The organism is Actinoalloteichus caeruleus DSM 43889 (genome assembly GCF_000429185.2).
GTDB lineage: Bacteria > Actinomycetota > Actinomycetes > Mycobacteriales > Pseudonocardiaceae > Actinoalloteichus_B > Actinoalloteichus_B caeruleus.
Genome location: NZ_AUBJ02000001.1, coordinates 575,872 through 691,214, shown reverse-complemented (window position 1 = coordinate 691,214; position 115,343 = coordinate 575,872). Strand labels below are relative to the sequence as shown.

The window sequence follows — 115,343 nt, the reverse complement described above, 5'->3', positions numbered from 1 at the left end:
GTGACCGGGCTGCCGACGAGGTCGGCGAACACGCCGACGAAGAAACGGGCCTCGTCACGGGCGGCCCCCACCAGCAGCGGCACCCGGTGGAAGCGCCCGGCGGGCAGGGCGGTCGCCGGTGACTCCGGGAGGGTGGCGCTGCCGAACGCCGGTCGGATGAAGGCGTCCGAGACGGTGAGCAGCTCGGCGACCGGCACGCGCCGCAGCTGGTCGAGCGCGGAGTCCGGCGAGCTGCCCGGCTCGACCCAGCCCCGGTCGAGGGCGACTGCCGCTCCCAGCTGGTCGAGGTCCTCGGCCCCGGTCCAGCGCGACGGGAGGGCCGGGACCCCGGGGATCAGGACGTTGGCCGGGGTGGTGGTGCCCAGCACGGCGAACGGGCTCTGGAGGACCGCGCGGTGGAACAGCCCCTCGGACGCGGGTGACACGAGGTGCGCGGCGATCATCAGGGCCCCGTAGGACTCGCCCGCCAGCGTCACGTTGCCCGGGTCGCCGCCGAACCGGCCGATCTCGTCCCGCACCCAGCGCAGTGCGGCCTGCTGGTCGAGCAGACCGAAGGTCCCACCGTCCCGGAGTCCCGGATGGCCGAAGCACCCGAACACCCCGAGCCGGTACTGCGGCGTGACGACCACGACGTCCCCGGTGACGGCCAGTCGGTGGGCGTCACGGCCGGCCACGCCTCCGTTGGTGCCCCCACCCCCGTGCAGCCAGACGATCACCGGGCGCCCGTCCGCCCCGTCGGGCGCGGTGACGTCCAGCGTCAGGCAGTCCTCGTCGAGGGAGGGGGCCTCGGCGAAGGACCGCGCCACCTGCGGGGCCGGCGACGCCGGCCGCGTGGCGTCGCGGACCTCGGTCCAGGGGGTTATCGGGCGGGGGCACGCCACCGCAGCTCCGCGAGCGGCGGCGCGGCGTAGGGAAGGGCGTGGAACGAGGAGTGCCCGTCGAGCCGGCGGCCGCGCACGGGGCCCGTGCTCAGGTGGACCAGGACGTGCTCGGTCATCTCCGGTGCTCCTTCGTCACGGCGGGACGGGCCCCGCCGACCGGGAGGGGATGGCCGGCCCGGGGTGTTCCACCACGCGGAGCACCCTCCACCGAACCAAGCCTGAACAATACGAACATATTGTCATGAAAGCACATGCCGCCGGTGGCCGTCATCCCGGGACCCCCGATCCACCTCCCGCCGTCCCGCGAGGGTCACCCTCCGGACCGGCGATCACCCGGACGACGACCGAGCGCAGCACGTCCCGCGCCGGGAAGGCGTCGGCACCCGAGAACGCGACCTGGTCCGCCAGCCCCCGCACGGTCGCCAGTACCGCGCGGGCGGCGAGCTCGGGGTCCAGCGTGGTGCCCACCTCGCCCCGGCGCACCCCGTCGACGACGACGTCCGTGACATGGCGGAGGAGGTCACCACCCGACCTCCTGGCCACCTCGGCGAGGCCGGGGTGGTGCGTGGCCTGGAACCACAGCGCACTCCGGACGCGGTACTCGACCTGACGTTCCTCGTCGAGCGGCAACAGCTCGACGAGGCTGTCGACCAGCACCTCCCGAACGGGTCTCCCGGCGGCCTCCAGGGAGCGCACCCGTTGTCGCACGCGTTGCCCGAGTCGGCTCGTCGCGTCGTCGTAGGCGTAGCGCAGCAGGGCCTCCTTCCCGCTGAAGTAGTGCTGGATCAACCCGACGGAGACACCGGCTTCGGCCGCGACCCTGGAGAAGGACACCCCCGCGATCCCCTCGGCGGCGAGCAGGCGCTGGAACGCCAGGGCGATCTGGGCGCGGCGCTGGTCATGATCGACGATGCGTGGCACGTGTTTATCATATGCTCGTATCGAAACAGGGCTCGTTGGGGCCGGTGCCGGTCAGGTGCCGATCCGGAGGCCGAGCCCACGTCCCCGGAAGGGAGCCACCCGTGCGCTCGACGCTGCGCGACGCCCTCAGCACCGCCCTCAAGGCCCGCGACCGGGTCGCGATCGCCGCGCTCCGCTCCGCACTGGCAGCCATCGACAACGCCGGGGCCGTCCCTCTCCCACCCTCGGCGCCGAGCGGGCCTGGCGTCGCACCCGACTCGGTCACGAGTGAACACGTCGCCGGAACGACCGCGGGTGCGGGCTCGACGGAGGTGGACCGCCGTCAGCTCACCGCCGCCGAGGAGCGGACGATCGTGGAGAACGAGGTACGGGAACGGCGGGAGGCGGCCGCGGAGTACCAGCGCGGGGGGCGGCACGAGCACGCCGACCGCCTCCACGCGGAGGCCGAGGTGATCCAGCACCACCTGTCGGCGACCAGCTGAGGAGGAGGGCGCACCGCGAACTCCCGTTCCGCACGACGCGGCGCTCGTCAGGAGGGGCGGCGGATCGGTTGGCCCCCGGCCAGCCCACTCCCGTGGCCAGCACCCGGCCGGCAGGGCCGAGAACGCCGGGCCCCTCACCCCCGTGGGTAGCGCCACCACTCGGCGGGCCGGTGACCGCCAGGCCGCGCGCCGCGGCGGACGCTCGCGGTCGGGGGTCCACGGAACCGCTGCCCTAGTCGCGCTCGCGGCGTCCCCGGGCCAGCTCGGTGCCCAGCGCGTCCAGGCGCTGGTGCCAGAAGTGGCGGTACCGGTCGAGCCAGTCGTCGATCTGGCGCAGGGGCTCGGGGTCGACCGAGTACAGCCGTCGGACCCCCTCCGCCCGGACGGTGGCGAATCCGTTCTCCCGCAGCACCCGCAGGTGCTGGGACACGCCGGGCTGGGAGATGCCGAACTCGCGCTGCACGACCGCCCCGACGGCGCCGGCGGGGAGTTCCCCGTCGGCGAGCAGCTCGAGGATCCGGCGCCGGACCGGATCACCAAGGACGTCGAAGGCGTGCACGCGGCCAGTATCCGCCGCCCGCCCGACATCAATCAACGGCGATGGGCATCCGGGCCACCCGGACGACACCGCCGCTCCGCCGGAGGGACGGGCGACCGGTCCCGGCTCGGACCTCGCGCCGACGGTTCCCCTGGGCCGGTGACGAGGAGGTCCAGCACCTCGGCCGAGCACGAACCGATCCGCGCCACGCCACGAACCAGGTCGCCCCTCGACGCACGGGAGGCTCCGTGTCCACCTCGGACGATCACTGTTCCCCGACTCCCCGGTCACCAACGGTGACAGCGCACGATCCCGCCCGGAACGCCGAGGTCATCGGGCAGAATCCGGATACGCGACACGCGCCTCGTCCGTCTTCCTCACTACCGGGAGTGGCCCGCATGCACTGGCTCATCTGGATCGCGGGCACCATCGTGCTCGTGGCGGCGGGCGTCGGCGCGACGCTCTTACCCCAGCGGAGGGCCCGCGCCCTCCGCCGCCGAACCGCGTGGTCGACCGCGCGGACGGAGATCGCCCGCGCCACGGTCAGCCGGGACGCCACCCCCGTTCGCGTCGAGGAGGCCGAGCGACTGCTGGCCAGGGCGGAGCTCATCGCGGCCGACCGGGGCGGCCCGGATGCCGCGGCGACGACGGCCGAGTACGCGCGGCGCGCGGACCGGCTGTGGCGGGAGGCGTCCGGTGACTGATCGCCCAGCGCGTGCGTGGTCCGAATGGTTGCGTTGGGGCGCGCTCGGTGTCGCCGTGGTGGTCCTCACGATCTTCCTCGTGGTCCAGGGCCGCACCATCGACGTCAGTTACGGGCAGTCCCCCTCCTCCTCAGACCCCGTCCCCGAGGGAGACGCCGGGGAGCTGAGCGACGCGACGGTCCCCTCCGTGGAGGAGATGACGCGGATGGTGGCGGACGACCAGATCGTCCGCCTTCCCGGCTCGGTCGCCCACATCGACGAGGACCGGGTTCGGGCGGAGATCGGCGGCACCGACTCCCGGGTCCTCATCGCCCCACCCGGCCTCGACGAGGACGAGCGAGGACGGGTCCGGGACGTCGAGAACGCCACGGTCAGGGTCATCGGCACCGAGGTCACCGGCGGCTTCTTCCAGGTCGTTCCCAACGACTTCGACGGCTGGCGGGAGGTGTTCGGCACCGGGGACGTCACCAGCCTGGTCACCCGCCTCCTCCGAGAGCTGCGGGACGAGGAGAACGAGGACGGCGAGGACGGCGAGGACGGCGAGGACGGCGACGGCATCGCCTGGCGCGAACCGACGGCGGAGGAGCTCGGCCCGGTCACGGCGGACCTGCGGGAGACCGGGCTGCACACCGCCGAGGGCAGCACGATGGACTCCCTCCCCGAGGCGACCGCCACGGCATTCCCCGACGGGGACGCCCTCTACGCGGTCTTCCCCCAGCAGGAGTGGGGCCAGCCGGTGCCGGAGTACGGCCCGGCGCTGGCGGCGGAGTTCCCGGGCCGCCCGATCGTCGTCATGTACGGGTCGTGGGTCGAGTACCACGGTCCCGACCAGGAGGAGTTCGCCCAGGTCGTCGCGGCCGGCCTCTACGGGCAGCTCACGGAACGGCTGAGCAGGTACGACTACCCGCAGCACAACGTGCTGCACGCCTACCTGAACCGGGTGACCGACGTCCGCTACGCGGGCCTGTTCGACCGCCCACTCCCCTACCAGCCCTTCGATCCGCTCCGGGTGACGCTGCCAGCGCTGCCGTGGATCTTCGCCGCCTGCGTCCTGGTGTTCCTCGGGCTGTCGGTGCGGTCCGTGCTGCGACCGGTGACCCGCCCGAGGAAGTACCAGCGGGGGCACTCGGCGGCCCGGCTCGCCGGCCTGACCGCGCTGGCCATCGAGGTGTCGGCGCTGACCGGTCGTGACGGGAACGCATCGCTGACGCGGGGCCTGACCGCCCTGGAAGGGGCGAGGAAGGCCCTGGACGACAAGCTGCCGGACCAGCACGTGCAGACGCTGCTCACCCAGGCGGAGGCCGAACTCGACGACACGGCCCGCGCGGTGGGCCGCACGGACTACCGCCCGAACGTCTACCTCCAGGGCAGGCTCGCATGATGAAGCGGCTCGGCACCTTCCTCGGCACCCCCTTCGGCCTCGCGCTGCTCGCATGCCTCGGCCTGGCCGGGTGGGCCCTGTGGTCCGCCGGCGCCGGGGACATCGCGAGCCCCGTGGCGAGGCAGGTGCGCACCTCGTCGGTGTACGCGGCGCCCGGCTACGACCTCGACCAGGAGCGGGCCGAACGCATCCTCGGCAACCGGCGCGTGGTGGTGGCCCTCCTCGAACCGGAGGCGGACATGCGCGCCGCCTGCGGGAGCGTCAGGGGCGCCGCCAACGGCAACGTCGTGCTGTTCCTCAGCCCGGACGCGGACGGGGAGAAGTTCGACCACTACGGGTGCGCCCTGCTGCCCGACGGGGACGGCGAGGGGTTCGGCAAGAATTTCGTCGCGGAGATGCGAATCGCCACGGGGGTGGGGCAGTTCGTGGACCAGCCCCTGGAAGCGCTCAAGGTGGTGGCGGTCAACTACGACCAGCTCGTGAAGTCGGGCACGGTGCCGGACGGCGCGCGGGCGATCAGCCCGTCGTTGCCCCGCTACCTGGTCGCGGCGGCAGCACTGAGCGCGGTGGTCGTCGGGTCGACCGGCGTGTACCTGATGTCCCTGCGCGCTGGCCGGCTCGCGGCCAGACGTCAGCGACGTCGGGACGCGGCGCGGGACAAGCGCAGTGCGCTGAGCGCGAACGCGGCCGTGCTCGCCCAGCGGATCATCGACCTCGACGGCCGCATTCCCGCTCCCCGCAGGTCCGACCCGGCACCGGAACGCAGCCGGCGCGGGAGGATCGCCAACCGGTACCGCGCCATCGCCTCGGACTACGCGGTGCTGCTCCGCCGGATCGCGGAGGCGGACGCGCGCGGCGAGAACACAAACCGGGACCTCGCCTCCCGGGTGGACGAGCTCAGCCGCCGGTGCGGCCAACTGGAACGTGAGATCGCCCGGAGTCGTTGACACTCGCCGAACCCGCCGGCCCGCCGACTGTGGCCCCTGACGGGCGTCGGCGGATGCCCGCCACCAGCCGGCGCGACGAGGCAGACCCGTGGCAGGTGGCGTCGGCGGACACGTCGACACCCAGGGGGCTGGGTGCGTCGCCCCGTGCTGGGGGCGCTCGACGGGGTGCGAGCCCCCGAGGAATCACCCGGCACGCGTGAAGGCCGCGCACCTCGGGGGATGGCGGTGTGGTCCTGGTGCTCGGAGCCGGTCCCCGCCGGTCGTCCAGGTGGGGTGGCCGGTACCGGTGCCCGGGCCGGCACGGTCTCCGGCACCGCCGCCAGCCCCGCTCCGCCGGGTGGGGTCTCGGCCGGATGACCGGTGGTCCGCGCCGGCCCCCGGGGGCGGGTTCGACCCGCGAAGCGCCACGCGACCGCCGGGCGTGCCCTCGCGAGGCCGCCCATGCCGTGGCACTCCGAACGGCGCCCCTCCGGGGAGCGGCGGTCGACATGCGAGGTGGTGAGGTCACCCCGTCGTCGGGCCGGCGAGCGCGGGCAGCCGCGAGTGGAGCAGGCCGAGGTAGCCGTCCACTCCGGTCAGGGTCGCGACGGTGAACCGGGTGTCGCGGTTGGGCCGGCGCTGGTCGACGGCGAGCGCCGGGCCGAAACCCGTGATGCGGTCCACCTGGGGCCGGTCCCGCCCGGTGATGTACTGGCGGACGAAGGGCGGCACCCCTCCAGGTACCGCGGCTGGACCTCGGCGTGCGGCCTGTCGATCACGAGGGAGGCCCTCCCACCGCCGCTCAGCCCCGTGCGAGCCACGAGGACGCCTCGGGGAATCCGCGGGGACGATGCGCGGAGGTTGTGCGTGCGGGCACCCCGGATTCCGATGTGTCCTCAACCAGGGAGGGCACCCCCACCTCGGCGGCCCCGGACGGCCGCCGGTCCGTTCCCGGTGCCCGCGCCGTCCGGGACCGGACCGGGTCGACCGTGTCAGTCGACGGGTTCGAGGACGAAGACCGGGATCTCCCGATCAGTGCGCTCCTGGTAGTCCGTGTAGTCCGGGTAGGCGGCCACGGCCCGCTCCCACCAGGTCGCCTTCTCCTCGCCGGTCACCTCGCGCGCCTTGTACTCGCGGCGGACCGGCCCGTCCTGGAGTTCCACCGTGGGGTGGGCGAGCACGTTGTGGTACCACACCGGGTGCTTCGGCGCCCCGCCGAGCGAGGCGACGGCGGCGTAGGCGCCCTCGTGTTCCACTCGCATCAGCGGCGACTTGCGCAGCCGGCCGGAGCGCCTGCCCTTCGTCGTCAGCACGACCACCGGCATCCCCCGGAGCGTGGTCCCCTCGGTGCCCCCGGAGCCCTCGTACAGCTCGACCTGGTCGCGGACCCACTTCTCGGGGCTGGGCTCGTACACTCCACTTAGGGGCATCGCGTCGTCCTCTCCACTGGGCTGGTGCGGGCCCGGCGCCGGGCTCCGCCGTCGGTCCCTGGTAACGCCGGAGCGTGCCCGTGCTATTCCCCAACGCGGTCGTGGCGGTCGTGGGCGCGCCGGGGGCGGAGCCGAGGTGCTCTGGTCCGCGCGGCGCCGGGAGGGCGGATGGCGCGGGGCGGCGTCAGGGCTCGGCGGGCACCTCGACGCCGCGGGTGCCCCGCTCCCGGGCTGGGGTTCACTTCCCGCGAGGAGACGCCAGGGCCGAACGGGTGACGCGGTCGGCCCGTTCCGGGGTGGGGGGCGAAGTTCGCCGGAATGTCAGGTCCCTGAGCACTCCCCGTCACCCGTTTGTGGTCGATAGCCTCTGAACGTGGGAGAGAGTCACGTCAACGGCGTCCCCGTGTTCTGGCAGGAGGGCTCGGGCGAGGTGTCCGGTTTCCTGCTCTTCCGTGTCGGCCTCCGTGACGAGGGCCTGCGGCATGCGGGCCTGACGTCGGTGGTGGTGTCGATGGTGCAACGCGTCACCGGTTTCTTCGTGCCGACCAGTTGGTCGGGCTCCACCCTGGACACGGTCGTCTTCGCGGCCACCGGGGCCCGCGCCGAGGTGTGCGCCCAGCTCGACGAGGTGTGCGAGCTGCTGGCCGACCCGCCGGAGGACCTCATCGAGAACGTGCTCTCGGACCGGGGCGCGGCCGGCTGGCTGGACGTGCCCCGCCCGACGGCGGCCCTGCTGCGCCACGACTACGGGTCCACGGGCATCGGGGCCGCGTACTGGGCCGACGACATCCCGTTGGACCGGTTCACGCCACGGGAGGTGCGGGAACACCTGGCCCGTTACTTCGTGGCGGGCAACGCCGTCTGCGCGATCACCACTCCCGTCCTGGACGGAGCGATGCGACTACCGCTCCCCCCTGGCGCGGCCCCGCGACGGCCCGCCATCACGCCGAACCAGCGGTCCTCGGCGGAGTGGTTCTCCGGCGGGCCGCCCCCCTACTCCGGGGTGGGCGTGATGTTGCCCGGGACGCTCGACGCGGTGTGGGCGGTCACCCAGGACGTGCTGGACCTGCGGCTCCACCCCGTACAGGAGAGCCTGGTCGACCGGTGGGACGGTCAGGACCGCATCCTGGGCCAGACGATGCTCTCCTCGGACACCGTGCACGTCGCGATCGACCTGTTCTGCGAGCACGACGCCTCCGCGCGGGCCGCCGGTGCCGTCTGGGCCGCGCTCACCGAACTCGCCGCGGCGGGACCCGACCAGGACGAGCTGACGGCGCTGCTCGAACGGCGCCGGCGGTCCGACGCCGGGCACCGGGACACCGAACGCGCCGCGTCCCAGGTGTTCCGCCGTGCCCACCTGGCGCTGTTCGGGGTGACCGGTTCGGACGGTTGCGACGAGCGCAGCCGCGCCCGGGTCAGACCGGAGCAGGTGGCGGCGGCGCTGCGGACCGCGATGCGGTCGGCCCTGGTGGTGGTACCCGACGGTGTGGAGCTGGCGTTGCCGGGGGTGGAACACGTGATTCCCACCTCGCTCCCCCCGGAGGGAGGGGCACGCTTCGAGGCGACCGGTGGTTGCCCGCCGGGGCAGGACCGGGAGCTGCTGGTGGAGGGGGCCGACCGGCTCTGCCACCGCAACGCACTGGGCCGGTGGCAGAGCGTCGCGTGGTCGGAGGTGGTGGGGTGGTCGGTCTGGCGGGGCGTCGCCGTGGTCTACGGGAGGAACGGGGAGAAGATCGTGGCGGACCCGCACCGCTTCCCCGGTTGCGAACCGTTGGTGTCCCGGCTGCCGGACCTGGTGCCCTCCGAGCTCGGGTGGCCGGGGTCGATGGAGGAGGTGGACATCGTGGCGGCCGGCCTGGCGCGGCAGGCGATGGAGGACCTGCACTCCGCGCCGGAGGGGGGCTTGGACCACTTCGTCTACCAGGAGATGTCGGTCCGCGAACTGGAGCGCCGGCTGCCCTCGGCCAGCGGTGTCCTGCGGCGGCAGGTCGCGCGGAACCTGCGGAGCCTCGGCGTGGACGGTCCGCTGCACCGGTCGTGACCTCCTCGGATCTCCGCGCCGGGTCCGCCGACCGGCGTTCCCCTCGCCCGTGGTGGCGTGCCGGCGTCCGGCCTCTGGTCAGCTCTCGGGTGGTGGCGTCCCCTCGGGCTGCGCGCTGTCGCCCCCTGCCGTCCGCCTGCTTGGGCTGGGCACGCCGATCGCGGACGGTCACGGGGGACGCGGTGGGGCAGGCGGGGTTCCCCGGCCACGGGCTGGCGGCTCGGCCCCGGCCGGGCCCCTGCTGTTACCGGTGAGGTGTCCCCACGTGGATGGGCCCCTCACCTCCGTTCCGGCCCGCGCCGGTCCTCGGTTCGGGTGCGCGACGGAGCGACGGCCCCGCCCTGGTGGGACGACGGCCGTCCCCCTCCTCCTGGTACCTCCCCACCTCGGCGGGGTGGGTCACCGTTCCCGGGTTCCGCCCGGGCCGCACGGGTGGCCGGGTGACGGGTGCCGTCCCGCCCGGCGGGACCGGCGCTACTGGTAGAGGACGCCGGCCAGGGCCGGGTCGTCCACCGTGCGCGCGTCGTACCAGTGGAAACCCGTGTCCACGGTGGCAGGGAGCTCCTCGCCGTCCATCGCCGCCAACCCGGCCAGGACGAGTCGTCGACCCATGTCGATGGGGTCCTGGGTGACGGCGCCGGCGAGGGTGCCGTCGCGGACGGCGTCGAGCTGGGCGCGCCCCGAGTCGAACCCGACGACGACCAGGTCCTCGTGGCCGCTTTCGGCGACGCCTCGGAGCACCCCGACCGCGGAGCCCTCGTTGGAGGCGTACAGGCCGTCGAGGTCGGGGTTCGCGGCGAGGACGGCCTTGGTGATGTCGGCCGAGACGAGCTGGTCACCGCCGCCGTACTGGGGGTCGAGCACGGTGATGCCGGGGGCGTTGGCCCGCATCCAGTCCAGGAAGCCGTCCCGCCGGTCCACCCCGGACCCGCTGGTCTGGTCGTGCACGACCAGCCCCACGGTTCCCGTGCCGCCGAGCAGGCCGGCGAGGTGTTCGGCGGCGAGGGCGGCCGCCGCCCGGTTGTCGGTGGCCACGGTGGTCCTGGGGATCTCGCTGTCCACCCCGGAGTCGAAGGCGATAACCGGGATGCCCGCCTCCTCGGCCTGCCGGAGCAGGGGTTCGGTGGCGCGGCTGTCCAACGCGGCCAGGCCGATGGCGTCGGGTTGGCGGGCGATGGCGTTGGTGAGCATGTTCAGCTGGGCCTCGACGTCCTGTTCGGTGGGTGGCCCCATGAAGGTGACACCGGCGCCCCGCCGTTCGGCCTCCTCCTCCGCGCCGCGTTTCACGGCCTGCCAGAACTGGTGTTGGAATCCCTTCGAGACGATGGCGATGTGCGGCAGGTCGGGGTCGTGGCCCCACCCCGGTCCGCAGCCGGTGAGCGCGACGGCGAGCGCTCCGAGCACCGCGAGCGGCCTGATCCCCCGCATCCCGCGCTCCCTTCCCTTCCGTGGGCGGTGACCACCACCGCCCGCTCAACCCCGCCGTCGGCGGCGCAGCATGTCGGCGTAGACGGCCACGAGGATCACGCAGCCGAGGATGACGTTCTGCCACTCCTGCGGGATGGACATGATCTGGAGCCCGTTGTTGAGCACGGAGATGATGAGGGCGCCGATCAGCGTGCCGACCACCGAACCGCGCCCGCCGGACAGCGAGGTGCCGCCGATGACGACCGCGGCGATCGCCTGCAACTCGTACCCCATGCCGGTGGCGGGCTGGGCGGAGCCGAGGCGGGCGGAGATGAGGATGCCGGCCAACCCGGTGAACAGGCCGGCGAGGACGTACACGGCGATCTTCACCCGGCGGACGTCCACCCCGGACAGGGCGGTGGCCGCCTCGTTGCTGCCCACCGAGTAGGTGTGCCGTCCCAGGACGGTCCTGCTGAGGACGAGTCCGGCGACGACCGCCGCGACGAGCAGGATGAGGACGGCGTTGGGGAAGTCGACGCCGGGGACGAGGTTGCCGGTGGAGATGTCCAGGTAGCCGGGGACGTCGGTGAAGTAGATCGGCGCGCTGTTGGACAGCACCAGGGCCAGCCCACCGGCGACGAGCATCATCGCGAGGGTCGCGATGAACGGGGGGATGCCCAGCAGGGTGACGTTGAGGCCGTTGACGAGACCGATCAGGCCGCCGAAGAGGATCGCGGCGGGGACGCCCACCGCCAGGGGCAGTCCGAGATCGACCATGAGCACCCCGGCCACGACGGCGCACAACGCCATGCCCGTGCCCAGGGAGAGGTCGATGCCTCCGCTGACGATCACCAGGGTGGTGCCGACGGCGAGGGTGCCGATGACGACGGTGGAGAACAGGATCGCCGTGAAGTTGCCGTAGGTGAGGAAGAAGGGGCTGGCGACGGAGAAGAAGGCCCCGATGACGAGGAGGCTGGCGAGGGCGAGGAGCTGTTGGAGGCGGGCACGGGCGGCACCCGCGAGGCCGCCGCGCCGCGCCGGGTGGTCGACGGTGTCGGTCGTGTCGGTGGCGGTCACGGCCGAGCCTCCCGTCCGTGCTCGGGCGCGGTCGGCTCGGGGGCGCCGGCCCGGTACTGGTCCCCCGGCGCGTCGCGGTCCGGCGGGGGTGTGCCGGTGTTCTCCGGTCGCAGCGTCGCGTAGCGCATGATGGCCTCCTGACTCGCCTCCGCCGCCGGGAGGATCCCCGTCACCCGGCCCTCGCTCATCACCACGACCCGGTCCGACAGGCGCAGTACCTCGGGCAGTTCGGAGGAGATGACGATGACCGAGGTGCCGTCGTTGGCCAGCCCCTCGAGGAGCTGGTGGATCTCCTCCTTGGCTCCGACGTCGACGCCTCGGGTGGGTTCGTCGACGATGAGCACGTCGCAGTCCCTGGCGAGCCAGCGGGCGAGGACCACCTTCTGCTGGTTGCCGCCGGAGAGGTTCCGGACCGGCCGGTCCAGGGACGGGGTGCGGACGCCGAGGGCCCGCACGTACCCCTGGGCGGCGGTGCGGGCGGCGCGGCGGCGGACGACGCCGGCGGTGGCGAAGCGGCTCGCCAACGCGGCGAGGGTGATGTTGGTGCCGACGTCGTGGTCGAGCAGCAGCCCGTAACGTTTCCGGTCCTCGGAGAGGTAGCCGACGCCGAGGGCGGCGGCCTCGGCCGGGTTGCGGATGCGCGCCGGCCGCCCGCGCACCTCGACCGTGCCGCCGGTGCTGGGGTCGGCGCCGACCAGTGCCCGCGCGGTCTCGGTGCGCCCGGCACCCATCAGGCCGGCGAAGCCGAGGATCTCCCCCTCGTGGAGGTCGAAGCTGACGTCGCGGAGGAGACCCCGGGTGCTCAGCCCGCGCACGCTGAGCACCACGGGCCCGGGTCGTCGGGCTACCCGGGTGGGAGCGGGTGCCGTCGAGGTGGCGACGGCGCGGCCGACCATCAACGAGACGACCTCGTCGGTGCTGGTGGTGGACACGGCTCGCGTCGCCACGTACCGGCCGTCGCGGATGACGGTGATCCGGTCGGCGACCCGGCGGATCTCGTCCATTCGGTGGGAGATGTAGATGACGCCGGTGTTCGGGCCCTGGAACCGTCGGATGAGCGCGTGGAGGGTCTCGACCTCGTCGGCGTCCAACGCGGCCGTCGGCTCGTCCATGATGAGCACCCGGGGCCGGTGGGACAACGCCCTGGCGATCTCCACCAACTGCTGGTGGGCCACTGACAGGGTGGCGACGGGAGCGTCGGGGTCGAGGGGCAGGCCGAGTTCGGCGACGAGTTCCGCCGCCCGCCGGTCGAGGGCCCGGCGGTCGACGAACCATCGCCACCGCCTCGGTTCCCGTCCGAGGAACAGGTTCTGGGCGACGGTCAGGTCCGGCACGAGCGAGAACTCCTGGTGGATGATCCCGATGCCCAGGGACCGCGCGTGCCCCGGCCCGCTGGGGCGGATCTCCCGCCCGTCGAGGAGGAACCGCCCGGTGTCGGGCTGGTCGACGCCGGAGAGCAGGCGCATCAGCGTGGACTTGCCGGCACCGTTCTCCCCGACCAGGGCGAGGACCTCGCCGTGTCGGAGGTCCAGCCGCATCCCGGACAGCGCCCGCACGCCGGGGAAGCTCCTGGTGACGTCGGAGACGTCCAGCAACGGGGGGAACGGGTCGGTCGAGGAGTGCGTCGTCCCACCCACGTCGCCGACCTCGCTTCCCGTTTCGGGGGCGCCGGTCCGCCGGGGGTGGTGACCGCGCTCCCGTGGTGCTGGTCCGGCCCCGGGCGGAACCGGCGCGCTCGGGCCCCGCCCGGTGGGCGGTGTCGAGGCGGTCCGGTCCGTGCTCGGAGTCAACTCTGGACACTAGGGATCGGATTTCTCGGCCGTCAAGGCGCCGAGGACGTCCGCGCCGGTCGCGCGGCCGGCTTGTCCGATCCGTGTCCGGTCCGCCCTCGGGGAGCCGACGCCCGGGGGCCGGCGGGGAGCCGGTGCGTCACCCGTTGACGGGCAGGCTGAGCACGAGACGGGACTCGTCCTCCGGCAGGTACCGGACGGCGACGATCCGCCCGACCTGCACGTGGGCCACCATGTGGGGCGGCACGAACTTCTCCACCCTGGTCTCGAAGGTCGTTCCGTCCGGTCGGGTGACCAGGAGGGTGATGTCCAGCCGGGCCTGCCCGTCGCGGATCTCACCGGGCACCTCCAGGGCCCGCACCAGCCCCTGCGCGGGGGTGCCGCGCTTGGCGACCTCCAACCGTCCGGGGTCCAGGGTCCCCTGCTGGAGGGCGATCTGGTTCATCACGTCCTGCGCGCGGGCGGCGTCCCCGGACAGGTCGAGTTCCACCCGGTCGATCCGACCGGGCACGTACCGGACGGGGACCACGGCGCCGGGGCGGAGGGCGGCCACCTCGGTCACCGGGACCACCATCCTCGCGTGGGAGGCGAACTGGAGGCCGTCGGCGGTGCGGACGGTCAGGTCGATGCGCAGCTCCGGCTGGTCGTTGACGGTGGCGCCCGTGGGACTGGTGCCGACGACGGTGCCGACACCGAGCTGTCCCCGGCGGAAGGCGGCGCTGTTGCGCCCGGTCAGTGCGGTCATCACGCCGTGACCGGTGAAGCTGAAGATCATGATCGTCACGGGCAGCGCGATCATCAGCGGCACCATCTGGGGGCCGACCCAGCTCATGCCCGGGAGGTCGTCGTCGCCCTGGTTCGTCAGACCGAACCACAGGTAGTAGCCGGCGGAGCCGAGCAGCGCCAGCAGGGCCAGGGAACGGAGGGCGGTGCGGATCATGGCGTGTCCTTCGTGGTCTCACCGGATGTCGCCGCCGACGCTAGGTCCGGCGGCGGCCCTACCGGTCCCAGGTCCTCGGTGACGATCCCATCCTTAACCTGGTGCCATGCCCACCGGTGAAGGCACCCCCACCAGGAGAGACAGCCGCCACGAGATGGATGGTCGCCGGCCGAGGGCGGCCGTGCTCGACGAGGTGTGGCGGGGTCTCCACGGGGTGGAGGCGTTGAGCGGTCCCCGGGGCGGACCGCTGAGCCGCACCGTGAAACTGGTGCTCGACCCGCTGGTGATCCGACCGGCGCTCCACCCGGAGTGCGCGGGCCCGGTGGTCACCGAGGACGGAGCGGCGTTGGTGACGGCCCCGCTGCACGCCGCGGCCGACCGGTTGCGGGACACCGCCGCCTGGTTCGTCCTGGTCAAACGGGTGCGGCGGGAGGAACGGATCACCGAGGGGCACCCGCAGGACCTGTACTTCCCCCGGTGTTTCGAGCTGGCCACCACGCGGGGCGCACCCGACCCGGGACCGGCGCGGCCACCGCCCGGGGTGCGCTGGCCGAGGTGCACGCCCAGACCGCCGGCCGGACCACCGAGGCGTTGCGCGCATACCTGCTCGACCCGCGCCACGCGCAGCGGCTGGCGGCGGGACTGGCGGCCGCCTGGCGGGCCCGGTTCGGCGGCCGTGGGATGGCCGCCCCGCCGCCGGTCTGGCCGAGAACGGGGTGACCTGGCTCAGACGTGCCCGCCGACCGGGATGGTGCCGGCCGGCACGAACCCCACCGGCGCCGGGTCCAACGTGGTCGCGGCGCGACGGAACTCGCTCGGGCTCACGCCACGCACCCGTTTGAAGGCGGCGCTGAACCCGAACGCGTCGGAGTAGCCGACGGCGTGCGCGATCTCCTCCAGGGTGTCCGACCCCCGCTCGGCCAGGAGATCCGCCGCGAGCGTCATCCGCCACCGGGTCAGGTAGGTCAGCGGCGGCTCGCCCACCAGGTCGGCGAACCGCTTCGCCAGGGTCGACCGCGACACCCCGATGCGCGCGGCCAGCGCGGCGACCGTCCAGGGCGCGGCCGGTTCGCCGTGCAGCAGGCGCAGCGCGCCACCCACCACCGCGTCGTGCTGGGCCGCCCACCACGCGGGGGGTTCACCGCCCGGGCGGTCGAACCACTCGCGCAGCGTGCACACCAACATCCAGTCCAGCAGCCGGTCGAGCACCACCTGTTGGCCGGGCGCGTCGACGGCGACCTCGGCGGCGAGGTGGTCCAGGACGGGGTCTCCCGTTCCCCCCGCGCACACCCGCAGCACTCCGGGCAACGCCTCCAGCAGCCGGCGGCTGATCTCGCCGCGCACCGGGTAGGCGCCGACGATCAGCGTCGTCGACTCCCGTCCCGGCTCGGGGGAGCCCGGATCGTGCCAGCCACGCCGATGCCTGGTCCCACCCTCCTCGGGGGTAGCGCAGAGTTCCCCGCACGGGATCGGTTCGGCCGAGGTACCCACCTCGTCCACGAAGCTGAACGTCCCGGGGCCGCGCACGATGATCGTCTCGCGGGCGCGGAGGGGCTCCGGGGCACCGTCCTCCGGCACGATCCAGCCGCCACCCGTGAGGACGGTGCACAGGGTGAGCGGCGCACCGTCGACGAAGTGCAACGCCCACGGCGGGGTGTGGGTCGAACTCCCGACCAACGAGCCGTGGGCCCGCACCCCGCGCAACAGATCACTGAACGCGTCCACCCCGCCAGCCTAGACGAACACACAGGCGATCCGGCGCTCCACCTATGGAATCGTCCAGTTCGGCGCGGTTCACTGACCTCATGAGAAACGACACCACCCTCGTCCTCGGCGCGACCGGCAAGACCGGCCGACGGATCCTCGCCCGCCTCCGACTCCGCGGCATCCCGGTCCGGGCCGCCTCCCGGTCGACCCAGCCCCGCTTCGACTGGTCCGACCCCGACGACTGGGGCGCCGTCCTCGAGGGCGTGGACGCCGCCTACGTCGTGGCCCCGACCGTTCCGGGCCCGGTGCACGAGTTCGTCGCCCAGGCCGAGGCCGCCGGAGTGCGGAGGCTGGTCCTGCTCTCCGGGCGCGGAGCCGACGACTGGGGCGACTCCACCTTCGGGCTGGACATGCTGTCGGCCGAGGAGGCCGTGCGCGGCTCCGCGCTGGAGTGGACCGTGTTGCGGCCGTCGAACTTCGCGCAGAACTTCAGCGAGGACCTCTTCCACGCCCCGTTGGTCGCAGGGGAACTGGCGCTCCCGGCCGGCGCGGTCCCCGACCCGATCATCGACGTCGAGGACGTCGCCGATGCGGCCGTCACGGTGCTCACCGAACCCGGCCGGCACGCCGGAGGCGTCCACGAACTGACCGGGCCGCGTGCGCTCACGTACCCGGAGGCCGTCGACCTGATCGCCCGGGCGTCCGGGCGGCCCATCACCTACCGGCGGATCTCCCCCACCGAGTACGCCGCGACACTCGTGGAACAGGGCCTGAGCCAGGACGACGCCGACCACGTCGCCGAGATGTTCGTGATGATGGAACGCGGAGCGCTCGCCTCCCCGACGGAGGACCTCGCAGCCCTCCTGGGCCGGGCGCCCCGAACCTTCGAGGACTACGTCGTGCGGGCCGCCGCGGCGGGAGCCTGGCGGCCGTGATCCACCCGCCGACGGCGGTCACCGCCGGGGTGACGCACTCCCGGCGGCATCCCGGCCGTTCGCCCACCACCTCGGGTGGCTCACCCCGAGGCCAACCGCCCTCGACCCGACGATGCCTCCAGCAGCCGCCTCCCACCCACCGGAAAGGACCAGGATGAGCACCACCCCCAGCTCCCTGACGCCCGAGGACCTCGAGTTCCTCAGCCGTCCCCTGCACGGTTTCCTGACGGTGGCGGCCGGACCGCTCCCGCCGCAGCCCCGGCCCGTGTGGTTCGAGGCCACCGCCGAGGGCACCATTCAGCTGTTCACCGGCCCCGACTCCCCGAAGGTGCGCCGCATCCGCCGCGACCCGCGCGCCTCGCTCGTCGTCGCCTCCCCCGTGGGGGAAAGCGAACGCTGGGTGTCGGTCGCCGGCCGAGTGGAGGTGGTGCCCGACGGAGCCCTCGAGCTGTGCTCCCGGCTCGCCGCCCGGTACTGGGACCTCAACGACCCGGGCCGCGCCGAGGAACTCGCCGGGATGATGTCGGATGAGCAGGTCCGCCTCGTCATCCACCCCGAGACCGTTCGCCGATTTCCACTCTGACGCGCGGAAGCGTCTTCGGGAGGAACCGCCCCCTCCGCGTCCACCTGGTTTCCAGCGGATTCGGGAGGGATGCCGTCTTCCCTCCTCGAACGGCCACGACCGGCCAGCGGGGGATGACGGGGGCTTTCCTCGGCGCCGCCCGGATCGAGCGGCGAGCGGGAAGGTCCTCGTGGACGTACATCATGTGCCCCGTGTGGACCGGATCGCCCACGTGGGGCCACCACCTGGGGCTCCGCCGACCCACCGTCGACGGATCCCCATCCCGCACGGGGCCGAGGCCGGCGGTGGGCGGCGCTCCGCCAGCCCGATCGGAATGTCTTCGACCCTGACGGAGAGGAACAGCCCCGCGTACGCGGGGACGACTACTGCTTGACAACACCAACGACATCATGTTGGGGAACAGCCCCGCGTACGCGGGGACGACGTCCCCGTGCTGGCCTTGGTCGCCAGCGGGCCGGGAACAGCCCCGCGTGCGCGGGGACGACCGCCACCCGAGTCCACCGTGCTCCCCCGCCGTGGGAACAGCCCCGCGTGCGCGGGGACGACGGGTGGTGGTGTACTGGGCGTGGCCCCGGCTATGGAACAGCCCCGCGTGCGCGGGGACGACGCTTCCTGACCTGGGGGTTTACGGGCGGCCCTGCCGATTCTCGTTCACTTTCCTCGGCGTCTCCCGCAGCACCACAAACCTCCTCGTCCCGAGTATGCCCGCCGGCGCACTCGCCCGGCGTTCTGGCCCCTCCCCCGCCGACCCAGCGGTCGGATCCCCTCCGGACGCCGTCAGCTCGGCACGCGTCATCCGCCGTTCCCGCCGACCCGGGAACGACGGATCACCGATCCGCGCACGCATCACCGTCGGTCACCTCACCGTCATGTCCCGTTGCGCTGGAAGCTCGCGAAAATTACTCACGAAATCCTAGGGTGAGGTGTCCTCGTTGTTCGGACACATCGGACAACGCAGTCCTTCCGCAGCTCGTGGAGGCCTCATGCGACGCCGTGCTCCCCTGTTGGCAGTGGTACCCCTGCTCCTGACAGTGGCGGCCACCCCCGCCCTCGCGCAGTCCTCTCCCTCGGCCGCACCCCAGGCCGCGATGTTCCCCGCCACCACCTCGGTCGGCGTGCACAACGCCTACGAACAGAGCGCCTTCCCCTACTTCGCCGACGGGCTCGACTCCGGCGCGGGGATGTTGGAGATCGACGTCTGGACCGACGAACTCTTCGGCCGCTGGAGGGTCAGCCACGACCTGATCGGCCAGCGGAACAACTGCGTCGGCGCCACCCACGCCGACGGTCTGCGCGACGGCCCCCGCAACCAGGACCTGCCCGCCTGCCTCCGCGACATCCGCGCCTGGCAGGAGAGCAACCCGGGCCACCGGCCGATCGTCTTCAAAGTGGAGTTCAAGGACGGCTTCCACGACCGGGGTGGTCTCGGCCCGGCCGCGTTCGACGCGCTGGTGGCCGACACCCTGGGCGACGGCGTGTTCCGTCCGGTGGACCTGCTGACCCGTCCGGACGGGTCCCGGTTCGCGACGCTCGACGAGGCGGCGCTGGCCGGGAACTGGCCCAGCCGGGACACGCTGGCCGGCAAGGTGGTGTTCGAGCTGATCCCGGGCACTTTCGAGCAGGGCAACCCGTTCGACGACCTGTGGACTGACGAGGAGTACTCCCGGCACCTGCGCGACCTGGCCGCCGAGGGGCGCATCGAGCAGGCTCAGGCGTTCCCGGCGGTGTTGGGTGCGGAGGCCGGTGACCCCCGGGAGCGCTACGAGGACGAGTCGCTCCGCCCGTGGTTCGTGTTCTTCGACGGCAATGCCACCACCTACGTGGGCCCCGAGGTGGACACCGCCTGGTACCACGAGCGGAACTACGTCCTGCTGATGACGAACTCCCACTCCGTCGCGCCGGCGATCGACGCCAACCACCCCACCGAGCAGGAGGCGCGGGACCGGCTGCACCTGTTGGCCGGTGAACACGCCAGCATCGTCTCCAGCGACTGGCGGGACCCCGGGGTGCTGTCGGCGGTGGCACAGCGCGGGCAGGGCTGAGGCCCTCGCCCCTCCCGAGCGGGGCCTGTCCCGGCCGATGTCCCAGGGCAGGCCCCGCCCCACGCGCGTCCTCCCGGCGCGCACCGCGCCGCGCGGTGACCGCCGGGTGCGCGTTCGCCGGTCCCGGGCCGGCGTTACCGAGCTGTGGGGACCGCGAGTTCCCGGAGCCGGGTCAGACCCGTCGGTTCCGACGCGGCCAGGCCGCAGCGGACCGCGCCGGGCGTGGCGAAGCGTGCCTCGATCCGGCGGAGCAGGGACACGTCCACGTCCTCGGGGATCTGGTTGACCACCAGGGTTCCCAGGGTGAAACCGCCCTCCACGAGGGCGTCGGCCGCCCGTTCCGTCTCGGCGAGCACCATGCGGCGTGGGACGAGCACGAGGCGGACCTCGGCGTCGGTCCGCAGGCGCTCGGCGGCGCGTTCGAGGCGACGTCGCCGGTCGTGCAGTCGTTCCAACAGCGGGTCCCGCTCGGGTTCACGGTCGCCGACCACGGCTTCGGCGAAGCGGTCGGCGGCCACGACGCGTTCCCGCTGCCTGGCCAGGCCCTGGATCCACGGGGCCAGCAGCGAGGGCAGGTTGATCATGCGGAGCAGGTGTCCGGTGGGGGCGCTGTCGACGACCAGCCGGTCCCATTCGCCGGGCACGTCCTCCAGGTAGCCGGTCAGCACGTCGGTCAGCGCGGACTCGGCCATGCCCGGCCCGGTGGCGGCGTGCCCGAGGTGGCGCCGCACGGCCGGCATGATCCTTCGGGGCAGCGCGGCGGCCGCGTCGTCCTCGACCTGGCGCACCCGGCGGCGCACCGCCGCATCCCCGTCGGGTTCGGCCGCCCACAGGGTTGGTCCGAGTCGACGTGGCCGGTCACCGAGGGTGGTCTCGAAGGCGTCCCCGAGCGAATGGGCGGGGTCGGTGGAGATGACCAGGGTGCGGTGTCCGGCGTCGGCCGAGGCGAGGGCGTGGGCGGCGGCCATCGTCGTCTTGCCCACCCCGCCCTTGCCCGCGAAGAAGGTGATGGGACGGGTCAACAGCATCCTCCGGGTCCGTCGTACTCGTCGCGGCCCATCCGTACGTGCCACTCGTGCATGTCCGCCAGCAGGAACGGGACCAGTTCGAGCGTCTCGTAGGCGACGGGGCTGTCCACGCCGAGGGTGTCGAGGAGCATCAGCGCCCGCATCGTGTCCTGCTGGTCGCGGGCCTCCCGGCGGAGCGTGGACCGCCACCGGGCGGTGAACCAGGCTTCGTGGAACTCGGCCACCGCCCGCAGGCCGGCTCGGATGCGGTCGCCGACCGGCCCGGAGGCCGGTCGGCGCCGCCGCGTGGTCCCCGCCGCGTCGTCGCCCACCGGCCGCGAACGGCCGTCGGGTTCGTCCGACGCGGCGCCGCTCATCGTTCGTCGGTGTCGGTCGGGGTCCGGCCGGCCGGCTGCTCGGCCGTGGTCTCACCCGAGGTGACCGCCGCCGCCTCGACGTCCTCGTCCTCGTCGTCCTCCGGCGGCAGGCCCCGTGAGGCCCAGGCCGAGCGCAACGCGAGGCTGGCCTCGATGATCAGCCAGATCGCGAGGACGAAGATCACGGCGTCCAGCGGCGCGAGCAGCCACTCCCCAGCCTGGACGAAGTCGATGAGGTTGATGATCAGTGCCCACGACGTCATCACCAGCAGGAACACCAGGGGGATGAGGACGGCCAGCGGGTTGCGCCGCTTCTTGGTCACCCACACGGCGATGACGGCCAGGGCGAGACCGGCGGTGAGCTGGTTGGTGGTGCCGAACAGCTGCCACAGCGTCCCGAACGCGAGGTCGCCGGGTGCCAGCGCCAGTGCCAGGGGCACCACGACCGCCACCAGCGACGACCAGGTCAGACTCCGGGCCAGCGGGCGGAAGCGGACGATCTCGGCGATCTCCTGGACGATGTAGCGCTGGAGCCGGACACCGGTGTCCATCGTGGTCGCCGCGAAGCTGATGACGACCACGGCGGCGAAGACGACGCCGACCTCCAGCGGGATTCCCAGATTGGAGGCGAAGTTCGCGACACCGTTGACGAAGTTGTCGGTGGCCCCACCGGAAGCGGTGGAGAAGTCGGAGAACAACGCGTTCCACTCGATGGTGGTGGCCGCGATCCCGGCGGTGCAGGCGAGGATGGAACAGACCGCCAAGCCGCCCTCGCCAAGTGCCGAGGTGTAACCGACGAACCGGGCGTCGGTTTCCTTGTCGATCTGTTTCGCCGTGGTCCCGGATGCGACCAGGCTGTGGAATCCGGAGATGGCTCCGCAGGCGATCGTGACGAACAGCAACGGGAACCAGGGGGGCGAGTCGGCCGGCACGTCGTTCACGACCGGGGCGACGATGCGGTTCAGGCCGATGCCCATCCCCAGCAGGATGATGACCAGCGCGATCACCAGCTGGTGCTGGTTGATGTAGTCGCGGGGCTGGAGCAGCATCCACACCGGCAGCCGGGACGCGGCGAACGCGTAGAGGAAGATGAAGATGATCCAGAGCGTCCGGGCGTCCGTGCCCAGCGCTGAGGCCACCGGGTCGAGGCTGATCGGCACGAGCAAGCCCAACGGGATCATCGCGTAGACCACGAGCAGCGCGATGATGGAGGGGACGAGCGCGGCCGTCCTGGTGCGGTAGATGTACTGGCCGACGGCGATGGCCAGCGGGATCTCCACCAGGATAGGCAGCACCGAGGCCGGGTTGGCGATGAACAGGTTCGCCATGACCACGGAGAACACCGCGTTCACCAGGGTCAGCAGGAAGAAGATGATGAGCAGGAACAGCCCCCGCGCCCGTTTGCTGATCACCTCACCGGCGAGGGCGCCGATGCTGCGGGCGCGGTGCCGGACCGAGACGACGAGCGCGCCGAAGTCGTGCACGCCGGCGGCGAAGATGGACCCGACCACCACCCAGACGAGCGCCGGCCCCCACCCCCAGTAGACGCCGACGGCGGGGCCGACGATCGGAGCGGCACCCGCCACCGAGATGAAGTGGTGGCTGAACACGATGTGCCGGCTGGTCGGGACGAAGTCGATTCCGTCGGTGTAACGGTGGGCCGGTGTCACGTACCGGGGGTTCAGCACGTAGACGCGGCGCGCCAGGTACGCCGAGTAGTAGCGGTAGGCCACCGCGAAAACCGCGATGACGGCGAGCATGACCACGATCGCGGGCATCCGCAGCGACCTCCTGTGCCACTCTGCCGGTGCGTTCTCCGTTGTCCGACCGGCGCGAGTACCAGAAGCTACCGAATGATCGGCCGGTTGGTAAGAACCGACGAGCGAATTGTTGACAACGGAAGCGTTCACCGGAACGGTGGAGCGCCAGGAGGGGCGGGATGAGCGATTTCGCGGAGAGGTGGGCTCGCGCGGGCACCGGTGAGCTGTGCTGGTTGGGCGCGTCCGGTCCCACCGGCGCCGCCGTGATCCCACTGTCCCGGGAGGGGCGGCCCTGCGTGGCGCTGCCGTTGTCGCGACTCGCCGAGGCGGACGACCTCACGGGCCGGCGGGTGGCGTTCTGCGTGCCAGGCCGCCCAGGTCAGGAGGGTGAACCCGCGCCGGGGATGGTCGCCGTCGGTGCGGTGCGCGTGGAGCACGACCTGGAGGGCGCCGAGTACGTCGAACACCTGCTGCACCAGGAGATGGTGAAGTACCCGCCGACCCGCCTGCGCGCGGACAGCCTGCTCTCCCGCCGGGAGAACTGGTGGTGGGTGGCGCGGGTGATCGTCAGCGTCGACGGGGACCCGGAGGTGCGGGAACTCCCGCCCCGCCGGGACCAGCGGGACGCGCTGCTGGTGCGGGAGGCGGACGCCGAGGCCCGCGCTCCCCGGGTGGACGTGGTGTCGGCCGGGGACTGGGCGGCGGAGCCCGGCGGCGAACTCGCCCTGGCGGAGGACCCGAACCGCACGCCGGGGGTCGGGGAGCCCGCCTTCGTGTTCGGCCACCACCACAGCCCCGACTACGAACGGTGGGAACGGTGGCACCGGGCGGGCACGCTCGTCGGGAACCGGCTGCGGGTGGAGCACTCGGTCGGTGGCCCCGTGGCGTCGGTGCGGCCCTTCGGGATCCTCGGCCGGTTCCAGGGGCACCGCGCGCTGGCCAGGGAGTGCCGGGCCGGAATGGCGGAACTGGAACGCAGGCTCGACGTGCCCTGCTGACCCGGGGCGCGTGACACGGCCGAGGCCACCCGCCGCCACGTTGCGTGAGCGGCCTTCCACCGATACTGATCGTTCCGGTCGGACGGACCCGGGACGAACTACCGCCTGCGAAGGAACCATCATGAGCGCGCGAGAAGCGGTGCACGTCCCAGAACCCTCGTCGTCTCCTACGCGCGGGCCTTCGGCGAGGCCGGCAGGGACTGGCTGGCCGCGCTTCCCGAGCTGGTCACCCAGTCGTTGGACCGCTGGGAGCTGGACGGCGACGCGACCTCGGGAGCCGCCGCCCTGGTGTTACCTGTGCTCCGGGGGGACGGCACCCCCGCCGCACACCGAATTCCTCCACCTCCAAGAGGTCGGTCGCGCTCGTCACGTGAGGAGCAGCCCCGCGTGCGCGGGGACGACGACCATTCGATCGGGAGGAGATCGGGGTCGCTGGGAACAGCCCCGCGTGCGCGGGAAGACCCCCGGCCGCCACCAGCCCCGTTTCCTCGGCGAGGGAACAGCCCCGCGTGCGCGGGGAAGACAGGACCCGGCAGCGCCGTGGCGGCGCGCCGGCGGGAACAGCCCCGCGTACGCGGGGAAGACCTCCCTCGTGAACTGGCCGGGCCGGGTGGCGTCCGGAACAGCCCCGCGTGCGCGGGGAAGACGCCGGTGAGGTAGGCGTCGATGATCTTGCGCTGGGAACAGCCCCGCGTGCGCGGGGACGACACCTGGAGCACGGACAAGGCCCCGTTGAACGGGGGAACAGCCCCGCGTGCGCGGGGACGACCTGTGGTGGACCGGGACACCACCGTGGACCGCCCCGGTGGTGTTGGAGGCCGTGCCTCCCACGCTCGTGTGCGTTCAGACCGCTGTGGCCTGTCGCCAGTGTCGTTCCTCGTACTCCAACGGTGGCCTATTCCCACACCAACTATGCAGCCTGTGGTGATTGTACCAGTGAATCCACTCCGCAGTAGCAGCGCGGACGTCCGCAACCCCCTTCCACGGGCCTTTCCGGTAAATCAGCTCCTTCTTGTACAACGCGTTGACCGACTCCGCCAGCGCATTATCGTAGGAATCACCCCGACGCCCAACCGACCGCGCGATCCCCGACCGGCTCAACCGCTGACTGTAACGCAACGCCGTGTACTGCACCCCCCGGTCGGAATGAGCCACCAAACCAGGAGACAGACGACTCCTCCGCGCCCACAGCGCCATATCCAACGCATCCAACGCCAGCGACGTATCAGCGGTATCCGACACCTGCCACCCCACAATCGCCCGCGAGAACGCGTCCACGACCAACGCCGAATACACGAACCGACTCTCCCCGAGCCGAACGTAGGTCAGATCCGTGACCCACAACCGGTTCGGCCTCGGTGCCCGGAACACCCGCTCGACCAGGTCACCGGGCTGGCCCTCGACCTGCCCGGGCAGCATCGACCGCGGCCGGCGGGACCGGGTGACCAGCCCGGTCATGGCCTCGGACCGCATCAGCCGTTCCACGGTGCAGCGGCCCACGGTCACGCCTTGGCGGTGCAGTGCCGCCCAGACCTTGCGTGCCCCGTAGAGCCGGTGCGAGTCCTCCCAAATCCGGCGGATCACCGCAACGAGTTCCCGGTCGCGGCGGTGCCGGGCGGAGGGGTTCGTCCGTCGGTTGCGAATCGCGTAGTAGGTGGACACGCTCAGCCCTACTGTGCGGCAGGATACTTCCACGGGGAACCGGTCCCGGTGGTGGTCGACGAACTCGGTCAGCTCGGTGGGCGGGGGTCCATCTCCCGGGCGAAAAAAGCCGAGGCAGCCTTGAGGATTTCGTTGGATCGGCGGAGTTCGGCGTTTTCCCGTTCCAGCCGTGCGATCCGGTCCCGGTCCGACTCCCCGGTATTCGTGGAGTCCGCCGAGCCGGTGTGGGTGCTGGGTTCACCGTTGCGGACCCAGTACCGCAGGGCCTCGGGGTGCACTCCGAGTTGGTCGGCTACCCGGGCGATGGCTCCACGTCCGGGTCCCCACTGCCCCTCCAGTTCACGGACCATCTCCACCGCGCGTCGCCGCAACTCCTGGGGGTATTTCTTCGCGGAACCCATGCTCCTCATCCTTCCTGGGGTGCAGGGCCTCCAACAAACCCAGTACGGTCCACCGCGCCGCCCCGGGAACAGCCCCGCGTGCGCGGGGACGACGGGTCGGGTGAGGTCACGGGCCTGCTGGATGCGGGAACAGCCCCGCGTGCGCGGGGACGACACCTGGAGCACGGACAAGGCCCCGTTGAACGGGGGAACAGCCCCGCGTGCGCGGGGACGACCTGTGGTGGACCGGGACACCACCGCGCCGCCCCGGGAACAGCCCCGCGTGCGCGGGGACGACGGGTCGGGTGAGGTCACGGGCCTGCTGGATGCGGGAACAGCCCCGCGTGCGCGGGGACGACTCGTGGTCCATCTGCCGGAGCCACCCAGCGGCCGGAACAGCCCCGCGTGCGCGGGGACGACGAAGGGCGGCTGGGACCGCGCCTGTCGCCGCTGGGAACAGCCCCGCGTGCGCGGGGACGACACACACTGGGTCCGCTGGAATCCATGTTACGCGGGAACAGCCCCGCGTGCGCGGGGACGACAAGAAGGCCGACAAGGTGGCCAAGGCCGGAATCGGAACAGCCCCGCGTGCGCGGGGACGACTCGTGGTCCATCTGCCGGAGCCACCCAGCGGCCGGAACAGCCCCGCGTGCGCGGGGACGACGAAGGGCGGCTGGGACCGCGCCTGTCGCCGCTGGGAACAGCCCCGCGTGCGCGGGGACGACACACACTGGGTCCGCTGGAATCCATGTTACGCGGGAACAGCCCCGCGTGCGCGGGGACGACAAGAAGGCCGACAAGGTGGCCAAGGCCGGAATCGGAACAGCCCCGCGTGCGCGGGGACGACTCGCGCTCATCCTGGTCCGCCCAGTCGGCCTGCGGAACAGCCCCGCGTGCGCGGGGACGACGACGGAGGTCGGACCGAAGGACCTGCCGTCCGACGGAACAGCCCCGCGTGCGCGGGGACGACTCGCGGTCTGGGCGCCGGAGTTGGCCGGTGCGCGGAACAGCCCCGCGTGCGCGGGGACGACACTTCTTGACCTGCGGCGTTACGAGCGACACGACCGATTCTCATTCACTTTCCCGACGGTCTCCCGCATCCCGCAGATCCTCCCGGCCCACAGTATCCCGTCCACCCGCCACAGCCCTCCAGCAGGCCCTTAACGACTCCACCAGGCGTCCCCACGGCCTGCCGTCGTCCTCTCGCGACCGCGAGGACATCCGCTCCGCTCGACCACGCGGCGCCCACGAGCACGAAACTGTCCGCAATTCCCGTCTTCCACCACATCACGCCATGCCTGGTGGAAAATCCACGACAACGGCCGCTCCCGCCCTCCCCTGCGGTCACCCACTCCCCCGCACAATCCCCGACCTGCGAGTTCTCGCCCCTTCGTACGGCGAACCACGGAGACAGGCCGGCACGACCACCGACGCACGCGACCGGAGCGGCCCGTCGTTCGGCGGCGCGGACCACAGATAACGGCGGCCCTCCGACGTCCGCAGACCATCCGATCCCGAATTCAGGTCAGGAACTGCCCTGAATTCGGCAACACTGGGGCTCGTGGCCGATGTGACCCAGCGTTCCCTCGCTCTGCTGGCAGCCCTGCGGAACGGGCAACCCGTCCCCGGCGAGGAACTCGCCCGACTCCTGGAGGTCGATCAGCGGACGATTCGCCGGGACGTCGAGCGGCTCCGTGGCTACGGGTACGAGGTGGACGCGCAACCCGGCCCTGGCGGCTACTACCGCATGCCCGGCGGGAACACCGTACCGCCCATCCCCGGGGCCGTGGCCGGAGCGGACGGTCCGCCCGCCGCCAGGGCGGCGGATCACGCGCTTTCCGAGAACGGCGGCGAACCCCTCGCTGCCACCGGCAGGCGTGCGCTCGACCAGCTCACCCAGCACCCGGCGACCCGAACCACCGAGCACTGCCTCCCAGGCGACGTCGACGCGGCGGGGGAACCAGGTGGGCGCACGGGCACGGGTGGGGACTCGGCTGACCTCGTGGGGGCGGCGCTTCAGCAGTGCCGAGTCCTCACCTTCGACTACACCGACGCCGCCGGCGTGGTCTCCACCCGCAGGGTTGAGCCCCACCGGCGGATGCACCAGCTGATGCGCTGGTACCTGTTGGCCTGGGACGCTGGCCGGCGGGACTGGCGGGTGTTCCGCATGGACCGGATATCGGAGCCGCGCGTCGAGGAGGCCTCGTTCGCGCCTCGTCCGCTCCCTCCTGACGATGGGGTGGGCTATCCCCACTGGACCACGCGCCGGTCCCCGCTCCGCGTCGTGGTGACCGTGGAGGCCCCGGTGGCTGCGGTCGCGGATGTGCTGCGCCACCAGCACGTGGAGTTCCTCGCCGTCCGGCCGGACCGGACCCGGGCGGTCCTGACCGTGGAGTCCTGGCAGTGGCTGGTGTTGAACCTCGCCTTCCTGGATGTCGAGTTCACGGTGGAGGAGCCGGAGGAGGTGCGGTCGGCGTGTGCGAGCTTCGCTTCCAGGCTGGGGTTGGCGAGCACGTCGGCCCCCGTTGCCTCGTGACGGCCCGTGCCGGTGGCGCGCTGCCAGCGGCGTGTCGACCACGGCTCGCCGGCGGTGCGGCATCGTCCACGTCGCACGCGGGCCTCCCACACCGCGCCTCGCGCATGGCTCACCTGGGGCGGGCTCGGGTCGGCGGGCCACTGTCGGCCGGATGACCACACCGCGCTCCGCTAGGCCCCGGTGGGTGGGGCGCCGCCCTCGGTCGGCGGGTCGATCAGGTGGACCTCGCCGCGTTCGCCGTGGACGCGCAGCCGGTCGCCGGTGCGGATGCGCATGGTGGCGTTCCCGCATCCGACCACGGCGGGGATGCCGAGTTCCCTGGCGACGATCGCGGCGTGGGAGAGCGGGGCGCCGACGTCGGTGACCACGGCGGCCGCCCGGGGGAACAGTGGTGTCCAGCCGACGTTGGTGGCGGTGGTGACCAGCACCTCGCCCGCCCGCAGGTCCTGGGCGTCGTCCACGGAGGTGACGACGCGTGCGACGCCTTCCACGGTGCCGACGGCGCCGGGGAAACCGGTGATCGGGTTCGGGGGCTTCCGCTCGGGTTCCGGTGTCGTGGCCGCCGGTCGTGGCGCTCCGGCGGTTCGGGAGTGGTGGTTCGCGGGTTCGGGGTGTTCGGGTGGGGCCGGGGCGGTGGCCGCGTCGTACAGGTCGGTGCGGCGCCTCGGGTCGGCCGCCCACCGTTCGGGGTCGAAGGGGCCTCGGATGAGGGTCGGGTAGTTCGGCAGTGCCCGGTACCGCTCGTAGGCGTCGCGGCGGGCCGGCACGGCCGCGAGGGGTCGGTCGTCGCCGGCCAGTACCCGTTCGATCTCGTGCCGGTCGAGGAGGAACAGGTCGTGGCCGTGCCCGGTCAGTTCGCCGGCGCGGAGGACGACCTCGCGGATCGCCCAGAACGCCCGGTTGACCTCGGAGCGGGTCGCTTCGCGGTCGTGGACGAGCCGGGCCCAGGAGCGCAGTTCGCGGCGGGTCCACGTGACGTGCCGGGGGTGCTTCCGCTGGTAGCGGGCCCACGCCTGCTCGTGTTCCGCTCGGCGTTGGGTGAGCATGGCGTGGACGTCGGTGCGGGAGTCGCGGAACGCGGCGAGTTGGTGGTCGAGCCAGGTGGGGTCCTCGGCAGGCCGGGGCAGGGAGATCTCGAACTCGTCGGGGCAGCGGTGTCCCCACTGGCGGATGTGGTCCTCGGGGCTGGTGTCGCCGTTGGCGACGCTGGCGAGGCCGAGCAGGGGGCCGAGGCTCGCCAGGGGGGCGCCGTGGGCGATTCCGGTGGTCAGGGCGTTGGCGTCGGCTTCTCCGACCTGTTCGGCGAGGCGCTGGCGGACCTTGACGAGCCGGTTGCCGCCGCCGCGTCCCCGGGCGGCGGCGCTCATCATGTCGAAGGTTTCCAGGCAGTAGGGCCACAGTTCGGTGCGCCACAGTCGGAGGAGCGCGTCTGGGGTGGGGGCGGTACGGGCTCGGGCGCGGAGCGCGGCGCAACGGTCGGCGGCGGTGTCCAGGTAGGACGGGAGGCGGCGGTGGGCGATGCGGAGGCGGAGGCGGAAGGCGGTGACCAGCGGTACGAGCTCCCGCAGGGTCGCCCAGCGGCGCAGCGGGATGACGGGGACGGGTGTTCCGGGTGGGATTCGGCCGAACACGGCGGAGACGGTGTCGGCCATCTGGTCCACGGTGCGGCCGAACGCCGTGCCGAGGGACAGGCTGGTGGAGAGGTTCAGGTAGAAGCGGCCGCCGATGTTCCCCCAGGTGGGGTGCCCCTGGCAGGAGGGGATGCCCATGGTTCGGAGCATGAAGACCTGGACGAAGGACCAGGTGGCGGGGGTCATGACGCTGGGGATGGCCTCGCCGAGGTTTCCGTTGGTCCAGAGGTAGTCGCCGAGCCGGCTGTCGTTCCACTCCTCACGCCGGGTGGCGGTTGTGCCGCTGCCCCGGTGGCGGCGCGGTCGAGGGGGCTGGTGGCGGGTGGGCGGCCCTCGGCGGGCGTCCTCGTGGTGGTGTCCTCGGGTGGAGCGGAGGAGGGCGGCCTGGCGGGGGTGGTGTGCTGGTCGGTGGCGGGTAACGGGGGTGCGGGTAGTCCGGTGATGGGGCGGGCCTGGAGCAGGTGCGGGGTGCCGCTGTCGTCGAGCGCCCACTCGACGTCGCTGGGGTGGTCGTGGAGCGCGTCGACGCGCCGTCCGAGGTCGGCGAGCCGGGTGATGTCCTGCTCGGTGAGCACCGGGGCGTGGACGAGGTGGTCGTCGATGGCCTCCTCGCGGACGCCGCCGTCGACGGGGACGGTGCGGACGGTCTTGGCGCTGGTCGTGCGGTGGCTGACCCGCCCGGTGCGCTGGTCGACGATGACGGTGTCGGGGTTGACCTGGCCGGACACCACCGAATCCCCCAGCCCCCAGGAGGCGTTGATGACCAGTTCGTCGCGGCTGCCGGTGAGCGGGTTGGCGGTGAACAGCACGCCGGCGGCGCGGGCGGGGACGAGGAGTTGCACCACGACGGCCATGGCGACGGTGGCCGGGTCGACGTCGTGCCGCTCCCGGTAGGCGACGGCCCGGGGTGTCCACAGGGAGGCCCAGCAACGGGTGAGCGCGTGGAGGAGGTCCCGTTCGCCCCGCACGTTGAGGAAGGTGTCCTGCTGGCCGGCGAAGGACAGTTCGGGCAGGTCCTCGGCCGTGGCGGAGGAGCGGACGGCGACGGGGCGTCGGCGACCTCGGGGGGAACCGGTCGAGGTCCGGGTTCGGCGGTTCCCGCCCTGGTCGCTCCCGGTTCCGCCAGGCCGGCTCCCGTCCCCGCCCTCCGACCCGGTCGCGGGTGATCGGCGTGGGCGGCGCGGTAGGCGGTGGTGGTGACGTGGAAGCCGGCGGGGACGGGGAGCCCGGCGCTGACCAGGCGGTCCAGGGACGCTCCCTTCCCGCCGACGAGGGCGAGGTCCGCCCCGCCAGCGCCGAGCGGGAGGACGAAGGGGTGGGTGACCTCGTTGTCCACCAGTGGGCTCCTCATCCGGCCTGGGTCAGGCCACCTCGTTCTCGTAGCGTTCGATGGTGAAGCGGGCGGCCTCGGCGAGGTAGGCGGCGGAGGCGGCCGCCACGCCCTCGGTCTCGGTGTCGCCGAGCGGGCTGCCCCGGTCCAGCGCCCGGCACACGGTGTCGGCGACCAGTTCGGCGGCGTCGTCGTCGGTGACGGCGAACTCGTCCGGCATGAGTGGCCTGGTGAGCAGGAAGCCGTAGATCGTGGCGGTGCCCAGGGACAGTTGGGCCGCAAGCGTCTGGTCCGTGCGGACCCAGCCGCCGGCGCGCAGGTGCTCCAGATAGCGGGGGAAACCGACGGACAGCGGTGGTCTTGCGGTCGGGGCTCCGGTGGTGAGCAGGCGGCCGAGGACGTCCCGGTCGCGGGTGAGGACGGCGAGGAGCAGGGGCCGGCGGGCGACGACCCGGTAGGAGTGGACGAGCACTCCCCGCAGGGTGTGACCGGCGGGGTCCTGGGCGGCGAGGTCGCGGATCTCGGTGGCGGCGAGGGCCCGTTCCCGGCGGAGCAGCGCGAGGAAGAGCGCGTCCCGGCTCTTCCAGTGCAGGTAGATGGTGCCCTTGGCGACGCCGGCCGCGCGGGCGATGTCGTCGATCGTCGTCTTCTGGTAGCCCCAGCGCAGGGTGAGGGCGGAGGCGGCGTCCAGGATCCGCCCGGCCCGGTCCCGGCGGGTGTCCCCGCTCGCCGCCGCGTCGTCCCGTTCGTCACTCGCCACCCGCACCCCTCCGAACCTTATGACCAAAATCGTTCATCTGGTCATGATCGACGGTACACCCCTCGCCGGGGATGCCGGGGAGGGCTCCGGGCGTGGAACGCCCTCCCGTGACGGTGCTCACCGAGAGTGCCGATCACCCCGGGTCGCGAGCCGTGACCGAGGGCGATACCACGTGGTCTCGCGGGACCCCGCACCGGCTGGTCCCACCGTCGCCAGTCGTCTCCGTCGACGCGGAGTCATTTCGGACAACCACCAGGTCAGAGCCGAAGGCGAAGAGCTCCCCTTGCCGTCGGTATGGTCCAGTACGGTGATCCGCCAGTTCGCGACGACTCCGTCCGCGGGCACGTCCATCGGCCACGATTCGGGAGAACGACCCTGTGACTGCGTCAGCTGAAACCATCTACGGGGCCGATGACCTCACGCATCTGGAGGGCCTGGAGGCGGTCCGCAAACGTCCTGGCATGTACATCGGATCAACCGACAGCAGGGGCATCAACCACCTCTTCAGCGAGGTCGTGGACAACTCGACCGACGAGGGTGTGGCCGGGTACGCCACCCGCATCGTCGTCACCCTGCACGCCGACGGCAGCGTCCAGGTCGACGACGACGGCAGAGGAATCCCCACCGGGGTGCACGCCAAGTCCGGGATCTCCGGGGTGGAGCTGGTCCTCACCCGGCTGCACGCGGGCGGCAAGTTCGGTGGTTCCGGGTACAAGACATCCGGTGGCCTGCACGGCGTCGGCGCCTCCGCGGTGAACGCCCTGTCCCACCGGTTCGACGTGACGGTGCGCCGGGACGGCCTGGTCCACCAGATGTCCTTCGCCCACGGCGCCCCCGGCGTGTTCGACGGCCCCGGGGCGCGGGCCAAGTTCACGCCGCGGTCCGGCTTGCACGTCACGGGGAAGATGAAGCGGGACGAGACCACCGGCACCTCGATCCGCTACTGGCACGACGCCCGCTACTTCGAGACCGGCGCCGCGCTGGACGTGGAAGGGGTGCGGTCGAAACTGCGGAACACCGCCTTCCTGGTGCCCGGTGTCACTTACGTGCTGCGCACGGCCACCGAGGACAGCATCAGCGAGGAGACCTTCCACTTCCCCAACGGGCTGCCCGACATGGTGGACTTCCTGGCGCCCACCGGTGATCGGGCGGTGTCGGGCACGCTGGTGGTCTCGGGTGAGGGCACCTACAAGGAGAACGCCGCCGACGAGAACGGCGTGATGCAGTCCAACGTGCCACGACGCGCCGAGGTGGAGGTGGCCTTCCGCTGGGGCACCGGGTACGAGCGGACCGTGGAGTGCTTCACCAACACCATCCGCAACGTGCACGGCGGCACCCACCGCAAGGGGTTCGAACGGGCGGCGGTGAAGGCGCTGCACGCGGCGATCGCCCGCACCCGGGGGCTGCTGCGCGCGAAGGAGGAACCGCCCACCCTCGAGGACGTGCTGGAGGGGATGACGGCGGTCATCCACGTGCGCATCCCCGAGCCCCAGTTCACCTCGCAGACCAAGGACGAGCTGTCCACCGCCGGGATCACCAAGGTCGTGCAGGCCGTGGTCGAGGCGCACCTGCGGGAGTGGACCGAGGACCGCAGGACCAAGGTCGAGGCCAAGACCGTCCTGCAGAAGATCGTCGACGCCTCCCGGGTGCGGCTCACCCAGAAGCAGCAGAAGGACGCCGCGCGCCGCAAGACCGCGTTGGAGGGCGCGGCGATGCCGGCGAAACTGGTGGACTGCCGCACCACGGGGGTCGCCCGCAGCGAACTGTTCCTGGTCGAGGGGGACAGCGCCCTCGGTTCCGCCCGGTTGGCCCGGGTCTCGGAGTACCAGGCGTTGCTGCCGCTGCGGGGCAAGATCCTCAACGTCCAGAAGGCCAGCCTGGCCGACACGCTGCGCAACGCCGAGATCGCCTCCATCGTGCAGGTGCTGGGCGCCGGCTCGGGCCGGACCTTCGACCTCTCCGCGATGCGGTACGGCCGGGTCATCCTGATGGCCGACGCCGACGTCGACGGCTCCCACATCCGCACCCTGCTCATCACGCTGTTCGCGAAGTACCTGCGGCCGGTCATCGAGGACGGCCGGTTGTACGCGGCGATGCCGCCGCTGCACAAGATCACCACGCGGGGACGGAAGCCGCAGACGCACTTCACCTTCACCCAGCGGGAGATGGAGAGCACCGTGGCCCGGCTGGAGAAGGCGGGGAAACAGGTGGTCACCCCGGTCCCCCGGTTCAAGGGCCTCGGTGAGATGGACGCCGACGAGCTGTGGGAGACGACGATGAACCCGGCCACCCGGTCGGTGCGCCGCATTACCCTCGCCGAGGCTGACGCCGCCGCCGCGGACGAGGCCCTCGACCTGCTCATGGGGGAGAAGGTCGAGCCGCGTCGCGCCTGGCTGGTGCGCTCGGCCGCCCGGGTCGACCGGGCGGCGATCGACGTCTGAGCCACTCCCCTCCGCGCGCCCTCCGCGCGCGGACACCGACTCGGGGTATAACCCCACCTCGCCAAGGAGAAGCTGAGCAATGGCACGCCGGAAGGGCAGCGCGCAGACCAAGGTGGACCCGACCGCCTTCGACCAGCCGGGCAGACATGTCGTGGACAACCCGGTGCACACCGAGATCGAGGACTCCTACCTGGAGTACGCGTACTCGGTGATCCACTCGCGGGCGTTGCCCGACGCCCGGGACGGCCTCAAGCCGGTGCACCGCCGCATCCTGTTCTCGATGCACGAGCAGGGGTACCGGCCCACCCACGCCTACGTGAAGTCCTCCCGGGTGGTGGGGGACGTGATGGGCAAGTACCACCCGCACGGTGACACCGCGATCTACGACGCGATGGTGCGGTTGGCGCAGGACTTCTCCATGAACGTGCCCCTGGTCGACGGGCACGGCAACTTCGGTTCCCCCGACGACGGGCCCGCGGCCAGTCGGTACACCGAGGCGCGGATGTCGCCGGCGGCGCTGCAGCTGGTCGCCGAGCTCGGTGAGGACACCGTCGACTTCCGGCCCAACTACGACGGGTCGTTGGAGGAGCCGGCCGCGCTGCCGGCGGCGTTCCCGAACCTGCTGGTCAACGGCACCTCGGGGATCGCGGTCGGCATGGCGACGAACATGATCCCGCACAACCTCGGCGAGGTCGTCGCGGCGGCCCGGTGGTTGATCCGGCACCCGGACGCCCCCCTGGACAAGCTGATGGAGTTCGTGCCCGGCCCGGACCTGCCCACGGGGGGCATGCTGTTGGGCCTCGACGAGGTCCGCAAGGCCTACGAGACGGGCCGTGGTGTGGTGCGGATGCGGGCCAAGGTGGAGACGGGTCCGCTGCCGGGCAGCCGGGGTCGGCAGGCCATCACCGTCACCGAGCTCCCCTACGGCGTGGGGCCGGAGAAGATCATCGAGAAGATCACCGACGAGGTGAACAAGTCGAAGCGGCTCACCGGGGTCGCCGACGTCAAGGACCTCACCGACCGGGAGAACGGCACCCGGCTGGTCATCGAGTGCAAGGTGGGCGTGAACCCGCAGGCGCTGTTGGCCGACCTCTACCGCCTCACCCCGTTGGAGCAGTCCTTCGGGATCAACAACCTCGTCCTCGTCGACGGCGAGCCCCGGACGCTGGGTCTGAAGGAACTGCTGGAGGTGTTCCTGGCCCACCGGTTCGAGGTGGTGCGACGGCGGACCACGTTCCGCCGCCGCAAGCGATCCGACCGGTTGCACCTGGTGGAGGGCCTGATCCGGGCCCTGGTCGACATCGACCGGGTCATCCGCCTGATCCGGGAGAGTGACGACGCGAAGGCCGCGAAAGAAGGTCTGATCGCCCGCTTCGACCTCTCCGAGATCCAGGCGACCTACATCCTCGACACCCCGCTGCGCCGGCTGACCAAGTACGACAAGGTGGAGCTGGAGGAGGAGCGGGAGCGGTTGACCGGGGAGATCGCGGAGCTGTCCCGGATCCTCGACGACGAGGCCGTCCTGCGGAGGCTGGTGTCGACCGAGCTGGGGCGCATCGCGAAGGAGTTCCCCACCGAGCGGCGCACCACGCTGATCGACGGGGACCTCAAGGAGGTGTTGGCGGCGTCGAAGCCGGCCGGTCCGCTGGAGATCGCCGACGACCCGTGCCAGGTCATCCTCTCCGCCACCGGGTTGGTGTCCCGGACGGCCGCGGCGTCGGAGGAGGCCGCGGAGGCCCGCCGCCGCAACGGGCGGGTCCGGCACGACGCGGTCGCCGCCGTGGTCGACTCCACGGCCCGAGGGCAGGTCGTGCTGGTCACCAGCCACGGCCGGGGCATCAAGACGGACGTGCTCCCGTTGCCGGTGTTGCCGCAGCAGTCGGGCATCGTCTCCCTGCGCGGGGGGATGCCGGTGCGGGAACTGGTGTCCCTCGCGCCCGGGGAACGCGTGCTGGGGCTCGCCCCGCTGGGCGACCAGATCGGGGACTCCCCCGGCCTGGCCCTGGGCACCAGGCAGGGCGTGGTGAAGGTGTGTTCGCCGGAGTGGCCGGTCCGGGCCGACGAGTTCGAGCTGATCGCGCTGCGCGAGGGCGACGAGGTGGTCGGGGTGACGTGGTTGGCCGACGGCCAGGAGTCCCTGGTGTTCGTCTCCTCCGACGCCGCCCTGCTGCGCTACTCGGCGACGCTGGTGCGCCCGCAGGGGTTGCGGGGTGGGGGCATGGCCGGCATCAACGTGAAGGGCGACGCCAGGGTGGTCTTCTTCGGCGCGGTGGCCGAGGACGGTGAACCGGTGGTGATCACGGCGACCGGGGAGACGGTGAAGGTGACCCCGTTCGGCGAGTACCCGGCGAAGGGCCGCGCCACCGCCGGGGTGCGGGCGCAGCGGTTCCTCGCCACCGAGTCAGAGCTGTCCACCGCGTGGGTGGGGGCGCGTCCGGCCCCGTCGACCGGGAACGGGACGCCCGTGGAACTGCCCGATCCCGACGAGCGGCGCGACGGTACCGGCGCACCCGCCGAGATTCCCGTGGTGGTCGGTTACCTCCTCGAACGCGACTGAGCGTTCGCCGGGGTCGCCCCCCCCGTCCGGGGTGGAACGCGCCCGGCCCGCGCGGTGCCGGTTGACCGGTCGCGCGGGCCGGGCACGGGTGCCGCCACCGGCGCGGTGGCGGCACCCCGGGGTGAGGACGTCCGCCCCCGACGCGAACGCCCTCACCCGTGCCTCACATGAACCAGCCGGCGGCGAGGTCACCGAAGAAGCCGAACAGCACGCCCCAGGCGACGATCGCGACCGCCTGCCAGACGTAGACGCTGCGTTTGGTGGCGCCGAGGGCGACGAGGGCGGGGGCGGTGATCTGGCTCGCCACCACGATCGGCCCGAGGAGGCACACCCCGGGGACGCCGAACCGGTCGAGGTACTTGGCGATCTTCTGCTTGCGGCGCGGGGCGTCCGCGCCACCACCGCCGCCGTTGCCCCGCCGGCGGGTCGCGGCGACCCGGGCCTTGCTCGCGAGCGCGATGAGCGCGAAGGTGACGATCACGTTCCCGAGGATCGCCGCCGGGACCGCGAGGCCGGCGGGCACGCCGACGAGCACTCCGAGGAAACTCCCCAGGTAGGACTCGATGAAGGGGATCGCACCGGCGATCAGCAACACGCCGACCTGCTGCCAGGTCTCGGCGCCCGCCGCGAACTCGGCCAGTTGGGCGAAGAGGTCGGTGATGAAGTTGCTCTCCACGGTAGGCGGGTCTCCTGTCATGCTGGGGGTACGGTGCCGCGAGGTGGTGGCCGCCCGGGAGGGGCCGCCGTACCTCGCTCCCCGAGTGTTCGTCGTGCGGCCGGCCGGGCGTAGGGCCGCGACGTCACCTCTCCGACATGACGCGGTGTCACTGGTGGGACGACACCTGGGTGCGCTGTCCTGGCGGGGTGGAGGGAACGCCGGGCCGTCCCGGGTCGGTTCCTGGACGGCGGTGTGGTCGAGGTCGCCCAGCACCTTGTCGGCGGCCGCCCGCCGTCCCCAGCGCACCAGGCCCGGCCGTCGCGCACACTGGTCGACGTGGTCACCTGTCGGGAGCCGGACCGTCGCCAGCCAACGGGGCGAGGCGGACGAACAGCGGGGAACAGGCTCCTCGGGAAGGATCACCGGAGTGACGAGGAGGGACCCGTCGCCGCACGGCGGGAAGGACACGGCCCCCGCCCCCGAGGCGTCGGTGGCGGCGCGGCAGACGATACGACAGCGGGAGATTCGGTCCTTCGTCATCTCGATCGTGGTGATGGCGGGGGCCGGACTGGTGACGACCACGGTGTGGTGGACCGCGCTCGTCGCGATCCCCAGCCTGGCCCTGTCGACGGCGCTGCTGTTCCGAGACTGGGACCGCCCCCCGAACCCGCTGCTCCTGGCCGGGTCGGGACTCCTCGGAGTCCTCGCCCTGGTGGTCACCTCGCTGACCTACTCCAATTTCACGGGCTCCACCGGCCTCGCGATCACCGCCGGGGTGTGGATCGCCCACCGCCCCCGCGACCGGCTCGTTCTCACCCTGCTCGCGTGCCTCGGGATCGCGGCCCTGACCTGGGCGACGGCCCTGCTCAGCGGGAACTCCGGCGGCGTCTACCAACTGGTGGTCATGATGTCGATCACCGGGTCGGTGTGGATCGTGGCCCTCGTCGAGTCGCACACCCAGGACCGGCTGTTCGACCTGCTGGAACGCGAGAAGGACCACGAACGCGAGCTGTCGATCCTGCGGGAGCGCAACCGCTTCGCCGCGGACCTGCACGACATCCAGGGCCACACCTTGCACGTCATCAAGCTCAAGGCCGCCGTGGCGGCCAAACTCCAGCACACGGATCCGGAACGCACTCGTCAGGAGCTTGAGGTGATCCAACGCCTCGTGGCGGACACGATCGGGCAGGCACGGCAACTCGCCAACTCCACCCACGCGCTCGTCTTCTCCACCGAGCTGTCCAACGCCGTCGAACTCTTCCGCGCGGCGGGCATCACGACACGGGTGGACCGGACCGAGGACGACCCCGGCCCGCACGAGGCGCACTTCGCCCTCGCCCTGCGGGAGGCGACGACGAACGTCCTGCGCCACGCCAGGCCCGGCGAGGTGACGATCACCTCGAGCGCCGACACCCTCAGCGTGCGCAACGACGGTGCCGACATCAAGGACGCCGCTCCCCTGCGGGGCCTGGCCACCCTCGCCGACCGCGTTCGCGCGGTCGGCGGCACCCTGACCGCCGACCGCGACGGCGGCGTCCACACCCTGACGGTCACCTTCCCGACGGAGGCACGATGACGATCACCGTGCTCCTGGCCGACGACGAACGGCTGATCCGCTCCGCCCTGGCCACCCTGCTGCCCTTGGAGGGCGACATCGACGTCGTCGCCGAGGCGGGGACGGGGACCGAGGCCGTCGCCGCCTTCGAACGGCTGCGACCCGACGTGGCGGTCCTCGACCTGGAGATGCCCGAGCTGGACGGGCTGCACGCGGCGGAACGCATCCTCGACCAGGCACCGGGGCAGGCCGTGCTCATGCTGACCCGGTACGCCCGGCCGGGGACCCTTCGGAGCGCCCTGCGGTTGGGGGTGCGCGGCTTCCTCGGGAAGGACTCCGAGGCGTCACTCATCGCCTCCGCCGTCGCGGAGGTCGCCGCCGGCGGTCGGTACGTCGACGCGAACATCTCCGCGCAGGCCCTCATCGACGACTGCCCACTGACCGAGCGGGAACGGGACGTGCTGCGGGTCGCGGGTGACGGCTACTCGGTCAAGGACATGGCGAAGATCCTGCACCTGGCGCCCGGGACGGTCCGCAACTACCTCTCCAGCGCCATCCAGAAGACGCACACGAACACCCGGCACGACGCGGCCCGCTACGCCCGCGAACACGACTGGCTGTAGGCGGGGTTGTGCGCTCCTGCCCAGGGGGACGCGGCGACGTCGCGGCACTCCACTGATGTCCGCACGCCCCGGGGCGGGTGCCGTCGTCGTGCTTGGTGTGGACCGGCTGGTCGGCGTACGCATCGACCAGCCCGGCAGCGGGCGGGAACAGGTGGCCGGGCACCTGCCCGAACGCCGCCCGGGCGGTGCTGGCGCGGCGGGCGCCGGATGCGATCAGGCGGACGGTGAACCAACCGTCCGTCCTCCCATGACCGTGACCGATTCGGCGGGGCACCTCACCGGCCACGGCGGCCTCCCGGACGGGCGAGGGCGAGGAGTCGGAACCGTGCGCCCGGACCGTCCTCGTGCGGTTGCCCACGGGCACCCGACGACGAAGCGCCAGTGGCGAAACGGCAGGTCGTCAACCGCACTCGCGTTGGACCTGGTCCCGGAACCCGTTGCACCGGCGTTCGCGTTACCGCCGGCAGCCAGTTGAGCCTCGACCGAAGGTCAGTGTGGCGGGTGGCTTGACCTTGTCGCTGATGTCAGGGTTCTAACGTGCCGTCATGCCCGACGACATCCAGGACTGGAACCGCCGAATCGTGTCGGAGTTCCGATCGAACGCCGGCTTCGTGCGGTGGAGCACCGAGAAAGACCTGGCTGAGGGACGTCCGATCCCACCTCCGCTGCCCAGCTTCGATCCGAGGCAGAGCGTCCCGATCATCCTCGTCAACCACATCGGTGCGGTGACCGGCCGTCGACGCACGAGCCCGCTGATGTACCAGGCGGTGCGCGACGCGTTCGCTGTCTTCGCTACCTTCGGCGGGAGCCCGCGACCACCAGCCTGGTACCACAACATCGTGCGGAACCCCGAGGTAGTCGTCGAGGTCGGCTCCGACGTCACGGGGGCCATCGCCCGTGTGGTCCAGGGGGAGGAGCGCGAGGACATCTGGGTCGAGCAGGCTCGCCTCGTCCCCGCATTCGCCGACTTCGAGAAGACCGCCCGCCGGCGGATCCCGGTCGTCGTCCTCGACCCGATCCCAAGCCCGGCCGCCATGCGAGCCCACGGAGCATCGTGATCGCGGCGACGAGGCTGTCCGTGACCGAGCAGAATGGAGCGCATGGTTTCAGCTGTCGACCAGCGCGACTGGCTACGTATCGGCGAGCTCGCGCGCCGCACGGCCACCAGCACCCGCTCCCTGCGCTACTACGAGCAACGCGGGCTGATCGTCTCCGACCGTGAACACAACGGTTACCGCCGCTACGCCCCCGACGTCGTGCCTGTGGTCAACAACATCCGCCGTCTGCTCAACGCCGGGCTCTCCATCGATGACATCAAGCAGTTCGGCTCCTGTGTTCGCTCGCCCAGCCTCGACGCGACCCCCTGCGCGCCGGCGCTCGAGGTCTACGAACAACGCCTGAAGATCCTGCGAACCAGGATCGACACCCTCCAGCACCTTCACGCCGCACTTGCCGAACAGACCGAACACCTCCGCGCTCAGCTACCCTCCTAGCTCGCCTGGCACCAGGTGAGTAAGACGAGAGACTCCCAACGGGGGAGATCGAGCTCAACGCAGAAGCAGCCGACGCACCACCGCTTCGGTGCGGTCACAGCGCGGACTGAGCCGTCCGCACGCAGCGGCCACGCGAGGTGCGTTCACGACCTGCCCGGCGGTGAGTCGGCTACGGCCTTTCGCCGATTCGAGGTTCAGGCGGCTACCCCCGCCTCGATCAGCAGGGCGTCCCGGTTGGCCAGGATGAACTCCTTCAACGCGGTCGGTTCCAAGTCGATCGACGCGAGATCAGCTCCCCGAAGGTCAACCCAGTCAAGGGCATACCCGCCGCGCGACAGGTCGCTGAACTCCGGGCAGCTCCGGACCGACTCGTCCAGGGCGACCAGCCGCGCCACAAAGAAATGCGCCGAGTACACCGCGCACACCCGGGGAACCAGGTTCTACAACCGCGGCATCCCCGACGGCTACGGCTGGGAAGGCTTCTTCGGACTCAAGCCCACCACCGAGTTGGAGGAGGCGACCCGGCGTTACCGCTACGACGCGATCTTCGTGCTCGATCCGCTGGACACCTTCGAGGACCCCGACGACATTGTCTGGGCCAAGGACCGCGAGATCCGCCGCGTCCACGCGCTGATCGTGCAGGGCTACTACGACGCCGGCTACGAACCGGTGTTCGTCGCCCCCGACTCCGCCACCGCCAGATTGGACTTCATCTGCGCCAACCTGCGCCTGCCCAAACCGAGCCGAGGAGCGTGAACTCGTTCAGCCGCAACGGGACCTCATCGCTGTTGATCTCGCCGAACAGCGTCCTGGCCAACGCCCTGCTGCGCACCATCGACCTCCTGCGGCCCCGGCAACTACCTCGCCGGCCTGAACATCCCCGCCACCGCGGGCTTCGGCGTCGACTACGTCGGCCTACACGGCACCGACGAACGAATCCGCCTGAACACCATCCCCACCATCCAGGCGATCTACCACGCCGCCGTACTCGCGCTCCTGCGTCCGTCGCCCGACCATGCGCGGTTTGGACAACGAACAGTGAGACGGTCGTGCCGCGCCGATGGCTCGCTACACGGGCGAGTACCACTGAGAAAACCCAGGACTCATCACGAACCCGGTTACGCTCCCCGGGCTGGCCACAATGTAATTCCGAAAACCTCCGTGCGTTCGTTCGCCTTGGTAACCGTCTCTTCAGTAAGGGACAAAGGGTTGGAATGAAGTGCCCGATAGACGGTTTTCCCACGCCAGGGCAAACGGAAGGAGATATCTGTTGGGGATGGCATGATACAGGTGAGTATCACGCAACCCGATGGGGATTCGAACACCCCCCACGAACCCGGCGTCAGGCCTATGCGGTTTGCGCCCAGCGGAGCCCCGACTATGTCAACAACCACCCTTGGCTCGTGGTAATTTGCCGGACTTCTGAAATAAATTCCCCTCTCGCAGACTTCCATGATGGGCGGCACCGTGTCGGGTTCCCGGTGGAACGTAGTCCCCAGATCGCAACTGCTGTCCATGAGCATGAATCCGAAATACTCGACACGCACTACGCTTTCGATCCGGTGCAATCGAACTCCCACGAGGTGAAGACAGGGACGTGGACCGTATAGCCACACCCGGCCGGGCATTGATTATGCTACTACCACGGAAAATGGATCGCCACCTAGTCTGTGGTCACACACCTTACCAGCCCGAAAAACCACACTGGACAACTCACCGCATGATGCTGAAGACGCCTCCCCCAAGGGCTCGAGTTGAGGGACCGACGACCACCGTCCAAACGAGCCCGGCCGTAGTCGCCGATCGAGCCCGAAGGTGACCTTCGGATGAGGAGCAGAGTGAATGGCTGACCCGCTGGAGGACCTGAAGGACAAGGCACGTGCCCACGTGTGGGACCGCCTGGCGGCGGCCGCGGCCGTGCACGACCCCGACGTGCACGGCCGGATCCCGAACTTCATCTCCGCTGGGGCCGCCGCCGACCGCCTCGCGGAACTGCCCGTGTGGAAGTCCGCCCACGTCATCAAGACCGTGCCCGACAAGGCCCAGCGTGCCGTGCGCGCTCGCGCTCTCCGGGACGGCAAGCTCGTGTACATGGCTGTTCCGAAGCTGGCGCGGGAACGCCCCTTCTGCCTGCTCGACCCCGCACAACTCGAGGTGCCCCCAGAACAGGCAGCCGACAGCCACCGTGCCATCGCCCTCGCCCCCACGGTGGACGTGGACGAGGTCCGGCCCGTCGACCTGGTGGTCTGCGGCAGTGTCGCGGTGAACCGGCGTGGGGTCCGACTGGGCAAGGGAGCAGGTTATTCGGACCTGGAGGTGGCGCTGCTGCGGGAAGCGGGGCGGATCGGCCCCGAAACCGTGATCGCGACCACCGTGCATGCCCTCCAGGTCGTCGACGAGGACCTTCCCGAGTCGGACCACGACTTCAGCGTGGACCTGATCGCCACCCCCGAGCAGGTGATCGAATGCGGCCCGAGGCGACTCCCGGCGGGCCTGATGTGGGAGCGGCTTCCCGCCGAGAAGATCGCCGCCATCCCGGTGCTGCGACGGCGCGCCTCGGACCGACGGAGCCGCCCCGCTGGCCCGGGCGACGGACACCGACCGGGCCACGGATGAGAACGCCCATGACCGACGAGGAGAAGCGTGTCGGCTCCCTGGCCGAGGGGAACGTGACGCAGGCGCGCAAGCGCATCGCGGTTGGCCCGCTGAGCCGCGACGAAGCTGGTCGTCCTGTGCTGGGAGCGAGACGGGGGGCCTACCCCGTTCGTACGACTCCGGGAATCCACACCAACAGAAAATCACAGAACGGTAACGAGCTAACATCAGTGCAGGTCGGGAAGGGTCTGCCCCGCGCGAGCGGGGGTGAGCCGCGGTTCGCTACTGACCTGCCGAGGATGACGCAGTCTGCCCCGCGCGAGCGGGGGTGAGCCGATTCGGGAGGACCTCCCGTAAGAGGAACTGACGTCTGCCCCGCGCGAGCGGGGGTGAGCCGACATCCCGCGAGGCCGCCGTCGCGGACATCCGGTCTGCCCCGCGCGAGCGGGGGTGAGCCGACATCCCGCGAGGCCGCCGTCGCGGACATCCGGTCTGCCCCGCGCGAGCGGGGGTGAGCCGACATCCCGCGAGGCCGCCGTCGCGGACATCCGGTCTGCCCCGCGCGAGCGGGGGTGAGCCGGCGCTGCATCACTCGCACGACGTTCGGCATGAGTCTGCCCCGCGCGAGCGGGGGTGAGCCGGGCTCCACCGGCTTCCGGGAGTGCGGGGCGTCCGACGGGCTCCGGCCTGAGCGTGCGCCGCCAGCGAAGCTCGCGTGCGGACGAAACCTGGTCGCTGGTCGGGCTCAGGGCTCGGGCGCCCTCCCCCACTCCCCAACACGGGGTCCACGTGGTCGATCAGGACGTCACTTCCCGGTCCCTTCTGGCCGCCCAGAGCAGGACGGGCACCAGCAGGAGGGCGAGGAGGCCGCCGGCGAGGGAGAGGACTTCGTAGCCGCCGGTCGCCATCACCACACCGGACATCGCGCCGCCGCCCGCTCCGGCGAGGGAGACGAGCACGTCAATGCTCCCCTGGGTTCGCGGCCGGTTCTCCGGGACGGTCGCGTCGACGACCAGCGCGGTGCCCGAGATCAGCCCGAAGTTCCACCCTAGCCCGAGCAGGACCAGTGCGAGGATCAGCGGGCCGAGCGAGTCCCCTGGGGCGAGCGCGGCGACCACTCCGGCGGCCAGGAGGGTCACTCCCGAGGCGGCCGCCATCCGGGTTCTGCCCACCCTGTCGACCAACATCCCGGTGACCAGTGAAGGCAGGTACATCGCCCCCACGTGCAGGCCGATGACGAGCCCCACGGCGGAGAGGTCGTGGTGGTGGGCGCGCATGTGCACCGGGGTCATCGTCATGATCGCGACCATGGCGATCTGGGTGAGGACCATGACGGCCGCCCCCACGTAAGCGCCCACCCGTGGTTTCGGCACCCCTGGCGACCTCGTGTCGTCCCGCGCGCGTTCGGCCTCGTGGAGGGCGCGGGCGAGCAGGTACGGGTCCGGGCGCAGCAGGACGAACAGGACGAGCCCGGCCACCGGGTAGGCGACGGCGGCGAGGAGGAACGGCCCGGCCAGCCCGGGAAGCCCCAGGGTCGTCGCGAACCGTCCGAGCGGGTCGACGAGGTTCGGGCCGGCGACCGCGCCGAGCGTGGTGGACACCATCGCCACGCTGATCGCCGCTCCCCGGCGGGACGGGGGTGCGAGGTCGGTGCCGGCGTACCGGGCCTGGAGGTTGGTCGCGGTGCCGGAGCCGTAGACGAACAGGGACACGAACAGCAGTGGAACGGAGCCGGTGGCCGAGGCGACGACCACCCCGGCCGCGCCGAGCCCGCCGGCGGCGAACCCGAGGCCCGCGCCGACGCGGCGGCCCCACCGCTGGACGCACCGCCCGACCAGGAAGGCGGCCAGTGCGGACCCAAGGGTGAACAACGCGGCCGGCAGACCGGCCAGCCGGTCCGAGCCCAGCATCTCCTCGGCCAGCAGTGCTCCGACGGTGACACCCGCTGCCAGCCCGGCGCCGCCGAGGACCTGGCTGGCGACCACGGCCCGGAGCGTGCGCCGGTGCACCTGGTGGCGGTCCGCTTCCCCCGGTAACGGCGCCGTCGCGCTGTCCTGGGCCTCCGGAACTGTCACCGTCGATCTCCTCCTTCGGGTGGCATCCGACGACGCCGCTGGTTCCCGTCCGTCCCGTTCCGCCGGCCCCCACCGGGAACCGGCTCGTCAGGAGCGGGGCTCCTCACCCGACTTCGACGCCGCTCCGGTCCGGGCGAGGACCGTCCCACGGCTGGTTCCTCGAAGACGGGGCGGGCTTCTCGGGTGGCGGTGCGATGAGGACATCGGTGGTGGTCGGGGCGCGGCGGCGCTGACGAGCGCGACGGAGGATCCCGGCGCGACGTACTGGTCGGGAGGGACGCGAAGGCGTAGGGCGGTGAGGAGCCGGGGTGCTGGATCAGCGGTCGCGTGCACCGGTACAGCCTCGCGTGCCGGGCGGTCGCCTGCGAGTGGCGGGAAGGACGACATGTGTCAGGATTCGGCCATGCGTGGTGATCCGGGGTCGCGGGAACGGCATGGGGAACCGCACCGGGTGGTGGTGTTGGCGATCGACGAGGTGGTCGGGTACGACCTGTCGATCCCGCCGCAGATCTTCGGCGCGGCGAAGCGCGGTGAGCGGGACCTGTACGACGTGCGGGTCTGCGGGGTGGATCGCCGACCGGTCCGGGTGGAGTCGGGGTACACGGCGGTGCTGGACCACGGTCCCGAAGCGTTGGAGGACGCCCAGACGGTGATCGTCCCGGGTACGCGGGCGAGGGGGCCGAGGGTGGACGGGGTCCTCACTCCCGAGATCGCCGAGGCGCTGGCACGGATTCCTCCTGGTGCCAGGATCATGTCGATCTGCACGGGCGCTTTCGTGTTGGCCGCGGCGGGTCTGCTCGACGGGCGGCGCGCCGCCACGCACTGGGCGCACGTCGACGCCTTCCGCCGGCTCCACCCCCGGGTGGAGCTGGACGAGGACGTGCTCTTCGTCGACGACGGGGACGTGCTGACCTCAGCGGGGTTGGGGGCGGGCGTGGATCTGTGCCTGCACGTCGTTCGTTCCGACCACGGCACGGCCGTGAGCAACCTGGCCGCGCGCTCCTGCGTCGTCCCGCCCTGGCGGGAGGGCGGGCAGTCGCAGTTCATCGAACGCCCGTTGCCGGAGACCGGGGAGGGCAGCACGGCGGCCACCCAGGAGTGGGCGTCGCGCCGCCTCGCGGACCCGCTGGACGTGGCCGCGCTGGCCGAACACGCCTCGATGAGCGTGCGCACCTTCAGCCGCCGGTTCCGGGCGGAGACCGGGCTTCCGCCGGGGGCCTGGTTGATCCAGCAGCGGGTCTCGCATGCGCGGCAGTTGTTGGAGACGACGAGCCTTCCGGTGGACCGGGTCGCCGCCGAGGCCGGTCTGGGGAGTGCCGCGTCGTTGCGCGCGCACCTGAACGCGGCCATCGGCGTCAGTCCGCTGGCCTACCGCCGCACCTTCACTCCCCCAGCCGGCACGACCCGCTGATCCGCCGGTCAGGGATCCCGCGCGTTCCCGCGCCGGCCGCCGGCGCCGGCGGTTCGCGGGTGGGGGCGCGGTGGGGTTGTGCTCGGCGTCGCCGTACCGAGGCGGTGGGTGGAGGCGGTGCCGTCCCTCCGGCTGGCGGCCTGGGTCGCGCGACGGGGTGTGGGGCGCCGGTGTCGGGAGGAGGTGTCCTTCCTGGCGGGTTCGCCTCGTGGATGCCTGGTAGCGCGACCGGGCGAGGTCACGTCCCCAGGTCTCCCGGGCCCGGTGTCGCCGCGGCCCGCCTCCGCCTGCCCCGTGTGCCGCCGTCGGTGAGCCGGAGGGGTCGGCGTTCCCGTGGATCACGTCGAGGGTGTCGGTGGACCGTGCGCCCGGAGCGCGGTCACCCGTCGACCGGTCCTGGTTGGTGGGAGGACCGCCCCTGACATCGTGCCCGCCCCGGGGGGGGTGGGCACGGGACGCGGCGGGGGGTGCCTCACCAGGTGCTGTAGCCGCCGTCGGCGACGAGGACGTGTCCGGTGACCGCGCTGGCCTCGGTGGAGGCGAGGAAACGGACCGCCTGGGCGATCTCGACCGGTTCGGCCAGCCGTCCCTGTGGGATGTGGCTCCGCCAGCCGGCCACCACCTCGGGGTTCTCGCTGCCGACGGCCTTGAGGATGTCGGTGTTGGTGTAGCCGGGGGCGACCGCGTTGACCCGGATGCCCTCCGGTGCCCATTCGGCGGCGAGCGAGCGGGTCAGCGCGATGACACCGGCCTTGGTGGCGTCGTAGCCGATGTGCGGGTCGGCTCGGGGGGCGCGGAGCGCCGCCACCGAGGACACGTTGACGATCGCCCCTCCCCTGCCACGCATTCGCCGGCCGAACTCCCTGGCCGTATAGAACGGTCCGGAGAGGTTCACGGCGAGGGTGCGGTTCCAGGTGTCGTCGTCGTAGTCGAAGCTGGCGGCGCCCAGGACGATGCCGGCGTTGTTGACCAGGACGTCGACCCGGCCGTGTTCGGCGACGACCTGGTCGGCGAGGGCGGCGACCTCGGCGGAGCGGGTGACGTCCAGCGGTCGGGCCAGGACGGTGGCCCCGGTGGCGGCGTTGATCTCGGTGGCGGTGGTGGTGGCGGTGTCGGCCCGGATGTCGGTGACGACGACGGTCGCGCCCTGTTCGGCGAAGGACCGCGCGATGGCCGCGCCGATGCCCTGGCCGGCTCCCGTGACCACCACGACGTTCCCGTCGAACCGTGCTGTCATCGCCCGCTCCTCCCGGAATGGATCTTCGTGAGGAGCACGGTAACCGTCTCGCGCCGTGGAAGGGCTGCGACGGGTGGGCCTTCCCGCGTGGGCGGCGCCGGGCGGTGGGCGTCGGGTTCCGGTGCGTGGCCGCTCCGGGTGGCTGGTCCCGTCGGAAATCACCGGCGGGACCGCTGACGGTGGGGAGACCGCCGGCTCCACTGCGGACTCGGTCCGGGCAGGGGGCGACCAGCACCGGGCGCGATGCTCACCGCTCACCCGGGGTGGGGAGGAACCGCCGGGTGGGCCACTGCTCGCACCGGTAGGCGCTGTCCCAGAACAGCCACTCGTACTCGGAGGCGCGGGTGAAGGCCCTCGTCATGGCGGCCCGTTCGGCGGCGCCGGCCGACGCGGCCGCGCGGTCCACGGCCTGCCGGCAGCGGGCGACGGCCCGCCCGAACTCCTCGTCCGCGTAGGTGTCGATCCACGCCTGGTAGGGGTGGTCGGTGATCCGGGGCGGCCCGGTGCGCTGGCGGCGGACGATGTCGGTGCCGACCTCGTGGTAGACCCAGAAGCAGGGCAGCAGGCCGGCCACCAGTTCACCGAACGAGCCGGTGGTGGCCAGCGCGGCCAGGTACGAGGTGTAGGCGAGGCACGTCGGGGAGGTCTCGATGCGGTCCAGGTCGTCCTGGCCCAGCCCGTAGCGGGCGAAGTAGCCGGCGTGGAGTGCGCGTTCCACCTCGATGGCCTCCCGGGCGGCTCCGGCGAGGAAGGCGACGTCGTCGACGTCCGGTGCGCGGGCCGCGGCGACGGCCAGTGCCCGTCCGAACCCCACCAGGTACCGGGCGTCCTGGGCGAGGTAGAAGTGGAAACGGTCCCGGGAGAGGGTGCCCTCGGCGAGTTCGACGTTGAACGGGAGCAGCGTCATCTCCCGTTGCAGGGCGGCGGTCTCGTTCCACAGGCGCGCGGAGAATCCGGTCATACCCGGCACGCTGCCAGGCCTCGCCGTTCCTGTCATCCGAGCGTCTCGATGACCTGGGTGGATTCGAGGAGGCGGGGCGCCGGGATCTCGGAGGCGCGCCGTCGGTGGCTCGGCGTTCACACGGCGGTGGGCCCGCGTCCCCCCGGTGTCCGGTCGGCTCCGCCGAAGGCGGCCCCGGGAGGTGGCCGTTCGGCGGTTCCCGGGTGTGGCCCGCCCGGGCAGGGTCTGGAGGAGTAGCACCGCTGACGAAGGGAACCACCCGAATGCGCGCGACCGTCCGGGGACTTCTGCTGGCCGCCGCCGTGGGCGGCGCCGTGGTGTCCGTTGCTCCCGCCGTCTCGGCGGCCACGATCCCGGCGGACGTCTGTTCCCCGGCGTCGGTCGTCGAGGTGGCGAGCTGCACCCCCTACTGGAAGCAGAGCGAGGGGCACAGCAGCAAGAGCTTCTGCGACTGGGCGGGCAGCAGCGGTGCCCAGGCGGGGCGGTGGACGGGGTGGAACTGTTCCCAGGCCCTGAACGGGTGGGAGCTGTGGGTGCGCACCTGCACCGCCCGAGCCGGGGAGACGCCCGCCAGCCGGGAGGAGTCGACCGTCTGATCCGGACGGTCCGGCGGGCGAATGGCCTTCCCGCCGGGGCGGGCTCGCGCGGACCGGGGAGGGCCGTGGCGACTCGGGGCTCAGCCGCGGGACCGCGTGGTCGCCTGACGGGAGACCCGGCGTGGGTGTTCCGGTGGCACGCTGAGACCTACCCGTCGTGCTGACCTCGTGCCGCTTCCCGCCGCGCAGGTCACGCCACAGGGGGTGGGCAACGGCCTGCTGGCGGCGCGGCTGACCGCTGCGGAGCGGAGTCGTCGCCCCGGGGTCGGCCGCCCGTGCTCGGTGCCCGTCAGCCGCGACGGGACCGCCGCGACCTGGACCTCGGCCGCTGTGACCACCGGTGCCTCCGCCCTGACGTCCTCGGCCGTTCTCTGGAGCGGGCCCGTTCCGCCAGCAGGTCAGGACGATGACCGGGAGGCGTGACCCCGTGCGCGGTTGGGCAGCGACGGATCGGGCTGGCGACGGGAGTCGACGTCCGTGTCGAGGCTGGTCCGGGTCGGGGGTTGGGGGTGCGAGCTCGGTCCGCTCTCCCCCTGGCCGCTGCGCGACCAGTGGTACGACCAGCGGCGGCGCCAGCGGGCGACCCGCTCCCGGGGAGGGACCGCCGGTGGAGTGGTCCTGGGGACAGGCGCCCAACCGGGAGTGGCGGCGTGGGCTGGAGTCGGGTGACGGGCGACGGCTGGGCCCGTCGGTGCCGGTCCTCCGGGGAGACGCTTCATACGCCGATGGCGGCCGGTGAATCCTGGTCCTCCTCGGGGGCCGCGTCGATGATGGCGGTCAGGAGTTCCACCGACGTGCTGAGGTCCTCGATGCGGTTTCGCATGCGGGCACGTGCCTCGGCGAGTTCCTCGACCATCTCGGCACAGGTCGGAGTGGGGACGCTTCCCGCGCCGCCCTCGTCGAAGCAGTGCAGGACCTCGGCGATGTGCTGGGTGTTCAACCCGGCGGAGATCAGTGTCTGGATCCGCGCGACGAGCGCGACGTCGCCGTCGGCGAACTCGCGGTAGCCGCTGGGCCGGCGTCGTGGGCGCAGGAGTCCCTGTTCCTCGTAGTAGCGCAGCGCGCGCACGCTCACACCCGCACGGCGTGACAACTCACCGATCCTCACGGTCGCTCGTCCTCCTTGACTCTCACGTCCACGTCAGACTCTACCGTCCTCGCGTGCTCCGGTTGGGGCATCGGATGGCGGTCCGGGCGGGTGGCGCGGACCGGGCCCCCGGCGAGTGATGGAGGAGAGCGGTGGACGGAACGGGCACGCGCGGACTGGGGCGGCGGGAATGGGCGGCGTTGGCCGTCCTGTCCCTACCGACCCTGGTGCTGGCGATGGACATCACCGTGCTGCACCTGGCGGTACCGGCCCTCAGCGCGGACCTGGACCCCACCGGCACGCAGCTGCTCTGGATACTCGATGTCTACGGCTTCGTGGTGGCCGGCTTCCTGCTGGTGATGGGCGCGCTGGGCGACAGGATCGGCCGACGGCGGCTGCTGATGGTCGGTGCCGCGGCCTTCGCGGTGGTCTCGGTGTTGGCGGCTTTCTCATCCAGCGCCGAGCTGCTCATCGCCGCACGGGCCCTGCTGGGGGTCGCGGGTGCCACCCTGATGCCGTCGACGCTGGCCGTCCTGACCGACGTGTTCCGGACTCCGGCGAGGCGCACCTTCGCGGTGGCGGTGTGGATGACGGCTTTCACCTCGGGTGAGGCGGTGGGTCCGCTCGTGGGCGGGCTCGTCCTGGAATTCCTCTGGTGGGGCGCGGTCTTCCTCGTTGGCGTCCCGGTGATGGTGCTGCTGCTGGTCGTCGGCCCTTTCGTGCTCCCGGAGAGTGCGGAACGGTTGCCGGGGCGCTTCGACCTGGCTTCCGCGACGGCGCTGCTGGCCTCGGTGCTGTCGTTCGTCTACGGCGTCAAGGAACTGGCCAGCCGGGGCGGCTGGGAGCCGCTGGGATGGATCGCGGCGGGCCTGGTCCTGGGTTGCCTGTTCGGGTGGCGTCAGCTGAGGACGCGGGACCCGTTGCTGGACCTGCGGCTGTTCCGCCGTGCGCCGTTCAGCGCGGGGTTCGTCGCCCAACTGCTCGCGGTGGCCGCGATGGCGGGAAGTCAGTTGCTCGTCATGCAGTACCTCCAGTCGGTCCTCGGCCTCTCCCCCTTCGAGGCCGGGCTGTGGACGTTGCCGTCGGTGCTGCTGGGAATCGGCGCGACGTTGCTCGCGCCGAGGCTGGTCCGCCACTCCTCAGCGGCGCCGGTCGTGGCGACTGGCCTGTTCGCGGCGGCGGTTGGGGCGACAGCCCTGGCCGTGACCTCACACCACCTGGACCTTGGCTGGACGGTGCTGGCGTTCACCGTCCTCTACGTCGGTGTCACGCCAACCCTCGCGCTGATGACCGATCTGATCGTTGGTTCGGCGCCTCGCGGGCGGGCCGGCATGGCCGCCGGTGTCGCGGAGAGCGGCGCGGAGTTCGGCCTGGCCGGCGGGATGGCGTTCATCGGGACGGTGGCCTCGGCGACGTACTCGTCCCGCGTGTTGTCCGACGCCTCGGGCGGTGTGGCCGTCGAGCACCTCCAGGAGGCGTCGCGGACGGTGGGCAACGCGGTGGCGCTCGCCCAGGACCTTCCCCCGGAGGTCGGCACGTCGCTGCTCGACGCGGCGCGGATGGCCTTCGCTGACGGGATGCGCCTGGCGGCCACGGTGAGCGCGGTCCTCCTGGTGATCGGGGGTGCGCTGGCACTCCGCTTCCTCCGGCCAGCCCGGTCCACGACTCCCGGCGACCACGCCGCTGGCGCGCGGGCCGAGTGAGTGGGCACCGGGGCGGCGGGTGCGCCGAGCGGGTGGTGGGTGGTGCGCTGCCACGCCGGGTACGCGCGCCGGGGCGGTCGCCGCGGCGCGAGGGGCGAACCGGTTTCCGGACGACCAGCTTCAGTCCTCGATGCGATGCCGGGGGACCCGTGGCTGAGGAACGGGAGGCGCGGCTGACCGGGCGGGCGCCGCTGCCACGTCGGCGCCCGCTCCGGGCGTCAGAGGGTGTCCAGGGCGCGGCGCAGTTCCTCCATCCGCTGGGCGAATCCCTCATGGTCTCCGAAGTGGACGGCGACCGCCTCCGCTCCGGCTTCCCGGTAGGCGAGCAGGTCGTCGACCGTCCGCTCGACGGGCCCGCCACCGTCCCACCCGATCCGCAGGGTGGGCGTGACGTGGCGGTCGCCGGCGAGGGCCGCGAGGGCGGAGGCACGCTCGGCGAACACCGGCGGCGAGGTGGGCAGGCCCTGCCAGCTGTCCCCGTGGCGCGCGGCCCGGCGCAGGGCGGCGTCGCTGTTGCCGCCCACCATCAGTGGGACGGGACCCGCCGGCACCGGTTCGAAGACGCCGACGTCGAAGGAGTACCGCCGTCCCCGGTAGGGCGCGGCGCCGCCGGCGAGGAGGTGCCGGAGCAGGTCCAGGGTGTCGTCGGTGATCGCTCCCCGCCGGGGGTACTCGGCGCCGACGGCCTGGAACTCCTGCTCGTTCCACCCCACGCCGACGCCGAGGACGAACCGTCCCTCCGAGAGGTGGTGCAGTGTCGCGACCTGTTTGGCCAGCACGAACGGGTCCCGCAGTGGCACGACGAGGACCGAGGTGCCCAGCCGGAGCCGTCGGGTGGCGGCGCTGAGGTGGCCGATCGTCACCAACGGCTCGTACACGCCGCCGAAGACGGCCCCGTACTCGTCGGGCGGCAGGATGTGGTCGGGGAGCCAGGCGGTGTCGTAGTCGAGGTCCTCGGCGGCACGTGCCAGTTCCGCGATCCGCCGCGCGGGCATGGTCGGTGACTCGTCGGGCAGGACGACCTCAAGTCTCATGGGGAGGGACAACGATCCGCCTCGGCCGGGTATTCCGCTGTTCGCGCGGGGTGGCGGGAGCTGGGTGGTCCGGTTGGCCGGGACCGACTGGACCGTTGGGGTGAGGACGGTGCACCGGCCGCGCCCGGAGAGGGTGCGGGACAACGTCTCCGGCGGCGGGGCGATGTTCCGCGACCCGGTGGTCGGGCACCGCCGGATAGGTTCACAGTGGAGAACAGGACGACGGAGGGTGGTGCCGCATGACGAATGGTGGGCAGGCGGAGCGGGAACCGGTGGTGTTGACGGTCGGGCTGCGACCCGACGCGGTGGACCTGTCGGGGCACCCGGACCTCGACCACGAGGCCCTGGCGGCCAGGATCGCGTCGGGGCAGGAAGCGCTGAGACGGGAGGGCATCGACAACACCACCTGCCTGGTCAGCGCTGACCCGGAGGAGGCCGAGCGGCGGATCCGCGAGGAGGTGGCGGGGCGCCACTTCGACCTGGTGGTGATCGGTGGGGGCGTGCGGTTGGATCCCGAGCAGACCGTGCTCTTCGAACGGATCCTGAACCTGCTGATCGACCTCGTTCCTGGGGTCAGGTTCTGCTTCAACACCTCCCCGGAGACGACGCTGGACGCGATCCGCCGCTGGTCGCCCCAGCCCAGGTAGGGGTCACGGGGGCCGCTCGGACGTCCGCCCGACCGAGCGACGCGGTCAGCCGGGTGGCCCCCCGAGGAGCACGATCACGGCCTGGGTCCGCCCGGTGACGCCCAGCTTGTGGTAGATCACGTAGAGGTGGTTCTTCACGGTGCGTTCCGAGATGCCCAACACCTGGGCGATCGTGCGGTTGGGCATTCCCCGGACGAGTAGATCCGCCACCTCCCGTTCGCGGTCGGTCAGCCGTGCCCAGCGGACCCGCTCGGGTCCGACGCGGTGGGGGCCGTCGATGGCGTCGCGGCACCGCACGAGTTCCCGGACCTGGGCCAGGAGGCGGCACGCCTCCTCCTGGTGGAGTTCGGCGAGCCGGACCAGTTCGGCCACGCCCAGGGCGCGGGGCCCGGTGTCCTCGGACGGCGACGGGTTCATGCGCGAGGCTCCTTCCCGGTGGGGCGGGCGGCGGGGAGTACCGACGCGGAGCGTGCCGGGACGGGGCGGGTAACGGTGCGGCTCTCCCCGGCCGGTGGGCGGGGTTCACCGGGGTTCGGATGGCCCGGCCGACCCGGGTGGGAGGTCGAGGAGGTCCGGCACGGCGTCGAGGTCGGCCACGGCCTGGTCGACCAGCGCGTGCTCCCCGCCGGCGAGTCCGCGCAGCGCCTCCGGGGTGAGCAGGCCCTCGGTGAGGTAGAAGTCGGCGTGGCGGAGCAGGACTTTCGAGGCGTGCAGGGCGCCGAGGGTCGCGGCCAGTCGGGCGGCGCGGGCCGGGACGGACCGGTCCGGCGGGGCGAGGGCGGATTCCACCAGCAGGGTGGCCGCGTGGGCTTCGGCGAGGTCCACGCCGAGCGGGCTCCGATCGTTCCACGCGTCGAACCCGGACTGGCCGTGTCGCCGTGCCACCCCCAGCTCGCTGGTCAACCGCTCGTGCAGCGACCGTTCCCGGGCGGCGACCAGCGCCGTCCAGGAGGTCGGGGTGGTCGGGGCCCGGTGGGGCCCTGCGCGGGCGGTGGCGCGTAGTGGTCTCCCCCGGCGAGGGCACGCGCCGCTTCCAGGGTGATCAGGTAGCCGTCCCCGGCCGCCGGGCCCAGCATGTGCGCGAGCCCCTGGTACTCCACCCACCGGCCGGGGCGGAACATGCCGTGCGCCCCGCACCGCAGTCCGCACTCGCCGATGACCCGCGCGGCCAGGGCGCTGGCGGTGGCCTTGACCAGCCCGCAGGTGCGGTTCAGCCCGGGTCCGGGCCGCCAGGCGGGGTCGTCCGCGTCGGCCCGCGCTCCCCCGGACCAGGCGGTCTTGACCCGGTCCACCAGTCGGGTCAACGCGTAGGAGTCGGCCAGCGCGAGGGCGAGGGGACGCCGGTGGGCGCGGTGGTCGAGGACCGGCCGTTCGACGGTGAGGGGTGAGGCGGTGGTCCGGTGCCGGTTGTGGCGGAGCGCGTTGACGACGCTCGCCCTGGTCACGGCGGCCAGGGCCGCCGCCGAGGCGACCCAGGCGCCATGCCGGATGTCGAGGGACCGGCGGAGACGCCGTTGTCCGCCGCCGAGGGGATCCTGCGGCACACCGGCGTCGTCGAGGTGGGCGTCGTCGGAGAGCAGCGCGTCCCGGGGCAGCCGCAGGGCGTCGAACTGGATGAGGGCGTAGTCCAGGGGTAGCAGCGGCGCCTCGGGGAGTGGGACCACGTGGACGCCCTCGGGGGTGCCCTCGGCAGTGCGGATGGGCGCGACGAAGGGGAACACGCCGTGGTCCCGCCCGCCCCCGCGGAGCCGTGCGTAGACGACTCCGGTCTTCGGCACTCCGGGCAGCCCCACGTTCGGCATGAACTTCCTGGCGGTCTCGTCGGGTGTGGTGAGCACGAAACCCCCGGTGGCGGGGTCGTGGTCGGCGACGGTGCGGATGCCGAGGTGGCTGTTGCCCCGCCCGACCTCGGTGACCAGCAGGGCGCCGAAGGCGCGCATCTCGTCGAGGTCGCGCACGTGCCGCCGTGCCCGGTCCCCGCCGAACTCGACGACGGCGCCCAGGCTCAGGCACACGTGGAGGGTGAGGGCGAGGAACAGCGGGGGGTCGGTGACGGCGGCCCACTCCAAGGCCATGAACAGCCGGCGCGGTCGTGCCAGGAGTTCACTGCCCGGGGGCAGGTGCTCGCCGACGACCCGCAGCCGGTCGTAGGTCAGGGCGCAGCGCCGCTGGTGGTCCAGTCCTGGGCGGTCGTGGAAGACCTCGTGCTGGGACAACGCGACCAGCAGTGCCCGGAACTCGGGGTCATCCTCGATCCGCATCGCGGCTCTCCTCCCTGTGGGTCCTCCTCGGCGTGGACACTCCCCGCACCAGCGCCAGTGGGCGGCCGTCCGCGCCGAAGGCGGCCGCTCCCCCTCCCGTGGTGGCGTGGACGCGCACGCCGTCGGGGTGCGCGTCGAGCAGCGCGGTGTCGTTGGCCTCGGTGCGCACCTCGATCCGGTCGACGCCGGCCGGGACGGGTAGGCCGGTGCCCTCGCCGGGCACGCGGTCGGCGAGGAGGCAGCACTGGAGGAGGGCGTCGAGGAGCAGCACGGGCAGGCGCAGTCCGGCGAGGCGTTCGGCCCACGGGTCGAGGTGGGGCCGGAACGTGGCCGCCGCCCACCCGGGTCCGGTGTGGACGTCGGTGAGGGAGGCGAAGGGCGGGTCGAGCGCGACGGGGCCCTCCCCTCCGTACCGGAACCGGGTCGCGGTGCCCACGGCAGCCGGCGGCGTGGTCGTCGCGGGCTGGGGAGCGTGGTCGGCGGTGCCGATCGTGGCCTCGGCGTGCAGCCGGTCCCGCCGCAGGACCTGCCCGTGGGCGACGACGTCGGCGCGCAGTCGGACCCGGAGGCCGTCGCCGGTCCGGTCCACCCGCACCGCGACGGCGCGGCCGGTCGTGGCGGGGAGGGTGAGGGGCGCGGGAACCGCAGGTTGGTGATGACGAGCGGGTGCCCGGCCGGGTGGGGGCGGCCGGTCGCGGCGAGCGCGATCTCGGCGACCCAGGCTCCGGGCAGGGTGGGCGCGCCGTGCAGCCGGTGCCGGCGGAAGTAGTCGTCGAGTTCCGGGTCGAACCGCCACATCAGGGGGCCGTCCCCGTCCGGGGCCACCTCGACGGTGTGGCGGCGGCTGGTGGCGAGCAGCCGGCGTTCGGCGGTGCCCAGGTGGGTGACCAGGGGCGTGGGCAGGCCGCGTCGGAGCTCGTCGAGGACCAGGTCGGTGCCCTCCTGGTCGGACACCCCGGTGAGCGCGCCCTGCCGACGGAGGAGGCCGAGGACGACGGGTTCGGCGGCGAAACCCGACTCGTCCCACAGGGGTGAGGCGATGGTGGTCTCACCGCCGTCGAGGCAGGCCGCGCGCCACAGGGCGGTGGCGTTGAGCACGTCGTTGGCGGCGCAGTAGTCGGCCTCCCCCGGCCAACCGAGGACCGCCAGCAGGGATCCGAGGTTGAGCCAACGGGCCGGGGGGTGCTCGGCGAAGGCGGCGCGCAGGTTCAGGTAGGCGAGGAGTTTGGTGTCGCGGACGGCGCGGGCGGTGCGCGGGGAGGTGGTGGCGACGCGTCCTCCGCTGTGGCGGCCGGCGGCGTTGAGGAGCAGGTCGACCCCTCCGTGCGCGGCGAGGACGCGTCGCACGGCATCCCTGGTCTGGTCGGGGTCGGTGAGGTCGCAGGAGACGAAGTGGACGCGGCCGCCGGGGAGGTGGTCGGCCAGCTCGCGGACGGTGCGGGCGGTGGTGGCGGCGGCGACGAGCCGGTCGCGCTCGGCGACGAGCCTGGCCACCGGCGCGGTGGGTTCCTCGTCACGGCGCCGGGTGAGGAACGCGGCCCGGTCGGGTGGGGCGGCGCCGCCGGGGGCGTTGCGGCCGAACAGGTACACGGCGGCCGGCGCGGTCTCGACGGCCAGCCGCGTGAGCAGCCGCGCGGTGAGGCCCCGGGTGCCGCCGGCGGCCACGATCACCCCGCCGGGTGGCAGGGCGCCGCCGGCGGGGGCTGGTCCGGTGGCGGGCAGGAGCCGGTACTCCCGGCGCCGGCCGGCGGAGTGCGCGACGACCGCGAGGTCGTGGGCCCGGGCCGACTCCAGCGCGAGGAGGTCGAGGGCCGCGACCGGGTCCCGCGAGTCGGTGGCGACGGCGAACGCGGTCGCCCGCGGCATCTCCCTGGCCAGGGCCTTGACCAGCCCGGTGAAGGGGCCGGTTCCCGGGTGGAGGGCGTCGCCGCCGAGCGCGTCGGCCAGCAGTACCGCGTAGGAGGAGTTCGGCCGTCCGCGCCAGCGCCGCGCGGCGAGGAACGCCAGGTCGTGGGTGGCGCGGAGCTGGTCCAGGGTGGACAGGTCGGCCGGTGGGGCGTCGGTGGCGCCGACCCTGACGAGGACCCGCACGTGGTCGAAGGTCCGCGTCTCGGGGAGCAGACCGGCGAGTGCCTCGGTGGTGGGCTGGTCGCCGGCGGGCGCCGGCCGTGGGGCGACGACCACGGTGGCGTCCGCTGGCAACGCGGAACTGGGGACCAGGTCGGCGTGGGAGCACACCACCAGGCTTCCTCCGGGCAGCGCGGGCAGCGGGCGGCGCACCCGGCGGGGCGGGGCCACGTCGAGCTGGCAGGTCACCCTGGTCAGCGGGGCCCGGGGCGTCGGGCCGCCCGTCGCGGCTGGCTCGGTGTCCGGGGCGGGTACCGGGGGTGGTGCTGGTGGGTTCGGGCTGGTGACGTCGAGTCGCGGCCCCATCCCGGCCTGGGAGGAGATGGTGGTGGTTCCGCCACCTCGGCTCAGGTGAGCGACCAGCGCCACCAGCGGGTCGGCGCCCAGGTAGGTGCGACCGGAACCGGCCAAGGGTGGGTGTTGGCGGGGTGCGCCGCTCGGGTCGGCGGCGCCGAACCTCGTCCGCAGCCGGGCCAACGCTGGCAGTGCGTGGCTGCGTGCGGTGGACTCCCTGGCGAGGACCACCAGGAAGGCGCCCTCGGCCGGGGTGTCCGACTCCCCCGCCGATTCCAGCACGCGGCGCAGCTCCTCGGTGCTGTTGCCGTTGACCGCGCCCACCACGGCGAAGTCGAGGTCGCCGTGCCGCAGGTAGCGTTCGGCGGTGCGCAGGGCGTCGAGCGCGGAGTCCGGGCCGCCGTCGACGGTCACGGCCAGTCCCCGGAAGTTCCGGTCCGAGGCGAGCCGCGAGGCGATGATGTTGGGCATGATGCCGGGGAAGGAGTCCTCGGTGGCGGCGGGGACCAGTGCGCGCACCTCGTGGCCGAGCCGGTCGAGGGCGTCGTCGCGTTCGCGGGCCGAGTGGTCGGGGCAGCCGGCCAGTGCGCGGTCCACGTCGCCCAGGTAGCAGCGCAGGGCGTGGTGCACGGCTCGGCGGGTGGGCCCCAGGTGGCCGATGACCACTCCGGTGGTGTCGCCGGCGGTGTCGAGGGCCGCCTGGACGGGTGTGGGCAGCGCGGCCGCCGCTCGGAGCACCATGATCTGGGTGCGGTCCATTCCGCGCAGCGTGGCCGGGGGCAGCCGGACCTCCCGCCACCCGGGGAGCGGGTAGTCCTCCCCGAAGGTCGTGGCGGGTGGGGAGCCGGTGCCCCGCAGCCAGGCGTCGCCGTGGTCGCCGGGCAGGTCGCTGGCCCAGCCGAGGACCACGATGTCCTCCGGTGGTGGGGGCACGGCCCGCCTGTCCTCGGCGTCCTCGGCGTCCTCGGCGAGGATCAGGTGGGAGTCGGTGCCGCCGAACCCGAAGGAGGAGACGGCGACCCGGCGGACGCCGTCCCTCCCGGCGGCCAGCGCCCGGTCGGAGCTGGCGGCGGGCGGGTGGAAGCGGCTGTCGCGGACGGCGTCGATGGGGTCGACCAGGTAGGGCTGCGCGGGTGCCTCGCCCCGGGCGAGACCGGTGAGCGCCTGGCACACCGAGACCACGCCGGCGGCCCAACCGGTGTGGCCGACCACCGCCTTGTTGGAGGACAGCAGCGCGGAGCCGCCGTCCCCGGCGACCTCCCGGAGAGCGGCCAGTTCGGTGCTGTCCCCCGCCCGGGTGCCGGTGGCGTGGGCGATGACCCAGCCGACGTCCGCCGGGTCGACCCGGGCGGCCCGGTAGGCACGGCGCAGGGCGAGGGCCTGCCCGGCGGCGTTGGGCGCGTAGATGGCCTTGCCCCGCCCGTCCCCGGCCAGGCCCAACCCCTCGACGACGCCGAGGACCCGGTCCCCGTCCGCCCGCGCCCTGGCGAGGCGTTTCAACACCACCACCCCGGCACCGTCGGAGAACAGCACCCCGTCGGCGGCGCGGTCGAAGCAGCGGACGGTGCCCGAGCGGGACAGCCCCTGGAGCTTGGAGAACAACACGAGGTCACGCGCGGTGTAGGCGAAGGCACCACCGCACACGGCCAGGTCGACCTCGCCCGCGCGCAGTGCCTTCACCCCGAGGTCCAGGGCGTAGAGGGAGGAGGAGCAGGCGGTGTCGACCATGAGCACTTCGGTGTCGTCGGGCAGGATCCCGGTGACGGCGTTCCTGCCGACGCGGTGGGGCAGGAACTCGTGCGCTGGTTGGCCGAGCCGGTCGTAGCGGCGCCGGAGCGCCTGGACGACCGGGGCCGGGGTCCGGGGGCCGAGCCGGTGGAGGTACCCGGCCAGCACCAGGTGCGTCTCGAGGTCCTGGCTGCCGTCGGCGGTGTAGCCGAAGGCGGCGAGGCAGCGGTCCGCCACCCCCCGGCGCACCCCGTCCAGGGCGGTGTGCAGGCAGTGCCGCAGCCAGAGCGTCGTGGCCTCCCGCGACTGGTGCGAGCCGTCCGCGAGTTCGGCGGCCAGTCGGGGGTGGGGGCGGAAGTCGGTGATGAAGCCGGAACGCGGCGAGTAGGTGCGGTCCTCGGCGGCGGGGTCGTGGGAGTAGAAGGACTCGACGTCGAAGAGCACCGGCCGACGGAACACGTTCCGCCCGTCGGACAGCACGGTCCACAGTCGTTCCGGGTCGTTGGCCCCGGGGGTCACGACGCCGCTACCGACCACGGCGATCCGCGCGTCGTCGTCGGCGCGGGCCCGGGTGGTGGTGGGACGCGCGGTGCCCCCAGTCCGGGCTGGTGGTGTTCCGAGCGCGGCGTCCGCCCTGGCGGGCGGGTCGTGCCGGGGCGGCTCGGCCGGCGGCGGGGGCGCGGCGAGCGGTTCCGCGCCGAGGACGGCGGCGCCGAGGGAGAGCCCTCCGTCGGCGACGACGGTCTGCCCGGTGATCCAGGAGGCGGCGGGCGAGGCCAGGAAGACCACCAGTTCTGCCAGTTCCTCCTCCCGGCCCAGCCGCCGGCCCAACGGGGTGGCGGCGCGGACGCGGTCGGCGAGCCGGCGCGCGTCGGGGAACAGGCCGGCCACGGTGCCGTCGAGCAGGCCTCCCGAGGCGGTGTTGACGCGGATGCCGTGCGGGGCGAACTCCACGGCCAGGTAGCGGGTCAGCGCTTCGACGGCGGCCTTCGTGGTACCCACCGTCGCGTAGTTCCCGATCACCTGGGAGGCGCCGATCGAGGACAGGTTCACGATGGAACCGCCGCCGCGACGCGCGATCAGCGGCGCGGCCCGGTTCGAACACCGCAGGGTGCCCCGCAGGTTGGTGTCCACCGCCCGCTGCCAGTGCGTGTCGTGCAGCTGGTCCAGGGGTAGCAACGCTCCCGACGCCGCGTTGTTGACCAGCACGTCCACGCCGCCGTGGCGGCGCTCCACCTCGTCGAACAGGCGCTCGACCTGGTCGGGACGGGCCACGGAGGCGCGTAGCGCCTCCACCGAGGCCCCGGCGGCGGTCAGCTCCTCGACCAGGCGCGGTGCCTCCGCCGTGGCGTGGAAGTAGTTGACGACGACGTGCGCGCCTCGGCGGGCGAAGGCCGAGGAGATCGCCCGGCCGACACCTCGTGCTCCTCCGGTGACGACCACGACCCGGTCGGCGAACTCCGTGGCGGCGGCGCTCACCGGCGTGCCTTGGCGGCGGCGACGTGGTCGGCGACGTGCCGCAGGGTGGGCAGTTCCCAGACCGGGAGCTCCGCGGCCCCGGCGGGCAGGCCGAACCGGTCCGCGACCCGGCCCAGGAGGGAGGTCTGCTTCAACGAGTCCACCCCGAGTTCGGCCTCCAGCAGCGCGTCCTCGGTGAGCAGCTCGGGCGGGTACTCCAGGGTCTCGGCGTAGAGCGCTCGAAGCTCCACCACCAGGTGTTCCCGGTCCGGAGCGGCGCCGACCGGGGGCGGGACCCGGCCGGGCGGAGCGGCGGCGGGGCGGACGTCCGTCGGCTCCGGTTCCCGCGCCGGGGCGGGGTGGGACGGGACCGGCTCCTCCTCGGCCTGGATCGGTGTGGCGCGCGGCCGGGCCACGGAGGTGAGCGCGGCGCGCAGGCCGGCGTCCTCCTCCTCGGGGTCGAGGAGCGGGGCGGTGGTGCGCACCCCGGGAACGGTGTGTTCGACGCACCTGGTCAACGTGTTGAGGGCCCCGCTCTCGACGTAGGTCGTGTAGCCCCTGGAGTGCAGGGACCGCACGGTGTCGGTGAACCGCACCGGCAGTACCAGGCACTCGGCCAATGCCTGTTTGAGGTCGTCGTCGTCGGTGTACCGGCGGCCGTGGACGGGCGAGTGGACGGCCGCTTGGAGGGGGAGCTGCCGGGCGTCGGCCATCCTGGCCACGAAGTCGGCGACGGCGGGCCGCATCGTGGGGTGGTGGGAGGCGTAGGGCAGGTGCAGCCGGGCGTGGGGGACGTCGAGCACCTCGGCGAGTCGTTCCACTCGGTCCAGCGCGGTCGGGGGCCCGGCGAGGACGGTCTGCCGGGGTGCGTTCAGGCAGGCGACGACCAGCTCGGGTTCGTCGAGCACACCGGGGACGTGGCCGGCTGATTCCTGGTCCATGCCCACGGCGGTCATGGCGCCCCGGCCTTCCCAGGGGCGCAGCGCCGCGGCTCTGGCGCACACCAGGGTGACACCGTCGGCGAGGCTGAAGGCACCGGCCGCCACGAGCGCGGCCATCTCACCGAAGCTGTGGCCCACGAGCAGGTGAGGACGTGCTCCGCGTTCGGTGAGGACGCGGTGCACGGCGACGGAGATGCCGAAGATGGCGAGTTGGAGCACTTCGGCGGGTTCGGCGAGCAGCTGGCGGATCGATCGGGGTTCCCCGTCGAACAGCGTGGTCGACACCGGTGGCGCACCGGCCAGCACGGCGGCGGCGTCGATCTCCTGGAAGGTGGCGTCCACCTGGGGGTGGGAGCGCCGTGCCCGGCGGAGGGCGCCGGGCGAGTAGGCGCCGAGACCGGGGAAGAGGAAGACGGAGCGTTCGGACACGGCAAGTCCTTCGGATGCGTGGTCAGACGGGGAGGCGACCGAGGTCGAGGAAGCGGAGCAGCTGGGGGCCGCCGACGTAGGAGGCCGTGCCGTTGTCCGCGACCACCACGGTGCCGGTGACCGTGCGGGAGGCGTCGCCGGCGAGGTAGACGACGGTGCCGACCATGTCCTCCGGGTCCTCGAGCCGGCCGGCGGGCACCGCCGACAGCAGGCCCTGCGCGGCGTCGGGATCGGCGAAGAAGGTCGTGGTCAGGTCGGTGCGCGTCCAGCCGGGGGCCACGGCGTTGACCCGCACGCCGGCGGGCCCCCACTCCGCCGCCAGGGTCCGGGTCAACGAGATGACCGCGGCCTTCGTCGCGCCGTAGTGGGAGAGCAGGGGGATGCCGTTCACCCCGGCGATGGACGACACGTTGATGACCGAGCCGCTGCCTCGCTCGACCAGGTGACGACCGAAGGTGTGGGTGACCCAGACGAGGGATTCCAGGTTGAGGCGCAGCACCTGGCTCCAGTCGTCGGGTTCCAGATCCAGGAACGGACCGGCGTGGCTCATCCCTCCCGCGTTGTTGACCAGGATGTCGGGTGCGCCGAACTCGGCGAGGGTGGTCCTCTCGGCCGCCCTGATCTGGTCGAGGTCGGTGACGTCGCAGGTGAGGACGAGTGCTCGGCGCCCGAGGTTCTCCACCTGGTCGGCGACGGCCTCCAACCGGGTGGTGTCCCGTGCCACGAGCGCGACGTCCGCCCCGGCGGCGGCGAGGCCGGTGGCGACCGCCGCTCCGATGCCTCGGGAGGCTCCGGTCACCAGTGCTGTCCTGCCTCGCAGTCCGAACAGGTCCATTGCGGGGGGCATCGCTTCTCCTCTGCTGGGTACGCGCGGCGTGGTGCACGCCGCCGGATTCGACGTCGTCGTTCGACGGTCGCGAACTGCGCGGTGACAGTGGGGAATGGGATGTGCGGACACGGCCGACGGCGCTGGGCGACCGGTGGGCGCGTTTCCGGGAGTCGGGGTTTCCGCCGGCGTCCCCGGCCGGGTGCGCGGGTTCCTGCTGGGTGACCCCGTTTGTCGGGAAATCGGGTGGATGTTTGGTATCTCACACGTTCTCCCCCGACCTGTGTACCCCCATTGGGGTGGCCGTTTTTCGCGCGGAATAGGGGAGGCACCCGGTCGATTCGCTCGTCCCAGTACCTTGGAACCAGGCCGACGGAGTGATTTCCGCGCGAATTTCCTTACCCCGGACAGCGGCGACCGCCGTTATTCTTCTCACGTTCCGCTGCCAGCGGGCGCCGTTTTCGGGGAAACATTGGTCGGACGGAGTGATCTCCCTTCCCTTTCGAGTCCTTCGTGGCCGTTCGGGGCCACTGGTGGCGGAGGCCGCTCGTCCCGGTACCAGCGGGCGGGCGCCCGGCGCGGGACGTGGTGCGCCGAACCGGGGCTTCTGGTGAGCGGGCGGCGACCAGCGGCGGGTGGAGCACCGGGGGCGGGGCTGGTGTCGTCGTTCTCGGCCCGGATATGCCGGTCGGGCGGGGCGGCAGCGTGCGCCGGGACGGCGAGGAGCCCCCGGCTCGAGGCATCGGCGGACCAGGTGGCGGGGCGGTCTGGGCGGCGCGGTGCCATGTCGACCAGGGTGGTGGCATTCCGCCATGCGTCAGTGCTGTGCCCGACGGTCAGTGGTGACGCCGCGCCTTGCTGGTGCTCCCCGACGCGGTGCTCCTCCACCGGTGACGGCGAAGCACGGGGCGCCTTTTCCGGTGCTCGTCCGGCCTGGGTTCGCCGAACTCCTCGCTCGCCGCCATCGGTGACCACAGCCCGGCTCGTCCCCGTTCTTCGTGGCCATTCCGACGTCGCGGACGCGAGGAGAACGAGTTCCCGGAACACGGTCCCTTTCCGACGAGCGAGAACGTTCGCGGGCTCCGGTCTCCCGCGCCAAGGCCAAGGCCGCCCGGATTCGACCGGCCTTTCCGCCTCCTCGTCTCCGGTTGGCGCGAGCGCGGCGACCCGCCGACGCGTCGAGGAGTTCCGGGCCCGTGAGCGGCACCGGCTCCGCGGATGCGGGCACCAGCAGCCGGGGATGTGACCGGCGAGCCGGCACGGACGCGGGCGGGGGCGGGGGCGCTGATCCCGTTCGCCCCGAGGCGCGCGGGCTGGCGAGCGACCTCCTCGAACCACCCGGCGGCGCCCACCCGCCACCCGCAACATAGAATGAACAAAAGTTCACCCTATGATGGCCGCCATGACCTGGGACGACAGCGGTCGCCCCACTCCCACGGAAGGACACCGATGATCGAGGTCATCCCCGCACGCGACTTCGGGGCTGAGCACCGCCGCGCCGTCACGGAGGTCTACGTGGACGCCTTCGGCGCCGACTTCACGTACTTCTCGAAGGACCCGAAGCGGCTGGCGGCGTTGTTCGAGCCGATGATGGCCCCGGAGCACTTCCACCTCGCCGTCGTGGACGGCCAACCCGCCGGCATCACCGCGCTGACCGACGGCCGCCAGCAGAGCGTCCGCCCGGACAGGCGCCAGTTCGTCCGGCAGCTGGGGTTGGTGAAGGGCACCATCGGCGCGGCCGTGCTCAGCAGGGAGTTCGGCAGGACCCTCGACCTGCCGGCGGACACGGCGTCCCTCGAGTACGTCGGGACGGCCTCGGCGCACCAGGGCAAGGGCGTGGCCACCGCGCTGTTGACCCACCTCATGCGGGTGTCCGGCCACCGCCGCTACGTGCTCGAGTACATTGCCGACACCAACGTCGCGGCCCTGCGCCTGTACCGGAAGCTCGGCTTCGTGGAATACCGGCGGATACCGGTGAAGCACACGAGGTTCAGCGGCATCAACCACTACGTGTCGATGGAGTGGGAACGCCGGTGACGGGTGTCGCACTGGTCCCCCGACCCGGAAGGAGGAAGCGTGCCCCGCCCCAGCGCCCAGTACGAGGCGATGCGGTCCGCGACCCTGGCCAGGGTGCACACCGCCGCCACCGCCCTGTTCACCCGGCACGGGTTCGCGGCCACCAGCGTGCGGGACATCGCCCGCGAGGCCGGCATCAGCACGGGGCTGATCTACCGGCACTACCCGTCCAAGGACGAGCTCTTCGACGCGCTGGTCCGTCAGGCCACCGACGGACTGCGCGACGCGGCCCGGCGGCTGCGGGCGGAGGATCCGCCCGAGCGGGTGCTCACCCGCTTCACCGAGGACTTCCTGTCGGCGGTGGCCCGCGAGGAGGGCTTCGCCGAGTTCTCCACGCTGATGAACCACGCGGTGGCGTTGCCGGTGCGCCCTCCCTCGACGGGGAGCCTCATGGAGGAGCACGTCGCGCTGCTCGACGCCCTCGTCGACCTCGTCGAACGGGGGCAGCGCGAAGGCGGGTTCCGCCCCGGCCCGCCGCGCGAACTCGCGGTCGCCTACCTCGCGACGCTCGGTGGTCTCGCGATGATGAAGGTTTCCCTCGGCGCGGAGCTGACGGTCGCGAGCTCGACGATCGTCAACTCCCTGGTGTGCTGAGAACGCCGCCGCCGTGGCGCCACCCCATCCCGACACCCCGGCGAGCGGTCCGGCCCGCGTTCCACGGCGTTCCGGGTACGAGTCGCCCGCGACGACGAGACGGTGGGCGCGCACCCGTTCCCGACAGCGGAGTCGAATGGGCGCGCGACGCCGTCGATCCGGGTGCGGCACACCGCGGCATCGGGTGCGTGATGACATCCTCGGGGTGAGTATCCGTGGGAGCAGGTGGGGCGAGGACTCCGGCGGGCGGGACCGGTTTTCCGGCAGCCGCCGTTTCGGACGCCGAGCCCCGGTACGAATGCGGAATGGAATGCGCATCGGACAAAGGGAAGTCGCCGTTACACCCAGCGGAGAACAGCCCGTGAATGTTCACCCGGGAGCTCCGCCCGTTCACCGACCGGCGGTGCTCCGTGGCGGGCGTGGTATGACAGGGCGCCGCGCCACCTGGCGGACGGGGACTCCGCCTCGGTGCTCGTCCCTGGTCCGCCAACCGGTGCGGCCCGGACGGGAGTGAACGGCGGGACGGGCTCGCGCCGCCCGCTCCCCCGACCGACCGGCCTGAGCGAACGGTCGGAGCCGGCCCGGAGTTCGCCTCGTCCGCCGGCGGCGCCACACACGGACCTGAACCGGACGTCGCGGGCGGACCACCACCCCGCACCCACGCCCCTCGGTGCCCGCCACCGGCACTCCAGGCCCCCCACCTGCCCCAACCCGGGTACGGCACCGGCATGGCCCACTGACCAGCGGTCAGCGCGACGCCAGGAGGGGCGGTGGCGACGAGACGCCGTTCCGGTCCGGCGGAGCGACCGCACACGCGCGAGGGCGCTCTGCCCACCGGGCGTACGGTGACTGGGACATCGGAACCAGTCGAACCCCCGGAAACACCCGGGAACACTACGACGTTCAGCCCCACGATTCCCGTTCCACGCCGACTGACTTCGCTCGTCGACGACGAACGGCGTCCGGCACGAACTCCCCTTCCGGCCACGTCGGAACACCGGCGGCATTGCGCTTCACCACCGGTTTCGCCGCACTCGACCCACTCCGGTCACACGCCCCCCTGATCTTCACCCGACCCGAAAACGAGTAACGGGACGACCCAGGCCGATCAGCCGGCGCGAAATAAACCCGCGCCTTCCGACCCTTGACAGGTTTTGCCGCCCTGGTTAGCGTTTCAACGGTTTCACCGAATCGCCGCACGAATGCGCCGACCACCAGCTCTTCGTTCGTAGTCAGCCGCACCGACCAACCACATCGGCGCGGGAAGAAACCATGCCCTGAACACACACGCGTTCTCGGGGCGGATGGGGGAATGGTGAGGACACCCATGTCCGACGGACTGGCGACCGACCGTCGTGAACCCGACCCCGACCGGGTCGCTCGTCCGACGGCGGCCGGCGGCCGCCGGGGGGTTCGCGCTCCCGCCGCCGTTCCAGGAGTCCCGCCGAGAAGTTCCCACCCGTGACGGCGCCGCGCCCCCGGGAGGCCGTCGACCTCGCTGACGTGGAACGAGCCGCGGCAGCGCTCCTGGCACCGGAGGTCCGCGACTTCGTCGCCGGCGGCAGCGGCATGGAACGCACGCTCGCGGCCAACCGGGCCGCCCTCGACGCCACCCACGTCGTCCCAAGGGTCCTCACGGGCATCGACTCCACCGACACCAGCGCGTCGCTCGTCGGGACGGCGGCCAGGTTGCCGGTCGCGGTGGCCCCGATGGCCTACCAGTGCCTGCTCCACCCGGAGGGGGAACTGGCGGCGGCCCGCGCGGCCGCCGCCCGAGGAGTGCCCTTCACGGTCAGCACCCTGAGCAGCCGAACCGTCGAGGAGCTGGCCGAGACCGGCGCGGCGCTCTGGTTCCAGCTGTACTGGCTGCGGGACAGGGGCCTGGTCGAGGAACTGCTGGACCGCGCGGAGGACGCCGGCTGCCAGGCTCTGGTCATCACCGTCGACGTCCCCGTCATGGGGCGTCGGGCGCGGGACGTGCGCAACGGCTTCGCGCTGCCCAGCTCGGTGCGGGCCGCGCACCTGGACACCGGGCCGACGAGCCACGCGCACGTCGGACGAGCGGGTTCCTCGGCGGTGGCGGACCACACCGCGCTGGCCTTCGACCCGACCCTGGGATGGCGCGACCTGGAGTGGCTGCGCGGCCGCTGCCGTCTTCCCCTCGTGGTCAAGGGAGTCCTGGACCCCAGGGACGCGGCGCGCTGCGCCGACCTGGGCGCGTCCGCCGTGGTGGTGTCCAACCACGGCGGACGGCAGTTCGACGGGGCGCCCCCCACCGCCGTCGCACTGCCCCGGGTGGTCGAGGCGGTCGGGGACGCGGTGGAGGTGCTGGTCGACAGCGGCATCCGCGGCGGGTCGGACGTGGTGCGGGTGCTGGCGCTCGGCGCCCGGGGTGCGCTCCTCGGCAGACCGGTCCTGTGGGGACTCGCCGCCGACGGGCAGCGCGGCGTGACCCGCGTGCTCGACCTGCTGCGGCTGGAGCTGGAGCAGGCCCTGCTCCTCGCCGGGTGCGCCGACCTCGCCGACGCCGGGCGGCTGGCCACGTACGTCCGGTCCGACCCGTCCTGACGACCGCCTCGGTTCCGAACGGCACCGTCGTACTGCGATTCGGAGGCTCGATGTCCACGACGTTGGATTTCCGCATGCTGGGGCCCCTGGAGGTGCACGCGGCAGGTGGTCAGGTCCGGATCGGGGGTCCCCGTCAGCGGATCGTGTTGACGATGCTGCTGCTCAACGCCGGCCGGGTCGTGTCGGTCGACAGCCTGGTGGAGACGGTGTGGGGAGCGAGACCACCGTCGAGCAGCCGCACCCAGGTCGCCATCTGCGTGTCCGCGTTGCGGAAGACGTTCCGCTCGTGCGGGGTGCACGGCACCCTCATCGAGACGGCCGCACCGGGGTACGTCCTGCACCCGGGCGAACACCGCATCGACACCCTGGTGTTCGAGGAGTTGGTGGCCGACGCCAGGGCGCGCGCGGGCGACGCGGCCCAGGCGGTGCGCCGCTACGACGAGGCGTTGGCGCTGCGACGCGGACCCGTGCTGTCCAACGTCGGCGGGGTCGTGCCCGAACAGGCCGCGGCGCAGCTGGAGGAGAGGATCCTCGCCGCCTACGAGGAGCAGGCGGAACTCCGACTCGGTCTGGGAGAGCAGGGGGCACTCGTCGCCGGACTCGCCGAGGCGGTCGAACGGCACCCGCTCCGGGACCGCCTGCACGGGCTGCTGATGATGGCGCAGTACCGGTCGGGGCACCGCGTCGCGGCCCTGGAGACCTTCGTCCGGTGGCGGCGGCGGTCGGTCGAGGAGCTGGGCCTGGAACCCAGCGTCGAGCTGCGACGCCTGCACGAACGCATCCTGCGGGACGAGGACGGCCCCCCGGTCGACCGCCCGCCGGCGCAGCTTCCCGCCGCGACACGGGCCTTCGTCGGACGGGACGAGGCCGTGGCCGCGCTGGACCGCCTGGGGAGCAGGGCTGGCCGGGACGGGGTGCCACCGCTCGGGTTGCTGGTGGGCGCCGGTGGGGTGGGCAAGACCGCGCTGGCCGTGTGGTGGGGCGCCCGCAACGCCGAACTGTTCCCCGACGGGCAGCTCTTCGTCGACCTGAGCGGCCACGACGCGCACCGGTCCCCGGCCGACCCGTACACGGCCCTCTCCCACCTCCTCCACTCGCTCGGTGTTCCCCCCGAGCGGGTACCGAGCCGGGAGGAGCGGCCCGCGCTGTTCCGGACCCTGGTCGCCGACCGGCGGATGCTGCTGGTGCTCGACGACGCGCGGAACGCCGCCCAGGTGTGGCCGCTGATGCCGAACAGCGCCACCTGCCACGTGCTGGTGACCTCCCGCGACCCGCTGCGCGAACTGGTCGCCCGGTGCGGGACGGTCCCGCTCTGGCTGGGTGGCCTGCGACGGCACGAGGCCGTCGACCTGGTCAGGGGCATCGTGGGACCGCGACGGGTGTCCCGGGACCCGGACGCCGTCGCCCAGCTCGTCGAACTGTGCGAGCGACTTCCCGGGACGCTGCTGGCCGCCGCGGCGCACCTGGCGGGCCGGCCGCACTGGGACGTGCCCAGGATGGTGCGCGAACTGCGCCACCGGGGCGTGTGGACGGCCGGCGACGGCGGGTGCGCGCGGGACTGCCGGCAGCGCTCGGCCGCTCCCGTTCCCCGTGCGGGTCGCCCACCGCTGCCCGGCGTCGGACGACCCGTGCACTCCGTCGGCGACCCGATGGAGCGGGGCACCCGGACGAGGACCCCCGCCCCGAGCGGAGCCGCGAGCTGGCTCGCCGACGGCGTGGGCCACTGACGGGCGGCCGTCCCCTGTCCGATGAGCACGAGGAACTCGGTTCTGGCGCGCGCATCCGCGATCCCGGCCTGCTGCCCCGCCCCGAGCGGGCGGTGCTCGCACCTCCACACACACAACGGGTCACCGGAGGCGGGGCTCGGTCCCGGGTCGCGTACGGCCCGGCGGGCTCCTCGGCCTCGCGGTTCCCGGCTCCCGAGCGGCGCGGCGGCGGCCGGGCCCGGTGCCCGCCACCCACGGGGGCCGCCTCCGACGGCTCGCGGGCCGTGCGCCGCCGGCTCGTCCGCCCCGAGGAACGGGAACGCGACCCCCGCCGTGCCCCCGCGTCCCGACCGGCCACCACCCCAGCGGTGATCAGGGTCCCCGGCGGGGCTCCCCGACCGCCGGTTCGCCGACCACCACCCGGAGAGGGCCCGACGGCTCCCTCCCCGAACTGACGAGGAGTGCTCGTGACCACAGTTGACACCCATTCCTACCCCTTCGGTGACCCGGTGCGCCTGGACATCCATCCCGGCTACGCGCGGTCGCGCGCGGAGCAGCCGGCGATGCGGGTGCGGTTGCCCTACGGCGACGAGTGCTGGTTGGTGACCCGCTACTCCGACGTCAGGACCGTGCTCTCCGACCCGAGGTTCAGCCGGGCCCGCGCGGCCGGGCGGGAGGACACCCCCCGGGTGACGCCGGAGGCGGCGCCCACGGGCTCGATCCTGAGCATGGACCCACCCGAGCACAGCAGGTTGCGGAAACTGATCGCGCGGGGCTTCACCGCGCGGCGGGTCCGCGAGTTCCGCCCCCGCACCCAGGAGATCGTGGACGGCCTGTTGGACGAGATCGAGCGCACCGGTCCGCCCTCGGACCTGGTCGAGAGCCTGGCGCTCCCCCTGCCGGTGTCGGTCATCTCCCAGATGCTCGGCGTGCCCCCGGAGGAACACCACCGGTTCCGCGACTTCTCGGCGATGGTGCTGTCCACCACGGCCCACACGCGGGAGGAGGTCAGGGCGGCGCGTGCCGGCCTGGAGGAGTACCTGGGCGAACTGGCCGAGCAGCGCAGGCGGGAGCCCGGGGACGACCTGATGAGCGTCCTGGTCGCCGCCCACGAGGACGACCGGCTCACCGAGCAGGAGTTGCGGCAGACCGGCATCACCCTGCTGGTCGGCGGGCACGAGTCCACCGCGAGCCAGTTCGCCAGCTCCGTCTACCTGCTGCTGTCGCGGCCCGAGCAGTGGGCGATGCTCAGGGAACGCCCGGAGCTGGTTCCCTCGGCGGTGGAGGAACTCCTGCGCTACATCCCGCTGGGATCCGGTGGCGCGTTCGCCCGCATCGCCACCGAGGACGTCCAACTGGGCGAGGTCCTGGTCCGCGCGGGCGAGGCGGTGGTGGCCAGCACCAACTCGGCCAACCGCGACGACAGGGTGTTCTCCGACCCCGAGGTCCTCGACCTGACCAGGGAGACCAACCCGCACCTGGCCTTCGGCGGCGGGGTGCACGTCTGCCTCGGCGCTCAGCTGGCGCGGGGAGAGCTCCAGGTCGCGCTGTCGTCGTTGTTGACCCGCTTCCCGGACCTGCGGCTGGTCACCTCCGCCGAGGACGTCCCCTGGAAGGAGGGGACGCTGCTGCGATCGCCCCAGCGGCTCCCGGTGACCTGGTGATCAGCTCCGACTGGTGACCAGCACGTCGGGAACGGTCTTCACCCGAGTTCCCGACGGCTGGTCACCCCGACCGCACGGGTCGGGTCGCGGGCGGCTCCTGTGGTGGAGCTCGTCCGCCCCGCTCGCGCGGCGGTGGGACGCGAACGGTGGGGCCCGTGGGGCGGGGTTCCCGCCCGGTGTCCGGCGCGCGCGGTTGGCTGGTCATGGCCTCGGCGCGCCCCGGCCACGGTGGATCGACAGCGCCGGGATGCGTGAGGGGACGTGCCGCCGCCGGCCGCCCTGGTGGCCGGCCGGCGACCGAGCGGGAACCGGTCGGGATGTTCGGCGGCCGGCCTCGGCACGGCGATGGACTTCCGGAGGCCCCGGCCACGAACGCGCGGTCCGGGTCGACCCGGACCGCGCCGGGAGGCCCGTCCAGCCCATCCCGCGCGGCCAGCCTGGCCCCGTGGGGACCAGGTCGGCGTTCCGTTCGAGGCGCGGCTCGGCGGGTTCCGGTTCGGCACCGCGCGCCTGACCCACTCCCCCGGTCAGGACGCGGCCGGGCCGGCCTGGCCGCCCGGGCCGGCCGCGTGCTACCGGCCGCGCTCCCGCGCCACAGGGCGCGGCCGCCCGTGGTGGACGGCGACCGGGCGGCGGCCAGCCGCCGGCCTCCGGCGACCGGGGACCCGCGCGGGCGGCGGGTGGGGTCCCGCCCCGCCGGCGGCCCGGTGCCGGCGGTGCTGCCCGTGCCGGTGACCGCGCTCGTCGGGGCGGGGGACGTTCCTCGGCGGGCGTGTTCGGCGCGCCGGGAGGGGGTGGGCAGCCCCGGGGTCGGGTTCGGGCGGGCCGCGCCGCCAGGGTGAGGTCGGTGGCCGGCGACCCCCGCGTGCGGCTCCGATGGGGGTCAACGGTCGTGGTGGGCCAGTTCGGGGGGCAGGGGTCGCGACGGCACGTCCAGGGCGGACCGGGTGTTGCCGGTGTGCCAGAACAGGTGGGTCCCCGGTTCGTCGGAGTCGACCTCGGCGAGGAGGCGGGCGAACGCCTTCGCCCCGTAGCACTCGTCGACCTCCACCCCGGCCGCCTCCCGCAGCAGGTCGGCGGCGCGCCCCGCCTGGGCGCCCGGCACCCCGTAGGGCGCGTCGGAGTACCCGTCGACGTGTCGGAGATGCTCGGGTCGCACCTGGTCGCGGGCGACACCGAGGGCGGCGGCGGCCTCCCGGGCGCGCTCCACCAACCCCGGTCCGGTCACCGACGCGTCCCCCACCACGTCCACGGCCGTGACCTGGAACGACAGGCCGGTGCTCGCCAGTCCGGCGGCGATCCCCGCCGCGGTGAGGGTGGACGCGGCCGGCAGGTACACCCGCAGCGGTTCGGGCAGGGCCAGGGCGCGCGCCTGCTCGCCGAGTTCCCGGCCGGCCAGGGCGTGCGCTCTCCCGGCCACCGGGGCCGCTCCCCCGAAGGGGATGACGAAGGGCCGCGCGCCGCCCGCGCGGAGTTCCTCGACTGCCTCGCGGTGTCGCCGCCGGTCCGGGTGCACCGACACCCCTGGTGGCACCGGTTCCAGTCGTGCCCCGGCGCCCAGCGCCAGCCGCAGGTTCCGGGACACCAGCGGGCCGGGTTCCTGGGGCAGCACCAACGCGGTGACCGGAAGCCCGAGACCGGCCGCGTGCAGGGCCGTCGCGGCGACGTGGTTGGAGCCGGCGGTGCCCGCGGTGAGCACCGCGGTCGCTCCCTCGGCCAACGCGGCCCCCAGGACGAACTCCAGCGCCCTGGTCTTGCAGCCACCGAAGACCGGCGAGTTCTCGTCGTCGCGTTTGAGGTGGATCGGACGGCGGGCCACACCGGTGATCCGCTGGACGCGGGTCGGGGCGGTGATCAGCGGGACACGCGGTGGGCCGGTGGGTCCGGTCAAGCCGGCTCTCCCGTCCCGGCGGTGCCGGTGCCGGCGAGCGCCGCGCGGAGGGCGCGCGGCCGCATGTCCGTCCAGTTCTCGTCGATCCAGGCCAGGCAGTGCCGTTTCGGACCCCGCTGGCCCACGGCACGCCACCCGGCCGGGACCTCCCGTCCGACCGGCCACACGGAATACTGCTCCTCGTCGTTGACGACGACCTCGAACTCGGCGGTGTCCTCGTTTTCTCCCAGCACGCCACTACCTCCGCGCAGACGTTTTTCCCGGCATCCTAACGACGCGTCTTTTCGTTTCGTTATCATTGTCAACATTGTTTTCCGGTGGATATCCTGCCGGCCGTGGTGATTTCCCGGAGCGCGGAACGGTTCGGATTCCCTCGGCTGCGGGGACTGGGTCGGCTCGCGGGCTCGGCGGGGGTGGAAAGCCTCGGCAGTGGCATGTTCCTGCCCTTCACCATTCCGTACTTCCTGGCCGTCACCGACCTCGGCCTGGTCGCCATCGGTACCGCGCTGTCGATCGCCGCGCTCGCGGGGGTTCCGGCCGGGGTGTTGAGCGGTCCGCTGGTGGACCGGTTCGGCGCGCCGGCCGTGATCGTGGGCTGCAACCTGCTGCGCTGCCTCGGTTTCGTGTCCTACCTGTGGGTGGAGACGCCGTGGCAGCTGGTGCTGGCGGCGGCGTTGATCTACTGGGCCGACGGCGCCTGGTTGCCCGCCCAGGGAACCCTGGTGGTGTCCCTGGTGGGGATCGAACAGCAGCCGAGGTGGTTCGGGCTGATCCGGTCGGCCCGCAACGCCTCGCTGGGTGTGGGGGCGATGATCGCCGCGGCGGTCGTCGGGTTCGGTGACATCGGGTACCACGCGCTGGCGGTGACCAACGCGGTCATCTACCTGTTCGTGGCCCTGCTCATCGGGACCTGGCCCAAGGCCCACGCCCTGGCGGGTCGGCGCGCGGCGGTGGCGCGGCCCCGGGCGACCGGCGGGTACCTGCGGGTGCTGCGGGACCGCCCGTTCACGCTGTTGGTGGTGGCCAACGCGTTCTTCGTGGTCGCCGTGTACGCGATCATCCTGTTGGTGCCCGCCTTCGTGGGGGTGACGATGCCGGCCCACGCGTGGCTGCCGGGAGCGTTGTACACCGTCAACACGGTGCTGGTGGTCGTGGCCCAGCCGCCGGTGGTCCGGTGGACCGAGAAGCGGGCCGAGACGGGCGTGCTCCGGTTGGCCTCGGTGCTGTGGGCGGTGTCCTTCCTCGTGCTGGGGGCGTCGGCCCTGCTGCCGCCACCGGCGGCCCTGGTCATGCTGTTCCTCGGGATCGTGGTGTTCACCTCGGCGGAGCTGCTCTTCGCGCCGACGAGTTCCGCGTTCGCGGCGCGCCTGGCGCCGGAGGAGATGCGGGGCCGCTACCTCGGGGTGCACCAGATGTCCTGGGGTGTGGCGATGGTGGTGGCGCCGGTGCTGTTCACCAGCCTGTTGGCGCGGGGGCCGGTGTGGCCCTGGCCGGTGCTCGTCGCCTGCTGCGCGGTGGCGTGGCTGGCGGTGGGCGGGGCGCGTTCCCACGGGACGCGCCGGGAGTCGGCGGCGGCCTGAGCGGGTACCGCCGCCGACCCCGGGTGCGCCCGGTCAGCGACCGCCTCCCGCGCGGGCCGCCTCGGCGTGTTCGGTGAGGAACGCGGCCAGGCGGTCCAGCCCGTCCTCGATCCGCTCGGGGGTCAGCAGGCTCACCGACAGCCGCAGGTGCGGCAACGGCCTGCCGTCCCCGTAGAAGTGGTGCATCGGCGTCCACAGCACGCGGTGTTCGCGCGCGGACCGCTCCAGCAGGGCGTCGTCCACCGGGAACGGCACGGTCACGACGATGAAGAAGCCCCCGCTGGGCCGGTTCCAGCTCACCCCCAGCTCCGCCGCCCGGGGAAGCCGGGCGGCGAGACCGTCGAGCACCAGGTCCCGGTTGCGGCGGTACACCTCGATCTCCCGGGTGTTGGCCTTCACGAGGCTGAGGCCGTGGTCGAGGAGCAGTCCGCCGATCACCGCCTGGGCGACCGGCGGGGTGTTGACGGTGACCATGCTCTTGAGCCTGGACAGCTGGTCGGCCAACGGGACGGTGCGCCCGCCGCCGACGTCGACCGGCTGGTCGGCGACGGCGTAGCCCACGCGGGCGCCGGGGAACCCGGTCTTGGCGTAGGAACCCAACGAGATCACCCGGTTTCCGCCGAGCGCCCGCAGCGTGGGCGGTCGTTCGTCTGCCGACCCGAACAGGCGGTAGGGGTTGTCCTCCAGGACCAGCAGGTCCTCCCGTTCGGCGGTGCGGATCAGTTCCCGCCGCGTCGCGAGGTCCAGGCAGGCCCCGGACGGGTTCGCGAAGTCGGGGACCACGTAGAGGCCGCGCGGCCGCAGCCCCTCCCGGCGCGCCCGCCGGACCACCGCCACCAGGTCGTCGAGATCGACCCCGGCCTCGCCGTCCCGCACCGGCAGCACCGGCATCTCCACCAGCCTCGCCGCGCCCGTGATGCCCACGTACACCGGTGACACGGCCAGCAGCACGTCCCGGTGGTCGGCGCGTAGTGCGCGCAGGGCGAGCAGCATCGCCTCCTGGGCCCCGACGGTGACCACCACCGCCTCCGGGTCGACGCGCACCCCCTCGTCCTCGGCGAGGTTGCGGGCGATCAACTCGTGGATGACGCCCTTGGTGCGGCCGTACTGGAACAGCGTCCGGCGGGCGCCCGCGTCGTCCATCCCCCGGTCCTCGACGAGGTACCGGTGGAAGGTGCGCAGGTGGTGGTGCAGGTCGTCGACGTCGAAGAACTCCTCGTAGGGCCGACCGGGGGCGAAGGACACGGCCTCCGGGTACCGGTTGGCGACCTCGTTGAGGAACTCCATGGCGGCCAGCACCGGGTCGGCCAGCGAACCGTGCAGGTCCGCCAGGCGCAGCGGTTCCATCAGCATCCCCTTCCGGGGGCGGGCGCGGGGGGAGGGCGGCGGGGTGCTCAGCGCGGTTGCCTGCTCAGTTCGGCCTCGACGGCCGCGTACAGGGCCTTGATGTTGCCGGAACCGAACGTCCGCGCGCCCGCCCGTTCGATCACCTCCATGAAGAAGGTGCCCCGCGGGTGGGTGGACCGGGTGAAGATCTGGTACAGCTTCCCGCCCTGGTCCTCGTCGACGAGGATGTGCAGTTCACCGAGTTCGGCCACCGGGTACCTGGTCAGTGCGATGCGGTCGGTCAACGCCTCGTAGTAGGCGGCCGGTGTGGTGAGGAACTCGACACCCCGGTCGCGGAGCTGGCGGATCGAGTCGGTGATGTGGTCGGTGACGAAGGCGATGTGCTGCACGCCCGAACCGCCGTGCCGTTTGAGGAAGTCGTCGATCTGCCCGGGGTTCCGGGAGGTGTCGGGTTCGATGATGGTGAGGGTCACCGCGTTGGAGGTGCTCTGCACCACCTGGGAGTTCATCGACTGCGCGCCGACGACGATCTGCTCCTCGAAGGTCATGCGGAAGTCCAGGACGTCCTCGTAGAACCGGACGGTCGCGGCCAGCTGCCCGGGTTCGACGCACACCGCGAAGTGGTCCAGCGCGTACACCCCCGTCTCGGCGGGTGCCGGGTCCGCGCCGCCCGCCGCGGCCGCGGCGCTCCCTCGTGGCACGAAGGTGTGCGTGACGTCGCCGAAACCCATGATGGTGGCGACGACGCGGCCGCCGTCCTCGCTGGGGGCGGACACCGGCCGAGCTCCCCGGCGGACCGCCTCGTCGTAGGCGGCGCGGACGTCACGGACCCCGAGCGCGATGTCGGCGACCCCGTCGCCGTGGGCCCTGACGTAGGCGGCGGCCGGGTGGTCCTCGGTGACGGCCTCGGTGAAGACGAGGCTGATGTCACCGCCGCCGCCGACCACCACCGACCGGGCGGAGGTGTCCTCGGACGCGTCGAGCACCGCCAACCCGTACCGGTCGACGAGTTCCGCGGCGGCCTGGTGCGCGTCGCCGACATGGAACACCACGTGGTCGAGGGACATGTCCTCGAAGGCGCCTTCTCGTTCTGTCGCCATTGCCATCCTCCAGCGGGAGACCCGTGCGTGTGCGTCCGCTTTTTGTATCCCTCTCCCTTATCGATCGGTTTTCCCCGGAGAACGGATCCGATAAGGATCCGATAAACACCGTTCCTAGCCTGAGGCGACTATGGCGGAACTCAGGCGGCACTGGGAACGGGGTGCCCGGGTCGATCACGACCCGGGCCGGTGGTGGCGGCGGGTCGCGACGGCCCTGGCCGAGAACGGCGACCGGGTGGCCGCGGTGCGCGGGGACCGCCAGCTGTCCTACTCCGACCTGGGGTCCCGGTCGGCCGCGCTGGCCCGCCGGCTGCGGGCGCTCGGGGTGGGGCCGGAACGGCCCGTTGCCGTGCTGGCCGAGGACGGGCTCGACGTGCTGGTCTCCTGCCTGGCGGTGGTCCGGGCCGGCGGGGTGTACCTGCCCCTCGACCCGAGGTGGCCCTCGGGTCGGCGGGCGGCGGTGGTCGCCGACGCGCGTCCGGTCGTGACCCTGACATCCGCCTCCTCCCCCGGGGTCGACGGGCCCGTGCTCCGGGTCGACGAGGCCCTCGACGGCGGGAGCGGAGCCGAGCGGATCGGCGACGGCGACGGCGACGGGGGGCCGTGGCCGGACCCCCACCCGGCGCTGGCCGCCTACCTCATGTACACGTCGGGGTCGACCGGCCGGCCCAAGGGAGTGCTGGTCCCGCACGGAGCGCTGGCCAACCGCATGGCGTGGTGGCAGGAGGCGTACCCGCTGGGGCCCCGGGACGTGCTGCTGGCCACGGCCTCCCCCGGGTTCGACATCGCGGTGTGGGAGTTGCTGGCCGGGCTCGTGGCCGGGGCGAGGCTGGTGGTCGCCGAACACCGGGTGCACGGCATCGTCCCCTACCTGCCGGAGCTGATGAGGGCCCACCAGGTCACGGTCGCGCACCTGGTGCCCTCGGTGTTGGACGAACTGCTCTCCGGGGCGGACGAGCACGCGACGCGGGGGCTGCGCCTGGCGGTGTGCGGCGGTGAGCGCGTCCCCCCGTCGCTGCGCGACCGGCTGTTGGACCGGTCGGGCACCGTCCTCGTCCACGCCTACGGTCCGACGGAGACCACGATCACCGTGCTGCACGACGAGGCCAGCCCGGCCGACGGCGCGTCCCGGATGCCGTTGGGCCGGCCCATGCACAACTGCTCGGTGGCCGTCGTGGACCCCGAGGGCCGGCGGGTGCCGGCCGGCGTGCCCGGGGAGCTGGTGGTGGCCGGTGCTCCGCTGGCCAGGGGGTACCTGGGCGGTCCGGCGGAGACCGCGGCCCGGTTCCTGCCCGACTGGCTCGGTCTGGACCCGGCCGGCGGCGGGCGGGTGTACCGCACCGGGGACCGCGTCCGGTGGTTGGACGACGGCAGGATCGAGTTCCTCGGACGGGTGGACGCGGAGTTCAAGGTGCGCGGCCACCGGGTGGACCCGGCCGAGGTCGAGTCGCTGCTGCACCAGCATCCCTCGGTGTCCCGGGCGGCGGTCCGACTGGTCGGTGGACCCACCGGTGACCGTGTCGTCGCCTACCTCCAGGGCGGCGCCGAACCCGCCGCGCTGCGCGCGCACCTGGCCGACCGGCTCCCGGAGGCGGTCATCCCCACCCGATGGGTGAGCGTGGACCGCTTCCCCCTCACCGCCAACGGGAAGATCGACTACGCGGCGTTGCCCGAGGCCCCGGCCAGCGGCGGGGTCCCCGACGTCGGCGGCTGCGACGCGAACGGCGCGGCGGCGACCGGGCTGGAACGCGACCTGGCCGGTGTGTGGGCCGACCTGCTCGACCTGCCCCGGGTCGGGGTCTCCGACGACTTCCTCGCCCTGGGCGGGGACTCGTTGACCGCCACCAGGATCGTGGCGGCCGTGTGGCGCCGGTACGGGGTGCGGCTGTCGATGGCCGACGTGCTGCGCGCCCGCACCGTCGCCGCGCTGGCCCGCCGGGTCGAGGAGGCGAGAACCCCCGACATCGAGGCCCGGACGGCGGACGACGGGGAGGATCCGGCGGCGTCCGTGGAGCCGACGGAGTTGCCGCTGTCCCCCGGCCAGGCGCGGATCCTGTTCGAGGAGGAGTTCCTCGGCGGCCCCGGCCTGTTCGGCGTCGCGGTGCCCACCCGGTGGCGGGGCACCGTCGACGAGGCGGCGCTGCGCTGGGCACTGGACGCGTTGACCCGCCGGCACCCCGTGCTGCGCTCCTCCCCCGCCCGCGACGACGGGCCGGCCCGGCTGCTGGTGGCCGACGCCGCGCCGGTGCCCCTCCACGTGGAGGACCTGCGCGGGCTGTCCCCCGAGCAGCGGAACGCGCGCGTGGCGGCGGCCGGCGACGAGGCGCTGGCCCAGCCGTTCGACCTGGACCGGCCCCCACTGGTGCGGGCGCGGCTGCTGCGGCTGGGCGACGACGACCTCGTCTTCCTGCTCGTGCTGCACCACCTGGTCATCGACCGGTGGTCCATGCGCCTGGTCGCCGAGGAGCTGCGGGAGCTGTACGCCTCGGCCGTCGAGGACCGCGCTCCGCGCCTCGACCCGCCGACGAACCCGGCGCTGGTGACACCGGGGGTCGACTCCGCCCGCGCGGAACGGGATCTGGGGTTCTGGCGGGACCGCCTCGACGGGGCGACCCTCGACGTCGACCTCACGGTCGGACCCCGGCACCGGGTGGACGGCGGGCACCGGGCCGGCCGCGCGATCCGGGTGCTCCCGCCCGACCGGGCCGAGGCGCTGCGCGCGCTGTGCTCCGCGCGCGGGGTGACGCCGTTCATGGTGCTGCTGGCGGCGTTCCAGGTGCTGGTCCACCGCTTCTCCGGGGCCGATGACGTGGTCGTCGCCGCTCCGGTGGCCGATCGGGGACAGCCTGGCGCCGACACCGCGGTGACCATGCTGGTCAACACGCTGCCGCTGCGGGCCGACCTGCGCGGCGACCCGCGCTTCACCGAGGTGCTGGACCAGTGCCGGGAGGCGGTGCCGGCCGCCCACGAACACCAGGCGGTGCCCGTCGAACGGCTGGCCGGCCTGCTCGGTCGCCGCCGGGACAGCGGGCACCACCCGTTGATGCGGTACATGGTGGTGTGGGAGGACTCCCTCGGCGTGCCCGTGGCACTGCCCGGGGTGGCGGCGGAGGCGCTGCGCCCACCGTCGCGCACCACCGCCTTCGACCTCACCCTGATCGCCAGGGCCGTGCCCGACGGCGTCGACCTGGAGCTGGAGTTCAACCACGACGTGCTGGACGCGCCGGCCGCCGAGATCCTCGCCGACGGCCTCACCGCCCTGCTCGGTGACGTCCTCGCCGACCCCGGTGTTCGGGTGGGCCGGCTCCGGTTGACCGACACCCCCGTCCCGCCGGGGATAGCCGGCCCCGTCGAACCGCCGGCGGAGGGGGTGGTGGGGCTCGTCCGAGCGGCGGCCGCCCGCGCCCCCGGCGCACCCGCTGTGCTCGACGGTGCCCGGACGGTCGACTTCGCCGGCCTCGTCCGGCACGCCGACGCCGTCGCGGCCCGGCTCGTCGCGTCGGGGGCCACCCGGGGTGACGTGGTCGGCGTGTGCCTGCCCCGGTCTGCGGACCTGGTGGCCGTGCTCCTCGGCGTGCTGGTCGCGCGGTGCGCGTTCCTGCCGCTGTCGCCGGAGGACCCCGACGACCGCGTCACCGGTCAGCTCAGGACGAGCGGTGCCCGCCTGCTCGTCACCGCCGACGTCGACCGGTTCGCCCGAGCCGACGTCGCCGTGCTCCACCCTGGCGACATCCCGGTCGCGGAGGAGGGCGCGCCGCGGCACCCGGGGCGACCGGAACCCGCACCGGGTGATCCCGCGTACGTCCTGTTCACCTCGGGGTCGACCGGTGAGCCCAAGGGGGTGGTGGTCGAACACGGCGCCCTCGCCGACCACGTCCGGTGGGCGGTGCGGGAGTACGGCCTTTCCCCCGCCGATCGGGCGCTCCAGTTCTGCGCGGTCACCTTCGACGTGCTGGTCGAGGAGGTGTTCCCGACGTTGGTGGCCGGCGCGACCGTGGTGCTGCGGGACGACGAGTCGGTCACCTCGGTGCGAGCGCTGCTCGCCCACTGCGAGCGGACCGCGACGACCGTGGCGAACCTACCCACCGGCTACTGGGAGCGCCTGGTGGACGCCCTGGGCGAGGAAGGGCTGGTGCTGCCGCCGGCGCTGCGGCTGGTCGCGATCGGCGGCCAGCAGGTGGGGCGGGCCGCCGTCGACCGCTGGCACCGGCTGGTGCGCGACGTCCGGTTGGTCAACGCCTACGGCCCCACCGAGGTCACGGTCGGCGCCACCGCCGCCGAGCTGGCCGAGGCCGGCGGGGTCCCCATCGGAGCGCCCACGTCGAACACCCGGGCCTACCTGCTGGACCGCTACCTGGCGCCCGTGCCCGACGGGGTGGTCGCCGAGCTGTACCTGGCGGGCACCGGCCTGGCGCGGGGGTACGTCGGCCGCCCGGGGCTGACCGCCGAGCGGTTCCTCCCCGACCCCTTCACCGGGGACGGGCGGCGGATGTACCGCACCGGGGACCTGGCCCGGGTGGAGGCCGGGGTGCTGCACTTCGTCAGCCGCGCCGACAGGCAGGTCAAACTGCGCGGTTACCGCGTCGAGCTGGACGAGGTGGAGACGGCGCTGGCGGCCCACCCCGGGGTGGCGGAGGCGGCCGTCGTCGTCCGGGGCGATGTCCTCGCCGCGCACGTCGCCGCCTCGTCCACGGTGGACTCGGACGCGGTCCGCGCGCACCTGGCCGGCCGGTTGCCCCCCTTCATGGTGCCCTCGGTGATCCGGGTGCACGACTCGCCGCTGCCGAGGACGGCCGCCGGGAAGGTGGACCGGGCGGCGCTGGCGGTTCCCGCCGGGACCGAGCCCGGCGCCGGTTCCCGGGAACCGAGGACCGACCGGGAGCGCGCGGTGGCCGCGCTGTGGGCGGAGCTGCTGGGAGTGCCCCGGGTCGGGCTGGCCGACAACTTCTTCGCCCTGGGCGGGCATTCGCTGCTGGCGATGGACCTGGTGCGCCGCATGCACGCGCTGGGCTACCCGGGGCTGCGGATGCCGGACCTGTTCGACAACCCGACCATCGAGTCACTGGCGCCGTGGGCGGACGAGCGCACCCCGGGAGGAGCCGGCCCGGTGCCCGCCGCCCCGGTGAGCTCGGCTCCGCTGTCGTGGACACAGCTGGGGATCTGGGCGCAGGCCACCACGACCGGCGAGGGCACCTTCCACCTGCCCGTGGTGCTGCGGCTGGCGGGACCGCTGTCGGTTCCGGCGCTGACGGCGGCGACCTCGGCGTTGGCCACCCGCCACGACCTGCTGCGCAGCCTGCTCGCCGAGGGTGAGGACGGCCCGGTCTGGCGGGCCACCGACTGCGGCCCGCCGCTGGCCCTGTCCGAGGCGACCGGCGCCGAACTCGACCGACGGGTGGACGAGTTGGTCGCCGAACCCTTCGACCTCGCCTCCGCACCCCCGGTCCACTGGACCCTGCTGCGCCTGGGCCCGGAGGACCACGCGCTGGTCGTCGTGCTGCACCACGTCGCCGGGGACGGCTGGTCGGCGCGGCTCCTGGTCCGCGAACTGGCCGAGTCCTACACGGCCGAGGTCGAACACCGGGCGGTGTCGCTGGCCCCGGCACCGAGCTTCCTGGCGTGGGCGGCGGCCGACCGGGACGCGCCCCCGGACGCGGAGGAGCTGGCGTTCTGGTCCGACACCCTGCGCGGGGCGCCGGAACGGCTCGACCTCCCCACCGACCGGGGGCGGCCGGCCACCCTCGGACCCGACCGGACCATCGCCCGGGTGAGCCTGCCGCCCCGCGCCGCCCACGCCCTCGCCGAGGTGGGCAGGCACGCGAACGCCACCCCGTTCGTCACGCTGCTGGCGGGGGTGCGGGTCTGGTTGTCGCGGATCTGCGGACAACGTGACGTCGTCGTCGGTGCGCCGGTGGCCGACCGGGGCGACGACACCCGGGCCGCCCTGGTCGGTCCCCTGGTCAACGTGCTGCCGATCCGGGCGGACGTCGACCCGGCGGAGCCGTTCGCGCTCCAGGTGTCCCGGACCCGGGACGCGGCGCGCGACGCCTTCGCGCACGGCTCGGTCCCGACGCAGCGGATCGTGCGGGAGCTGTCCCGCGCCGACCGGGGCCTGACCCAGGTCGTGTTCGACGTGGACGACGAGGCCGTTCCGGAGACGGCGGCGTTCGGCGGGGCCACGGCGACGACGGTGCCCCGAACACCCCTGCTGGGGGCCTTCGACCTGGAGATCACCGCGCGCGTCACCCCGGGTGCGGTGGACATCGAGATCCGCGCGGCGGCCGACCTGGTGGGCCAGGCCGGGGTGGACGGGTTGGCCGCCACCCTGGCGCGGCTGCTCGCCAACGCGGCCGAGGCCCCGGGGAGGCCGGTGGCCGCGTTGGACCTGGTGGACGACCGGGAACGACGGCGGCTGCTGGCCGCACCGAACCAGCGGACCCTGCCGGACCGGCCCACCGAGGTGCTCGGCCTGGTCGAACGGTGGGTGGCGGCCACACCGGACGCGACGGCGGTGACCACGTCGACCCGTTCCCTCACCTACCGCGAACTCGACGCCCTCGCGGACGGCGTCGCCGCCTGGCTGCGCGGCCGGGGGATCCCGGTGGAGGGGCCGGTGGCGACCAGGATCGGGCGCCGGGCGGAACTGCCGGCCGTGGTGCTGGGCATCTGGAGGGCGGGCGGCGTCCACGTCCCCCTGGACCCGGAGCAACCGGTCGAGCGGCACCGGGCGATCCTCGCCGACTGCGGCGCGCACGCCGTGATCAGCGACGGCGCCGGGGACTGCGCCGGCGAGGGCCTGCCGACGTTGCGCGTCGAGGACCTGCGCCCGGGCGAAGCCGTGCCGGTCCGGCCGCCGGAACCCGACCAGCTGGCCTACGTCACCTACACCTCCGGGTCCACCGGGGCACCCAAGGGCGTGCAGTGCACGCAACGCGGGCTGGCCAACCAGCTGCTGTGGTCCCGGCTGGCCTACCCGACGCGGCCCGGGGAGGCCGTGGCCCAGGTCGCGGCCGTCGGGTTCGACATCTCCCTGTGGGAGATGTTCCACCCCCTGGCCAACGGTGGTCGGCTGGTGGTGCTCGACCAGGACCGCCACGGGGACGTCGGCGCCATCGCCGACCTGGTGGCCGCCGAACGGGTCGTGGTGCTGCACCTGGTACCCACCCTGCTCGAGCACTACCTGCGGGAACCCGTCGCGCCGTCCCTGCGGCACGTGCTGTGCGGCGGGGAACGCCTCTCCCCGAGCCTGCCAGCCCGGTTCGCCGAGCGGACCTCGGCGGTCCTGCACCACACCTACGGGCCCACCGAGGCCTCGATCATCGCCACCCACTGGCGGGGCCCCGGCGATCCGCCCCCCGACCGGGTCCCGTTGGGGGAGGCCCTGCCGAACGCCCGGGTGTACGTCCTCGACCCGGAGGGCCAGCCGGTGCCGGTGGGTGTCGTCGGCGAGCTGGTCATCGGCGGTGCGGTCCTCGCCCGGGGCTACCTGGGCGGCCCGGGGGCGACGGCGGACCGCTTCGTCCCCGACCCGCACGCCGGCGTTCCCGGCGCCCGCGCCTACCGCACGGGCGACCTGGCCCGCCACCACCCCGACGGGGGCCTGGAGTTCGTCGGCCGGGTCGACCGCCAGGTGAAGATCGCCGGTGTCCGCGTCGAACCCCACGAGGTGGAGGTGGCGCTCACCGCCGATCCCCGGGTCGTGGACTGCGCTGTCCTGCCCCACGCCGACCCCGGGGGCGTCACCGCCCTGGTCGGATACCTGGTGCCCGCCGACCCGACCGCGGATCCCGAGCGGCTGTGCGCCGAGGTGCGGCGGCGGCTGCGGGACCGGCTGCCCCGGGCGATGGTGCCCGCGCACCTGGTGGTGCTCGGGGAACTCCCGGTCGGAGCCACCGGGAAGCTCGACGTCGCAGCCCTGCCCGACCCGGCGTCCACCACCGCGTCCACCACGGCCGTGGTGGACGGGGCGGAGACCGCGCCCGAACGGGACCTCGCGGCCATCTGGGCGCGGGTCCTGCCCGGGACCGCCGAGGCGGTGATCAGCCGGGACGCCAACTTCTTCGACCTCGGCGGGGACTCGGTGAGCGCGATCCGGGTGGTGGCCCGGGCCCGCGCCGCCGGCTGGCGGGTGGACCTGTCCCAGGTGTTGCGGACGGCGTCACTGGCCGAGCTGGCCGCCAGCGCCGTGCCGCTGCCATCCGCCGCCACCGCCGCCGTCCCGGCGGCACCGCCGCCCGGGGCTGGCCGGTTGTGGCTGACCCCGGCCCAACGCCGGTTCCTCGCCGGCCTCCCCCGCCACACCGGGCACCTCAACCAGGCGGTGCTGGCGGAACCGGCCGAGCCGGTCGACCCGGCGCTGCTGCTGGCGGCGTTGCGGGCCGTCGCGGCCCACCACGACGCGTTCCGGCTGCGCGCGGTGTGGGCGGAGGGACGCTGGCAGGACCACGGCGTGCTCGCCCCACCCTCCGACGAACTGGCGCTGGTGGTGCGGGCCGACGTCCCGATCGGACCGCGCACCATCACGGAACTGGCCGGCCCGGTGCACACGGCGATGAACGTCGAGGACGGCCCCACCCTGGCCGCCCTCGTCGGTGAGGGCGTGGACGGCCGACAGGCCGTCCTGCTGGTGGCCCACCACCTGGCGGTGGACCACGCCTCCTGGGAGACCGTGCTCTCCGACCTGGACACCGCCTACCGGCAGGTGGCCCGAGGCGAACCGGTCACCCTGCCCACGCCGCCGACGTCGTTCGAGGACCTCGCCCGCCTGCGCCCCGCCCTCGTCACCAGCGTGGACACCCCCGCCCAACGCGAGCACTGGCGCCGGACCCTGGCCGACCTGCCCGGCCTGCCCGGCCTGCCCTCCGCACCGGGACAGGGCGCCGAGGAAGCCAGCGGCACCCCGCTGCGGGTCGCCCTGCCCCCGACGGCCAGCGGGGCACTGCTCGCGGCGGCCACCCGACACCGGCTACGGGTGGACGAGATCCTGCTGGCGGCCCTGGCGCGTGTCGTCGCCCGGTGGACCGGGGAACCCCGGGTGGCGGTGCTCCGCGAGACGCACGGACGGTCCGGGCCACCGGGCTGGCCCGACCTGACCGGGACGGTCGGGTGGCTCACCAGCGTGCACCCGGTGGCCTTCGACGTCCACACCGACGACCCCCTGGAGACGCTGCGCCACGTGCGCGAGACGCTGGCCGGCGTCCCGGACGAGGGCGTCGGCTACGGACTCCTGCGCGCCGGCGCCGAACCCGAACCGGAGCTGGTCGTCAACCACCTCGGTTCCACGACCGGACCGCGCGGCGCGGGGCTGTTCACCAGGGCGGAACGGCAGACCGTCGGGGACGACGCCGCCCCAGAGCACGCCGTGCCCCCCGGCCTGGAGCTGGTGTCCGGCCTGGACGACCGCGGTCTGTGGACCGAGTGGTTCCACGACCCGGGCCGGTTCACGCCGGCGACGGTCCGGTCGCTGGCGGAGGAGCTGCTGGCGGCGCTGCTCGACCTGGTGTCGGCGCTGGACGGACCGGTCGGCGTCGCCGCCGTCCCCGCCGACTTCCCGGCCGTCGCCCTGCCGGTCGAGGACCTGCGCGCCGTCCTGACCACCCGCCCCGGAACCCGGGCGCTCCTGCCACTGGCACCGGCGCAGCAGGGCATGTTGGCCTGGCACCTGGCCCGGCCCGGGTCAACCGCCTACCACACGCAGCTCCTGTTCGCGGTGGACGGCGACGTCGACCAGGCCGTGCTGCGGGCTGCCTGGCAACGGGTGGTCGACCACACCGACGTGTTCCGCGCGGCGTTCGCCAGCGCGGGCCTGGACGAACCCGTGCAGGTCATCGGGCCCCCGCCGCCCGTGGACTGGCGTCTCCACGCCCTACCGGGAGCCGGGCCGGGCACCGTGCTGGACGCCGACCGGGCCGAACCCTTCGACCTGTCCACGCCCGGCCAGCAGCGCTGGCACTGGATCGACGGGGGCCGCGCCGGCCGCTGGCTGCTGTGGAGCCACCACCACATCCTGCTCGACGGGTGGAGCCTGCCGTTGGTGCTCGCCGACGTCGCCTCCGCCTACGAGGCCGAGGCGAACGGCCGTGCCTGGGCACCGCCCGCCCGACCCGGCTACGACGCCTACCTCGGGTGGCTGGCCACCCGGGACGAGGAGGCCGGGGCCCGCTTCTGGCGGGAGGCGCTGGCCGGCGCCCAACCCACCAGGATCGGGCGTGCCGGCGCCCAGGGCGCGGGAACGGCGACCCTGGTCACCGCCGAGATGTCCCGGGAGGCGACCCGGTCCCTGACCCGGGTGGCGGAACGCGGCCGGGCCACCCTGCACTCGGTGGTGCTGGCCGCGTGGTCGCTGCTGTTGGGACAGCGCTGCGCGAGCCGGGACCTGCTGTTCGGGGTCGTGATGTCCCTGCGGCCCGACGAGATCCCCCGGTCGGAACGGCTCGTCGGGCTGTGCCTGAACACGCTGCCCCTGCGGGTGCGGTTCGCGGAGGACGCCGAGCTGCCCGCGCTGTTCCGCCAGGTCCAGCGGAACCTGGTCGAGACCTACGAGCACGCCGCGCACCCGCTCGGCCGCATCCGCACCTGGGCGGGCGCCGGTGACGCGCTGTTCGACTCGATCGTGGTGTTCGAGAACTACCCGGGCGACCGCACCGGGCAGCCCCTCGGCGGGCACGGGGCGCTGCGGGTCGTCCGCGCCGTGGAGAGCACCGAGTTCGCCGTGTCCCTGACCGTCCTGCCGGGAGACCGGCTGACCTTCGAACTGACCTACCAGCCCCACGCGCTGACCCCGGCCGAGGCGACCGGACTGGTCCGCCACCTGGCCCGCCTGCTGGAGCGGATCGCCCGCGGCGGCGACCCTGACGGAGGAGAGAACCCGTGACCCTGCGCGTGAGCGACCTGTTCGCCGACGACGCCGACGACACCGCAGCGAGAGTGGCCGAGTGGAACGACACGGTCCGCGCCTTCCCCACCGAGGTGGGCATCCACGAGCTCGTGCGGCAGCGGGCGGCCGAACACGGTGCGCGGCCCGCCGTCACCTTCGAGGGCCGCACGGTCACCTACGCCGAACTGGACGCGGCGGCCGGCGGGGTGGCGGCGCGGCTGGCCGGGCTGGGGGTGCGTCCCGGCGACGTGGTGGCCATCGCCCTGCCCCCCTCGCACGAGCGGATCACCGCCGTCCTCGGCGTGCTGTACTCGGGTGCCGCCTACCTCCCGCTGGACCCGGAGCTTCCCGCCCAGCGCCTGGGGTTCCTGCTCGGCGACGCCGGCGCGGCCGCTCTCGTCACCGACACCACCGACCGCCTCGACGGGCTGGGCTACGGGGGGCCGACCCTGGTGTGCTCGGACGGCTGGTCCGGTGAGGGCGGCGGCGCCCAGGTCGACTTCCCCGGCGCCGACCTGCTCGCCTACGTCATCTACACGTCCGGGTCCACCGGCCGGCCCAAGGGCGTCGCGGTGAACCACCGCGGCCTGGTCAACCGCCTGTTGTGGATGCGCGACCGGTACGACGTCGGACCCGACGACGTCGTCCTGCACAAGACCTCGTTCAGCTTCGACGTCTCGGTGTGGGAGCAGTTGTTGCCGCTGATCAGCGGCGCACGACTGGTCATCACTCCCGAGCCGGCGCGGCGGGACGCCACGGCGATGGTGCGCCTGGTCCGGGACGAGGCCGTGACCATGCTGCACTTCGTGCCGTCGCTGGTGCCCGCGTTCCTCGACGTGGCCGACGTCGAGCGGGCCGGGTCGCTCCGGGTGGCGATCTCCAGCGGCGAGGCCCTGCCCAAACCGGTCGCCGCCGAGTTCACCCGGCGGCTCCCGCACTGCGCCCTGCACAACCTCTACGGCCCCACCGAGGCCACCATCGACGTCACCCACTGGCCGGTGCGGGCCGACGACGACCGGCCGTTCGTGCCCATCGGCACCCCGGTCGACAACACCCGCGTCCACGTCCTCGACGAGGACCTGAACCCGCTGCCGGTGGGCGCGGAGGGCGAGCTGTGCATCGGCGGGCAGGCGGTGGCGGTCGGCTACCTCGGCCGGCCGGGTCTCACCGCCGAGCGGTTCGTGCCCGACCCCTTCGGGGGTCCCGGTGACCGCCTCTACCGCACCGGGGACCGGGCCCGGTTCGGACCGGACGGCGTCGTGGAGTACCTGGGCCGCCGGGACGGCCAGGTGAAGCTGCGCGGCTACCGCATCGAGCTGGGTGAGATCGAGGCGGCCCTGCTGGAGTCCGACCTGGTTCGGCAGGCCGCCGTGGTGCTGCGCGGCGGGGAGGCCTCCCGCCGGCTGGTCGCCTTCGTCTCCGGTCACCCCGACGCGGGAGGCGGACCGGCGCGGGCGTCGGCGCGGGTGCTGGCGGGGCTGACCGCCGCGCTGCCCGCCTACCAGGTCCCCGGGGAGCTGGTGTGGTTGGACGCCCTGCCGCTGACGAACTCCGGCAAGGTCGACCGGGCCGCCCTGCCCGAGACGACCGCCGGGCAGCGGACCTCGGCCCCGCCCGAGACGCCCACCGAGCGGGCCATCGCCAGCCTGTGGGCCGAACTGGTCGGTGGCGGGGAACCCGGTGTCGACGACGACTTCTTCCGCTCGGGCGGGGACTCGGTCTCCAGCATGCGGCTGGCCGCCCGCGCCCAACGGCAGGGCATCGGGTTGGAGGTCGCGCACATCTTCGCCGACCGCACCGTCCGCGCGATGGCCGCCTCGGCGGACCGGGCCTCGGACGCCCCCGCCGTCGAGCAGCCCATGGCCGAACCCGGTGAGGACGCGCTGTTCGCCGGGATCGACCAGGACCAGCTGGACGCGGTGCGCTCCCGGCCCGGTGTCGTCGACGTCTACCCGCTGGCCCCCATGCAGGCGGGCATGTTGTTCCGGGGCCTGTACTGGCCGGACTCCGACGCCTACTTCAACCAGAACGTGCTGGAACTGGTCGGCGAGGTCGACGAGGACGCGCTGCGGGAGGCCTGGCGGCGGGTCGCCGACCGCTACGAGATCCTGCGCACCGGGTTCGTCTGGGAGGAGCTGACCGAACCCCTCCAGTACGTGCGCTCCGATGTGGAACCGCCGTGGACGGTGCTCGACTGGACCACCCACGCCCCGGAGGAACACGCCGGCCTGTTGGAGCGCCTGCTGGTCAACGACCGGGAGACGGGCCTGGGCCTGGACACCTGCCCGCTGTACCGGCTCACCCTGGTCCGGCGCGGCACCGGCAGCCACTACCTGCTGTGGAGCCACCACCACATCCTGCTCGACGGCTGGTGCCTGTCGCTGATCTGGGGCGACATGTTCCGGATCTACGAGGAGCTGGCGCACGGCCGCGAACCCCAGCTCAGTCCATGCCGCCCCTACCGCGACTACGTCGGCTGGATCCGGGCCAAGACGGCCCGGGGCGACGGCGCGGAACGCTTCTGGCGGGAGTACCTGGCCGACCTGGCCCCCACCCCGTTCTCCGAGGCCCCCGCCGACCAGGAGGGCCTGTTCCACACCGTCGTCCACGAGTTCAGCGAGTCACTGACCGCGCTGGTGGCCGAGGCCTCCCGCGACTACGGCGTCACGTCGAACGCGATCACCCAGGCCGCGTGGAGCATGCTGCTGGCGTTGCGGAGCGGGGCGGAGGACGTGGTGCACGGCCTCACCATCGCCGGCCGGCCACCCGAACTGGCCGGGTCCGAGCACATGGTCGGGTTGTTCATCAACACGATCCCGCTGCGCATCCGGCTCGACCCGGACCGGACCGTCACCGAGCTGCTGTCCGCCATCCACGGCGACCTGGCCACCACCGCCGCCCAGGGCCACGTGCCGCTCGCCCAGATCAAGTCCTGGGCCGGGGGGACCAAGCTGTCGGGCGGGCACGTGTTCGACAGCCTGGTGGCCTTCGAGAACTACCCCGAGGACAACCTCCCCGGTGACGACGAGCTGAGCATCCAGGTCATCGACCTGCACGCCCAGGAGAAGACCGAGTACCCCATCGGCCTGATCGTGCTCCCCCTGGAGAAGCTCGCCTTCCACTTCAACTACGACACCACCCACTTCACCTCGGCCGAGGTGGACCGGCTGATCGCCACCTTCCAGCTGCTCATGGAGCAGCTGTGCCGCCGCCCCGACGCGCGGCTGCGGGAACTCGACGTGCTGCCCGAGGCCGACCGCGCCCTCGTCGCGAGCTGGAACGCCACCCCCACCGCCACCTCGGGGCGGCCCGGGGCCACGTCCCTGCTCGACCTGGTCGTCCCGCACCGGGAGACCACTCCGGACGCACCGGCCGTCGTGACCGACGGCGCGGTCCTCACCCACGCCGAGCTGGGTGCCCGCACCACCGCCCTCGCCGACCGGATCGCGGCGGCCGGCGTGGAACGCGGGCAGCTCGTCGGTGTCTGCCTGGGGCGGTCGACGGCCTTCGTCACCGCGCTGCTGGCACTGCGCCAGCACGGCGCGGTGCCGGTGCTGCTCGACCCCGACCACCCGGCGGCCCGGCGCCGGACCATCGCCGCCGACGCGGGCCTGGCGGCGGTCCTGACCGACCTGGACCCGGCCGGGTTCGCCGCGTGGCCCGTCGTCCACCCCGACGGCACCCTCACCGAGGCGAGCGAGGAACCCCCGTCCCCGCCCCGGGCGACCGACCCGGACCGGGACGCCGCCGTCGTCTACACCTCCGGCTCCACCGGCACCCCCAAGGGAGTCCTGGTGCCCCAGGCCGGCCTGGTGAACCGGGTGCTCTGGTCGGGCACGGCCTTCCCCACCGAGGAGCCGCCCCGGGTGCTGGCCACCGCAGGAACGGCCTTCGACATCGCGCTGTGGGAGGTGTTCTTCCCGCTGGCCCACGGTGGAACCGTGGTGGTCGCCCCGCCCGAGGCCGTGTTGGACACCGACCGGCTCGCGGAACTGGTCGTCGCCGAACGGGTGTCGGTCGCGCACTTCCTCCCGACCCTGCTGGCCGCGTTCCTCGACGGCCCCAAGGCCGTCGACTGCTCCGGGCTGCGGCACGTCCTCTCCGGCGGCGAGGCCGTCACCCCCGCCCTGGTCCGCGCGTTCCACGACTCGGGGCTCGGGGCCCGGTTGCACCAGGCCTACGGGCCGACCGAGGCGTCCATCAGCGTCACCCACCACACCTGCGTCGCGGAGGACGGGCGGGGCGACCGCGTGCCGATCGGGCGCGCCATCGCCGGCACCACCGCGCACGTCGTCGACGCCCACCTGCGGGAGGTGCCGCCCGGCTGCGCCGGCGAACTGGCCATCGCTGGGATCGCCGTGGGCGCGGGGTACCTGGGCGACGAGGAGTTGACCACCCGCGCCTTCCCCGCGAACCCCTTCGGGGACGGCCGGCTCTACCGCACCGGCGACCGGGCGCGGTGGCTGCCCACCGGGGAGCTGGAGTTCCTCGGCCGGCAGGACCGCCAGGTGAAGGTGCGCGGGCACCGCGTCGAACCCGCCGAGGTCGACCGCACCGCCGAGGCGCACCCGGCCGTCCGGCAGGCCGTCACCGTCGCCCACCAGGGCACCCTGGTCATCTTCGCCGTTCCCCGAGCCGACGCCGAGGTGGACCCCGGCGAGCTGCGCCGGTGGTTGGGCCAGCGGCTGCCCGACTGGATGGTCGGTGGGATCTCCGTGCTCGACGAGCTGCCGCTGACCGCCAACGGCAAGGTCGACCAGCGTCGCCTCGCCGACCTGGCCGGTGCCGGTGCGTCGACGGCGGTGGCCGAGGCGTCCCGCCCGCCGTCCACCGAACTGGAAGTGCTCATCGCCCGCTGCTGGGAGGAGGTGCTGGGCGTCACCGGGATCGGCGCCCACGACGACTTCTTCGACCTCGGCGGACATTCCCTGCTGGTGGTGCGGCTGCTGCGGGTGCTGCGGGAGAACCTGCCCGAGGGCGTGCGCTGCGACGTCCCCCAGATCCTCAAGGCCGGCACCGTCGCCGGCCTTGCCGAACAGCTGCTGGCACCGGTGGCCGGTTCGGGGTCCCGCCACGTCCAGACCCTCAACCCCGACGCCACCGGCGGCGCGTTGTTCCTGGTGCACCCCGGGGAGGGCCTGGCCCTGCCCTACCACGGGCTGGCCCCGCTGCTGCCGGAATGGCGGCTGCACGTCATCTCCGACCCCCGGTTCGGCCAACCCGGCAACCGGTTCGCCACCCTCGCCGACATGGCCACCCGCTACGTCGAGTGGGTGCGCACCCTCGAACCCGAAGGCCCCTTCCACCTCGGCGGGTGGTCCTTCGGCGGGGTGGTCGCGTTGGAGATGGCCCGGCAGATGCGGGCCCACGGCGACGCGGTCACCGACCTGCTCCTCATCGACAGCCACAACCTGAACGCCGTCACCCCGGCCGGTGACGCGCGGGACGGCATCCGGGAGCGGTTGGCCGAGCTGGGCGTGGACGCCGACTCCCCGGAGGGCGTCGACCTCGCAGGGGAGTTGGAGCACAACGGCGACCTGGCCTCCCGGTACCCGCAACCCGCCTACCCGGACCGGGTGGCCCTACTAGTGGCCGGCGGGGAGGACCCCGCCGCGACCCGGCCGCGCGGCTGGGACCGCGCCCTGTTCCCCGGCCTGGTCGTGACCTCGGTACCCGGCCGGCACGAGTTGCTGTTCGACGACGACCACCTGCGCGGCACGGCCACGGCCATCCGCGACGCACTGGAGGGATCCCGGTGATCACACTGACGGGAGCGGCGGAACGCGCACCGGAGCGCGTCGTCGAGACCTACGCCGAGGGCAAACCGTACGACCTGTTCTACCTCCAGGTGTCCGGGCTGCGGCTGGTCGGCCGCAAGACCGAGGCCGCCTACCCCGGCCCCGACCGGGACGGGGAACCCGCCGAACGCCTCAAGGGTTGCCTGGTCCAGGCGGACATGCTGCTGGGGGTGGTGGAGCGGGAACAGGTCGCCGAGGACCACGTCGCCGTGTTCCACCGGCCGGTGGACGAGGCCGAGCGGACGGCGCTGTTCGCGGCGGCCGTGGCCGACCCGGGAGCCGAGCTGTACTACCCCTTCGCCCAGCTCGGCGACCGGGTCCGCGACGCGGCGGCCGAGTTCGACCCGGACGGCTGGGAACTCACCGAGGAGTTCGCCCGCGAACTCGACCACGCCGAGTCGGTGCTGCGCGACTCCGTGCCGGACCGGCTCGTCGAACTCGGGTTCCGGGGCGGCGTCGCCTACGACGCCGCCTGCTCGACCGGGGCGTTCCTCCAGGCCGTCCAACGACGGGTTCCCGGGACCCGCACGATCGGCCAGGACCTCAGCCCCCAGATGGCCGCCTACGCGCGGTCCCGGGTGGACGAGACCCACTGCGGCGACAGCATCAGACCGGCCGTTCCCCCGGGCACCGCCGACCTGGTGATCTGCCGCCACCTGAACGCGTTCGTCGTGGGCACGGCGCAGGCCCACGAGCTGATGGCGGCGGCGGTGAGCGCGTGCCGGGACGGCGGGCTCGTCGTCCTGCTCGGCCACACCCCGATCCTCATCAGCGCGCCGTGGTGCGAGATGTCGGGGCTGGAGGTACTCCAGCGGAGCGCGGCCACCCCGTCCGGGCACGCGCTGTTCCAGTGCTACGTGCTGCGCAAGCGGGGGTGAGGAGGCCGTGACCCCGTCGGAACTTCCCAGCCAGCGGACGGGGCCGTGGCTGGTCAGCCCGCGCCTGGTCCTCCGGCGGTTCCAGCCAGGGGACGCGGCGGCGCTCGCCGCGTACCGCTCGGACCCGGCCATCGCCCGCTACCAGGCCTGGGAGACACCGCTGACCGTCGAACGGGCGGCGGAGACCATCGCCCGCTACCGGCACGACGCCCCCGACCGGCCCGGCTGGTTCCCCTACGCCATCTCCCTGGACGGCGCCCTGATCGGCGACCTCGGCGTGAACCTGCACGAGAACGGGATGCAGGCCGACCTCGGCTTCACCCTCGCCGCGCCCCACCACGGTCGCGGCTACGCCACCGAGGCCGTCGGTCGCATGCTGGAGCACCTGTTCGTCGACCGCTGCCTGCACCGGGTGTCAGCCGAATGCGACCCCCGCAACGACGCCTCCGCCCGGCTGCTCGACCGCCTCGGATTCGAACGGGAAGGGCTACGGCGGGCCAACACCCGGGTCCGCGACGAATGGGCCGACGACCTCCTGTTCGGGCTGCTGGCGGCCGACTACCACCGGAGAGCGGGGCGTTAGCGGACAAGCCACCCTGGGGCGCCGGGTGGCGGAGGGAACCGCGAGGTGCTGGTAGACACCACCCTTGCCACTGGGTCACGAGGCACCGTGGGCGGATCGGTGCCGCGCCCGTTCGGACGGACGGACGGCGTATCAGGTCAGAACGTCGACCACGTCCACGGTCGCTCGACCTTCCCCGTCAGGCACGCCACCCGGTGCCGCGCCTCGGCGGCCGCTTCCGGGCTCGCCCGCGCCTTGCCCAGGACGAACGTCGCCCACCGCAGTTCTCGGATCGTGGCCAGAATGCGGTACCCGGACCACGTGGTCATGTCGTCACCGCCATAGGCCGCCACGAACGCCCGGTACTCGGCGTCGGTGATCCGCGCGAAGTCGGTGTGGTCCACGGCCAGGGAAACCAGGTCCCACTCCGGGGGGCCGACCCCCATCTGGTCGAGGTCCAGCAGCACGGGATCACCGCCTCCCAGGGGAACCACGACGTTGCCCTGCCAGGGGTGACCGTGGATGAGCCGGAGCGGGAGATGGGGCGCCAAGGCCCGGTACTCGACGCGCAGTCGGTCCGCGAGATCGCGCAGCAGGTCCCGATCTCCCTCGGCCAGGAGGGTCTCGCCGTCGAGTGCGGCACGTAGTCCCTCCAGGGGGTCGACGGTGGGAAACACGCCCGCCTCGGGGAGATCCAGGCGGTGGAGCCGCCGCAGCGTCGCGCCGAGTTCGGCCGGAGTGGCGGGGCGGTGCTCGGGTAGCCGCACCCACCAGGTGACAGGTCGACCTCCCACGGACGTGGGCTGTTCGACACCGTCGACGGTGCGGACGACGGGAACGCCGCGATCGGCCAACCAGCGCGAAGCGCGGAGGTGGCGTTCGGCGACGAGGTGGGACCCCGCCGGTCCGATCCGTGCCACCACACCGCCGGCCAACCGGTAGAGGACGTTCATCCCGTCCCGGATCAGCGTCGCGTCCGTGGTCGACACGCCTGCTCGTTCACCCGCTGCTTCCAGCACCGCTCGGGAGTTCCGCGCTGATGGGAGCGGGGCGCCGTTCGCCTCAGTCATCGGTGGGGTGGGTCAGGAGTTCCACGAGTTCCGCCACCTCCGGTATCGCACGGTGCCGCTGACACGCTCGGACCAGCGTGGCGAGCTCCTCGTCCATCCGCCGCGAGTGCAACATCCTGGCGTCCTCGACAGCGCGCCGGCCGACGAGGGCGGCTTCGAGCGGATCCCCGACCGCCATGTGCAGGGTCGCCAGCCGCGCCCTGGAGAACGCCCGCGAACGCCGGTACACGTCGCTGTGCAGTTGGATCGCGGTTCTCAGCCGGTCCGCCGCCTCCCCCGGCCGGTTAGCGGCGAGAGCGAGCGAGGTCAGCGCCCGCGCACTGCTGCCGGCGTGTTCGGCCTCGTCGTAGTAGACCAGCCAGGGCCGGTCCGCCTCCGGCTGCCGTTCCGCGAAGTGCGCGTCGGCGCGGTCCACCTCCGCTCGGGCTTCATCGTCACGCCCCAGCACCGCCAGCAAGCGGGCGCGGACGTTGCCGATCATGGCTCGTGCGGTGGCCGTCAGCCGGTCAGCTCGCACCTGGGCGAACTCGATCGAGGACAGTGCCTCGTCCACGTTGCCGAGGTAGATGGCCTGACGGGCCAGGTCAGCGAGGGTCGCGGCACGCAGCTCCCAGCAGCCGCCCTGCTCAGCGCACCACAGGCCGAACCGGAAGCACCGGGTCGCGGCGTCGTGGTTCCCGACGTCGAAGGCGGAGAACGCGACGACTCCCGCGAGGTTGCCGACGGCCTCGAAGATCCCCGCACGTACGGCGGTGCTGGCCTGGGCGTCCAGCAGCTGGCTGGCCCACCTCAGGTGCGCCGCGCCCGCTTCCCCAGCCATGCCTCCGCCGTAGAGGTTCTCGCTGGTGGCCAGGGTGCTGGTCATCAGCTTGACCTGCTCGACCTCGGAGCGTCCTATCCGCCGTGGCGGCGGCACGGTCACGGTGAGGGACCCGAGGTGCCCGGCCGGCACCGGGGGCCCGTCGCCTCGTTCGGCCGGTCCACCAGTGTCGCTCATCGCGGACATCGGCGAGCCCGAGGCTGGAAGGAGGGCGTCCGGGGTGCGGCCGGAGGGCGCTCGCCCCGTCCCACCCCGTGACAGGCCCTGCGAGCCGTCGGCCGGATCCTCGCCGAGGAGCGTGGCCAGGTCGTCGAGCGAGACCCCCAGTGCCTTCGCGATCCGGGCCCTCCGCCACGGTTAAGGTGTCAGCGAACCGCGTTCCCAGCGCCCGACAGTGGAGAACTCCACCCCGACCGCCGTGGCCAGCCCTTCCTGGGTGAAGCCCCTCGCCTTACGTCGGGCCGTGAATCCCGCACGCCTGTCGCCCACGCCGCTCACCTCACCCCGGTGGGATCCGGCCGGCGACCGCGGGGAGTGCGCGGCCATGACGTCTTCCGGTCACGGAAATGATTCCCGAAGCCGATCACCCTCTCGAACCCCACCTCGATGGCATTCCCGCACTCACCCGTTGACATTCATCCGACCCTCCTCATTCCGGGACCAGAATAACGGGCCACCGGCCGGGACCGATCCTCGGCCACCGGCCGCACCCGCTCGAACCGCGACCGTTGAGCATGGAGTTTTCGCAGTTCAACGGGGTCGTCGCCTCATCGACGCCTCATCGACGCCTGATTGGCGCAACAGGGACGCCATGGCTTCGCCCTGGTTCCGGCTGCTCGACCAGGCCCACTCGAATCGGGTCGATCACGGGTTTCCCCCACGCTCGGCACGGTTGGTCGAATACCGACGGAAGCGGGCGGACAGTCACTCCAAAGAAGGATTCGACGACACGAGGGACACCGATCAACGCAGGTCATCATCGGAATGCCCGCGCCGGTACCCGCTGAACGCACTTGAACTCGACGGCCACTCCCCAGTTGACTGTCGACCACTTCGGCACCGGGAAGCACCTGCCCGAGTACCACCGCCGGCCAGCATCCCGATCGCCAACGCGGACTTACTCGCCCTGGTGGCCCTGCCGAGGAGCCATGACGCCGCGCGGACGCTCCCCCACCATCCCGACGGCCGAGACCACGAGGAGAAGCGTTGGAAACCGACACCACCACCCTGTCGCCGGAGTCGCTGCGCGCGGAGATGGTCGCCAAGGTCCGCGCGGGCGGATGGGCGGAGCGCGGCGAGGTGGAACGGGTACTCCGCGACACACCCCGCCACCGGTTCCTGCCGGACGCCGACCTGGAACTCGCCTACCACCCGTACCGAGCGGTGGTCACCCACCGGTTCGACAACGGCCGTTCGTTGTCCTGCGCGTCCGCTCCGTGGCTGGTCGCGGGGATGCTCGACCAGCTGGACGTCCAGCCGGGCCACCGCGTCCTGGAGATCGGGGCCGGCACCGGGTACAACGCCTGCCTGCTCGCCCAGTTGACCGGACGCGCCGACCTGGTGACCACGGTGGACATCAACCCGGACGTCGCGGCCAGGGCGTCACGGGCGCTGGCCGACACCGGTTTCGGTGGCGTTCACGTCGTCACTGGTGACGGCGTGTTGGGCTACCCCGAACACGCTCCGTACGACCGGATGATCGCCACGGTCTCGCCGTGGGACCTTCCCGCGCCCTGGTGGCAGCAGCTCGCGCCAGGAGGGCGGCTGGTCGCCCCGCTGCGGTGGCGGGGTCAGGGGCGGAGCGTCGCTTTCACCCGCACCGGTGATCGTCTGGTCTCCGATTCACTGGTCCTGTGCGGATTCGTGTACCTGGTCGGCGACGGTGAGGGAGAGCTCAGTGGCGCCATCACCTCCGACGGGCTGGTCACCCTCCATTGGGACCGCGACCAGGACGTGCGGCCCGACGCGTTGCTGGGTGTGCTCGATCAACCTCGCGTCACCACCTGGTCCGATGTCACCCTCGGCCGACAGGAGTCCCACGAGGACCTCTGGCTGCGGCTGACCGCCACCGATCCTCGAGTGTGCCGACTCGGGGTCACCGGTGACGTCCCACCCGAGGTGTGCGACCCGGTACCGGGGTACTGGCGGATGGCCCTGGTCGACGGCGGCACGCTGGCCTACCTGACCCTCCGCCGCGTCACCATCGCGGACGAGGCGCGCTGCGAGTTGGGCGTCATCGGCCACGGGCCGGCCGCCGCCGAACTGACCGAACACCTGTGCGGCGAGATCCGGGCCTGGGCACCCGACCGGCACCGGCACTCCCCGACGTTGACCGTCCACCCGGCCGGCGCCCCGGACAGCGAGCTGGCGGGCACCGCCATCGACAAGACGCACAGCAGGTTCGTCCTCACCTACGACGATCCACCCCGGTGAGGTGCCGGATGGTCTTCGCGTCGACCTCCTGCCCTTCTCCGTCCGCGCCCACGCGCCCGGCCGTGAACCGCCTCCCGCGCGGGCGCGGAGGAGATGACCAGGCACGGCGGTGACGGCGGGTGGGACTCGTCGCGGACGGCCTCGCCGGCCTGGTCCCCTGACCGCACGTGGCACTGGCTCGACGCCGTGCCGTGCGACGTCGACGGCGCGCACCTCGACGCGAGGGAGCGGATGCGCCGGGAGCGCAGGGCGCACGCGCACCCGGGGTCGTGCTTCGGCGTGGTTGCCGCTGTCCCCGGGGGCCGCGACGGCGAGAACGCCCACCTGGTGGCGCGACGCGGGGTGCTGGTGTCGACGGCCGACGCGTTCTCGACCGCCACCCTTGCGCCCGACGCCCTCCGGCTCGCCCTCGGGGCGCCGCCGTGGACCGACCTGGTGGCCGCGCCGGCCGTGGTCCGGGGGACGGTCGCAGGGTAGGCCGGCATTCGCTGTTGACGGCTCGATCCGGTCCTGCCGGAGCGGGGGCCGGTCTGCGAGGGCCCCGGACCCCGGGTGGTGGTCGTCGGCGACCCGGTGGACGGGCGTCACGCCTTTTCGTGGCCGTGCTCCCCCGGGGCGCCCGTCATCGGAGCGCGCCGGCCCCCGTGCGGTGTAGGCGCTGGTCGAGCCACGTTCGGGCCTCCGCCAGGAACTCCCGGGCGATGCGGGTCTCCGCTGCCCACGACTCGAATCCGTGGGGCGCGCCCCGAACGACGTGCGTGGTGTCGACCCCGGCCGCCCGCAGCCGCCGCGCGTACACCCGGTTCTCGGTGTGGAAGAGGTCGACGTCCCCGACGCCGATCCAGGTGGCAGGTAGTCCACGCAGGTCCGCCCGCCGGGCGGGTACGGCTCCTGGCGGGACGTCGGGTGCGCCGGGTTCGACGCCGAGGTACGAACGCCAGCCGAAGCGGTTCAGCCGGTTGTCCCAGACCGCGTGGCGGAGGGAGTCGAGGTGGCGCCGCGCGGCCGTCCGGTCGTCGAGCATGGGGCACAGCAACCACTGGGCGGCGGGGCGTCCCTGGTCGAGGTCGTGGAGTCGCTGGACCAGCGCGGCGGCGAGTCCGCCCCCGGCGCTCTGCCCTCCGACGGCGATCCTGGCCGTGTCGACGCCGAGCTCGTCGGCGTGGTCACGCACCCAGGTCCAGGCGGCGTGGCAGTCGTCGAGGGCCGCCGGGTGGCGGTGCTCGGGGGCGAGGCGGTACTCGGCGGCGACGACGGTGATGCCCAGGTCCCTGGCGGTCTCCGCGCAGAACCGGTCGTCCTGTGCCGCCGAACCGATCACCAGCCCACCGCCGTGGATCCACAGCAGGGCGGCGTCCGAGCGGACCTGGTGGGGGCGGTGGACGCGGACGCCGGGGGCCGCGTCGGCCGGTCGTCGCGGGCTGGTGCCCGCTACCTCCGGGGGTGCGGGCAGGGTGGCGCCCGCCGCGCGGACCAGCCGGCGGGCCCACCGCTGGCGTAACGGCAGCCGGGGCATGCGGCGGACGTGGGAGCGGAGTTCCGGGGCGATGGAGGAGAGGTCCACGGCGGCATCCTGCCAGGTCTACTGCGCGGACCAGCCGCCGTCGGAGGGCAGTACCACTCCGTTGACGTTCGCGCCGTCCTCGCTGAGCAGGAAGGTGATGGGGGCGGCGAGCCGCGCGGGGAGGGCGACCGGCGGCATGGAGCGCAGCAGGTCGTGGATGCGGTGGGCGCCGAACTCGGACTGGTCGACGGGTGGCGCCATACCGGTGGCCACGCCACCGGGGGCGACGGCGTTGACGCGGATGCCGTGAGGGCCGTACATGACGGCGCAGCTGCGGGTGAGCCCGACGACGGCGTGTTTGGAGGCGGTGTAGGCGACGCCGGCGGTGGAGCCGCGCAGGGCCGCTTCGGAGGCCACGTTGACGATGCTGCCCGCGCCGGCCCGGAGCATCGCGGGGATGACGGCGCGGACGAGGTTGAGGGTGCCGTCGACGTTGACGTCGAAGCAGCGGCGCCAGGTGTCGTCCGTGACCTCGTGCGCCGGGGAGAAGTCGTCGAGCACGCCGGCGACGTTGGCCAGGCCGTCGATCCGGGTGCCGGCGGCGTCGACGACGCGGTCGACGTCGGTGCGGTCGGTGATGTCGGCGACGACGGTGTGGAGCCGGTCGGAGGCGGCCTCGGCGGCGAGGGTCTCCAGGCCGCCGCCGGCGATGTCCACGGCCACGACCCGCCCGCCCTCGGCGAGGACGCGGGCCGCCGTGGCCCGGCCGATGCCGGAGGCGGCGCCGGTCACGATGACGGTCCTGCCGTCGAAGCGGCTGGACGCGGCGTGCGGGGTCCCGCCGGCAGGGCCGGGCGGCGGGGTGGGTTCCCCACCGGCCCTGGTGACGAGGTCGTCCACCGCGTCCTGCGGCAGGCGGCCCCGGCTCAGGGCGACGAGGTGGCCGAGCGGGATCTGCCGGACGGCCGCCAGGGCGTCCTCGTCCACTCCCCCCTGGCTGAGCAGGTCTCTGAGCAGGGGCCCGCCCACGGGGTGGGTGAGCCACTGGCCGACCGGGGTGTCGGCGGTCAGCACAGGGGTTGGGTCGCTCATTCGTCGGCCTCCCGGCGGTCGAGGTGTCGTGGTGAGCTGGTGGTGGAACGGTCGAGAACGGACGAACCGCGCACCGCCCACCATTAAATCACTCGCTTGACTTAATGGGTGGGGATGGGTTTCCTGGATCCCAGTGGTGATCACCGCGACGAAAGGCACGCATGTCCACCTCCGGCACCCCGACCATCCCGGACGAGCTGGGCTTCGATCCCGACGCCCTCCGCGCGAAGTACCGCGAGGAGCGGGACCGCCGCCTCCGCACGGACGGCAGGCTCCACCACCAGCGGCCGGAGGGCCGCTTCGGCTACTACGCGGAGGACCCCTACGCGGAACCCGAGCCCCCCAGGTCCCCCCTCACCGACCAGGTGGACGTGGTGGTCGTCGGCGGCGGCTTCGGCGGACTGCTGGCGGCCAGCCGGCTCCGCCAGGTAGGCGTTGAGCGGATCCGCGTGATCGAGAAGGGCGGTGACTTCGGCGGGACGTGGTACTGGAACCGCTACCCGGGCATCCACTGCGACATCGAGTCCTACGTGTACCTGCCCCTGTTGGAGGAGGTCGGGACCGTCCCCGAGTGGAAGTACTCGCCGGGAGCGGAGATCCTCCGCCACGCCCAGGACATCGCCCGGAAGTACGACCTCTACCGGGACGCCTGCTTCCGCACCGCCGTCCGGGAACTCCGGTGGGACGAGCGGGCCGAGGAGTGGGTCGTGGGGACCGACCGCGAGGACCGCATCCGGGCTCGGCACGTGGTCGTCTCCAGCGGAACGCTCGACCAGCCGAAGCTGCCCGGCATCCCCGGCATCGACACCTTCCGGGGCCACACCTTCCACACCAGCAGGTGGGACTACGACTACACCGGTGGCAGCGCCGACGGCGGCCTGGTCGGCCTCGCCGACAAGCGCGTCGCCCTCATCGGCACCGGTGCCACCGCCATCCAGGTGGTCCCCCACCTGGGACGCGACGCCCGGCACCTGTACGTCTTCCAACGAACCCCGTCCTCGGTGGACACGCGGGGGAACCGCCGCACCGACCCCGACTGGGCGCGGACGCTCGCCCCAGGCTGGCAGCGGCGACGCCGGGACAACTTCCTCGCGGTGGTCAGCGGGGAACGCGTCGAGGAGGACCTGGTCGGCGACGGGTGGACCTCCAGCGCGCGGCTCCTCCAGAAGCTGATCCCCACCAACGCGCGCACCGGCCTCTCCCCGGAGGAACGCGAGGCGGTGGACGAGATCGCCGACTTCCAGAAGATGAACGAGATCCGGGCCCGCGTGGCGGCCGAGATCGACGACCCGACGACGGCCGAGGCGCTCAAACCCTGGTACCGGTACCTGTGCAAGCGGCCGACGTTCAGCGACGAGTACCTGGCCACCTTCAACCGGGAGAACGTCACCCTGGTCGACACCGCCGACCACGGCGGGGTGGAACGGCTCACCGAGTCCGGGGTAGTGGTCGGCGACCGCGAGTACGAGGTCGACTGCGTCGTCTTCGCCACCGGTTTCGAGGTGGGGATGTCCGACGTGCTGCGCGGCCGGCTGCCCGTGCACGGGAGGGACGGGCTGGCCCTGCTGGAGTACTGGCGCGAGGGTCCGCGCACCCTGCACGGCTTCTACAGCCACGGGTTCCCGAACCTCTTCCACCTCGGTCCGCTCCAGAACGCCTCCTCGGTCAACTTCGTGCACGTCCTCGACGAGCAGGCCACCCACATCGCCGAGGTGGTGGCGGAGGCCCGTCGACGGGGTGTCGTCGTCGTGGAACCGACCGCCGAGGCCGAGGCCGCCTGGGTCGACGGCCTCAGGAGGAACGCCCCCGACCAGTTCCGGTTCCAGTCCGAGTGCACCCCCGGCTACTACAACAACGAGGGCCGCCCACGCCCCCGAGGCGAGACCTACGCCGACGGGCCGGTCGCCTTCCACCGCCTGCTCCGCCGGTGGCGGGACGAGGGCGGCATGGACGACGTGCTGGCGGTCTCCCCGTGACCGGGGCTCCGGGGGCGAGCAGGTACGGCACCCCACGCGACCCGGTGGGCGGCGCACGCTGGGACGTGCGGCGGCTCGCCGGGCCGAACCGGCTGTGGGGCTCCAACGGTGTGACGTTCGGCCCGGACGGCCGGTTGTACGTGGCGCAGTTCCTGGCCGGCGTCATCAGCGCGGTCGACCTCGCCTCGGGTGAGGTCGACACGGTCGTTCCCGCCGGCGGTCCGATCCAGTCGCCGGACGACCTCGCGTTCGGGCCGGACGGTTCCCTCTACGTCACCGACCTCGTACCGGGCCGGGTGTGGCGCCGGAGCCCGGAGGGGGAGTACGCGCTCGTCGCCGACGACGTCGTCCTGCCCAACGGGATCGCCGTCGTGGGCGACCGGCTGTTCGTCAACGAGATGCGCCCGGGCGGCAGGCTGCTGGAGCTGTTCCCCGCCGGCGGTGCACCCGTGGTGCTGGCCGACGACCTGGCCATGGGCAACGCGATGCAGCTCGGCCCGGACGGGTGCCTGTACTACCCGCACATGCTCAGCGGCGAGGTGTTCCGGGTCCCCGTCGACGGTGGCGGCCCGGAACTCGTGGCGGAGGACGTGGACCACCCGGTGGCGGTGCGGTTCGACCCGGCCGGGGACCTGCTCGTCCTGTCGATGGGCGCGGCCGGCGTCGTCACCCGCGTCAGCGGGTGGGGAGCCGGTGAACGCTCGGTGGTGCCCAGTGGCATCGTCGGGTTGGACAACGCCGCCTTCGACGGCGAGGGCCGCATGTACGTGTCCAGTTACGCGAGCGGCGGCATCGCCGAGTTGCGGCCCGACGGCCGGTCACGGGAGATCGTGCCCCGTGGGTTGGACGGGCCGTTCGGCGTCACCGTCGACCTGGGCGGCCGGGTGCACCTCGGGGACCACTACCGGCTGGCGTCGGTCGAGGACGAGGGGGCGGTGACCACCCGGGAGCTGCTGCCGTTCACCCACGGCCTGACCTGCGACGCGCGGGGCCTGCTCCACCTGACCTCCGAGTTCGGCGAACTGCGGACCCACGACCCCGCCACCGGCTCGTCGCGGACGCGGGTCGAAGGGTTGGACGCCCCGGTGGGGCTGGCCGCGCGGGCCGACGGGGCCGTCCTCGTCGCCGAGTCCGGACGCGGCCGGGTGGTGGTCATCGACGAGCGGGACACCGTCGCCGTGCTCGTGTCGGGGTTGGAGCGGCCCGTCGACGTCGCCGTCGACGGGCGGGGGCACTGCTACGTCACCGACGAGGCCACCGGGGTCCTGCACCGCGTCGACGACGGTGTCGCGGTGCCCGTGGCCGAGGGATTGGACCTGCCGCAGGGTCTCGCGGTGCGCGGTGACGACCTGCTGGTGGTGGAGGTCGGCCGGCGACGGCTCATCGCGGTCGACCCGGACACGGGGGAGGTCGCGGTGGAGGTGGCGGACCTGGCCGTGGGCGCGCCGCCCGGTTCCGCCCGCACGCCGCCGGCGCTGGCAGCCGCCGGGATGCCGGGGGTTCCCCGGCCCTTCGCCGGTCTCGCCGTCGGCCCGGACGGGGCCGTCTACCTGGCGGCCAACGGGGAGGGCGGGGTGCTCAAGCTCGTCGCGCGGTGACACGGGCCGGGCACGGGGCGGTGCGACGAAGGGCGGTCGGGACCGCCGGCACTCGGTGCGTCCCCTCGGGGGCTGGGCTGGGCGGCGGGGTGCGTTGTTCCGCCGCCCGGTTTCGCCGCCCACCGGCCGGCTGAGGGGCTCACCAACCCCTCAGCGCCGACCGAACGCGGGGATCACTCCAAGAAAAGCGCTGGTAGAACCCCTTGACCGGGCGATCATATCTCATATACTACCCGCCATGACGATCGAGGACAGCCGCCGATGACCGCGCGGAGACCCGAGATGATCCCGTCGCGCACGGAGCACGTGCTCGGCGTCATCAAGTCGGCCATCCTCGACGGCAGCCTCACGCCGGGCACCGCGTTGGTCGAGCAGGAACTGGCCGAGCGGCTGGGTGTCTCCAAGACGCCGGTCCGCGAGGCGCTCAAGACGCTGCACGGTTCCGGTCTGGTCGTCCTCAGCCCCTACCGGGGCGCCACGGTGGCGAGGATGTCCCACGCCGACGCGGTGGCCGTCTACGACATGCGGCTGCTGCTGGAACCCGAGGCGGTGCGCCGCTCCGTCCTCGCCGGCGGCGACCTCGCCGAGGCCGCGGCGGCCCTGGAACGGGCTCGGACCGCCGCCGGCGACGCCGAACGCAGCATCGCCAACCGCGACTTCCACCGGGGGCTCTACGCCCGGTGCGGCAACCCCCTGCTCGTCACGACGCTCGACGGACTGCGAGACCAGACCGCGCTGGTGTCGGTGTCGGCCTGGGCGCGGCGGTCCTCCTGGGAGTCCGAAGCGGAGGAGCACGCGGCGATCCTTGACGCGGCCACCCGTGGCGACGCGGCCACGGCGGCCGAACTGACCGCCCGGCACATCCAGGACTTCGTCGACGCACTGCCCCGGGAGGAGGGTGGTCTCCAACCACGCTGACCACACACCACGCGGTGTGGCCCGTCCACTGCCAGGTTTCCGGGCCACACCGTCAGGAGTCACGCGTTCCGCACGACGGGGAACGCGACATCGCCACTCAGAGGAGCAACGATGCTTCATGGTGACACACCGTCGCCGGCGGCCGCCAACCGCGAGCCCGCCGCGCGTCGGCGCAGCAACATGCGATGGACGATCGTCGGGTTCTCCGCACTCGGCCTGACCATCGCCTACCTCGACCGGTCGGCGTTGAGCGTCGCCCTCCCGTTCATCTCCCGCGAGTTCGAGATCAGTCCCGCGATCCAGGGTGTGCTGCTGTCGTCCTTCTTCTGGACCTACGCGCTCTTCCAGATCCCCTCGGGCTGGTTGCTCGACCGCCTCGGCCCCCGCCTGGTGTACCCGATCGCGGTGGGCTGGTGGTCGATCTGGACCGCGCTGACCGCCGTCGCGCAGGGGGCGGCCAGCATCATCGTCTTCCGGCTCGGACTCGGCATCGGCGAGGCCCCGGTGCAGCCGGCGAACGTCACCGTCGTGTCGAAGTGGTTCCCCCGACGGGAACGGGCGTTCGCCTCGAGCATCTTCGACATGGGCCAGCAGATCGGGGTGGCGCTGTCGGTGCCGGTCGTCACTGGTCTGGCCGTCGTCGCCGGCTGGCGGGCCGTCTTCGTGGTCATCGGTGGCGTGGGCGCCCTGTGGATCCTCGGCTGGTTGAAGGTGTACCGGTCCCCCGAGGACCATCCGAGGGTCAACGCCGCCGAGCTCGCGCACATCCGCTCCGACCAGGCCGAGATGGTTCCCGACCATGCCGAGCGGGCGGCGGCGCCCTGGACCGACCTGCTGCGCGACGGGCAGGTGTGGGCGCTGACCTTCGGTTACGTCTTCCGCTCGCTGGCCGGCGCGTTCTTCCTCACCTGGTACCCCAGCTACCTGCTCCAGGACAGGGGGCTCTCGGAGGCCGAGTTCGGTCTCGTGGGAGCGATCCCTCCGCTGGTGGCGGTCGGCGCCACCGTCCTCGGTGGGGTGGTGTCGGACCGGATGCTCGCCAGCGGCATGTCGACGAACCTGGCGCGCAAGCTCCCGATCATCACCGGGTTGGCGCTGAGCGCCTGCATCGCCTTCACCCCGTTCGTGGAGAGCACGGCGGCCGTGATGGCCCTGCTGACCCTGAGCAACGCGGCTCACTCGTTCGCCGGCGCCGCGATCCTCAGCCTGCCGTCGGAGGTCGCGCCGTCCCCGGACGTCGTGGGATCCATCGCCGGCTTCCAGAACTTCGGTTCCCAGCTGGGCAACATCATCAGCCCGATCGCCATCGGCTTCTTCCTGGCGGTGTCCAACAACTCCTACCTCGGCCCAATGATCTTCGCGGGCGTCAGCAGCCTGGTGAGCGCCCTCATCTACGGCCTGTGCGTCCGCATCAAACCCGTCATGACCTTCGACCAGGGCGACTCCCGCCCGGCCGCTCCGGAAGCGACCCCGTGAGGACGACCATGCACCCCCAGGACCTGACCGACCGCCTCGCGACCGTCGTCGCCATCCCCATCACCCCCTTCGACGGCGAGGGCGAGGTGGACTGGCCCCTGCTCGCCACGTTGACCCGACGCCTGGTGGACCACGGGATCACGGCCCTCACCGTCAACGGCAACACCGGCGAGTTCTACGCGCTGAGCCCGGCGGAACGGCGGCGCGCGGTGGAGGTGACCGTGGAGGCGGCCGGCGACCGGGCCACCGTCGTGGCCGGGGTGGGCTTCGACCTGCGCACCGCCCGCGAGGACGCCCGGCACGCCCGGGACGCCGGGGCGAACGCCGTCATGGTGCACGAACCGGCCCACCCCTACCTCTCCCCCACCGGCTGGGCCGGCTACAACGCCGCCGTCGCCTCGGCGGTGCCCGAGATCGGCGTGCTGCCCTACGTCCGCAGCCCGAGGATCACCGGGGAGGCGATCAGGTCCCTGGCCGAGGGGGCGCCGAACCTGGTCGGGCTGAAGTACTCGGTGCCGGACCCGGCGCACTTCGCGGGCACCCTCGCCGACGTCGGCCGGGACGACCTGTTGTGGATCGCCGGTCTCGCCGAACCGTACGCGCCCGCCTACTGGCAGGCGGGCGCCCGGGCCTTCACCTCGGGCCTGGTCAACGTGTCGCCGGCGGTGTCGTTGGCGATGTTGGCCGGCCTGCGCGCCGGTGACGCCGCGTCGGTCGCCGCGCAGTGGCGTCGCATCCGCCGGTTCGAGGAGCTGCGGTCCCGGGACGGGTCGGCCGACAACGTCTCGGTCGTGAAGGAGGCCATGGCCCAGGCGGGGCTGTGCCGCCGCGACGTGCGGCCACCGAGCCGCCAGCTCCCCGAGGACGTCGCGGCAGCCGTCACCAGCGCGGTCGCGGACTGGCCGGGCCTGACCAGCGGCGACGCCGCCTGAGGGAGGGGACGTCATGCGCGTCACGACGCTCGACACCTACATGCAGCGGGTCGGTGACCGGCCCCGCCTGCTCGTCCGCATCGGTACCGACGCCGGGATCCACGGCTGGGCCGAGACGTACAACCACGGCCCGGACCACGCCTTCCCGCCGCTGCTCGACTACCTGTTCGACCAGATCCGGGGCGTGGACCCGCGCCGGACGTCCTACGTCAACGAGCTGCTGTTGCAGTCATCCCGGTTCCCGCCCGGCGCGCTGGGTCTCGCGGCGATCGCGGCCATCGACCACGCCCTGTGGGACATCGCGGGCAAGGCCGCCGGGCTGCCGGTGTACCAGTTGCTGGGCGGCGCCGTGCGGGACCGGGTCCGGGTGTACGCCGGCCTGTACTCGGCACCGGACCTGCCCGAGCTGCGTGAGCGCACCGCGGAGGCCCACGAGCGGTACGGGGTGACGGCCTTCAAGCTCAGCCCGTACCGCGCGGACATCCACACCAACAGGTGGGGGGTGGTGTGCCGGGAGCTGGGCGAGTACTTCGGACAGGTCAGGGAGTCCCACCCCGACCAGTGGGAGTTCGCGTTCGACGCGCACGCGTGCGTGTGGGAGCCGGCGCGGGCGGAGCGGCTGGCGGCGGCGCTCGCCCCGAACGACCCGCTGTTCCTGGAGGAACCCCTGCGCCCGGAACACATCCCCGCGTGGGCTCGGTTGCGGTCGCGCATGTCGGTTCCGCTCGCGACCGGGGAGTCGCTGTACACGCCGCACGAGTTCCTCGCCCTGTGCGCCGCGCAGGGAGTCGACATCGCCCAGCCGGACATCTGCGTCGTGGGTGGGCTGACCCAGATGCGCAAGATCGCGGCGATCACCGAGGCGCACTACGTGCCGTTGGCGCCGCACAACCCGATGGGCCCGTTGGCCACCGCCGCGAACGTGCACTTCGCGGCGGCGACGCCGAACTTCTCCGTCCTGGAGTACAAACCGGACGAGGTGCGGTGGTGCCCGGACCCGTACGTCCCGGTCGACGGGCACCTGGAGCTCCGCCCGGACCGCCCCGGCTGGGGGGTGGAGATCGACGAGGAGGCGCTGCTGCGGGACGACCACGTGCACTGGGTCCGCCGGGTGCCGAACCGCCCGGACGGGTCCACCGCCTACATGTGAGGCGTGCCGGCGCGGGTCGGGTGTGGCCGCGCCCGACCCGCCCGAGGGGCGAGCGGCGCGGTGGCGGTCTCCGACGGCGCCGGGCGTCGCACGGGCGGATCCGGGCGGTGCTCGGTACCATCCCGGAGGTCGCGCCGCTCCAGGTCAGGAGGGCCCTCGGGTGCTCGCGTACGTTCTCGGCGTCGTGTTGTTCGTCCTGTGCTTCTGGTTCTCCGTCTCCCTGCACGAAGCGGGTCACATGTGGACCGCTCGCGCCTTCGGGATGCGGGTTCGCCGGTACTTCGTCGGTTTCGGGCCGACGATCTTCTCGTTCCGACGGGGTCACACCCAGTACGGCCTGAAGGCGATCCCCCTGGGGGGTTTCTGCGAGATCGCCGGGATGACCTCGCTCGACGAGGTCACCCCGGAGGAGGCCCCCCGCGCGATGTGGCGGTTCCCCGTCTGGAAGCGGACGGTCGTGATGGCCGCCGGTTCGGTCATGCAGTTCGGCCTCGGTTTCCTGATCCTCTACCTGATGGCCACGACGATGGGCCTGCCGAACGTCGCCGGCGTTCCCCAGGTGGAGTCCGTCGCCTCCTGCGTGCGGGACGCGACGACCCCGGAAGAAGTCAGCGACCCCCGCTGCGAGGCTGGTGACGCCGCGCCCGCCCGGGAGGCGGGCCTCCGCCCCGGTGACCGGATCGTCTCGGTGGACGGAGTCACGACCCTCACCTACGCGGAGGTCATGGTCGCGGTCCAGGGCTCGTCCGGTCCGACCCGGTTGGAGGTCGAACGCGACGGCGGGACGCGGCCCGTGACGGTGGACGTGCGCCAGGTCGAGCGGCCGGTGGCGGTGCCGGGGGAAGCGGAGCCGGAGATCCGGACGACGGGCACGATCGGCGTCTCCTTCGTCCGACAGTTCGAGTACGGGCCGGTGGCCGCCATCCCGGGTACCGCCGCGTTCACCGGTGACATGGTGGTGCAGACCTTCCACCGGCTCGTCGAGTTCCCCCAGCGGATCCCGGCGGTGGTGTCGGCGATCTTCGGGGATGAGCGGGATCCGGAGACGCCGATCAGCGTGGTCGGGGCCAGCCGCATCGGCGGGGAGGCCGTCCAGCACGGCCTGTGGCCGTTGTTCCTGATCCTGTTGGCGAGCCTGAACTTCTTCATGGGTGTCTTCAACCTGCTGCCGCTGCTGCCGCTGGACGGCGGCCACATCGCCGTCGGCTGGTACGAGCGGGTCCGGGACGTGGTGCGCGGGCTTCGAGGCAGGGCGGCCGGGGGTCCCGTCGACTACAACCGGCTGACCGGGGTGACTCTGGTGCTGGTCCTGATCGGCGCCGTGGTGATGGTGTTGACCGTCACGGCCGACATCGTCAACCCCGTCCGGTTGTTCTGACTTCGGCGGGGCCGGGGACGTCGGCACGGCGGTTGGTGGCGGGCCGGCCGCCGGGGAACGCGGTGGGCGGTGCCGGTGGCGACGTCGGGTACCTCGGGGAGTCGGTGACCGGGCTGGCGCCAGGGGTCCGAGGGGCGGGCGGCACCGGAGCGGTGTCGGGTTCGGTCGGGCGGGAGCGGGTGGGGCGGTCCCCGTGGCACCGGCGGTCGGACGTGGGCGCACGCCGGCGGCTCCTCCGCGCGACGTCGGAGAACCGGTCCCGCCCCGGGGGCCGTCACGCCCCCCGCCCCCCGCCGATCGCGGTCGACGCTGGCGGGCGGTGCCGTGGTGGTCCCCCAGCGCCGCGTCCTCCCTCCCGGCGCCCCGCTCGCCGCGCCCGTCGGGCCGGGGACGCCCGCCGCCGTCCCGGGTTCCCGGGGCCGACGGCGCCGGCATGCGCTCCCCATGCGCGGTGGGGAGTGCCGGGACTCCACGGACGGGAACCCGCGACGCGGACCGGGTGGGAGGCCGGTGGCGCGGCCGGGCGGGCACCGGTTCGACCGACCGCGATGCCGCGTCGTCCTCAGCCGGCGGGGGTGCCCCGGCGGGCGGCGGGCCGCCCGGGGGTGGGCACGTTCCAGGCCAGGCTGATGGTGTCGGCGTCGAGCACGGTGGCCGGGTCGCCCTGCGCCATCACCCGGCCCTCGCGCAGCAGGACGCAGTGGTCGGCCTCGTGGGCGGCCTCGAGATCGTGGGTGACCCGCACGACCGTCGTCCCCCGGTCCCGCGCCCCGCGCAGCGCATCGTCGATGAGGGACCGCGCGCTCAGGTCGAGGCCGGCGGCGGGTTCGTCCAACAGCAGCAGGTCGGCCTGCTGGGCGAGTCCCTGGGCGACCAGGGCGCGCTGCCGTTGGCCGCCCGAGACCGCGCCGAGCTGCCGCTCGGCGAGGTCGGAGATGCCGAGTTCGGCGAGGCAGTCGTCGATGACGGCTCGGTCGGCTCGGGTGAGGCGGCGCCACGGGCCCCGGTGCGCCCACCGCCCCATCGCGACGGTGGCACGCACGGTGATGGGCAACGCGTCCGAGACCTCGCTGCGCTGCGGCACGTAGGCGGGTGGGCGCGGGCCCAGGCCCAGGATGGTGCCCGAGGTGGCCGGCAGGGTGCCGGCGATCACGTTGAGCAGCGACGACTTGCCCGCACCGTTGGGTCCCAGGATGGCGGTCACTCGTCGGTGGGGAATCTCGGCCGTGACCTGGTCGAGCACTCGAACGGGGCCGTACCCGGCCGAGACCTCACGGACTGTGATCCCTGGCACTGAATCGCTCATGGCACCCCTTCCCGGTTTGATGAAAATGGTTATCACTATAAGGTGCGTCGCCATGGACATTCTGCTGCCGTTCGAGGTGGCCTTCGT

80 protein-coding genes, 2 pseudogenes and 3 CRISPR repeat arrays (2 of these 85 only partly in view) are annotated in these 115,343 nt (G+C 73.1%); of the genes and pseudogenes, 43 read left to right on the top strand and 39 right to left on the bottom strand.

Annotated features, from left to right (window positions below; genetic code table 11):
* Together G443_RS02735 and G443_RS02730 are read right to left on the bottom strand one after the other, a co-directional pair.
* Nucleotides 1-997: pseudogene (locus tag G443_RS02735) on the bottom strand (carboxylesterase/lipase family protein) (it extends 508 nt beyond the left edge of the window).
* Between the two features lie 151 nt (nucleotides 998-1,148).
* Nucleotides 1,149-1,802 carry a TetR/AcrR family transcriptional regulator gene (locus G443_RS02730; protein WP_051313745.1) on the bottom strand — a complete coding sequence of 218 codons (654 nt, stop codon included), beginning with the start codon at nucleotides 1,800-1,802 and terminating at the stop codon, nucleotides 1,149-1,151.
* 101 nt (nucleotides 1,803-1,903) lie between these two features.
* Here G443_RS02730 and G443_RS02725 point away from each other — a divergent pair, with 101 nt between their 5' ends.
* Nucleotides 1,904-2,284 (top strand): GatB/YqeY domain-containing protein, encoded by a 381-nt coding sequence (locus tag G443_RS02725; RefSeq protein ID WP_026418168.1) that lies wholly within the window; start codon nucleotides 1,904-1,906, stop codon nucleotides 2,282-2,284.
* Nucleotides 2,285-2,516: 232 nt separating this feature from the next.
* Here the strand turns inward: G443_RS02725 and G443_RS02720 are convergent, their stop codons facing one another.
* On the bottom strand, nucleotides 2,517-2,843 hold the full coding sequence (locus G443_RS02720; RefSeq protein WP_035291667.1) for an ArsR/SmtB family transcription factor: 327 nt from the start codon (nucleotides 2,841-2,843) through the stop codon (nucleotides 2,517-2,519).
* Nucleotides 2,844-3,220: 377 nt separating this feature from the next.
* Between G443_RS02720 and G443_RS02715 the strand changes: the two genes are divergently transcribed.
* Genes G443_RS02715 through G443_RS02705 form a run of 3 tightly spaced genes read left to right on the top strand, consistent with a single transcriptional unit; the run spans nucleotide 3,221 to nucleotide 5,854 of the window.
* Nucleotides 3,221-3,526, top strand: a complete 306-nt coding sequence (locus G443_RS02715; protein WP_026418169.1) for a DUF6403 family protein — start codon at nucleotides 3,221-3,223, stop codon at nucleotides 3,524-3,526.
* Nucleotides 3,519-4,907, top strand: a complete 1,389-nt coding sequence (locus G443_RS02710; RefSeq protein WP_026418170.1) for a hypothetical protein — start codon at nucleotides 3,519-3,521, stop codon at nucleotides 4,905-4,907. Before G443_RS02715 ends, G443_RS02710 begins: the two co-directional genes overlap by 8 nt.
* Nucleotides 4,907-5,854: a hypothetical protein gene (locus G443_RS02705; protein WP_026418171.1), complete on the top strand. Its 948-nt coding sequence runs from the start codon at nucleotides 4,907-4,909 to the stop codon at nucleotides 5,852-5,854. Before G443_RS02710 ends, G443_RS02705 begins: the two co-directional genes overlap by 1 nt.
* Nucleotides 5,855-6,358: 504 nt before the next feature.
* Here the strand turns inward: G443_RS02705 and G443_RS02700 are convergent.
* Entirely contained in the window at nucleotides 6,359-6,565 is a 207-nt protein-coding gene (locus G443_RS02700; RefSeq protein ID WP_026418172.1) for a P-loop NTPase family protein, read from the bottom strand.
* Nucleotides 6,566-6,825: 260 nt separating this feature from the next.
* Complete coding sequence (locus G443_RS02695) at nucleotides 6,826-7,263, bottom strand: nitroreductase family deazaflavin-dependent oxidoreductase (RefSeq protein ID WP_026418173.1); 438 nt, start codon at nucleotides 7,261-7,263, stop codon at nucleotides 6,826-6,828.
* A gap of 373 nt (nucleotides 7,264-7,636) precedes the next feature.
* Between G443_RS02695 and G443_RS02690 the strand changes: the two genes are divergently transcribed.
* The gene (locus G443_RS02690; protein ID WP_155886073.1) at nucleotides 7,637-9,304 is read left to right on the top strand and encodes a peptidase M16 family protein; all 1,668 of its coding nucleotides are present in this window, start codon (nucleotides 7,637-7,639) and stop codon (nucleotides 9,302-9,304) included.
* A gap of 474 nt (nucleotides 9,305-9,778) precedes the next feature.
* On the opposite strand, the gene G443_RS02685 is transcribed toward G443_RS02690, so the two are convergent.
* The 4 genes from G443_RS02685 to G443_RS02670 form a co-directional block, all read right to left on the bottom strand.
* Nucleotides 9,779-10,732, bottom strand: coding sequence for an ABC transporter substrate-binding protein (locus tag G443_RS02685; RefSeq protein ID WP_026418175.1), 954 nt, complete (start codon nucleotides 10,730-10,732; stop codon nucleotides 9,779-9,781).
* A 45-nt stretch (nucleotides 10,733-10,777) separates the two neighbouring features.
* Nucleotides 10,778-11,788, bottom strand: coding sequence for an ABC transporter permease (locus G443_RS02680; protein ID WP_030106231.1), 1,011 nt, complete (start codon nucleotides 11,786-11,788; stop codon nucleotides 10,778-10,780).
* Nucleotides 11,785-13,425, bottom strand: a complete 1,641-nt coding sequence (locus G443_RS02675) for a sugar ABC transporter ATP-binding protein (RefSeq protein WP_026418176.1) — start codon at nucleotides 13,423-13,425, stop codon at nucleotides 11,785-11,787. Before G443_RS02675 ends, G443_RS02680 begins: the two co-directional genes overlap by 4 nt.
* Before the next feature lie 292 nt (nucleotides 13,426-13,717).
* On the bottom strand, nucleotides 13,718-14,518 hold the full coding sequence (locus G443_RS02670) for a hypothetical protein (RefSeq protein WP_211237481.1): 801 nt from the start codon (nucleotides 14,516-14,518) through the stop codon (nucleotides 13,718-13,720).
* Nucleotides 14,519-14,995: 477 nt separating this feature from the next.
* Between G443_RS02670 and G443_RS02665 the strand changes: the two genes are divergently transcribed.
* The gene (locus tag G443_RS02665; protein WP_103056636.1) at nucleotides 14,996-15,238 is read left to right on the top strand and encodes a hypothetical protein; all 243 of its coding nucleotides are present in this window, start codon (nucleotides 14,996-14,998) and stop codon (nucleotides 15,236-15,238) included.
* Nucleotides 15,239-15,244: 6 nt separating this feature from the next.
* Here G443_RS02665 and G443_RS02660 read toward each other — a convergent pair whose 3' ends face one another.
* The gene (locus G443_RS02660) at nucleotides 15,245-16,243 is read right to left on the bottom strand and encodes an AraC family transcriptional regulator (protein WP_026418179.1); all 999 of its coding nucleotides are present in this window, start codon (nucleotides 16,241-16,243) and stop codon (nucleotides 15,245-15,247) included.
* 80 nt (nucleotides 16,244-16,323) lie between these two features.
* Here G443_RS02660 and G443_RS02655 point away from each other — a divergent pair, with 80 nt between their 5' ends.
* The 3 genes from G443_RS02655 to G443_RS02645 all read left to right on the top strand — a co-directional run bounded on the left by G443_RS02655 (nucleotide 16,324) and on the right by G443_RS02645 (nucleotide 19,785).
* Nucleotides 16,324-17,160, top strand: coding sequence for an NAD(P)H-binding protein (locus G443_RS02655; RefSeq protein WP_026418180.1), 837 nt, complete (start codon nucleotides 16,324-16,326; stop codon nucleotides 17,158-17,160).
* 154 nt (nucleotides 17,161-17,314) lie between these two features.
* The gene (locus tag G443_RS02650) at nucleotides 17,315-17,743 is read left to right on the top strand and encodes a pyridoxamine 5'-phosphate oxidase family protein (RefSeq protein WP_026418181.1); all 429 of its coding nucleotides are present in this window, start codon (nucleotides 17,315-17,317) and stop codon (nucleotides 17,741-17,743) included.
* Nucleotides 17,744-18,077: 334 nt separating this feature from the next.
* Nucleotides 18,078-18,350: direct repeats of the CRISPR family, unit length 29 nt; unit sequence GGGAACAGCCCCGCGTGCGCGGGGACGAC.
* 376 nt (nucleotides 18,351-18,726) lie between these two features.
* Entirely contained in the window at nucleotides 18,727-19,785 is a 1,059-nt protein-coding gene (locus G443_RS02645; protein ID WP_051313747.1) for a phosphatidylinositol-specific phospholipase C domain-containing protein, read from the top strand.
* A gap of 134 nt (nucleotides 19,786-19,919) precedes the next feature.
* Here the strand turns inward: G443_RS02645 and G443_RS02640 are convergent, their stop codons facing one another.
* Genes G443_RS02640 through G443_RS02630 form a run of 3 tightly spaced genes read right to left on the bottom strand, consistent with a single transcriptional unit; the run spans nucleotide 19,920 to nucleotide 22,947 of the window.
* Nucleotides 19,920-20,813: an ArsA family ATPase gene (locus G443_RS02640; RefSeq protein WP_026418183.1), complete on the bottom strand. Its 894-nt coding sequence runs from the start codon at nucleotides 20,811-20,813 to the stop codon at nucleotides 19,920-19,922.
* Nucleotides 20,804-21,169 carry a cory-CC-star protein gene (locus G443_RS02635; protein ID WP_245588736.1) on the bottom strand — a complete coding sequence of 122 codons (366 nt, stop codon included), beginning with the start codon at nucleotides 21,167-21,169 and terminating at the stop codon, nucleotides 20,804-20,806. Before G443_RS02635 ends, G443_RS02640 begins: the two co-directional genes overlap by 10 nt.
* Entirely contained in the window at nucleotides 21,166-22,947 is a 1,782-nt protein-coding gene (locus G443_RS02630; RefSeq protein ID WP_026418184.1) for a carbon starvation CstA family protein, read from the bottom strand. Before G443_RS02630 ends, G443_RS02635 begins: the two co-directional genes overlap by 4 nt.
* 161 nt (nucleotides 22,948-23,108) lie before the next feature.
* On the opposite strand from G443_RS02630, the gene G443_RS02625 reads away from it, so the two are divergent.
* The gene (locus G443_RS02625; RefSeq protein ID WP_026418185.1) at nucleotides 23,109-23,927 is read left to right on the top strand and encodes a hypothetical protein; all 819 of its coding nucleotides are present in this window, start codon (nucleotides 23,109-23,111) and stop codon (nucleotides 23,925-23,927) included.
* Nucleotides 23,928-24,770: 843 nt separating this feature from the next.
* Here G443_RS02625 and G443_RS02620 read toward each other — a convergent pair.
* Together G443_RS02620 and G443_RS02615 are read right to left on the bottom strand one after the other, a co-directional pair.
* On the bottom strand, nucleotides 24,771-25,622 hold the full coding sequence (locus G443_RS02620) for an IS3 family transposase (RefSeq protein WP_081715524.1): 852 nt from the start codon (nucleotides 25,620-25,622) through the stop codon (nucleotides 24,771-24,773).
* Nucleotides 25,623-25,657: 35 nt separating this feature from the next.
* Complete coding sequence (locus tag G443_RS02615) at nucleotides 25,658-25,990, bottom strand: transposase (protein ID WP_026419258.1); 333 nt, start codon at nucleotides 25,988-25,990, stop codon at nucleotides 25,658-25,660.
* Between the two features lie 64 nt (nucleotides 25,991-26,054).
* A CRISPR array of direct repeats spans nucleotides 26,055-27,000; the repeat unit is 28 nt; unit sequence GGAACAGCCCCGCGTGCGCGGGGACGAC.
* Nucleotides 27,001-27,530: 530 nt separating this feature from the next.
* On the opposite strand from G443_RS02615, the gene G443_RS02610 reads away from it, so the two are divergent.
* On the top strand, nucleotides 27,531-28,505 hold the full coding sequence (locus G443_RS02610) for a helix-turn-helix transcriptional regulator (protein WP_026420582.1): 975 nt from the start codon (nucleotides 27,531-27,533) through the stop codon (nucleotides 28,503-28,505).
* A gap of 170 nt (nucleotides 28,506-28,675) precedes the next feature.
* Here the strand turns inward: G443_RS02610 and G443_RS02605 are convergent, their stop codons facing one another.
* From G443_RS02605 to G443_RS02590, 3 genes and pseudogenes are all read right to left on the bottom strand, one after another.
* Nucleotides 28,676-30,322 (bottom strand): PEP-utilizing enzyme, encoded by a 1,647-nt coding sequence (locus tag G443_RS02605; protein WP_253860103.1) that lies wholly within the window; start codon nucleotides 30,320-30,322, stop codon nucleotides 28,676-28,678.
* Nucleotides 30,319-31,185: pseudogene (locus tag G443_RS02600) on the bottom strand (PEP/pyruvate-binding domain-containing protein); the annotation flags it as partial. The gene G443_RS02605 and the pseudogene G443_RS02600, both read right to left, overlap by 4 nt.
* Nucleotides 31,186-31,497: 312 nt before the next feature.
* Nucleotides 31,498-32,232, bottom strand: coding sequence for a TetR/AcrR family transcriptional regulator (locus tag G443_RS02590; RefSeq protein WP_051314377.1), 735 nt, complete (start codon nucleotides 32,230-32,232; stop codon nucleotides 31,498-31,500).
* Nucleotides 32,233-32,603: 371 nt separating this feature from the next.
* Between G443_RS02590 and G443_RS02585 the strand changes: the two genes are divergently transcribed.
* Both G443_RS02585 and G443_RS02580 read left to right on the top strand, forming a co-directional pair.
* Nucleotides 32,604-34,667 carry a DNA gyrase/topoisomerase IV subunit B gene (locus G443_RS02585; protein ID WP_026420583.1) on the top strand — a complete coding sequence of 688 codons (2,064 nt, stop codon included), beginning with the start codon at nucleotides 32,604-32,606 and terminating at the stop codon, nucleotides 34,665-34,667.
* 79 nt (nucleotides 34,668-34,746) lie between these two features.
* Nucleotides 34,747-37,224 carry a DNA gyrase/topoisomerase IV subunit A gene (locus tag G443_RS02580; protein ID WP_026420584.1) on the top strand — a complete coding sequence of 826 codons (2,478 nt, stop codon included), beginning with the start codon at nucleotides 34,747-34,749 and terminating at the stop codon, nucleotides 37,222-37,224.
* Nucleotides 37,225-37,387: 163 nt separating this feature from the next.
* Here the strand turns inward: G443_RS02580 and G443_RS02575 are convergent, their stop codons facing one another.
* Nucleotides 37,388-37,900, bottom strand: a complete 513-nt coding sequence (locus G443_RS02575) for a hypothetical protein (protein WP_026420585.1) — start codon at nucleotides 37,898-37,900, stop codon at nucleotides 37,388-37,390.
* Nucleotides 37,901-38,309: 409 nt separating this feature from the next.
* On the opposite strand from G443_RS02575, the gene G443_RS25280 reads away from it, so the two are divergent.
* From G443_RS25280 to G443_RS02545, 6 genes are all read left to right on the top strand, one after another.
* Complete coding sequence (locus G443_RS25280) at nucleotides 38,310-39,458, top strand: sensor histidine kinase (RefSeq protein ID WP_051314378.1); 1,149 nt, start codon at nucleotides 38,310-38,312, stop codon at nucleotides 39,456-39,458.
* Complete coding sequence (locus G443_RS02565; RefSeq protein WP_026420586.1) at nucleotides 39,455-40,060, top strand: response regulator transcription factor; 606 nt, start codon at nucleotides 39,455-39,457, stop codon at nucleotides 40,058-40,060. The genes G443_RS25280 and G443_RS02565 overlap by 4 nt, the downstream gene beginning before the upstream one ends.
* 545 nt (nucleotides 40,061-40,605) lie before the next feature.
* A complete protein-coding gene (locus G443_RS02560; RefSeq protein ID WP_026420587.1) occupies nucleotides 40,606-41,118 on the top strand; it encodes a nitroreductase/quinone reductase family protein in 513 nt (170 codons plus the stop codon).
* Nucleotides 41,119-41,160: 42 nt separating this feature from the next.
* On the top strand, nucleotides 41,161-41,553 hold the full coding sequence (locus G443_RS02555; RefSeq protein ID WP_035293198.1) for a MerR family transcriptional regulator: 393 nt from the start codon (nucleotides 41,161-41,163) through the stop codon (nucleotides 41,551-41,553).
* Between the two features lie 243 nt (nucleotides 41,554-41,796).
* The gene (locus G443_RS02550; RefSeq protein ID WP_081715735.1) at nucleotides 41,797-42,309 is read left to right on the top strand and encodes an AAA family ATPase; all 513 of its coding nucleotides are present in this window, start codon (nucleotides 41,797-41,799) and stop codon (nucleotides 42,307-42,309) included.
* Nucleotides 42,310-43,395: 1,086 nt separating this feature from the next.
* Nucleotides 43,396-44,169: a 5-formyltetrahydrofolate cyclo-ligase gene (locus tag G443_RS02545; protein ID WP_051314379.1), complete on the top strand. Its 774-nt coding sequence runs from the start codon at nucleotides 43,396-43,398 to the stop codon at nucleotides 44,167-44,169.
* A 225-nt stretch (nucleotides 44,170-44,394) separates the two neighbouring features.
* Nucleotides 44,395-44,789: direct repeats of the CRISPR family, unit length 29 nt; unit sequence GTCTGCCCCGCGCGAGCGGGGGTGAGCCG.
* Between the two features lie 156 nt (nucleotides 44,790-44,945).
* Here G443_RS02545 and G443_RS02540 read toward each other — a convergent pair.
* The gene (locus G443_RS02540) at nucleotides 44,946-46,223 is read right to left on the bottom strand and encodes an MFS transporter (protein WP_030106208.1); all 1,278 of its coding nucleotides are present in this window, start codon (nucleotides 46,221-46,223) and stop codon (nucleotides 44,946-44,948) included.
* A 403-nt stretch (nucleotides 46,224-46,626) separates the two neighbouring features.
* On the opposite strand from G443_RS02540, the gene G443_RS02535 reads away from it, so the two are divergent.
* The gene (locus G443_RS02535) at nucleotides 46,627-47,634 is read left to right on the top strand and encodes a GlxA family transcriptional regulator (RefSeq protein ID WP_026420590.1); all 1,008 of its coding nucleotides are present in this window, start codon (nucleotides 46,627-46,629) and stop codon (nucleotides 47,632-47,634) included.
* Nucleotides 47,635-48,106: 472 nt separating this feature from the next.
* Here the strand turns inward: G443_RS02535 and G443_RS02530 are convergent, their stop codons facing one another.
* Together G443_RS02530 and tenA are read right to left on the bottom strand one after the other, a co-directional pair.
* The gene (locus tag G443_RS02530; RefSeq protein WP_026420591.1) at nucleotides 48,107-48,871 is read right to left on the bottom strand and encodes an SDR family NAD(P)-dependent oxidoreductase; all 765 of its coding nucleotides are present in this window, start codon (nucleotides 48,869-48,871) and stop codon (nucleotides 48,107-48,109) included.
* Nucleotides 48,872-49,118: 247 nt separating this feature from the next.
* Nucleotides 49,119-49,832 carry a thiaminase II gene (gene tenA, locus G443_RS02525; RefSeq protein ID WP_026420592.1) on the bottom strand — a complete coding sequence of 238 codons (714 nt, stop codon included), beginning with the start codon at nucleotides 49,830-49,832 and terminating at the stop codon, nucleotides 49,119-49,121.
* 263 nt (nucleotides 49,833-50,095) lie between these two features.
* Here tenA and G443_RS02520 point away from each other — a divergent pair, with 263 nt between their 5' ends.
* Entirely contained in the window at nucleotides 50,096-50,428 is a 333-nt protein-coding gene (locus tag G443_RS02520) for a hypothetical protein (protein WP_030106203.1), read from the top strand.
* A gap of 715 nt (nucleotides 50,429-51,143) precedes the next feature.
* Here G443_RS02520 and G443_RS02515 read toward each other — a convergent pair.
* Nucleotides 51,144-51,536 (bottom strand): MerR family transcriptional regulator, encoded by a 393-nt coding sequence (locus tag G443_RS02515; RefSeq protein WP_026420595.1) that lies wholly within the window; start codon nucleotides 51,534-51,536, stop codon nucleotides 51,144-51,146.
* A 131-nt stretch (nucleotides 51,537-51,667) separates the two neighbouring features.
* Between G443_RS02515 and G443_RS02510 the strand changes: the two genes are divergently transcribed.
* On the top strand, nucleotides 51,668-53,218 hold the full coding sequence (locus G443_RS02510) for an MFS transporter (RefSeq protein ID WP_051314380.1): 1,551 nt from the start codon (nucleotides 51,668-51,670) through the stop codon (nucleotides 53,216-53,218).
* A 218-nt stretch (nucleotides 53,219-53,436) separates the two neighbouring features.
* Here G443_RS02510 and G443_RS02505 read toward each other — a convergent pair whose 3' ends face one another.
* Nucleotides 53,437-54,252 (bottom strand): TIGR03619 family F420-dependent LLM class oxidoreductase, encoded by an 816-nt coding sequence (locus G443_RS02505; protein ID WP_026420596.1) that lies wholly within the window; start codon nucleotides 54,250-54,252, stop codon nucleotides 53,437-53,439.
* Between the two features lie 239 nt (nucleotides 54,253-54,491).
* Between G443_RS02505 and G443_RS02500 the strand changes: the two genes are divergently transcribed.
* On the top strand, nucleotides 54,492-54,899 hold the full coding sequence (locus G443_RS02500) for a hypothetical protein (RefSeq protein ID WP_051314381.1): 408 nt from the start codon (nucleotides 54,492-54,494) through the stop codon (nucleotides 54,897-54,899).
* A gap of 45 nt (nucleotides 54,900-54,944) precedes the next feature.
* Here G443_RS02500 and G443_RS24810 read toward each other — a convergent pair whose 3' ends face one another.
* The 5 genes from G443_RS24810 to G443_RS02475 form a co-directional block, all read right to left on the bottom strand.
* The gene (locus tag G443_RS24810; RefSeq protein ID WP_030106199.1) at nucleotides 54,945-55,316 is read right to left on the bottom strand and encodes a helix-turn-helix domain-containing protein; all 372 of its coding nucleotides are present in this window, start codon (nucleotides 55,314-55,316) and stop codon (nucleotides 54,945-54,947) included.
* 105 nt (nucleotides 55,317-55,421) lie between these two features.
* A complete protein-coding gene (locus G443_RS02490) occupies nucleotides 55,422-55,802 on the bottom strand; it encodes an acyl-CoA dehydrogenase (protein WP_253860102.1) in 381 nt (126 codons plus the stop codon).
* On the bottom strand, nucleotides 55,799-62,788 hold the full coding sequence (locus G443_RS02485) for an SDR family oxidoreductase (RefSeq protein WP_253860101.1): 6,990 nt from the start codon (nucleotides 62,786-62,788) through the stop codon (nucleotides 55,799-55,801). Before G443_RS02485 ends, G443_RS02490 begins: the two co-directional genes overlap by 4 nt.
* Nucleotides 62,785-64,137 (bottom strand): acyltransferase domain-containing protein, encoded by a 1,353-nt coding sequence (locus G443_RS02480; protein ID WP_051314384.1) that lies wholly within the window; start codon nucleotides 64,135-64,137, stop codon nucleotides 62,785-62,787. Before G443_RS02480 ends, G443_RS02485 begins: the two co-directional genes overlap by 4 nt.
* 22 nt (nucleotides 64,138-64,159) lie before the next feature.
* Nucleotides 64,160-64,984 (bottom strand): SDR family NAD(P)-dependent oxidoreductase, encoded by an 825-nt coding sequence (locus G443_RS02475; protein WP_211237625.1) that lies wholly within the window; start codon nucleotides 64,982-64,984, stop codon nucleotides 64,160-64,162.
* Between the two features lie 1,428 nt (nucleotides 64,985-66,412).
* Here G443_RS02475 and G443_RS02470 point away from each other — a divergent pair.
* The 5 genes from G443_RS02470 to G443_RS02450 all read left to right on the top strand — a co-directional run bounded on the left by G443_RS02470 (nucleotide 66,413) and on the right by G443_RS02450 (nucleotide 73,571).
* The gene (locus G443_RS02470; protein WP_035293166.1) at nucleotides 66,413-67,000 is read left to right on the top strand and encodes a GNAT family N-acetyltransferase; all 588 of its coding nucleotides are present in this window, start codon (nucleotides 66,413-66,415) and stop codon (nucleotides 66,998-67,000) included.
* 39 nt (nucleotides 67,001-67,039) lie between these two features.
* Nucleotides 67,040-67,633 carry a TetR/AcrR family transcriptional regulator gene (locus G443_RS02465; RefSeq protein ID WP_026420599.1) on the top strand — a complete coding sequence of 198 codons (594 nt, stop codon included), beginning with the start codon at nucleotides 67,040-67,042 and terminating at the stop codon, nucleotides 67,631-67,633.
* Between the two features lie 1,461 nt (nucleotides 67,634-69,094).
* Nucleotides 69,095-70,201: an alpha-hydroxy acid oxidase gene (locus tag G443_RS02460; RefSeq protein ID WP_026420600.1), complete on the top strand. Its 1,107-nt coding sequence runs from the start codon at nucleotides 69,095-69,097 to the stop codon at nucleotides 70,199-70,201.
* Nucleotides 70,202-70,251: 50 nt separating this feature from the next.
* Nucleotides 70,252-71,928, top strand: coding sequence for an AfsR/SARP family transcriptional regulator (locus G443_RS02455; protein ID WP_245588972.1), 1,677 nt, complete (start codon nucleotides 70,252-70,254; stop codon nucleotides 71,926-71,928).
* 446 nt (nucleotides 71,929-72,374) lie between these two features.
* On the top strand, nucleotides 72,375-73,571 hold the full coding sequence (locus G443_RS02450; RefSeq protein WP_026420601.1) for a cytochrome P450: 1,197 nt from the start codon (nucleotides 72,375-72,377) through the stop codon (nucleotides 73,569-73,571).
* An 883-nt stretch (nucleotides 73,572-74,454) separates the two neighbouring features.
* Here G443_RS02450 and G443_RS02445 read toward each other — a convergent pair.
* Nucleotides 74,455-75,462, bottom strand: coding sequence for a 1-aminocyclopropane-1-carboxylate deaminase/D-cysteine desulfhydrase (locus G443_RS02445; RefSeq protein ID WP_245588973.1), 1,008 nt, complete (start codon nucleotides 75,460-75,462; stop codon nucleotides 74,455-74,457).
* Entirely contained in the window at nucleotides 75,459-75,695 is a 237-nt protein-coding gene (locus G443_RS02440; protein WP_211237626.1) for an MbtH family protein, read from the bottom strand. Before G443_RS02440 ends, G443_RS02445 begins: the two co-directional genes overlap by 4 nt.
* 102 nt (nucleotides 75,696-75,797) lie before the next feature.
* Between G443_RS02440 and G443_RS02435 the strand changes: the two genes are divergently transcribed.
* Nucleotides 75,798-77,042, top strand: a complete 1,245-nt coding sequence (locus tag G443_RS02435) for an MFS transporter (RefSeq protein ID WP_026420605.1) — start codon at nucleotides 75,798-75,800, stop codon at nucleotides 77,040-77,042.
* A gap of 33 nt (nucleotides 77,043-77,075) precedes the next feature.
* Here G443_RS02435 and G443_RS02430 read toward each other — a convergent pair whose 3' ends face one another.
* Both G443_RS02430 and hppD read right to left on the bottom strand, forming a co-directional pair.
* Entirely contained in the window at nucleotides 77,076-78,395 is a 1,320-nt protein-coding gene (locus G443_RS02430; protein WP_026420606.1) for an aminotransferase-like domain-containing protein, read from the bottom strand.
* Nucleotides 78,396-78,436: 41 nt separating this feature from the next.
* Nucleotides 78,437-79,489, bottom strand: a complete 1,053-nt coding sequence (gene hppD / locus G443_RS02425; protein ID WP_026420607.1) for a 4-hydroxyphenylpyruvate dioxygenase — start codon at nucleotides 79,487-79,489, stop codon at nucleotides 78,437-78,439.
* Between the two features lie 130 nt (nucleotides 79,490-79,619).
* On the opposite strand from hppD, the gene G443_RS02420 reads away from it, so the two are divergent.
* From G443_RS02420 to G443_RS02405, 4 genes are read left to right on the top strand one after another with little or no spacing between them, the layout of a single operon-like run.
* On the top strand, nucleotides 79,620-90,362 hold the full coding sequence (locus G443_RS02420; protein WP_026420608.1) for a non-ribosomal peptide synthetase: 10,743 nt from the start codon (nucleotides 79,620-79,622) through the stop codon (nucleotides 90,360-90,362).
* Nucleotides 90,359-96,124, top strand: coding sequence for a non-ribosomal peptide synthetase (locus G443_RS02415; protein WP_026420609.1), 5,766 nt, complete (start codon nucleotides 90,359-90,361; stop codon nucleotides 96,122-96,124). Before G443_RS02420 ends, G443_RS02415 begins: the two co-directional genes overlap by 4 nt.
* Nucleotides 96,121-97,041 (top strand): class I SAM-dependent methyltransferase, encoded by a 921-nt coding sequence (locus tag G443_RS02410; protein ID WP_026420610.1) that lies wholly within the window; start codon nucleotides 96,121-96,123, stop codon nucleotides 97,039-97,041. Before G443_RS02415 ends, G443_RS02410 begins: the two co-directional genes overlap by 4 nt.
* Before the next feature lie 7 nt (nucleotides 97,042-97,048).
* Nucleotides 97,049-97,624, top strand: a complete 576-nt coding sequence (locus G443_RS02405; RefSeq protein WP_051314386.1) for a GNAT family N-acetyltransferase — start codon at nucleotides 97,049-97,051, stop codon at nucleotides 97,622-97,624.
* A 137-nt stretch (nucleotides 97,625-97,761) separates the two neighbouring features.
* On the opposite strand, the gene G443_RS02400 is transcribed toward G443_RS02405, so the two are convergent.
* The 3 genes from G443_RS02400 to G443_RS02390 form a co-directional block, all read right to left on the bottom strand.
* Nucleotides 97,762-98,592 (bottom strand): phosphotransferase enzyme family protein, encoded by an 831-nt coding sequence (locus G443_RS02400; RefSeq protein ID WP_245588975.1) that lies wholly within the window; start codon nucleotides 98,590-98,592, stop codon nucleotides 97,762-97,764.
* A gap of 73 nt (nucleotides 98,593-98,665) precedes the next feature.
* Nucleotides 98,666-99,670 carry an NsdA family TPR-like regulatory protein gene (locus G443_RS02395; RefSeq protein WP_245588976.1) on the bottom strand — a complete coding sequence of 335 codons (1,005 nt, stop codon included), beginning with the start codon at nucleotides 99,668-99,670 and terminating at the stop codon, nucleotides 98,666-98,668.
* A gap of 180 nt (nucleotides 99,671-99,850) precedes the next feature.
* Nucleotides 99,851-100,039, bottom strand: coding sequence for a helix-turn-helix transcriptional regulator (locus tag G443_RS02390; RefSeq protein WP_253860100.1), 189 nt, complete (start codon nucleotides 100,037-100,039; stop codon nucleotides 99,851-99,853).
* Nucleotides 100,040-100,699: 660 nt separating this feature from the next.
* Here G443_RS02390 and fxlM point away from each other — a divergent pair.
* Nucleotides 100,700-101,926 (top strand): methyltransferase, FxLD system, encoded by a 1,227-nt coding sequence (fxlM, locus tag G443_RS02385; RefSeq protein ID WP_026420613.1) that lies wholly within the window; start codon nucleotides 100,700-100,702, stop codon nucleotides 101,924-101,926.
* 93 nt (nucleotides 101,927-102,019) lie between these two features.
* A complete protein-coding gene (locus tag G443_RS02380) occupies nucleotides 102,020-102,403 on the top strand; it encodes a hypothetical protein (protein WP_026420614.1) in 384 nt (127 codons plus the stop codon).
* 145 nt (nucleotides 102,404-102,548) lie between these two features.
* Here G443_RS02380 and G443_RS02375 read toward each other — a convergent pair whose 3' ends face one another.
* Together G443_RS02375 and G443_RS02370 are read right to left on the bottom strand one after the other, a co-directional pair.
* A complete protein-coding gene (locus tag G443_RS02375) occupies nucleotides 102,549-103,490 on the bottom strand; it encodes an alpha/beta hydrolase (RefSeq protein WP_026420615.1) in 942 nt (313 codons plus the stop codon).
* A gap of 18 nt (nucleotides 103,491-103,508) precedes the next feature.
* Entirely contained in the window at nucleotides 103,509-104,522 is a 1,014-nt protein-coding gene (locus tag G443_RS02370) for an SDR family NAD(P)-dependent oxidoreductase (protein WP_026420616.1), read from the bottom strand.
* 161 nt (nucleotides 104,523-104,683) lie between these two features.
* Between G443_RS02370 and G443_RS02365 the strand changes: the two genes are divergently transcribed.
* The 7 genes from G443_RS02365 (at nucleotide 104,684) to G443_RS02335 (ending at nucleotide 113,950) form a co-directional block, all read left to right on the top strand.
* Complete coding sequence (locus G443_RS02365; RefSeq protein ID WP_026420617.1) at nucleotides 104,684-106,498, top strand: flavin-containing monooxygenase; 1,815 nt, start codon at nucleotides 104,684-104,686, stop codon at nucleotides 106,496-106,498.
* Nucleotides 106,495-108,096 (top strand): NHL repeat-containing protein, encoded by a 1,602-nt coding sequence (locus G443_RS02360; protein ID WP_035293170.1) that lies wholly within the window; start codon nucleotides 106,495-106,497, stop codon nucleotides 108,094-108,096. The genes G443_RS02365 and G443_RS02360 overlap by 4 nt, the downstream gene beginning before the upstream one ends.
* Before the next feature lie 261 nt (nucleotides 108,097-108,357).
* Complete coding sequence (locus G443_RS02355) at nucleotides 108,358-109,014, top strand: GntR family transcriptional regulator (protein ID WP_026420619.1); 657 nt, start codon at nucleotides 108,358-108,360, stop codon at nucleotides 109,012-109,014.
* A 111-nt stretch (nucleotides 109,015-109,125) separates the two neighbouring features.
* Complete coding sequence (locus G443_RS02350) at nucleotides 109,126-110,490, top strand: MFS transporter (RefSeq protein ID WP_051314387.1); 1,365 nt, start codon at nucleotides 109,126-109,128, stop codon at nucleotides 110,488-110,490.
* A gap of 8 nt (nucleotides 110,491-110,498) precedes the next feature.
* A complete protein-coding gene (locus tag G443_RS02345) occupies nucleotides 110,499-111,422 on the top strand; it encodes a dihydrodipicolinate synthase family protein (RefSeq protein ID WP_026420620.1) in 924 nt (307 codons plus the stop codon).
* Nucleotides 111,423-111,435: 13 nt separating this feature from the next.
* Complete coding sequence (locus G443_RS02340) at nucleotides 111,436-112,572, top strand: mandelate racemase/muconate lactonizing enzyme family protein (protein ID WP_026420621.1); 1,137 nt, start codon at nucleotides 111,436-111,438, stop codon at nucleotides 112,570-112,572.
* 160 nt (nucleotides 112,573-112,732) lie between these two features.
* On the top strand, nucleotides 112,733-113,950 hold the full coding sequence (locus tag G443_RS02335) for a M50 family metallopeptidase (protein WP_026420622.1): 1,218 nt from the start codon (nucleotides 112,733-112,735) through the stop codon (nucleotides 113,948-113,950).
* A gap of 562 nt (nucleotides 113,951-114,512) precedes the next feature.
* Here G443_RS02335 and aztA read toward each other — a convergent pair.
* Nucleotides 114,513-115,256, bottom strand: coding sequence for a zinc ABC transporter ATP-binding protein AztA (gene aztA / locus G443_RS02330; RefSeq protein WP_035293172.1), 744 nt, complete (start codon nucleotides 115,254-115,256; stop codon nucleotides 114,513-114,515).
* 52 nt (nucleotides 115,257-115,308) lie between these two features.
* Here aztA and aztB point away from each other — a divergent pair, with 52 nt between their 5' ends.
* Nucleotides 115,309-115,343 carry the beginning of a zinc ABC transporter permease AztB gene (gene aztB / locus G443_RS02325; protein ID WP_026420624.1) on the top strand. 835 nt of this gene lie beyond the right edge of the window, so the window shows 35 of its 870 coding nt (coding positions 1-35); its start codon is at nucleotides 115,309-115,311; its stop codon lies beyond the right edge, outside the window.

Coding starts and splice junctions, on each gene's coding strand:
- G443_RS02555 (WP_035293198.1), top strand. CDS start 41,161: ATGGTTTCAGCTGTCGACCAGCGCGACTGGCTACGTATCGGCGAGCTC.
- G443_RS02455 (WP_245588972.1), top strand. CDS start 70,252: ATGTCCACGACGTTGGATTTCCGCATGCTGGGGCCCCTGGAGGTGCAC.
- G443_RS02635 (WP_245588736.1), bottom strand. CDS start 21,169: ATGAGCGGCGCCGCGTCGGACGAACCCGACGGCCGTTCGCGGCCGGTG.
- G443_RS02565 (WP_026420586.1), top strand. CDS start 39,455: ATGACGATCACCGTGCTCCTGGCCGACGACGAACGGCTGATCCGCTCC.
- G443_RS02475 (WP_211237625.1), bottom strand. CDS start 64,984: ATGCCCCCCGCAATGGACCTGTTCGGACTGCGAGGCAGGACAGCACTG.
- G443_RS02345 (WP_026420620.1), top strand. CDS start 110,499: ATGCACCCCCAGGACCTGACCGACCGCCTCGCGACCGTCGTCGCCATC.
- G443_RS02545 (WP_051314379.1), top strand. CDS start 43,396: ATGGCTGACCCGCTGGAGGACCTGAAGGACAAGGCACGTGCCCACGTG.
- G443_RS02650 (WP_026418181.1), top strand. CDS start 17,315: ATGAGCACCACCCCCAGCTCCCTGACGCCCGAGGACCTCGAGTTCCTC.
- G443_RS24810 (WP_030106199.1), bottom strand. CDS start 55,316: ATGAACCCGTCGCCGTCCGAGGACACCGGGCCCCGCGCCCTGGGCGTG.
- G443_RS02580 (WP_026420584.1), top strand. CDS start 34,747: ATGGCACGCCGGAAGGGCAGCGCGCAGACCAAGGTGGACCCGACCGCC.
- G443_RS02355 (WP_026420619.1), top strand. CDS start 108,358: ATGACCGCGCGGAGACCCGAGATGATCCCGTCGCGCACGGAGCACGTG.
- G443_RS02560 (WP_026420587.1), top strand. CDS start 40,606: ATGCCCGACGACATCCAGGACTGGAACCGCCGAATCGTGTCGGAGTTC.
- G443_RS02470 (WP_035293166.1), top strand. CDS start 66,413: ATGATCGAGGTCATCCCCGCACGCGACTTCGGGGCTGAGCACCGCCGC.
- G443_RS02715 (WP_026418169.1), top strand. CDS start 3,221: ATGCACTGGCTCATCTGGATCGCGGGCACCATCGTGCTCGTGGCGGCG.
- aztA (WP_035293172.1), bottom strand. CDS start 115,256: ATGAGCGATTCAGTGCCAGGGATCACAGTCCGTGAGGTCTCGGCCGGG.
- G443_RS02390 (WP_253860100.1), bottom strand. CDS start 100,039: ATGGCCGCGCACTCCCCGCGGTCGCCGGCCGGATCCCACCGGGGTGAG.
- G443_RS02430 (WP_026420606.1), bottom strand. CDS start 78,395: ATGCTGATGGAACCGCTGCGCCTGGCGGACCTGCACGGTTCGCTGGCC.
- G443_RS02605 (WP_253860103.1), bottom strand. CDS start 30,322: ATGACCCCCGCCACCTGGTCCTTCGTCCAGGTCTTCATGCTCCGAACC.
- G443_RS02655 (WP_026418180.1), top strand. CDS start 16,324: ATGAGAAACGACACCACCCTCGTCCTCGGCGCGACCGGCAAGACCGGC.
- G443_RS02380 (WP_026420614.1), top strand. CDS start 102,020: ATGACCAGGCACGGCGGTGACGGCGGGTGGGACTCGTCGCGGACGGCC.
- G443_RS02645 (WP_051313747.1), top strand. CDS start 18,727: ATGCGACGCCGTGCTCCCCTGTTGGCAGTGGTACCCCTGCTCCTGACA.
- G443_RS02705 (WP_026418171.1), top strand. CDS start 4,907: ATGAAGCGGCTCGGCACCTTCCTCGGCACCCCCTTCGGCCTCGCGCTG.
- G443_RS02365 (WP_026420617.1), top strand. CDS start 104,684: ATGTCCACCTCCGGCACCCCGACCATCCCGGACGAGCTGGGCTTCGAT.
- G443_RS02520 (WP_030106203.1), top strand. CDS start 50,096: ATGCGCGCGACCGTCCGGGGACTTCTGCTGGCCGCCGCCGTGGGCGGC.
- hppD (WP_026420607.1), bottom strand. CDS start 79,489: ATGGCGACAGAACGAGAAGGCGCCTTCGAGGACATGTCCCTCGACCAC.
- G443_RS02370 (WP_026420616.1), bottom strand. CDS start 104,522: ATGAGCGACCCAACCCCTGTGCTGACCGCCGACACCCCGGTCGGCCAG.
- G443_RS02550 (WP_081715735.1), top strand. CDS start 41,797: ATGAACTCCTTCAACGCGGTCGGTTCCAAGTCGATCGACGCGAGATCA.
- G443_RS02625 (WP_026418185.1), top strand. CDS start 23,109: ATGAGCGATTTCGCGGAGAGGTGGGCTCGCGCGGGCACCGGTGAGCTG.
- G443_RS02695 (WP_026418173.1), bottom strand. CDS start 7,263: ATGCCCCTAAGTGGAGTGTACGAGCCCAGCCCCGAGAAGTGGGTCCGC.
- G443_RS02500 (WP_051314381.1), top strand. CDS start 54,492: ATGACGAATGGTGGGCAGGCGGAGCGGGAACCGGTGGTGTTGACGGTC.
- G443_RS02615 (WP_026419258.1), bottom strand. CDS start 25,990: ATGGGTTCCGCGAAGAAATACCCCCAGGAGTTGCGGCGACGCGCGGTG.
- G443_RS02420 (WP_026420608.1), top strand. CDS start 79,620: ATGGCGGAACTCAGGCGGCACTGGGAACGGGGTGCCCGGGTCGATCAC.
- G443_RS02395 (WP_245588976.1), bottom strand. CDS start 99,670: ATGAGCGACACTGGTGGACCGGCCGAACGAGGCGACGGGCCCCCGGTG.
- tenA (WP_026420592.1), bottom strand. CDS start 49,832: ATGACCGGATTCTCCGCGCGCCTGTGGAACGAGACCGCCGCCCTGCAA.
- G443_RS02630 (WP_026418184.1), bottom strand. CDS start 22,947: ATGCCCGCGATCGTGGTCATGCTCGCCGTCATCGCGGTTTTCGCGGTG.
- G443_RS02350 (WP_051314387.1), top strand. CDS start 109,126: ATGCTTCATGGTGACACACCGTCGCCGGCGGCCGCCAACCGCGAGCCC.
- G443_RS02685 (WP_026418175.1), bottom strand. CDS start 10,732: ATGCGGGGGATCAGGCCGCTCGCGGTGCTCGGAGCGCTCGCCGTCGCG.
- G443_RS02340 (WP_026420621.1), top strand. CDS start 111,436: ATGCGCGTCACGACGCTCGACACCTACATGCAGCGGGTCGGTGACCGG.
- G443_RS02640 (WP_026418183.1), bottom strand. CDS start 20,813: ATGCTGTTGACCCGTCCCATCACCTTCTTCGCGGGCAAGGGCGGGGTG.
- G443_RS02505 (WP_026420596.1), bottom strand. CDS start 54,252: ATGAGACTTGAGGTCGTCCTGCCCGACGAGTCACCGACCATGCCCGCG.
- G443_RS02670 (WP_211237481.1), bottom strand. CDS start 14,518: ATGATCCGCACCGCCCTCCGTTCCCTGGCCCTGCTGGCGCTGCTCGGC.
- G443_RS02530 (WP_026420591.1), bottom strand. CDS start 48,871: ATGACAGCACGGTTCGACGGGAACGTCGTGGTGGTCACGGGAGCCGGC.
- G443_RS02535 (WP_026420590.1), top strand. CDS start 46,627: ATGCGTGGTGATCCGGGGTCGCGGGAACGGCATGGGGAACCGCACCGG.